General features: G+C 67.5%; 101 protein-coding genes, 2 tRNA genes, 2 pseudogenes and 3 riboswitches (1 of these 108 only partly in view). Of the genes and pseudogenes, 47 read left to right on the top strand and 58 right to left on the bottom strand.

Annotation, left to right across the window (positions count from 1 at the left end):
* Positions 1-141: 141 nt before the first annotated feature.
* Positions 142-300: a hypothetical protein gene (locus NF616_RS07515; protein ID WP_252272622.1), complete on the bottom strand. Its 159-nt coding sequence runs from the start codon at positions 298-300 to the stop codon at positions 142-144.
* A 112-nt stretch (positions 301-412) separates the two neighbouring features.
* Positions 413-1,780: a DNA repair protein RadA gene (gene radA, locus NF616_RS07510; protein ID WP_252272621.1), complete on the bottom strand. Its 1,368-nt coding sequence runs from the start codon at positions 1,778-1,780 to the stop codon at positions 413-415.
* 111 nt (positions 1,781-1,891) lie between these two features.
* On the opposite strand from radA, the gene NF616_RS07505 reads away from it, so the two are divergent.
* The gene (locus NF616_RS07505; RefSeq protein ID WP_252272620.1) at positions 1,892-2,386 is read left to right on the top strand and encodes a GNAT family N-acetyltransferase; all 495 of its coding nucleotides are present in this window, start codon (positions 1,892-1,894) and stop codon (positions 2,384-2,386) included.
* A gap of 78 nt (positions 2,387-2,464) precedes the next feature.
* Here the strand turns inward: NF616_RS07505 and NF616_RS07500 are convergent, their stop codons facing one another.
* Complete coding sequence (locus NF616_RS07500) at positions 2,465-2,743, bottom strand: HP1242/YdcH family protein (protein ID WP_252272619.1); 279 nt, start codon at positions 2,741-2,743, stop codon at positions 2,465-2,467.
* Positions 2,744-2,887: 144 nt separating this feature from the next.
* Between NF616_RS07500 and NF616_RS07495 the strand changes: the two genes are divergently transcribed.
* From NF616_RS07495 to mscL, 3 genes are read left to right on the top strand one after another with little or no spacing between them, the layout of a single operon-like run.
* Entirely contained in the window at positions 2,888-3,136 is a 249-nt protein-coding gene (locus NF616_RS07495) for an HP1242/YdcH family protein (RefSeq protein WP_252272618.1), read from the top strand.
* 22 nt (positions 3,137-3,158) lie between these two features.
* Complete coding sequence (locus NF616_RS07490; protein ID WP_252272617.1) at positions 3,159-3,905, top strand: EAL domain-containing protein; 747 nt, start codon at positions 3,159-3,161, stop codon at positions 3,903-3,905.
* A 42-nt stretch (positions 3,906-3,947) separates the two neighbouring features.
* A complete protein-coding gene (gene mscL, locus NF616_RS07485; RefSeq protein ID WP_252272616.1) occupies positions 3,948-4,358 on the top strand; it encodes a large-conductance mechanosensitive channel protein MscL in 411 nt (136 codons plus the stop codon).
* 34 nt (positions 4,359-4,392) lie between these two features.
* On the opposite strand, the gene NF616_RS07480 is transcribed toward mscL, so the two are convergent.
* From NF616_RS07480 to NF616_RS07470, 3 genes are all read right to left on the bottom strand, one after another.
* The gene (locus NF616_RS07480) at positions 4,393-5,955 is read right to left on the bottom strand and encodes a TerC family protein (RefSeq protein ID WP_252272615.1); all 1,563 of its coding nucleotides are present in this window, start codon (positions 5,953-5,955) and stop codon (positions 4,393-4,395) included.
* 247 nt (positions 5,956-6,202) lie between these two features.
* Complete coding sequence (locus NF616_RS07475; RefSeq protein ID WP_252272614.1) at positions 6,203-6,979, bottom strand: ferredoxin--NADP reductase; 777 nt, start codon at positions 6,977-6,979, stop codon at positions 6,203-6,205.
* A gap of 76 nt (positions 6,980-7,055) precedes the next feature.
* Entirely contained in the window at positions 7,056-8,045 is a 990-nt protein-coding gene (locus tag NF616_RS07470) for a DctP family TRAP transporter solute-binding subunit (protein ID WP_252272613.1), read from the bottom strand.
* Positions 8,046-8,331: 286 nt separating this feature from the next.
* On the opposite strand from NF616_RS07470, the gene NF616_RS07465 reads away from it, so the two are divergent.
* Complete coding sequence (locus NF616_RS07465; protein ID WP_252272915.1) at positions 8,332-9,456, top strand: methyltransferase; 1,125 nt, start codon at positions 8,332-8,334, stop codon at positions 9,454-9,456.
* Positions 9,457-9,513: 57 nt separating this feature from the next.
* Here NF616_RS07465 and NF616_RS07460 read toward each other — a convergent pair whose 3' ends face one another.
* The 3 genes from NF616_RS07460 to NF616_RS07450 form a co-directional block, all read right to left on the bottom strand.
* The gene (locus tag NF616_RS07460; RefSeq protein ID WP_252272612.1) at positions 9,514-11,901 is read right to left on the bottom strand and encodes a TonB-dependent receptor; all 2,388 of its coding nucleotides are present in this window, start codon (positions 11,899-11,901) and stop codon (positions 9,514-9,516) included.
* Between the two features lie 131 nt (positions 11,902-12,032).
* Positions 12,033-12,959, bottom strand: a complete 927-nt coding sequence (locus NF616_RS07455) for a FecR family protein (RefSeq protein ID WP_252272611.1) — start codon at positions 12,957-12,959, stop codon at positions 12,033-12,035.
* Positions 12,956-13,462, bottom strand: coding sequence for an RNA polymerase sigma factor (locus NF616_RS07450; protein ID WP_252272610.1), 507 nt, complete (start codon positions 13,460-13,462; stop codon positions 12,956-12,958). Before NF616_RS07450 ends, NF616_RS07455 begins: the two co-directional genes overlap by 4 nt.
* Positions 13,463-13,629: 167 nt before the next feature.
* On the opposite strand from NF616_RS07450, the gene NF616_RS07445 reads away from it, so the two are divergent.
* Genes NF616_RS07445 through NF616_RS07435 form a run of 3 tightly spaced genes read left to right on the top strand, consistent with a single transcriptional unit; the run spans position 13,630 to position 16,193 of the window.
* A complete protein-coding gene (locus tag NF616_RS07445; RefSeq protein ID WP_252272609.1) occupies positions 13,630-15,069 on the top strand; it encodes a cytochrome ubiquinol oxidase subunit I in 1,440 nt (479 codons plus the stop codon).
* Complete coding sequence (gene cydB / locus NF616_RS07440) at positions 15,066-16,070, top strand: cytochrome d ubiquinol oxidase subunit II (RefSeq protein ID WP_252272608.1); 1,005 nt, start codon at positions 15,066-15,068, stop codon at positions 16,068-16,070. Before NF616_RS07445 ends, cydB begins: the two co-directional genes overlap by 4 nt.
* Positions 16,071-16,193 (top strand): DUF2474 domain-containing protein, encoded by a 123-nt coding sequence (locus NF616_RS07435; protein ID WP_252272607.1) that lies wholly within the window; start codon positions 16,071-16,073, stop codon positions 16,191-16,193.
* Positions 16,194-16,351: 158 nt separating this feature from the next.
* On the opposite strand, the gene NF616_RS07430 is transcribed toward NF616_RS07435, so the two are convergent.
* Together NF616_RS07430 and NF616_RS07425 are read right to left on the bottom strand one after the other, a co-directional pair.
* Positions 16,352-16,690, bottom strand: coding sequence for a DUF3703 domain-containing protein (locus NF616_RS07430; RefSeq protein WP_252272606.1), 339 nt, complete (start codon positions 16,688-16,690; stop codon positions 16,352-16,354).
* Positions 16,680-17,312, bottom strand: coding sequence for a cation efflux transmembrane domain-containing protein (locus NF616_RS07425; RefSeq protein ID WP_252272605.1), 633 nt, complete (start codon positions 17,310-17,312; stop codon positions 16,680-16,682). Before NF616_RS07425 ends, NF616_RS07430 begins: the two co-directional genes overlap by 11 nt.
* Before the next feature lie 61 nt (positions 17,313-17,373).
* Here NF616_RS07425 and NF616_RS07420 point away from each other — a divergent pair, with 61 nt between their 5' ends.
* Positions 17,374-17,799 (top strand): MerR family DNA-binding protein, encoded by a 426-nt coding sequence (locus tag NF616_RS07420; RefSeq protein WP_252272604.1) that lies wholly within the window; start codon positions 17,374-17,376, stop codon positions 17,797-17,799.
* Between the two features lie 58 nt (positions 17,800-17,857).
* On the opposite strand, the gene NF616_RS07415 is transcribed toward NF616_RS07420, so the two are convergent.
* The 3 genes from NF616_RS07415 to NF616_RS07405 form a co-directional block, all read right to left on the bottom strand.
* Positions 17,858-19,162, bottom strand: coding sequence for a choice-of-anchor Q domain-containing protein (locus NF616_RS07415; RefSeq protein WP_252272603.1), 1,305 nt, complete (start codon positions 19,160-19,162; stop codon positions 17,858-17,860).
* 368 nt (positions 19,163-19,530) lie between these two features.
* On the bottom strand, positions 19,531-20,040 hold the full coding sequence (locus NF616_RS07410; RefSeq protein ID WP_252272602.1) for a SecDF P1 head subdomain-containing protein: 510 nt from the start codon (positions 20,038-20,040) through the stop codon (positions 19,531-19,533).
* Positions 20,037-20,594: a DJ-1 family glyoxalase III gene (locus NF616_RS07405; RefSeq protein ID WP_252272601.1), complete on the bottom strand. Its 558-nt coding sequence runs from the start codon at positions 20,592-20,594 to the stop codon at positions 20,037-20,039. The genes NF616_RS07410 and NF616_RS07405 overlap by 4 nt, the downstream gene beginning before the upstream one ends.
* Positions 20,595-20,788: 194 nt before the next feature.
* On the opposite strand from NF616_RS07405, the gene NF616_RS07400 reads away from it, so the two are divergent.
* Complete coding sequence (locus tag NF616_RS07400; protein WP_252272600.1) at positions 20,789-22,087, top strand: NCS2 family permease; 1,299 nt, start codon at positions 20,789-20,791, stop codon at positions 22,085-22,087.
* A complete protein-coding gene (gene trmA / locus NF616_RS07395; protein WP_252272599.1) occupies positions 22,084-23,169 on the top strand; it encodes a tRNA (uridine(54)-C5)-methyltransferase TrmA in 1,086 nt (361 codons plus the stop codon). Before NF616_RS07400 ends, trmA begins: the two co-directional genes overlap by 4 nt.
* 8 nt (positions 23,170-23,177) lie before the next feature.
* Here trmA and NF616_RS07390 read toward each other — a convergent pair whose 3' ends face one another.
* The 4 genes from NF616_RS07390 to NF616_RS07375 form a co-directional block, all read right to left on the bottom strand.
* Positions 23,178-23,624, bottom strand: coding sequence for a hypothetical protein (locus NF616_RS07390; RefSeq protein WP_252272598.1), 447 nt, complete (start codon positions 23,622-23,624; stop codon positions 23,178-23,180).
* A 139-nt stretch (positions 23,625-23,763) separates the two neighbouring features.
* Positions 23,764-25,209, bottom strand: a complete 1,446-nt coding sequence (locus NF616_RS07385) for an AdeC/AdeK/OprM family multidrug efflux complex outer membrane factor (protein WP_252272597.1) — start codon at positions 25,207-25,209, stop codon at positions 23,764-23,766.
* Positions 25,206-28,343: an efflux RND transporter permease subunit gene (locus tag NF616_RS07380; protein ID WP_252272596.1), complete on the bottom strand. Its 3,138-nt coding sequence runs from the start codon at positions 28,341-28,343 to the stop codon at positions 25,206-25,208. Before NF616_RS07380 ends, NF616_RS07385 begins: the two co-directional genes overlap by 4 nt.
* A gap of 9 nt (positions 28,344-28,352) precedes the next feature.
* The gene (locus NF616_RS07375) at positions 28,353-29,483 is read right to left on the bottom strand and encodes an efflux RND transporter periplasmic adaptor subunit (protein ID WP_252272595.1); all 1,131 of its coding nucleotides are present in this window, start codon (positions 29,481-29,483) and stop codon (positions 28,353-28,355) included.
* A 167-nt stretch (positions 29,484-29,650) separates the two neighbouring features.
* Between NF616_RS07375 and NF616_RS07370 the strand changes: the two genes are divergently transcribed.
* Entirely contained in the window at positions 29,651-30,286 is a 636-nt protein-coding gene (locus NF616_RS07370) for a TetR family transcriptional regulator (protein WP_252272594.1), read from the top strand.
* Here the strand turns inward: NF616_RS07370 and NF616_RS07365 are convergent.
* Positions 30,272-30,661 (bottom strand): DUF4345 family protein, encoded by a 390-nt coding sequence (locus NF616_RS07365; RefSeq protein ID WP_252272593.1) that lies wholly within the window; start codon positions 30,659-30,661, stop codon positions 30,272-30,274. The genes NF616_RS07370 and NF616_RS07365 overlap by 15 nt on opposite strands.
* Positions 30,662-30,787: 126 nt before the next feature.
* On the opposite strand from NF616_RS07365, the gene NF616_RS07360 reads away from it, so the two are divergent.
* Positions 30,788-31,219, top strand: coding sequence for a DUF411 domain-containing protein (locus tag NF616_RS07360; RefSeq protein WP_252272592.1), 432 nt, complete (start codon positions 30,788-30,790; stop codon positions 31,217-31,219).
* A gap of 68 nt (positions 31,220-31,287) precedes the next feature.
* Positions 31,288-32,157 (top strand): KPN_02809 family neutral zinc metallopeptidase, encoded by an 870-nt coding sequence (gene ypfJ / locus NF616_RS07355; RefSeq protein WP_252272591.1) that lies wholly within the window; start codon positions 31,288-31,290, stop codon positions 32,155-32,157.
* Between the two features lie 7 nt (positions 32,158-32,164).
* Here ypfJ and NF616_RS07350 read toward each other — a convergent pair whose 3' ends face one another.
* Genes NF616_RS07350 through NF616_RS07335 form a run of 4 tightly spaced genes read right to left on the bottom strand, consistent with a single transcriptional unit; the run spans position 32,165 to position 35,796 of the window.
* The gene (locus tag NF616_RS07350; RefSeq protein ID WP_252272590.1) at positions 32,165-32,779 is read right to left on the bottom strand and encodes an HAD family hydrolase; all 615 of its coding nucleotides are present in this window, start codon (positions 32,777-32,779) and stop codon (positions 32,165-32,167) included.
* On the bottom strand, positions 32,776-33,645 hold the full coding sequence (gene tesB, locus NF616_RS07345) for an acyl-CoA thioesterase II (RefSeq protein ID WP_252272589.1): 870 nt from the start codon (positions 33,643-33,645) through the stop codon (positions 32,776-32,778). Before tesB ends, NF616_RS07350 begins: the two co-directional genes overlap by 4 nt.
* Positions 33,642-35,252, bottom strand: a complete 1,611-nt coding sequence (locus NF616_RS07340; protein WP_252272588.1) for a SagB/ThcOx family dehydrogenase — start codon at positions 35,250-35,252, stop codon at positions 33,642-33,644. Before NF616_RS07340 ends, tesB begins: the two co-directional genes overlap by 4 nt.
* Positions 35,242-35,796 (bottom strand): GNAT family N-acetyltransferase, encoded by a 555-nt coding sequence (locus tag NF616_RS07335; protein WP_252272587.1) that lies wholly within the window; start codon positions 35,794-35,796, stop codon positions 35,242-35,244. Before NF616_RS07335 ends, NF616_RS07340 begins: the two co-directional genes overlap by 11 nt.
* A gap of 214 nt (positions 35,797-36,010) precedes the next feature.
* On the opposite strand from NF616_RS07335, the gene NF616_RS07330 reads away from it, so the two are divergent.
* Positions 36,011-36,928 carry a histone deacetylase family protein gene (locus tag NF616_RS07330; protein ID WP_286674967.1) on the top strand — a complete coding sequence of 306 codons (918 nt, stop codon included), beginning with the start codon at positions 36,011-36,013 and terminating at the stop codon, positions 36,926-36,928.
* 135 nt (positions 36,929-37,063) lie between these two features.
* Here the strand turns inward: NF616_RS07330 and NF616_RS07325 are convergent, their stop codons facing one another.
* Positions 37,064-38,194: an aminotransferase class V-fold PLP-dependent enzyme gene (locus tag NF616_RS07325; protein WP_252272586.1), complete on the bottom strand. Its 1,131-nt coding sequence runs from the start codon at positions 38,192-38,194 to the stop codon at positions 37,064-37,066.
* A gap of 117 nt (positions 38,195-38,311) precedes the next feature.
* Between NF616_RS07325 and NF616_RS07320 the strand changes: the two genes are divergently transcribed.
* The 6 genes from NF616_RS07320 to NF616_RS07295 all read left to right on the top strand — a co-directional run bounded on the left by NF616_RS07320 (position 38,312) and on the right by NF616_RS07295 (position 47,229).
* A complete protein-coding gene (locus NF616_RS07320) occupies positions 38,312-39,550 on the top strand; it encodes a TIGR03862 family flavoprotein (RefSeq protein WP_252272585.1) in 1,239 nt (412 codons plus the stop codon).
* A gap of 69 nt (positions 39,551-39,619) precedes the next feature.
* Entirely contained in the window at positions 39,620-41,983 is a 2,364-nt protein-coding gene (hsdR, locus tag NF616_RS07315) for an EcoAI/FtnUII family type I restriction enzme subunit R (protein ID WP_252272584.1), read from the top strand.
* 171 nt (positions 41,984-42,154) lie between these two features.
* Complete coding sequence (locus NF616_RS07310) at positions 42,155-42,715, top strand: MarR family transcriptional regulator (protein WP_350493483.1); 561 nt, start codon at positions 42,155-42,157, stop codon at positions 42,713-42,715.
* Positions 42,705-43,430: a hypothetical protein gene (locus NF616_RS07305; protein ID WP_252272583.1), complete on the top strand. Its 726-nt coding sequence runs from the start codon at positions 42,705-42,707 to the stop codon at positions 43,428-43,430. Before NF616_RS07310 ends, NF616_RS07305 begins: the two co-directional genes overlap by 11 nt.
* A gap of 11 nt (positions 43,431-43,441) precedes the next feature.
* Positions 43,442-44,911, top strand: coding sequence for a type I restriction-modification system subunit M (locus NF616_RS07300; protein WP_252272582.1), 1,470 nt, complete (start codon positions 43,442-43,444; stop codon positions 44,909-44,911).
* Positions 44,908-47,229 (top strand): restriction endonuclease subunit S, encoded by a 2,322-nt coding sequence (locus NF616_RS07295; RefSeq protein ID WP_252272581.1) that lies wholly within the window; start codon positions 44,908-44,910, stop codon positions 47,227-47,229. Before NF616_RS07300 ends, NF616_RS07295 begins: the two co-directional genes overlap by 4 nt.
* A 138-nt stretch (positions 47,230-47,367) precedes the next feature.
* Here the strand turns inward: NF616_RS07295 and NF616_RS07290 are convergent, their stop codons facing one another.
* The gene (locus tag NF616_RS07290; protein ID WP_252272580.1) at positions 47,368-49,677 is read right to left on the bottom strand and encodes a YgiQ family radical SAM protein; all 2,310 of its coding nucleotides are present in this window, start codon (positions 49,675-49,677) and stop codon (positions 47,368-47,370) included.
* A gap of 174 nt (positions 49,678-49,851) precedes the next feature.
* Between NF616_RS07290 and NF616_RS07285 the strand changes: the two genes are divergently transcribed.
* Positions 49,852-51,762, top strand: coding sequence for a diguanylate cyclase domain-containing protein (locus NF616_RS07285; protein WP_434091871.1), 1,911 nt, complete (start codon positions 49,852-49,854; stop codon positions 51,760-51,762).
* Between the two features lie 67 nt (positions 51,763-51,829).
* Here the strand turns inward: NF616_RS07285 and alr are convergent, their stop codons facing one another.
* The 8 genes from alr to rnr form a co-directional block, all read right to left on the bottom strand.
* Complete coding sequence (gene alr, locus NF616_RS07280) at positions 51,830-52,906, bottom strand: alanine racemase (protein WP_252272579.1); 1,077 nt, start codon at positions 52,904-52,906, stop codon at positions 51,830-51,832.
* Between the two features lie 257 nt (positions 52,907-53,163).
* A complete protein-coding gene (dnaB, locus tag NF616_RS07275; RefSeq protein ID WP_252272578.1) occupies positions 53,164-54,558 on the bottom strand; it encodes a replicative DNA helicase in 1,395 nt (464 codons plus the stop codon).
* A gap of 150 nt (positions 54,559-54,708) precedes the next feature.
* On the bottom strand, positions 54,709-55,155 hold the full coding sequence (gene rplI, locus NF616_RS07270; RefSeq protein ID WP_252272577.1) for a 50S ribosomal protein L9: 447 nt from the start codon (positions 55,153-55,155) through the stop codon (positions 54,709-54,711).
* 21 nt (positions 55,156-55,176) lie between these two features.
* A complete protein-coding gene (locus NF616_RS07265; protein WP_252272576.1) occupies positions 55,177-56,070 on the bottom strand; it encodes a hypothetical protein in 894 nt (297 codons plus the stop codon).
* A gap of 37 nt (positions 56,071-56,107) precedes the next feature.
* Positions 56,108-56,338 carry a 30S ribosomal protein S18 gene (gene rpsR / locus NF616_RS07260; RefSeq protein ID WP_021701047.1) on the bottom strand — a complete coding sequence of 77 codons (231 nt, stop codon included), beginning with the start codon at positions 56,336-56,338 and terminating at the stop codon, positions 56,108-56,110.
* A 28-nt stretch (positions 56,339-56,366) separates the two neighbouring features.
* Complete coding sequence (gene rpsF, locus NF616_RS07255) at positions 56,367-56,780, bottom strand: 30S ribosomal protein S6 (RefSeq protein ID WP_110683505.1); 414 nt, start codon at positions 56,778-56,780, stop codon at positions 56,367-56,369.
* Positions 56,781-56,946: 166 nt separating this feature from the next.
* The gene (rlmB, locus tag NF616_RS07250; protein ID WP_252272575.1) at positions 56,947-57,702 is read right to left on the bottom strand and encodes a 23S rRNA (guanosine(2251)-2'-O)-methyltransferase RlmB; all 756 of its coding nucleotides are present in this window, start codon (positions 57,700-57,702) and stop codon (positions 56,947-56,949) included.
* The gene (gene rnr / locus NF616_RS07245; RefSeq protein WP_252272574.1) at positions 57,699-60,206 is read right to left on the bottom strand and encodes a ribonuclease R; all 2,508 of its coding nucleotides are present in this window, start codon (positions 60,204-60,206) and stop codon (positions 57,699-57,701) included. Before rnr ends, rlmB begins: the two co-directional genes overlap by 4 nt.
* Positions 60,207-60,402: 196 nt before the next feature.
* Between rnr and NF616_RS07240 the strand changes: the two genes are divergently transcribed.
* A tRNA-Leu gene (locus NF616_RS07240) sits at positions 60,403-60,486 on the top strand.
* A 110-nt stretch (positions 60,487-60,596) separates the two neighbouring features.
* Positions 60,597-60,683, top strand: a tRNA-Leu gene (locus NF616_RS07235).
* Positions 60,684-60,851: 168 nt separating this feature from the next.
* Here NF616_RS07235 and NF616_RS21370 read toward each other — a convergent pair.
* The 3 genes and pseudogenes from NF616_RS21370 to NF616_RS07225 all read right to left on the bottom strand — a co-directional run.
* Positions 60,852-61,367: pseudogene (locus tag NF616_RS21370) on the bottom strand (methyl-accepting chemotaxis protein); the annotation flags it as partial.
* Between the two features lie 342 nt (positions 61,368-61,709).
* Positions 61,710-61,970: pseudogene (locus NF616_RS21365) on the bottom strand (HAMP domain-containing protein); the annotation flags it as partial.
* A 953-nt stretch (positions 61,971-62,923) separates the two neighbouring features.
* Positions 62,924-64,366 carry a TolC family outer membrane protein gene (locus tag NF616_RS07225; protein WP_252272572.1) on the bottom strand — a complete coding sequence of 481 codons (1,443 nt, stop codon included), beginning with the start codon at positions 64,364-64,366 and terminating at the stop codon, positions 62,924-62,926.
* A 219-nt stretch (positions 64,367-64,585) separates the two neighbouring features.
* A riboswitch (TPP riboswitch) is annotated at positions 64,586-64,692 on the top strand.
* Between the two features lie 82 nt (positions 64,693-64,774).
* On the opposite strand from NF616_RS07225, the gene thiC reads away from it, so the two are divergent.
* Positions 64,775-66,658 carry a phosphomethylpyrimidine synthase ThiC gene (gene thiC / locus NF616_RS07220; protein WP_252272571.1) on the top strand — a complete coding sequence of 628 codons (1,884 nt, stop codon included), beginning with the start codon at positions 64,775-64,777 and terminating at the stop codon, positions 66,656-66,658.
* A 93-nt stretch (positions 66,659-66,751) separates the two neighbouring features.
* On the opposite strand, the gene NF616_RS07215 is transcribed toward thiC, so the two are convergent.
* From NF616_RS07215 to NF616_RS07180, 8 genes are all read right to left on the bottom strand, one after another.
* Complete coding sequence (locus tag NF616_RS07215) at positions 66,752-67,501, bottom strand: RsiV family protein (protein ID WP_252272570.1); 750 nt, start codon at positions 67,499-67,501, stop codon at positions 66,752-66,754.
* Positions 67,502-67,602: 101 nt separating this feature from the next.
* Positions 67,603-68,808 (bottom strand): DUF1302 family protein, encoded by a 1,206-nt coding sequence (locus tag NF616_RS07210; RefSeq protein WP_252272569.1) that lies wholly within the window; start codon positions 68,806-68,808, stop codon positions 67,603-67,605.
* Complete coding sequence (locus NF616_RS07205) at positions 68,808-69,590, bottom strand: outer membrane lipoprotein-sorting protein (protein WP_252272568.1); 783 nt, start codon at positions 69,588-69,590, stop codon at positions 68,808-68,810. The genes NF616_RS07210 and NF616_RS07205 overlap by 1 nt, the downstream gene beginning before the upstream one ends.
* Positions 69,591-69,601: 11 nt before the next feature.
* Complete coding sequence (locus tag NF616_RS07200) at positions 69,602-70,489, bottom strand: hypothetical protein (protein WP_252272567.1); 888 nt, start codon at positions 70,487-70,489, stop codon at positions 69,602-69,604.
* Positions 70,482-73,007, bottom strand: coding sequence for an efflux RND transporter permease subunit (locus NF616_RS07195; protein WP_252272566.1), 2,526 nt, complete (start codon positions 73,005-73,007; stop codon positions 70,482-70,484). Before NF616_RS07195 ends, NF616_RS07200 begins: the two co-directional genes overlap by 8 nt.
* Positions 73,004-74,218 (bottom strand): acyl-CoA dehydrogenase family protein, encoded by a 1,215-nt coding sequence (locus NF616_RS07190; RefSeq protein WP_252272565.1) that lies wholly within the window; start codon positions 74,216-74,218, stop codon positions 73,004-73,006. The genes NF616_RS07195 and NF616_RS07190 overlap by 4 nt, the downstream gene beginning before the upstream one ends.
* 2 nt (positions 74,219-74,220) lie before the next feature.
* The gene (locus NF616_RS07185) at positions 74,221-75,969 is read right to left on the bottom strand and encodes a HesA/MoeB/ThiF family protein (RefSeq protein WP_252272564.1); all 1,749 of its coding nucleotides are present in this window, start codon (positions 75,967-75,969) and stop codon (positions 74,221-74,223) included.
* Between the two features lie 226 nt (positions 75,970-76,195).
* Positions 76,196-77,074 carry a PAS domain S-box protein gene (locus NF616_RS07180; RefSeq protein WP_252272563.1) on the bottom strand — a complete coding sequence of 293 codons (879 nt, stop codon included), beginning with the start codon at positions 77,072-77,074 and terminating at the stop codon, positions 76,196-76,198.
* Positions 77,075-77,298: 224 nt separating this feature from the next.
* Between NF616_RS07180 and NF616_RS07175 the strand changes: the two genes are divergently transcribed.
* The 16 genes from NF616_RS07175 to NF616_RS07100 all read left to right on the top strand — a co-directional run bounded on the left by NF616_RS07175 (position 77,299) and on the right by NF616_RS07100 (position 98,773).
* Positions 77,299-77,898 (top strand): NUDIX domain-containing protein, encoded by a 600-nt coding sequence (locus NF616_RS07175; RefSeq protein ID WP_252272562.1) that lies wholly within the window; start codon positions 77,299-77,301, stop codon positions 77,896-77,898.
* Positions 77,889-78,341, top strand: a complete 453-nt coding sequence (locus tag NF616_RS07170) for a DUF1249 domain-containing protein (protein WP_252272561.1) — start codon at positions 77,889-77,891, stop codon at positions 78,339-78,341. Before NF616_RS07175 ends, NF616_RS07170 begins: the two co-directional genes overlap by 10 nt.
* A 162-nt stretch (positions 78,342-78,503) precedes the next feature.
* On the top strand, positions 78,504-79,319 hold the full coding sequence (gene cpdA / locus NF616_RS07165; protein WP_252272560.1) for a 3',5'-cyclic-AMP phosphodiesterase: 816 nt from the start codon (positions 78,504-78,506) through the stop codon (positions 79,317-79,319).
* Positions 79,320-79,436: 117 nt separating this feature from the next.
* Complete coding sequence (locus NF616_RS07160; RefSeq protein ID WP_252272559.1) at positions 79,437-80,045, top strand: YqiA/YcfP family alpha/beta fold hydrolase; 609 nt, start codon at positions 79,437-79,439, stop codon at positions 80,043-80,045.
* A gap of 15 nt (positions 80,046-80,060) precedes the next feature.
* Positions 80,061-81,959 carry a DNA topoisomerase IV subunit B gene (gene parE, locus NF616_RS07155; RefSeq protein WP_252272558.1) on the top strand — a complete coding sequence of 633 codons (1,899 nt, stop codon included), beginning with the start codon at positions 80,061-80,063 and terminating at the stop codon, positions 81,957-81,959.
* A gap of 2 nt (positions 81,960-81,961) precedes the next feature.
* Positions 81,962-82,954: an esterase-like activity of phytase family protein gene (locus tag NF616_RS07150; protein WP_252272911.1), complete on the top strand. Its 993-nt coding sequence runs from the start codon at positions 81,962-81,964 to the stop codon at positions 82,952-82,954.
* Positions 82,951-83,478: a retropepsin-like aspartic protease family protein gene (locus NF616_RS07145; protein ID WP_252272557.1), complete on the top strand. Its 528-nt coding sequence runs from the start codon at positions 82,951-82,953 to the stop codon at positions 83,476-83,478. The genes NF616_RS07150 and NF616_RS07145 overlap by 4 nt, the downstream gene beginning before the upstream one ends.
* A 13-nt stretch (positions 83,479-83,491) precedes the next feature.
* A complete protein-coding gene (gene parC, locus NF616_RS07140; protein WP_252272556.1) occupies positions 83,492-85,750 on the top strand; it encodes a DNA topoisomerase IV subunit A in 2,259 nt (752 codons plus the stop codon).
* A 118-nt stretch (positions 85,751-85,868) separates the two neighbouring features.
* The gene (locus tag NF616_RS07135) at positions 85,869-86,576 is read left to right on the top strand and encodes a PqiC family protein (RefSeq protein ID WP_252272555.1); all 708 of its coding nucleotides are present in this window, start codon (positions 85,869-85,871) and stop codon (positions 86,574-86,576) included.
* A 116-nt stretch (positions 86,577-86,692) separates the two neighbouring features.
* The gene (locus NF616_RS07130) at positions 86,693-86,932 is read left to right on the top strand and encodes an exodeoxyribonuclease VII small subunit (RefSeq protein ID WP_252272554.1); all 240 of its coding nucleotides are present in this window, start codon (positions 86,693-86,695) and stop codon (positions 86,930-86,932) included.
* Positions 86,929-87,816: a (2E,6E)-farnesyl diphosphate synthase gene (ispA, locus tag NF616_RS07125; protein ID WP_252272553.1), complete on the top strand. Its 888-nt coding sequence runs from the start codon at positions 86,929-86,931 to the stop codon at positions 87,814-87,816. Before NF616_RS07130 ends, ispA begins: the two co-directional genes overlap by 4 nt.
* A gap of 117 nt (positions 87,817-87,933) precedes the next feature.
* Positions 87,934-91,206, top strand: a complete 3,273-nt coding sequence (locus NF616_RS07120) for an acetyl-CoA carboxylase family protein (protein WP_252272552.1) — start codon at positions 87,934-87,936, stop codon at positions 91,204-91,206.
* Positions 91,207-91,216: 10 nt separating this feature from the next.
* Positions 91,217-92,167 (top strand): alpha/beta fold hydrolase, encoded by a 951-nt coding sequence (locus tag NF616_RS07115; protein ID WP_252272551.1) that lies wholly within the window; start codon positions 91,217-91,219, stop codon positions 92,165-92,167.
* Between the two features lie 147 nt (positions 92,168-92,314).
* Entirely contained in the window at positions 92,315-94,216 is a 1,902-nt protein-coding gene (gene dxs, locus NF616_RS07110) for a 1-deoxy-D-xylulose-5-phosphate synthase (protein WP_252272550.1), read from the top strand.
* 87 nt (positions 94,217-94,303) lie between these two features.
* A complete protein-coding gene (locus NF616_RS07105) occupies positions 94,304-96,520 on the top strand; it encodes a methyl-accepting chemotaxis protein (protein WP_252272549.1) in 2,217 nt (738 codons plus the stop codon).
* An 84-nt stretch (positions 96,521-96,604) separates the two neighbouring features.
* A riboswitch (cobalamin riboswitch) is annotated at positions 96,605-96,807 on the top strand.
* A gap of 82 nt (positions 96,808-96,889) precedes the next feature.
* Positions 96,890-98,773 (top strand): TonB-dependent receptor domain-containing protein, encoded by a 1,884-nt coding sequence (locus tag NF616_RS07100; RefSeq protein WP_252272548.1) that lies wholly within the window; start codon positions 96,890-96,892, stop codon positions 98,771-98,773.
* Between the two features lie 53 nt (positions 98,774-98,826).
* Here NF616_RS07100 and NF616_RS07095 read toward each other — a convergent pair whose 3' ends face one another.
* The 13 genes from NF616_RS07095 to nrdR all read right to left on the bottom strand — a co-directional run bounded on the left by NF616_RS07095 (position 98,827) and on the right by nrdR (position 108,588).
* Positions 98,827-99,630: a cobalamin-binding protein gene (locus NF616_RS07095; RefSeq protein WP_252272547.1), complete on the bottom strand. Its 804-nt coding sequence runs from the start codon at positions 99,628-99,630 to the stop codon at positions 98,827-98,829.
* Complete coding sequence (locus tag NF616_RS07090; protein WP_252272546.1) at positions 99,630-100,049, bottom strand: MFS transporter; 420 nt, start codon at positions 100,047-100,049, stop codon at positions 99,630-99,632. Before NF616_RS07090 ends, NF616_RS07095 begins: the two co-directional genes overlap by 1 nt.
* A complete protein-coding gene (gene ribA / locus NF616_RS07085) occupies positions 100,046-100,657 on the bottom strand; it encodes a GTP cyclohydrolase II (protein ID WP_252272545.1) in 612 nt (203 codons plus the stop codon). Before ribA ends, NF616_RS07090 begins: the two co-directional genes overlap by 4 nt.
* A gap of 124 nt (positions 100,658-100,781) precedes the next feature.
* A complete protein-coding gene (locus tag NF616_RS07080; RefSeq protein WP_252272544.1) occupies positions 100,782-101,432 on the bottom strand; it encodes a retropepsin-like aspartic protease family protein in 651 nt (216 codons plus the stop codon).
* Positions 101,419-102,171, bottom strand: coding sequence for a substrate-binding periplasmic protein (locus NF616_RS07075; protein ID WP_252272543.1), 753 nt, complete (start codon positions 102,169-102,171; stop codon positions 101,419-101,421). Before NF616_RS07075 ends, NF616_RS07080 begins: the two co-directional genes overlap by 14 nt.
* Before the next feature lie 15 nt (positions 102,172-102,186).
* Positions 102,187-102,672, bottom strand: a complete 486-nt coding sequence (locus tag NF616_RS07070; protein ID WP_252272542.1) for a phosphatidylglycerophosphatase A family protein — start codon at positions 102,670-102,672, stop codon at positions 102,187-102,189.
* On the bottom strand, positions 102,665-103,642 hold the full coding sequence (gene thiL, locus NF616_RS07065; RefSeq protein ID WP_252272541.1) for a thiamine-phosphate kinase: 978 nt from the start codon (positions 103,640-103,642) through the stop codon (positions 102,665-102,667). Before thiL ends, NF616_RS07070 begins: the two co-directional genes overlap by 8 nt.
* A gap of 150 nt (positions 103,643-103,792) precedes the next feature.
* Positions 103,793-104,278 carry a transcription antitermination factor NusB gene (gene nusB / locus NF616_RS07060; protein ID WP_252272540.1) on the bottom strand — a complete coding sequence of 162 codons (486 nt, stop codon included), beginning with the start codon at positions 104,276-104,278 and terminating at the stop codon, positions 103,793-103,795.
* Positions 104,275-104,751 carry a 6,7-dimethyl-8-ribityllumazine synthase gene (ribH, locus tag NF616_RS07055; protein ID WP_043310363.1) on the bottom strand — a complete coding sequence of 159 codons (477 nt, stop codon included), beginning with the start codon at positions 104,749-104,751 and terminating at the stop codon, positions 104,275-104,277. The genes nusB and ribH overlap by 4 nt, the downstream gene beginning before the upstream one ends.
* Positions 104,752-104,887: 136 nt before the next feature.
* Entirely contained in the window at positions 104,888-105,967 is a 1,080-nt protein-coding gene (gene ribBA / locus NF616_RS07050) for a bifunctional 3,4-dihydroxy-2-butanone-4-phosphate synthase/GTP cyclohydrolase II (protein WP_252272539.1), read from the bottom strand.
* Positions 105,968-105,977: 10 nt separating this feature from the next.
* Entirely contained in the window at positions 105,978-106,640 is a 663-nt protein-coding gene (locus NF616_RS07045) for a riboflavin synthase (RefSeq protein WP_252272538.1), read from the bottom strand.
* 120 nt (positions 106,641-106,760) lie between these two features.
* Positions 106,761-106,905: riboswitch (FMN riboswitch) on the bottom strand.
* Positions 106,906-107,014: 109 nt separating this feature from the next.
* A complete protein-coding gene (ribD, locus tag NF616_RS07040; RefSeq protein WP_252272537.1) occupies positions 107,015-108,127 on the bottom strand; it encodes a bifunctional diaminohydroxyphosphoribosylaminopyrimidine deaminase/5-amino-6-(5-phosphoribosylamino)uracil reductase RibD in 1,113 nt (370 codons plus the stop codon).
* Positions 108,124-108,588, bottom strand: coding sequence for a transcriptional regulator NrdR (gene nrdR / locus NF616_RS07035; RefSeq protein WP_252272536.1), 465 nt, complete (start codon positions 108,586-108,588; stop codon positions 108,124-108,126). Before nrdR ends, ribD begins: the two co-directional genes overlap by 4 nt.
* Positions 108,589-108,704: 116 nt before the next feature.
* On the opposite strand from nrdR, the gene NF616_RS07030 reads away from it, so the two are divergent.
* The 4 genes from NF616_RS07030 (at position 108,705) to NF616_RS07015 (ending at position 111,266) form a co-directional block, all read left to right on the top strand.
* The gene (locus NF616_RS07030) at positions 108,705-109,160 is read left to right on the top strand and encodes a YbaY family lipoprotein (RefSeq protein WP_252272535.1); all 456 of its coding nucleotides are present in this window, start codon (positions 108,705-108,707) and stop codon (positions 109,158-109,160) included.
* Positions 109,157-109,813, top strand: a complete 657-nt coding sequence (locus tag NF616_RS07025; protein ID WP_252272534.1) for a class I SAM-dependent methyltransferase — start codon at positions 109,157-109,159, stop codon at positions 109,811-109,813. The genes NF616_RS07030 and NF616_RS07025 overlap by 4 nt, the downstream gene beginning before the upstream one ends.
* Before the next feature lie 146 nt (positions 109,814-109,959).
* Complete coding sequence (gene trxA, locus NF616_RS07020) at positions 109,960-110,832, top strand: thioredoxin (protein WP_252272533.1); 873 nt, start codon at positions 109,960-109,962, stop codon at positions 110,830-110,832.
* The gene (locus NF616_RS07015) at positions 110,832-111,266 is read left to right on the top strand and encodes an acyl-CoA thioesterase (protein ID WP_252272532.1); all 435 of its coding nucleotides are present in this window, start codon (positions 110,832-110,834) and stop codon (positions 111,264-111,266) included. The genes trxA and NF616_RS07015 overlap by 1 nt, the downstream gene beginning before the upstream one ends.
* Positions 111,267-111,305: 39 nt before the next feature.
* On the opposite strand, the gene NF616_RS07010 is transcribed toward NF616_RS07015, so the two are convergent.
* Positions 111,306-111,647 carry a hypothetical protein gene (locus NF616_RS07010; protein ID WP_252272531.1) on the bottom strand — a complete coding sequence of 114 codons (342 nt, stop codon included), beginning with the start codon at positions 111,645-111,647 and terminating at the stop codon, positions 111,306-111,308.
* Between the two features lie 111 nt (positions 111,648-111,758).
* On the opposite strand from NF616_RS07010, the gene NF616_RS07005 reads away from it, so the two are divergent.
* Together NF616_RS07005 and NF616_RS07000 are read left to right on the top strand one after the other, a co-directional pair.
* Positions 111,759-112,361: a DUF2796 domain-containing protein gene (locus tag NF616_RS07005; protein ID WP_252272530.1), complete on the top strand. Its 603-nt coding sequence runs from the start codon at positions 111,759-111,761 to the stop codon at positions 112,359-112,361.
* Between the two features lie 119 nt (positions 112,362-112,480).
* On the top strand, positions 112,481-112,965 hold the 5' portion of the coding sequence (locus NF616_RS07000) for an ABC transporter ATP-binding protein (protein ID WP_252272529.1). 223 nt of this gene lie beyond the right edge of the window; the window shows 485 of its 708 coding nt (coding positions 1-485); the start codon lies at positions 112,481-112,483; its stop codon lies off the right edge, out of view.

Raw genomic sequence — 112,965 nt, 5'->3', positions numbered from 1 at the left:
TGCAAACTCGGTAAGCACCAAGCCCAGCGGCCCGTAGGGTGCGCCGTGCGCACCATCGACTCCCGCGGAATTCCCCGGTGCGCGCGGCGCACCCTACCGTGGCCGTCCGATCCAAGCTGCGCGGCGGCCCTGGCGACTGCCTCAGCGAGGGCTCAACGAACCCCGGCTTTCCTGCCGCTGCCGCCGCGCCTCCACGCGGCGGGTGCCGATGCTCGCCTCGCGGCGTTCCTCAGCGCTGTCCCTGGGCCGACCCGGCTCGTAGTTGAGGGTTCTGGCGAAGAAATCGAAGAACAGGAACATGAAGCCATCTCCGTGATGAACGTGGCCCCATGCTCCTCCCCGTGCGTGACAGGAAGATTGATCTGCGACAAACGCCGCCGGCCGAAGGCAGCGACACAGCGCCGCAGGCGCGTCACTCGAACAGCGCGTCCAGTGCCTGTTCCAGACGGGTCACGGCGATCACCTGCAGGCCGGCCGGCGCCTCCTTCGGCGCGTTGCCCTTGGGCACGATGGCGCGCTTGAAGCCGTGCTTGGCCGCCTCCTTGAGACGCTCCTGGCCACTCGGCACCGGGCGGATCTCGCCGGACAGGCCGATCTCGCCGAACACCAGCAGGTCGTGGGGCAGCGGCTTGTTGCGCAGGCTGGAGATCACCGCGGCCATCAGCGCCAAGTCGGAGGCCGTCTCCAGCACCTTCACCCCGCCGACCACGTTGAGGAACACGTCCTGGTCGTAGGTGGGAATGCCGCCGTGGCGGTGCAGCACGGCCAGCAGCATGGCCAGGCGATTCTGGTCCAAGCCCAGGGTCACGCGCTTGGGGTTGGCCGTGTGGCTGGTGTCGACCAGCGCCTGCACCTCCACCAGCATCGGCCGGGTGCCTTCCCAGGTGGCCATTACCACGCTGCCGGGCACCGCCTCCTGGGCGCGGGTGAGGAAGATCGCCGAGGGGTTGGTGACTTCCTTGAGGCCCTTGTCGGTCATGCCGAACACGCCCAGCTCGTTGACCGCGCCGAAGCGGTTCTTCACCGCGCGCAACAGGCGCAGGCGGCCGTCGGACTCGCCCTCGAAATACAGCACCGTGTCGACCATGTGCTCGAGCACGCGCGGGCCGGCCAGGGCGCCCTCCTTGGTCACGTGGCCGACCAGGAAGATCGCCGTGCCGCTCTGCTTGGCGAAGCGCACCAGCAGCGCCGCGCTCTCGCGCACCTGGGCCACGCCGCCGGGGGCGGACTGCAGCTGCTCGGTGAAGATGGTCTGGATCGAGTCGATCACCATCACCTTGGGCTGCTCGCGGCGCGCCACGTCGATGATCGATTCGATGCAGGTCTCGGTCATCACCTTGAGCCTGTCCTGCGGCAACTCCAGCCGGCGTGCGCGCATCGCCACCTGCTGTTGGGATTCCTCGCCGGTGACGTACAGGGCCGGGAGGCGCTGGGCGATGTTGCACAGGGTCTGCAGCAGGATGGTCGACTTGCCGATGCCGGGGTCGCCGCCGATCAGCACCACCGAGCCGTCCACCAGGCCGCCGCCGAGCACCCGGTCCAACTCGCCGGAGACGGTGGAGAAGCGCGGCACCTCCTCGACGCTGACCTCGGCCAGGGTCTTGATCTGCGCCTGCTGCCCGGCCCAGCCGCCGCGCCCGGAGGGTGCCGCCGCGCCGCCGCTCTCGATCACGGTTTCGGTCAGGGTGTTCCAGGCCCCGCACTCGCCGCACTGCCCGGCCCACTTGGGGAAGGTCGCGCCGCACTCGGTGCAGCCGTACATGCGCTTGGCCTTGGCCATGGGAGTCTCCGCTGGAAAAACGGCGATAATAGCGCCCTTGTCGCAACGAGGCGCCACCGCGCGCCAGGAAATCACCGAGCCCCGCGCCGCCCAGAGAAACCGCCGAATACCATGCAGATCGAACTGATCCCCACCGCTGCCGAGCAGATGCCGCTGATCGCCAACCTCTACCAGTTCTACGCCTACGAGTCGTCGGACTGGGAGCAGGAAGACGTGGAGACGGACGGGCGCTTCTACCTCCACGAACCGCACCTGGTGCGCTACTGGCAGGAGCCCGGGTGGAGCGCCAACCTGATCCTGGCGGACGGCTTCATCGCCGGCTTCCTGCTGATCGAACGCAGCGAACTGGCGGGCATCGAGGCCCAGGAATTCGCCGACCTGTTCGTGCTCAAGCGCTACCGGCGCCTCGGCATCGGCCGGGCGCTGGCGGAGCAGGTGCTGTGTACCGGCGACGACGCCTGGCTGGTGCGTTACCACCCGGGTGACGAGCTTGCGGCGGCATTCTGGCGAGGCGTGCTACCGCAGCTGACGCGACCGTCACGGCAGGTCGCGCTGGACGACGAACCCGAGCTGATCAACTACCTGATCACCCCGGCGGCCCACTGAGCGCGAAATGGGTGTAGGGAACGCCGCCGCACCGAATGCACGGCTGGTGCACACGGCGCTCTCTACGAACGGGGCGAGTCAGCCGGCGCAGCCGTTGCCGCACCCGCAGCACTGGACGGCGGCGCGCTGCAGACGGCGCGCCAGATCGTCTTTGAGCACCACCCGCGCCTGTTTGAGGCGGCCGAGGGACGGGTCGTCGAGCAGCTCGGTGCCTTCCTCGATGCGGCAGATGCGCTTGTCCAGCACCTCGTACTCGTCGGCCAGGCGGGCGAATTCCTGGTCGTCCTGGCGCAGGCTGTGCAGCTGCACACGTAGCTCGGGGAAATCCTTGATCAGCGGATGGTGGTCGACATGCATGGGATAGCTTCCTGAAAACGGATGTCCCACCCTAACCGGCCCCCGACAAAGGCCCATTGATCCGGATCAAGCCGAGCGCGACTGCACGGCCGCCGCTCTCACTGGGCTAGGCTGAACCGACATGCACCGCAGAGAGTGAAGACCATGCCGCTCGAACACCATCCCCTGTCACGCGAGTTTCCCGAGTACCGTCAGCAGCTGCAGGACCTGCACGCCGGAGACGCGCAGTTCGCCCGCCTGGCCGACGAGTACGAGACGCTCGACCGGCGCATCTACGAGGTGGAGGACGGCCGCGCCTCGCTGGACGACCTCGCCCTGCAGGCGCTGAAGACCGAACGCGTGACGCTCAAGGACCAGATCGCCGAACGCCTGCGCAAGGCCGACGGTGCCTGAACCGGCTCATCAGGAGAGACGCATGACCTCGAAGTCCGCTTGCTCGGCTTGCCGTGAGGGCCAGGCGCTGGAGTTTCCCATCAGCATGGCGTTTCAACCCATCGTCGACCTGCGCCGCGGCCAGGTGTTCGCCCACGAGGCGCTGGTGCGCGGCGCCGCGGGCGAGCCGGCCGGCAGCGTGCTGGCGCGGGTCGACAGCGCCAACCGCTACGCCTTCGACCAGAGCTGCCGGATCAAGGCCGTGGAATGGGCCTCGCGCCTGCAGGCGCCGGCCAGGCTGTCGATCAACTTCATGCCCAATGCGGTGTATCGCGCGGAGACCTGCATTCGCGCCACGCTGGAGGCGGCGCGGCGCTGCCAGTTCCCGCTGGAGCGGATCATCTTCGAGGTGACCGAGCAGGAGCAGGTGCTCGACATCCCGCACCTGACCGCGATCCTGCGCGCCTACCACGAGCAGGGCTTCATGACCGCCATCGACGACTTCGGCGCGGGCTACGCCGGGCTCAACCTGCTCGCCGATTTCCAGCCCGACCTGATCAAGCTGGACATGGACCTGATCCGCGGCATCGAGGCCGACAGCGTGCGCCAGATCCTGGTCGAGAGCGTGCTCGACATGTGTCACCGGCTCAACGTACAGGTCATCGCCGAGGGCGTCGAAACCTCGGGTGAGCTCGACTGCCTGCGGCAGATGGGCGTCGAGCTGTTCCAGGGCTACTTGCTGGCCAAGCCGGGCTTCGAGTCGCTGCCCGACGTGCATTACCCCGCCTAGCGGTACACTTGCCGCATCACCAGAAACTCCAGGGAGTGAAACATGAGTCTGTTGCAAGAATTCAAAGCCTTCGCCGTCAAGGGCAACGTGGTGGACATGGCCGTCGGCATCATCATCGGCGCGGCGTTCGGCAAGATCGTCAGCTCCTTCGTCGGCGACGTGGTCATGCCGCCGATCGGCCTGCTGATTGGCGGGGTCGACTTCTCCGACCTGGCCATCACGCTCAAGGCCGCCCAGGGCGACGCGCCGGCGGTGATGCTGGCCTACGGCAAGTTCATCCAGACCGTGCTCGACTTCGTCATCGTCGCCTTCGCCATCTTCATGGGGGTCAAAGTGATCAACCGGCTCAAGCGCGAGGAAGCCGCCGCGCCTTCCGTTCCGCCGGCGCCGAGCACTCAGGAAGTGCTGCTGACCGAGATACGCGACCTGCTCAAGGAGCAGCGCAAGCCCTGACGAAAAACGGCGCCCAAAGGCGCCGTTTTCAGTTTCACCGCTCGCCAGGCGGGCCCAGCCACAGGCGGTTGACCCGCCGCTCGCGCACCTCTTCCACGCGCAGGCGCCAGCCGGCGAACTGCACCTCGTCGCCCACCGCCGGCAGGCGGTCCAGCAGGCTCATCACCAGGCCGGCGAGGGTCTGGTAGTCCTCGGTGGCGAACGCACGCAGGCCGATGCGCTCGCGCACCAGGCGCAGGTTCAGCGCGCCGCTGACGCGGAAGCCGCCGTCGGCCGGCTCGATGTCCGGCCCCTCCACCTCGCTGGCATCCGGCAGCTCGCCGGCGATGGCCTCGAGGATGTCGGTGAGCGTCAGCATGCCCTCGAAGCCGCCGAATTCGTTGACCACGAAGGCCACGTGCGTCGAGCCCTGGCGCATCTGCTCCAGCGCGCCGAGCACGGTGCAGCTGTCCGGCAGGTTGAGCGGGCGACGCAGCAGGCTCTCCAGGTTCGGCTCGCTGCCGTGCAGCATCTCGCGTAGCAATTCCTTCTTGTGCACGTAGCCCAGCGGCTCGTCGACCTGACCGTTGCGGATCACCAGCAGGCGCGAGTACGGCGACTCCAGCAGGTCCTGGCGGATCTTCTGCGGATCGTCGGCCAGGTCCAGGTGATGGACCTCGATACGCCCGGTCATCACGCTACGGATCGACAGCTCGGCCAGGCCCAGCACTCCGCTGATCATCACCCGCTCGCGGCGGTCGAACAGCGCGGCCTCGCCGTCACCACCCTCGAGCATGTCGGCGATCTCGTCGCCCACCTCGTCGGCCTCGATCTTGCCGCCGAGCAGGCGCAGCACCGCGTGCGCGGTGCGCTGGCGCATGCCGCGGCCGCCCTGCAGCTGGCGCTTGCGCTTGTGGCGCACCAGCTGGTTGGCCACCTCGATCAGGATCGAGAAGCCGATGGCGGCGTACAGGTAGCCCTTCGGGATATGGAAGCCCAGGCCCTCGGCGGTGAGGCTGAAGCCGATCATCATCAGGAAGCCCAGGCACAGCATGATCACCGTCGGGTGGGCGTTGACGAAGGCGGTCAGCGGCTTGCTGGCGACGATCATCAGGCCGATGGAGACGATCACGGCGATCATCATCACTTCCAGGTGCTCGACCATGCCCACGGCGGTGATCACCGCGTCCAGGGAGAACACCGCGTCGAGCACGACGATCTGCGCCACCACCGGCCAGAAGGCGGCGTAGGTGCGGCTGCCAGCGGCGTGATGACTGCGGCCCTCGAGGCGCTCGTGCAATTCCATGGTGGCCTTGAACAGCAGGAACACACCGCCGAACAGCATGATCAGGTCGCGGCCGGAGAAGCTCTTGCCGAACACCTCGAACAGCGGCTCGGTCAGGGTCACCAGCCAGGAAATACTGGCCAGCAGGCCCAGGCGCATGATCAGCGCCAGGCTCAGGCCGATCAGGCGGGCACGGTCGCGCAGGTGCGGCGGCAGCTTGTCGGCGAGGATCGCGATGAACACCAGGTTGTCGATGCCCAGGACGATCTCCAGGACGATCAGCGTCAGCAGACCCAGCCAGGCGGTGGGGTCGGCCATCCATTCGAAGATCATGCTTTCCTCCGGGCAGGCGTCATCGCGGCGCGGGCGCGAGAGTCGCGGCGCTGGGCGAGGCTATCGGATACGGCAAGGGAAAGACGCGCGCGGGCGTCGAGGGAAGGGAAGCCACTCGGGGGTGGCGGGCAACAGTCGCTGTCCATGGGTTCCGCTTGGGAAAAAAGGGACGACCATGCTACCGACACACGCTGGCTCCTCTAAGCGGCAAACAGTTACCAATTCTTAACGCGGCACACGGCGCGCTTTACCAGTACGTTTCCACCGCCACGGCGCCGGGGCGGCGACTGAGCGACAGCTGCAGGCCGCGGGCCTTCAGGGTCGCGCGGGTGTCGTCGATCATCTGCGGGTTGCCACACAACATCACCCGCGACTGTTCCGGGCTCAGCGCCAGCCCGGCGGCGCGCTCCAGCTCGCCGTTCTCGATCAGCCGGGTGACCCGCTCACCCAGCGCACCGGGCACCCGCTCGCGGGTCACCACCGGCACATAGGTCAGCTTGTGCCCGGCGCCCTCCAGCCATTCGCGCTGCGGCAGCTCGGCGATCAGCTCCTGGTACGCCAGCTCGCCGCGGTCGCGGGCGCTGTACACCAGGACGATGCGTTCGAAACGCTGCCAGGCCTCCAGGTCCTGAAGAATCGACAAGAAAGGCGCGAGGCCGGTTCCGGTGCCGATCAGCCACAGGTCGCGGCCATCGGGGAAACGGTCGAGGGTGAGATAGCCGAAGGCCTGCTTCTCCACCAGCAGTTCGTCGCCGGCGGCGAGGCGGCTCAGCTCGGAGGTGAACTCGCCACCGGGAACGACGATGGAGAAGAACTCGAGGTGGTCGTCGTGGGGCGCCGAGACCATCGAGTAGGCGCGCCAGACCACGCTGCCGTCGGCCTTGCGCACGCCGAGGCGGGCGAACTGCCCGGCGCGGAAGCGGAAGCCCGCGTCGCGGGTGCAGCGCAGGCTGAACAGGCTGGGCGACCACACACGCACGTCGGTGAGGGTCTGGCGGGTGAACTTCTCTTCGCTGGCACTCATGGTTTTTCCTCGCTGGGCCCCGGCAGTCTGGCGCAAAGGCGGCCGGACAAAAACCATCAGTTCGCAGGGAAAAGGCCTAGCGCCGATTCACCGTCTGCGCGGCGCGCAGCACGTCGGCGCCGATCTCCGCCTCGTATTGCTTCCACAGCGGCTGCATGGCGCTGCGCCAGGCCGCGCGCTCCGCTGGGCTGAGCGCGACCAGCTTCGCCTGGCCGGCCGCCGCCAGCTGTTCGCGACCCTGGCGGTTGAGCTGCTCGGCCTCGCGGTTCACCTGGGCGGTGACTTCCTCGACGATGGACTCCAGCTCGCTGCGGGTGGCGTAGGGAATGCTCTGCCAGAACGACGAGCTGCTGATCAGCATGTAGTTGAGCGAGCCGTGGTTGGTCTCGGTGATGAACGGTTGGGCGCGGTCGAAGCCGGCTGCGGTCATGTTCGACCAGGCGTTCTCGGTGCCCTGCACGGTGCCGGCCTGCAGCGCCTTGAGCGACTCGCCGAAGGGGATGCGCCTGGCCTCGGCGCCGAGCGCGGCGAACTGCGCCTCCAGCACGCTGGAAGCCTGGATGCGGAAGGCCAGCCCCTTGGCATCGGCCGGCGCGCGCAGCTCGCGGGTGGCGGAGAGCTGTTTCATGCCGTTGTTCCAGAAGGCCAGGCCATAGATATTGTGGCCGGCCATGGAGCGCAGCAGCTCGCGGCTCTTCTCGCGGCGCTGGAAGCGCTTCACCGCCTCCAGGTCGTCGAACAGGAACGGCAGGTCGAACACCTGCAGCTGCTTGGTGTAGGCCTCGAACTTGGATACTGAAGGCGCCAGCATCTGCACCTCGCCGCGCAGCAGCGCGCCGATCTCGTCGGCATCGCCGAACAGCGTCGAGTTGGGGTAGACCTCGACCTTCACCGCATCGCCCAGGCGTTCGCCCACCAGGCGCTGGAACAGCAGCGCGCCGCGACCCTTGGGGGTGTCCTCGGCGACCACGTGGGAAAACTTGATGACGATCGGCTCAGCCTGTGCCGGAGCGGAATGCAGCAGGGAAAGCGAGAGCAGAGCAGCGAACAGGTACTTCATGGACATCCTTGAGGCAATGCAATAGCGGCGCCCCGCAAGAAGGCGGGGCGAGTGGCGGGTTTCGGGGTGTTCGGCCGCGAGGGGCCTGGGGTTCGGACGCTGCCGGCGCGTCGGTCGCGTGGCCATCCGATTTGTTGTTGGACCATGCCGCCCGCTGCGGAACCGCGGCGGTGACAGGTGGCCGCGTATTTTCCGGATCGGACCCGGCAGTCACAAGCCGCCTGCTTCTCACTTCGAGACTTTTCCCGGCCCATCTAGGACAATGCCGGCGTCCCTCACCTACCCCGCCGCCATGCCGACTCTCGACACCGCCTTCGCCCAGCTCGACCTCATCCGCCAGCCCGAAATGGCCGACGAACCGCTGCAGGCATTCGATGCGGCCGACGAGTACCTGCTCGCTCACCTGCACGAGCAGGGGCTGAACGCGGACAGCCGCGTACTGCTGCTCAACGACGGCTTCGGCGCCCTCGCCTGCTCGCTGGCGCCGCACTGCCGGGTGACCAGCAGTGGCGACTCACACCTGGGCTTTCTCGCCCTGCAGAAGAACCTGGCGCGCAACGGCCTGGCGCCCGAAAGCGTGCGCTTCGTGCCGGCCAACGAGACGCCGGACGGGCCGTTCGACTGGGTACTGCTTCGCGTGCCCAAGACCCTGGCCCTGCTGGAGGAGCAGCTGATCCGCCTGCACGGCCAGCTGGCCCCCGGCGCGCGGGTGATCGCCGGCGCCATGATCAAGCACCTGCCGCGCAGCGCGGGCGAGCTGATGGAGCGCTACATCGGCCCGCTGCAGGCCTCGCTGGCGGTGAAGAAGGCGCGGCTGCTGACGGCGACGCCGGCCGACAAACCGGCGCCGACCTCGCCCTACCCGACCCGCTACCAGCTCGACAAACCGGCCCTGGAGCTGGTCAACCACGCCAACGTGTTCTGCCGCGAGGGCCTGGACATCGGCACCCGCGCCTTCCTGCCACACCTGCCGAAGACGCTGACCCACCAGCGGGTGGCCGATCTCGGCTGCGGCAACGGCGTGCTGGCCATCGCCTTCGCGCTGGCCAATCCGCAGGCCGAGCTGACCTTGGTCGACGAGTCCTACATGGCCGTGCAGTCGGCCGCGGAGAACTGGCACGCGGCGCTGGGCGAGCGCCCGGCGACCTTCCGCGCCGCCGACGGCCTGGCCGACCAGCCGAAGGACTCGCTGGACCTGGTGCTGTGCAACCCGCCCTTCCACCAGCAGCAGGTGGTCGGCGACTTCCTCGCCTGGCGCATGTTCCAGCAGGCCCGCGCGGCGCTGGTCACCGGCGGCGAGCTGTGGATCGTCGGCAACCGCCACCTGGGCTACCACGCCAAGCTCAAGCGCCTGTTCCGCGGCGTGGAGCAGGTCGCGGCCACGCCCAAGTTCGTGGTGCTCAGGGCCACCAAGTAAGCCGGCCGGGGAAATGCAAAGGGCGCCAGCGGCGTCCTTTTTCGTATCGGCCCGCGATCAGAAATCGACGGTGGCGGACACCTTGAGGGTGCGCGGCGCGCCCTGGGTCAGGTAGCCACCGTTGGCCGAGGCCCAGTAGTCCTCGTCGGCGACGTTTTCCAGCATGGCGTTGAAGGTCAGCGCGCGGCCTTCCAGCTGCGTCCGGTAGCGGGCGCCGAGGTCGACGCGGGTCCAGGCGGGGATGCTGTATTCGTTGGCGCTGTCGACGTACTGGCCGCCGGTGCGCAGCAGCAGGCCGTTGAGGCTCAGGCCGGGCACGCCGGGTACGTCCCAGTCGGCGCCCAGGTTGAACTGGAACTGCGGCACGCCCACCGCCTGGTTGCCGTCGTCGCGGCCGCCGGCAGTGCCACGCAGCTCGGCCTCGGTCCAGGTCGCGCCGCTCAGCAGGCGCAGGCCGTCCAGCGGCTCGCCGAACAGGCTCAGCTCCACGCCGCGGTTGCGCTGCTCGGCGTCCACCCGGTAGTAGCCGTCGCCGCCGAGCACGCCCTGCGGCTGCTCGATGCGGAACAGGCTGAGGCTGCCGCCGAAGGTGCCCCAGTCGAGCTTGGTGCCCACCTCGATCTGCTTGGAGCGGTAGGGCGCGAACATCTCGCCGTTGTTGAGCGCCGCGGATGGGGCGGTCGGGCCCTGCTGCAGGGACTCGACGCGGTTGGCGTAGAACGACAGGTACTCGGTGGGCTTGACCACCAGACCGTAGGCTGGCGTGGTGATGCTCTCCTGGTAGTTGGCGGTGCGCACGCCGCTGGCCGCGCTCCAGGCGTCGGCACCGATGGACTGGCGGCGCACGCCGAGGGTCAGCAGCACCCGGTCATCGAGAAAGCCCAGGGTGTCGGACAGCGCCAGGCTGCGGTTCTGCACCTTGGCGGTGGTGTCCGGGTCGTGGATGTCGCCAGCGATGCTGGTGGCCGGCGGTTCGGCGACGGGCTGGCCCTCGTACAGGTTGCCGAAGCCGCGGCTGCCCGCCGCGGTGGATTCGAAGGCGTTGCGCTTCTCCTGCCAGATGCCGTTGGCCGCCAGGTTGATGCGGTGGCTGACCGGCCCGGTCGCCAGTTCGCCGCGCAGGCCGGTGACGGCGCTCAGCGTCTCCTGGTCCAGCGGCGAATAGAGGCGGCCGATCCGCGCATCGCCATTGGCGCCGTACACGTAGTTGGAGGCGTAGATGCCGTTCTCCCGGGTGTACTTGCCGCCGGCGGTCAGGTAGGCGGTCCAGGACGGCGACAGGTCGTACTCGGCGCTGACCATGCCGTAGGTGTCCTCGAGCTGCGACCAGCTCCACGGCTGCGCGTAGTTGTGGTCCGAATCCGGCGCCGACGGCGTCTTGCCGTTGAGGGTGGCGGTGGTGAGGTAGACCACCGAGCGCCCCTGGTTGACCCGCTGCTTCTGGTAGCCGAGGTCGGCGGCCAGGCGCAGCCGGTCGCCGCGGTAGTCCAGGCCGAGGGTGGCCAGGCTGAAGCGCGAGTGCTCGTCGTCCACCGCGGTCTCGCCCTCGCGCTGGGCCAGGTTCACCCGCGCGCCGAAGCGGTTGTCCTCGCCGAAGCGCTGGCCCAGGTCGAGGTGCCCGCCCACCCGGCTGTCGCTGGCGTAATCCAGGGTGGCGCTGCGCGTGGGGGTGTCCTCGGCACGCTTGGAGACCACGTTGATCGCGCCGCCGACCCCGCTGCCGGACGGCGACACGCCGTTGACGAAGGCGTTGGCACCCTTGAACACCTCGACCCGCTCGACCGATTCGGTGGAGATGATCTGCCGCGGCAGCACGCCGTACAGGCCGTTGAAGGCGATGTCGTCGCTGAACAGCTGGAAGCCGCGCACCACGAACACCTGGGAGAAGTTGCCGAAGCCGAACGACTGGCGCACGCCCGGGTCGCTGGCCAGCACCTCGGCCAGAGTCTGCGCCTGGCGGGTCTCGATCAAATCGGAGGTGTAGCTGGAGAAGGCGAAGGGCACGTCCTGCATGTCCTGGTTGCCCAGCACGCCGATATTGGCGCCGCGGGCGGTCTGCCCGCCGGCGTACTCGGCCGGCAGGTCGGCGCGGCCGTCGGCGAGCCCGCTGATGGTGGTCGAACCCAGCTCCAGGGCGCCCTGCTCGGGCAGCGGCACCAGGGTGACGGTGCCGTCGGCGCCGGTCTGGAAGGTCAAACCGCTGCCCTCCAGCAGGCGCTGCAGGCCGTCGGCCACCGAATAATCACCTTGAAGCGCTGGCGCCACGCCGCTGCCGCGGGTCAGGCCGGCGTCGTAGAGCAGGCGCACGTCGGCCTGCTCGGCGAAATCGGTAAGCGCCGCATCGAGGCGCTGGGCCGGCACGTCGAGCTCGACGGCCTGGGCGTTGGCGGCGGCGATGGCCAGGGGGAGAACGGCTAGCGCCGCGAGGAAGGGGGTCGACCGCATGCTGATGTCCTTGGCTGTTTCATGCGAAGAAGTCGCATTTGCAGCACAGAAGACGAAAGCGCCGCGGCGTTCTGAACCGGCACCGCGAAAATATTTTCGCGGTGCCGATCAGGCCTCTGGTGACGCGTGTTTCAGCCGCGCGAGGCGACCAGGATCAGCCCCGGCAGGCGGACCAGGCGCACCGGCAGGGTGCTTTCGACGGCGCGCAGCACCGCCTGCGGATCGTCGAGGGCGAACACGCCGGTCACCTGCAGGGCGCGCGCCGCGTCGTCGACGAACAGCACACGCGCGCCCTGGCTGCGCTCCAGCTCGGCGAACACCTGGGCCAGCGGCCGGTCGCGGAACACCAGCTTGCCGCGTTGCCAGGCCAGTCGCTGGCGGGCGTCCAGCACCTGCGGTGCCTGCAGCTCGCCGCCGCGCCACTGCACCTGCTGGCCGGCCACCACCGGCAGCGGCTCGCGGCCCTCGCTGGAGGCCAGCACCCGCCCTCCACTCACCGCCAGGTCGGCGCCCTCGGGGTCCAGGCGTACATCGAAACGGGTGCCGGTGACGCGGATATGCGCCTCGCCGGCGCTGACCGTGAAGGGCCGCCGTGGGTCGTGAGCCACCTGGAAATCCGCCTCGCCGCGGTACAGCCGGATTTCGCGGCGACCGTCGACGAACTGCCAGTCCAGCGCCGAATCGCCGTTGAGGGTGAGCAGCGAGCCGTCCTCCAGGCGCAGCTCGCGCACCTCGCCCGGTCCGGTGCTGATGTCGGCATACAGGCCGACCCAGGTGCCGCGCGGCAGCCACAACGCGAGCAGCACCGCCGCCGCGCTGGCCAGCGGGACCGCCCAGCGCAGCGGTCGCCGCACCACCCGCACCGATGGCGGCTGCGCCGGGCGCTCGATCTGCCCGAGCAGCGCCCATAGCCCCTCCACCTCGCGCAACGCCCGGTCGTGCTCGGGCGCGGCACGGCGCCAGGCGTCCGCGGCGGCGCGGTCGGCCTCGGTGGCGCGCCCGGAATGCAGGAGCACCTGCCATTCGCGGGCCTGGGCGAGAAGCGCGGGGTGGGTCACGAAGAAGAATCCATCTGCTGCTGACAGTGTTCGAGGGCCTTGAGGATATAGCGTCCGGCCATGCTTTCCGAGACACCCAGGCGCTGGCCGATCTCGCGCTGGGTCATGCCATCCAAGCGATTCCACAGCAACGCCTGGCGCAAGTGCGGCGGCAGGGCCTGGACCACGCGCTGCAGCTGCTCGAGGCGTTCGGCGTCGCTGGCGGCGCGCTCGGGGCCGGGCTGGGTGCTGACCAGCTCGGGGGAAATCTCTTCCTCGACCGGCCGCGCCTCCTGCTGGCGATGGTGGTCGATGATCAGGTTGCGGGCGATGCGGTAGAGGAAGGCGCGCAGGTTGCCGATCTCCTCGCCCGACTCGCGCCGGCGAAAGCGCAGCCAGGTTTCCTGGCGCAGGTCGGCCGCCAGTTCCGCACACTTGACCCGCCGCGTGAGGAAACGCAGCAGTTCGGCGGAATGGCTCTCGAACTGACCGTCGGCAGAGCGGGGATCGGAAGGCGAGGACAAGGTGGCGGCGCGGGCTGGCGGGAAAGCCGCGAAAATATATCAACTGATAATGACTTTCAATTGCCACCAGACCTGCGACATTCTGCCCGATGCGACAATCCGCCAGCTACGAGCGCAGCGGCGGAGAGCGGAATATTGACCCAGATCAATTTCCGGAGTGGCCTCTCATGTTCGGCCTGGATGCATTGGAACTGGCGCGAATCCAGTTCGCCTTCACCGTCTCCTTCCACATCGTCTTCCCCGCTATCAGCATCGGCCTGGCCAGCTACCTGGCGGTGCTCGAGGGCCTGTGGCTGAAGACCGACAAGGAGGTCTATTACGACCTCTACCGTTTCTGGCTGCAGATCTTCGCCGTGACCTTCGGCATGGGCGTGGTCTCCGGCGTGGTGATGAGCTACCAGTTCGGCACCAACTGGAGCCAGCTGTCCACGGCGGCCGGCAGCATCATGGGTCCGCTGCTGACCTACGAGGTGCTCACGGCGTTCTTCCTCGAGGCGGGCTTCCTGGGGATCATGCTGTTCGGCCTGAACAAGGTCGGCCGCGGTCTGCACTTCTTCGCCACCCTGATGGTGGCCATCGGCACGCTGATCTCGACCTTCTGGATCCTCTCCTCGAACAGCTGGATGCACACGCCGCAGGGCTTCAGCCTGGTGGACGGGGTGTTCACCCCGGATTCCTGGTGGGACATCGTGTTCAACCCGTCCTTCCCCTATCGCCTGGCGCACATGGCGGTGGCGGCCTTCCTCAGCACCGCCTTCGTGGTCGGCGGCACCGCGGCCTGGCACCTGCTCAAGGGCAAGCGCGACCCGGCCACCCGCATGATGTTCTCCATGGCCCTGTGGATGGCGCTGATCGTCGCGCCGATCCAGGCGCTGATCGGCGACTTCCACGGCCTCAACACCCTCAAGTACCAGCCGGCCAAGGTGGCGGCGATGGAGGGCCACTGGGAGACCGAGAAGGGCGTGCCGCTGCTGCTGTTCGGCATCCCCGACATGCAGGAAGAGACTACCCACTACGCCATCGGCATCCCGCGCCTGGCCAGCCTGATCCTCACCCATGACCTCGATGGCGAGATCAAGGGCCTCAAGGAGTGGGCGCCGCAGGACCGGCCGAATGCGCTGATCGTGTTCTGGAGCTTCCGCGTGATGGTCGGCCTGGGCCTGCTGATGATCCTCTGCGGCGTGCTCGGCCTGTGGCTGCGGCGCGGCGGCAAGGTCTACGAGGCCAAGGGCTTCCAGCGCCTGATGCTGCTGATGGGGCCGAGCGGCATCATCGCCCTGCTGGCCGGCTGGGTGACCACCGAAGTGGGCCGCCAGCCCTGGGTGATCTACGGCCTGCTGCGTACCTCGGACGCGGTCTCCAACCACAGCGCCACGCAGATGGGCGTTTCGCTGACGATCTTCGTGGTGGTGTACTTTGCCGTGTTCGGCGTCGGCATCACCTACCTGCTGCGCATGATGCGCAAGGGCCCGGTGCTGGGCCTGCTCACCGCCCAGATCGCCGAACAGGGCGGCCCGGGCCACAGCCGCACGCCGGCGCGGCCGCTGTCGGCCGCCGCCGAGAGCGTGGACGGCGAAGTCGACGTCGAACAGGAGAAGCGCCCGTGACCCTCGACCTTCCGCTGATCTGGGCCGGGGTGATCGCCTTCGGCATCTTCATGTACGTGGTGATGGACGGCTTCGATCTGGGCATCGGCATCCTCTACCCGTTCTTCCGCGACAAGGACGAGCGCGACGCCATGATGAACACCGTGGCGCCGATCTGGGACGGCAACGAGACCTGGCTGGTGCTCGGCGGCGCCGGCCTGTTCGCCGCCTTCCCGCTGGCCTATTCGGTGGTGCTGACGGCGCTGTACCTGCCGCTGGTGATCATGCTGATCGCGCTGATCTTCCGCGGCGTCGCCTTCGAGTTCCGCTTCAAGGCCAAGCGCACCCGCTATGTGTGGGACGCCGCGTTCATCGGCGGCTCGATCGTCGCGACCTTCGCCCAGGGCGTGGTGCTGGGCGCCTTCATCGAGGGCCTGAAGGTGGAGAACCGCCAGTTCGTCGGCGGCGCCTTCGACTGGCTGGCGCCCTTCCCGCTGTTCTGCGGCGCCGGCCTGGTGGCCGGCTACGCCATGCTCGGCTGCGCCTGGTTGCTGATGAAGACCGAGGGCAAGCTGCGCCACAAGATGTACAAGCTGATGCTGCCGCTGACCTGCGTGCTGCTGCTGTTCATCGCCGCCGTGAGCATCTGGACGCCGCTGGCCCACCCGGCCATCGCCGAGCGCTGGTTCACCCTGCCCAACCTGTTCTACTTCATCCCGGTGCCGACCCTGGTGGCCGTGACCGTGCTCGGCATCGTCCGCGCCGTGCAGCTGAAGATCGACTGGCAGCCGTTCGTCCTCACCCTGGCGCTGATCGCCCTCTCCTACACGGGCCTGGCCATCAGCCTGTGGCCGAACATCATCCCGCCGTCGGTGAGCATCTGGGAGGCCTCGGCGCCGGCCAGCAGCCAGGCCTTCGCCCTGGTCGGCGTGGTGTTCATGGTGCCGATCATCCTGATCTACACCGCCTACAGCTACTGGGTGTTCCGCGGCAAGGTGGTCGTCGGCGAGGGGTACCACTAGATGAATCAGAGCAAACCACCACTGGCCCGGCGCCTGGCCTGGTTCGCCGCCCTCTGGCTGGGCGGCGTGCTGGCCGTGGGCATCCTCGCCTACGCCATCAAATGGGGCATGGGCTTGGCCTGAACGCTCACGCGGTCCCCATCCGCACTACCGGGCGGCCCCGCCAAATCGGCGGCCTAGCCTCGTAGGGTGGCCTCGCCCTACAGTAGGGTGGCCTCGCCCGCACAGCGGGCAGCCCACCAACGAGCCCTCAGCGGTGCACTGCCTCCGGCGAGGGCACCCTACTCATCCAGCAACCGCCTCAACTCGTCGCCGACCGGCATCGGCCTGAACGCGCTCACCCGCGCCCGCCCGCTGTTACCCAGCGGCACCCAGAGTCGCGAAAACAGCAGCGCGGCAAAGATGCGCGGCACTTGCCCCACCACCTCACGCCAATCGCGCAGCTGCCAACCGGCACGCAGCATCAGCCAGTGCGAACGGGCATGGCGCAGCGGCATACGCTGGCCGAGGATATGCGCCCGTTCCAGCCAGATCAGCGCGGCGGCGGGCTCGCCCTGTTCGAGCGCCCTTTCGGCCTCGACAAAGGCCTGGCGCAACGCGACCTCCAGCTCAGTGCGCATGGCCGTGGCCGTCCTTCAGCTCGCCATCGGCCTGGCGCAGCACCTGCACGGCGGCGGTGATCGCCAGTGCGGCCATGATGCTGGCGACGATCAGGTCCGGCCAGGCGCTGCCGGTACCGAACACGCCCAGCGCCGCGCCCAGCACGGCGAGGTTGCCGACGGCATCGTTGCGCGTACATAACCAGACGCTGCGCATGTTGCTGTCGCCCTCGCGGTAGGCGTAGAGCAGCACCGCCACGCCAACATTCGCGGCCAGCGCCAGGGCACCGATCACGCCCATGGTCGGCGCGCTCGGCACCTCGCCCTGCCACCAGTGCCAGAGCGCCGCGCCCAGCACGCCGATACCGAACAGCAGCATGCTGGCAGCCTTGAACTGCGCCGCGCGGGCGCGCCAGCTCAGGGCCATGCCCAGCACCCACAGGCTGATGGCGTAGTTGGCGGCATCACCCATGAAGTCCAGCGAGTCGGCCAGCAGCGAGACCGAGCCGGCCTTGAGGCCCGCGCCGATCTCCACCGCGAACATGGCCAGATTGACCGCCAGCGCGGTCCACAGGATGCGCCGGTAGCGCCGCGAGCGCAGCGCGGCTTCGGGCGAGTCGTGATTGCAGCAGTGAGCACCCATTTGGCATCTCCTCTGTCAGGGTGCAGACTACGCTAAACCCTGTAGTCACTACGGAGTCAACATGGGCAAGGCCATCACCATCGGCGTGCTCGCCCGCGACAGCGGCGTGAATCTGGAAACCATCCGTTTCTACGAGCGCAGCGGCCTGCTGCCGCCACCCCAGCGCAGCGCGTCCGGCTATCGCCACTATCAGGAGGTAGATGTCAGAAGGCTGCGCTTTATCCGTCGCGGGCGTGAACTCGGCTTCAGCCTGGACGAGATCCGCAGCCTGCTCGACCTTGCCGCGCACCCGGAAAGCCCCTGCGCCAGCGCCGACCAGATGGTCAGCGAGCACCTCGACACCATCGCCGCGCGCATCCGCGATCTGCAGAACATGCAGGCCGAGCTGAGCAAGCTGACCGGCTGCCAGAGCGACCACGCCGAACACTGCCGGCTGCTGGAAGCGCTGGACGACCGGGAGTGCTGCGGCGCCGCCACGAAGCGTTAACCGAGCGCGGCAGCCGGGCAGTCCCTACCTCGGCGGAGGTGCAATGAGCGGCCCGGGCTCAGTGCCTGGCCCGCTCGTAGGCCCCCACATCGCAGACGGCGGCACCATCGCCATCGCCGTCGCGCGGACGGGTAACCGCACGCTGATCGGCGGACGCACAGCTGCCGACCCCGACATCGATGGCCGGGCTGCCGCGCCGCAGCGCGTGAGTCCAGGTCGCGCCGCCATTGTTGGCCAGCGGGTAGAGCACCTTGCTCCAGGTCAGCGCATCGTCCGTGGGCATGTCGCTGATGCAGTTCCCCTGGTCGGTGCCCAGCAGCAGTCCTCGCGCGAGGTACCCGCCGCCGTTGGAGCAGTTGGCCGGCATGCCCTCGAGACGATTACCGGCAACCAGACTGTTGCGCAGCACCAGTTGGCCGACGTTGCTCAGGGCCAGGCCTTCGTTGCCGGCGAGGGTGACGTTGACCAGCCGCGCCTGGGCCTGGGCATCCTCGGGATAACCGCTGATGCCGTTGGCCAGCACTCCGTTGGTGTCGGTACCGACGTTGCCGCTAAGGGTGCTGTTGGTCAGGATCAGCACGCCGCTCAGGCGGTTGGCGATGGCTGCGCCGCCGCCGTTATCGAGCGAGAGGCCCGCGGCATTGCCCACGAAGGTGCTCCGTGCGACATCCGCATGGCCTTCGTTGTACAGCGCACCGCCCTGCGCGAGATCGGTGTCGTTGTAGTCGGTGGCGACATTGTCGCGAAAGGTGGTATCGCGGACCTGCACAATCCCCTGATTGAAGATCGCCCCGCCAAGGCCGAAGAAGCCCTCTTCGCCGATGGACTGATTGCGCTCAAACAGGGCCTGGCTGATGGTGAGGGTGCCGTAATTGGCAATCGCCCCGCCCTGGCCCTCGATGCCGGCGCTGGAGCGGTTGTCGACAAAACTGACCTGCTGCACCCGCGCCCGACCATGGTTGCGCAGGGCACCACCCTGGGTATCGGAAAGGCCGTCGCGCAGCGTGAGCCGGCGCAGGCTCAACGAGGCACCCTCGACCACCTCGATCAGCCTGTCTCCGGTGAGCGGCTCGCCGGTGCTGCGGATGATGGTTTCGGCCTGGCCGGCGCCGATGATCGTCAGCTCACCGCGGACATCCAGGTCACCGCGCCAGCACTCGTTCTCATCGGGATCGGGGTCGGTTTCCTGATTCCAGATCGGGTCGCTCAGGGTCAGGGTGTAAGTCCCGGCACGCAGCATGATGCGCGTGGGCCCGGGCGTATGGTTGGCGCGATAGATGGCCTCGCGCAGCGAGCAGTCGCTGACACAGGCGGGATCGAAGCGATCCGCCGTTCGGCTCACGGAGATGACGTTCTCTGCCATGACCCATGGCGAACACAGAGCAAGGAGAAGCGTGGCACCCGCGAATCTTGACGCGAACATACGAAACCGCCTCTGAGACATGCAGCCTTGTGGAAGACAACGCGGTGCCGGTAAGGCCGGACATCGATGCAACCCGGGCTTGCCCGCGAACGCAGGTTAGATCACCCGCCCGCCACCGCAGGCGGCAGGCTGACCACCGGTAAGCCTGATCGGAAGCGGCAGGAAGCTCCTGCTCGCTGCCATCCGGTTCTCCGAGGAGTCAGCCGTCCGTTGCCCGGCCCGCAGAAGCCAGACAGACCACAGACTCGTAGGAACGAAGGGCGTTCAGGTGAAATGTCGGCACCGCGCCGGTGCCAGGTGCACCGGCCTCACTGACGCCAGTCGCCCACCAGCTGTTCGGCTTCCTCCAGGGTGTCGAACCCGGCCAGTGCCACCCGCCCGTCCAGCACCGGTTCCTGGATGATCGGCGCCAGGCGCAGCTCGCCATCTATCAGAATGGCCAATGGTTGGCCCAGGTAGGCACGGGTCAGGGCGGCCAGCGTGGTTCGCCCCTGGTCGGTCAATGTCAGGATCACCGCCGGCTCGCCATCCGGTGTCATGGCCATCTCCGCCTGTCGCACGTCCGCCTCGGTCAGCACGGGCTGCGGCGTCACCCACAGGCGCACGCCGCTGTGCCGGTCGGTCATCACCTGCAGGCCGTCGAGGGCGGCGGTACGGGCCGGATGGATGCCCAGCCGGTGTTCGGCGGGCGGCAGACGCGTCTCGCTGGCGCAGCCGGCCAGCAGCATCAGGGCACAGAACACTGTGGCAGCGGCCTTGGCCGCGATGCGTGCCCGCGCCCGGCCAAGGCCGCTGCTGCTGCTGCTCAGCAGCTTCACACCGGCACCAGCATGGCCTCGGCCACCGCCTTGCGCTTGCCCTTGCCGGCCAGTTGCTCGACCAGGGTCAGGGCGAACTCCAGCGCCGTCGCCGGCCCCTGGCTGGTGATGCAGTTGCCGTCCACCACCACCGGCTGGTCGACGAAGGTGCAGCCCGACAGACGATCGCTGAACGCCGGGTAGCAGGTCATGCGCCGCTGCCTGAGCACGCCGTAGGCCTGCAGTGCGAGGGCCGGGGCCGCGCAGAGAGCGGCGAACAGCTTGCCGGCGCGGGCCTGCTGGCGAACCTTGTCGGCCAGCGGTTCGTGCTCGGCCAGGTGCTGTGCGCCAGGCATGCCGCCGGGCAGCACGATGAGGTCGAAGTCCTGGGCCAGCACGTCGACCAGCATGGCATCGGCCGTCACCCGGGTGCCGCGGGCACAGGTGAACATGCGGCGGTTCTCGACACTGGCGACCACCACCTCGACCTCGGCGCGGCGCAGCACGTCGATGAGGGTTACGGTTTCGATGTCTTCCACGCCGTCGGCGACGGCGATCAGGGCGCGATGGGTCATCCGGTTCCTCCTCGAACGGAAACCGATGCTGTCCGTCCGGTCATAAATTCACCGCTCGGGGGTGAGCTGGTATAGTGCGCGGCTTTTCCGGACCCGGCCGAATCTGCGCTCGTTTCCCTTCGAGTTCGCAGGCTTTGTGCTTTGCTTTCGCAGTCCGCAGACCCTTGCCGCACCAGCCCCACGGGAGCCCCACCATGCTGGAAAAGCTGTTCCAACTCAAGGCGCACAACACCAACGTGCGCACCGAGATTCTCGCCGGTGTCACCACCTTCCTGACCATGGCCTACATCCTCTTCGTCAACCCGGCGATTCTCGGTGAGACGGGCATGGACAAGGGTGCTGTCTTCGTCGCCACCTGCCTGGCTGCGGCCATCGGCTCGGCGGTGATGGGTCTGATCGCCAACTACCCGATCGCCCTGGCGCCCGGCATGGGCCTCAACGCCTTCTTCACCTACACCGTGGTGCTGCACATGGGTTACACCTGGCAGACCGCACTGGGCGCGGTGTTCATCTCCGCCACCCTATTCTTCCTGCTGTCGATCTTCCGTATCCGCGAGTGGATCGTGAACAGCATTCCGCTGCCGCTGCGCTCGGCCATCGCCGCCGGCATCGGCCTGTTCCTGGCGCTGATCGCGCTGAAGGAAGCCGGCCTGGTGGTGGATAACCCGGCCACCCTGGTCGGCCTCGGCGACCTCACCTCCCCCGGCCCGCTGCTGGCCGTGCTCGGCTTCTTCCTGATCGTCGCCCTCGAGGCCCGCCGCGTCACCGGCGCGGTGATGATCGGCATCCTCGTCGTCACCGCCATCGCCATCGCCCTGGGCGTCACCCCGTTCGGCGGCGTGGTGTCGATGCCGCCGTCGCTGGCGCCGACCTTCCTCCAGCTGGACATCGCCGGCGCCTTCGAAGTGGGCATGATCAGCGTGATCTTCGCCTTCCTGTTCGTCGACCTGTTCGACAACACCGGCACCCTGATCGGCGTGGCCAAGCGCGCCGGCCTGATGAGCAAGGACGGCCACCTGCCGAAGATGGGCCGCGCGCTGATCGCCGACAGCACCGCGGCCATGGGCGGCTCGCTGCTCGGCACCAGCACCACCACCAGCTACATCGAGTCCGCCTCGGGCGTGGCCGCCGGCGGCCGCACCGGCCTGACCGCCATCGTGGTCGCGGTGCTGTTCCTGCTGGCGCTGTTCTTCGCCCCGCTGGCCGGCACCGTGCCCGCCTTCGCCACCGCGCCGGCGCTGCTGTTCGTCGCCGTGCTGATGACCTCCGGCCTGGCCGAGATCGACTGGGAAGACATCACCGTCGCCGCGCCGGTGGTGATCACCGCACTGGCCATGCCGCTGACCTTCTCCATCGCCAACGGCATCGCCTTCGGCTTCATCGCCTGGGTGGTGATCAAGGCGCTGGCCGGCCGCTTCAAGGAGATCAACCCGGCGCTGGTGGTGCTGGCGGCGATCTTCGTGGTCAAGTTCGCCTTCGGCGCCAACGCATGATCCAGATCGGTGACCAGGCGGCCTATGCCGCCCAGCTGGACGCCAAGGTCGCCCGCCTGCGCGAGCTGCTGGCACCCTTTGCCGCGCCCGAGCCGGCGGTGTTCGACTCGCCGCGCGAGCACTACCGCCTGCGCGCCGAGTTCCGCCTGTGGCGCGAGCAGGAAGAGCGGCACTACGCGATGTTCGCCGCCGGCGACAAGCACACGCCGATCCTGATCGACGAGTTTCCCATTGCCAGCCAGCGCATCAACGCGCTGATGCCCCAGCTGAAGGCGGCCTGGCAGGCCAGCCGGGTGTTGTCGTTCAAGCTGTTCCAGGTCGAATTCCTCACCACCCTGAGCGGCGATGCGCTGATCACCCTGTGCTACCACCGCCCGCTGGACGCCGAATGGCAGGCCGAGGCCGAGCAGCTGGCGGCCAAGCTGGGCGTCAGCCTGGTGGGCCGCTCGCGCGGCCAGCGCCTGGTAATCGGCCGCGACTACGTGCAGGAAGAAATGCAGGTGGCCAGGCGCACCTTCCGCTACCGGCAGCCGGAGGGCGCCTTCACCCAGCCCAATGGCACCGTCTGCCAGAAGATGCTGGAGTGGGCGTACGACGCCCTCGGCGAGCGCCAGGACGACCTGCTCGAGCTGTACTGCGGCAACGGCAACTTCACCCTGCCGCTGTCCACCCGCGTGCGCAAGGTGCTGGCCACCGAGATCAGCAAGACCTCGGTGAATGCCGCACTGGCCAATCTGGCCGACAACGGCATCGGCAACATCGAGCTGGTGCGCCTGAGTGCCGAGGAGCTGACCCAGGCCCTCAACGAGGTGCGCCCGTTCCGCCGCCTGGCCGGCATCGACCTGAAGGCCTACGACTTCGGCGCGGTATTCGTCGACCCGCCGCGCGCCGGCATGGACCCGGACACCTGCGAGCTGACCCGGCGCTTCGACAACATCCTGTACATCTCCTGCAACCCGGAGACCCTGGCCGCCAACATCGCCCAGCTCAACGATACGCACCGTATCGAGCGCTGCGCGCTGTTTGACCAGTTCCCCTGGACGCACCATATGGAGAGTGGGGTGCTGCTGGTGCGGCGCTAAGCGCCGCGTCAGGTCAGGAGCGGCAAGCGGAAGCCATTCAGCGACAGCACCAATGCATGTCGGTCGGCTACCACCACTTCGGCCTTGTTGTTCTCATGCATCAGGTAGTCGCGCAGGGTGAATGGCAGCTCAACCGGTACCCCGGCAATGGAAAGCTGCTCGCTGTGGATGCCGGAAAACTCGAAGCCACGCATCTCGGCAACCCCTTGCAGCAGATACACATCGTCGCTCACTGGCCGATACGAAGGCGCGTGATTACCCAGGCAGGCCAGCGACGCCGCATATGACGCCAGACTGCGGCGCTCGTGTTCGGTAATGGCGCGATGCGGTTTGCCGTGACGGCGAAGGTCCTGCAGGTTCATGCGGTGCGATAGCGCGCCGGCATAGATGCGCGACGCCTGAACCAGAAAAATGGCGACCAGCCCTACGCCGATCAGACCCAGAACGATATCCATATCGTGAGCTCCTTGTTGATGCGCGCGCATCATGCGGAGCCCAGGGCGAGCCTGCAATCTGCGTGTCTCAGGCTGTGCCCCAAACCTCAGCCATGAAAAAGCCCCGGCATGCCGGGGCTTTTTCGTTTCAGGCCGACCGTCAGTCCGCCGCTGGCGCGGTGGCCACTTGGGTCTGCTCGTGCCAGCCGCCGCCGAGGGCCTTATACAGGTTGACCTCGCTGGCCAGCTGGTTGAGGCGGTCGGTGATCAGCTGCTGCTGGGCGCCGAACAGCTGGCGCTGGGCGTCGAGCAGGGTCAGGTAGCTGTCCACGCCGGTGCGGAAGCGCCGTTCGGCGAGGCGGTAGTAGTCCTCGCTGGTGGTCACCAGGGCGCGCTGGGCGGTGAGCTGCTGCTCGTAGGTGGTGCGTGCGGCGAGGCCGTCGGCGACCTCCTGGAAGGCGACCTGGACCGCCTTCTCGTAGCTCGCCACCTGGATGTCCTTCTGCACCTCGGCGTAGTCGAGGCTGGCCTTGAGGCGCCCGGCGGTGAAGATCGGCAGGTTGATCTGCGGCTGGAGCAGCCAGGTGCCGGAGCCACCGTCGAACAGGCCGGACAGCTCGCTGCTGGCGCTGCCGGCATTGGCGGTCAGGCTGATGTTCGGGAAGAACGCCGCGCGGGCCGCGCCGATGCTGGCGTTGGCCGCGCGCAGCTCGTGCTCGGCCTGCAGCACGTCGGGGCGGCGCTGCAGCAGCTCGGACGGCAGCCCGGCCGGCACCTCGGCCAGCAGGTCGTCACCGAGCACCTCGCCCTGCGGCAGGTCATTCGGCACGCCGCCGCCCAACAGCAAGGCCAGGGCGTTGCGGTCCTGGGCTACCAGGCGCGTGTACTGCGCCAGGCTGGCCTCGGCGCTCTGCACCGCGGTGCGCGCCTGGCTCAGCGACAGCGCGTCGGCCACGCCGACGTTGAAGCTGCGCTCGGTGAGGGCGTAGCTCTTGCGGTAGGTGCCGAGGGTGTCGCGGGTCAGCTGCAGCAACTGCTCGTCGGCCTGCAGGGTCAGGTAGGCGTTGGCCACGCTGGCCACCAGGGCGATCTGCGTGCTGCGCCGCGCCTGTTCAGTGGCGAAGTATTGCTCCAGGGCCTGCTCGTTGAGGCTGCGCAGGCGGCCGAAGAAGTCGATCTCCCAGGCGCTGGTGCCGACTGTGGCGCTGTACTGGCCACTGGTGGTGGCCTCACCGGTCTGCGACAGGTCGCCCGGCAGGCGCTGGCGGGTGCCGCTGCCGCCAGCGGAAATGCTCGGGAACAGCTCGGAGCGCTGGATGCGGTGCTGGGCGCGGTAGGCCTCGACGTTCAGCGCGGCCACGCGCAGGTCGCGGTTGTTGGCCAGCGCGGCCTCGACCAGGCGCTGCAACGCCGGGTCGCGGAAGAACTCGCGCCAACCCAGGTCCGCCGCGGCGGTGGCGGTCTGCGCGGCGCCGCTGGCGCTGTAGGCATCGCCCTGGGGCCAGGCGGCGTCCACCGGCGCGGCGGGGCGCTCATAGTCGGGGATCATGGTGCAGCCGCCGAGCAGGACGCTGGCGACGGCGAGGGACAACAGGGAATGCCTCACTGCAGGGCCTCCTTCTCATGGGCCGGCTCGGCGCGCTTCTTCTCGAACAGCGAGCAGACCACCACGTAGAACAGCGGAATCCAGAAGATCGCCAGCACCAGCGCGCTGAGCATGCCGCCGATCACCCCGGTGCCGATGGCATGCTTGCTGCCGGCGCCGGCGCCACTGGCGATGGCCAGCGGCAGCACGCCGAGGATGAACGCCAGCGAGGTCATCACGATCGGGCGCAGACGCATGCGGCAGGCCTCGATGGCCGCCTCGGACAGACTCATGCCCTGCTCGTACTGGGCCTTGGCGAACTCGACGATGAGGATCGCGTTACGCGCCGACAGGCCGATGGTGGTGAGCAGGCCGACCTGGAAGAACACGTCGTTGGACAGGCCGCGCAGGCTGGTGAACAGCAGCGCGCCGATGATCCCCAGCGGCACCACCAGCATCACCGAGAAGGGGATCGACCAGCTCTCGTACAGGGCCGCCAGGCAGAGGAACACCACCAGCAGCGACAGCGCGTACAGCGCAGGCGCCTGGGCCCCGGACAGGCGTTCCTCGTAGGACAGGCCGGTCCAGGCGTAGCCCACGCCTTCCGGCAGCTGGCTGGCGATTTCCTCGACCGCGGCCATGGCATCGCCCGAGCTGTAGCCCGGTGCCGGCGCGCCGAGGATCTCCACCGCCGACACGCCGTTGTAGCGCGACAGCTTGGGCGGGCCGTAGGTCCACTCGCCGCTGGCGAAGGCGCTGAACGGCACCATCTGGCCCTGGTCGTTGCGCACGTACCACTTGTTCAGGTCTTCCGGGCTCATGCGCGATTCCGGCCGGCCCTGCAGGTACACCTTCTTCACCCGGCCGTGGTCGATGAAGTCGTTGACGTAGCTGGCGCCCCAGGCGATCGACAGGGTGCTGTTGATCTCCGCCAGCGACAGGCCGAGGGCGCGGGCGCGCTCGTCGTCGATCAGCAGCTGGTACTGCGGCTCGTCGCGCAGGCCGTTGGCCCGCACGCTGTCGAGTACGGGGTGCTCGTTGGCCAGCTGCAGGAACTTGTCGCGGGCCTGGTTGAGCACCTCGTGGCCGACGCCGGCCTGGTCCTGCAGGAACAGGTTGAAGCCGGTGGCGTTGCCCAGCTCCATCACCGCCGGCGGGGCGAAGGCGAACACCATGGCGTCGCGGAAGCTGAAGAAGTGCTGCTGCGCGCGCTGCGCCAGGGCGGCCACGCCGTTTTCCTCGCCCGGACGGTCGCCCCAGGGCTTGAGCATGATGAAGGCCATGCCCGAGCTCTGGCCGCGGCCGGCGAAGTTGAAGCCGGTGACGGTGAACACCGATTTGACCGTGCTGGCCTCGTCCTCGAGCAGGTACTGGCGCATGTCGTCGACCACCGCCTGGGTGCGCTCGGCACTGGAGCCGGCCGGGGTCTGCACCTGGGCGAACAGCACGCCCTGGTCCTCTTCCGGGAGGAACGCGGTGGGGATGCGGGTGAACATCCACACCATGATGCCGACGATCACCAGGTACAGCAGCAGGTACGGCGCCTTGCGCCGGAGCATGGCCGACACGCCGCGCTGGTAGGCGTTGCTGCCGCGGTCGAAGGTGCGATTGAACCAGCCGAAGAAGCCGCGCTTGGCCTCGTGGTGGTCGCCGTCGATGGGCTTGAGCAGCGTGGCGCACAGGGCCGGGGTGAAGATCAGCGCCACCAGCACCGACAGGGTCATGGCCGAGACGATGGTGATGGAGAACTGCTTGTAGATGACCCCGGTGGAGCCGCCGAAGAAGGCCATCGGCAGGAACACCGCGGACAGCACCAGGGCGATGCCCACCAGCGCGCCCTGGATCTGGCCCATGGACTTGCGGGTCGCCTCCTTGGGCGACAGCCCGTCCTCGCGCATCACCCGCTCGACGTTCTCCACCACCACGATGGCGTCGTCCACCAGGAGGCCGATGGCCAGGACCATGGCGAACATGGTCAGGGTGTTGATGGAGAAGCCGAAGGCCGCCAGCACGCCGAAGGTGCCGAGCAGCACCACCGGCACCGCCAGGGTGGGGATGATGGTGGCCCGGAAGTTCTGCAGGAACAGGAACATCACCAGGAACACCAGGCCGATGGCCTCGAACAGGGTGTGCACCACGCCCTCGATGGAGGCGGAGATCACCGGCGTGGTGTCGTAGGGGAACACCACTTCCATGCCATCTGGGAAGAACGGCTCGAGGTTGGCGATGGTCGCGCGCACCGCCTTGGCGGTGTCCAGCGCGTTGGCGCCGGTGGCCAGCTTGATCGCCAGGCCGGAGGCCGGCATGCCGTTGAACTGGGCGTTGATCGCGTAGTTCTCGCCACCCAACTCGACCTTGGCCACGTCACCCAGGCGCACCTGGGAGCCGTCGCGGTCAACCTTGAGCAGGATGTCGCGGAACTCTTCCGGCGTCTGCAGGCGGGTCTTGCCGATGATGGTGGCGTTGAGCTGGTTGCCCGGCGCGGCCGGCAGGCCGCCGAACTGGCCGGAGGACACCTGCACGTTCTGCGCCTGGATCGCGCTCTTCACGTCGACCGGGGTCAGCTTGAAGTTGTTCAGCTTCGCCGGATCGAGCCAGATGCGCATGGCGTACTGTGCGCCGAACACCTGGAAGTCGCCCACGCCCTTGGTCCGCGAGATCGGGTCCTGCAGGTTGGAGACGATGTAGTTGGACAGGTCCTCGCGGGTCTGGTTGCCGTTGGTCGACACCACGCCGATGACCAGCAGGAAGTTCTTCACCGCCTTGGTCACGCGGATGCCCTGCTGCTGGACCTCCTGGGGCAGCAGCGGAGTAGCCAGCTGCAGCTTGTTCTGCACCTGCACCTGGGCGATGTCGGGGTTGGTGCCCTGTTCGAAGGTGGCGGTGATGCTCATGCTGCCGTCGGAGTTGCTCTCCGAGCTGATGTAGCGCAGGCCGTCGATGCCGTTGAGCTGCTGCTCGATCACCTGCACCACGGTGTCCTGCACCGTCTGCGCCGAGGCGCCCGGGTAGGACACCTGGATGCCGACCGCGGGCGGGGCGATGCTCGGGTACTGGTTAATCGGCAGTTTGAGGACGGACAGACCGCCGGCCAGCATGATCACCAGCGCGATCACCCAGGCGAAGATCGGCCTGTCGATGAAGAACTTCGACATACGCGCTCCTTAGCGGCTCTGGGCCAGGTCTTTCGAGGCGGCGACATTGCCCGCCTCGCCCGGAATCACTTCGTCGCCCGGCTTGATGAACTGCAGGCCCTCGGTGATCAGCCGGTCGCCCGGCTTCAGGCCCTCGCTCACCAGCCAGCGATTGCCGGCGGTGCGCTCGGCGCGCAGCTTGCGCAGCTCGACCTTGTTGCCCTCGCCCACCACCAGCGCGGTGGCCTGGCCCTTGGTGTCGCGGGTCACGCCCTGCTGCGGCGCGAGAATGGCCTTACGGTCCACCGCCGAGCTGAGTTGCGCATGCACGAACATGCCCGGCAGCAGCAGGTGATCGGGGTTGGGGAACATGGCGCGCAGCACCACCGAGCCGGTGCCCTCGTCCACCGACACCTCGGTGAATTCCAGGGTGCCCGGGTGCTCGTACTCGCTGCCGTCTTCCAGCTTCAGCTGGACCTTGGCGGCGTTGTCGCCGGCCTTCTCCAGCCGGCCGCTGGCCAGGTCGCGGCGCAGGCTCAGCAGGTCGGTGATCGGCTGGGTGACGTCGACGTAGATCGGGTCGAGCTGCTGGATGGTCGCCAGGGCGTTGGCCTGGCCGTTGTTGACCAGCGCGCCCTCGGTGACGGCCGAGCGACCGACACGGCCGGCGATGGGCGCCAGCACCTTGGTGTAACGCAGATCGATGCGCGCCTTGTCCAGCGCCGCCTCCGCCGCGAGCTGGGCGGCCTTGGCCTCGTCGTAGGCCTGCTTGCTCACGGCCTGGTCGGTGACCAGGTCGGCGTAGCGCTCGGCCAGCGAACGGGTCGAGGCCAGGTTGGCCTGGGCGCTCTTGTAGTTGGCCTGATAGACGGACGCATCGATCTGGTACAGCTGCTGCCCGGCCTTGACCTCCGAGCCCTCCTCGAACAGGCGCTTCTGCAGGATGCCGTCCACCTGCGGCCGCACCTCGGCGATGCGGAAGGCGCTGGTGCGGCCCGGCAGCTCGGTGGTGAGCGTGAAGGGCTGGGCCTCGAGCGTGACCACGCCCACCTTGGGCGTCTGCGCGGGAGGCGGCGCGGCGTCGTCCTGGCACCCGGCGAGCATCAACGTGGCCAGTGCGACGGCGGAAACCATGGCTGCGAAGGCTGGCTTCTTCTGCATCTGAAACGACCTCATGTCTTGGAACGGCGCAGCCAGAGCAGGCCGCACGCGGAGGGGAAGGAAAACTGTTTAGCTGGCTAAGGAATATACTTACATACTAGAATGTTTGTAAATGCGGATTCTGACCGTACATGTAACTTTTCCCAACCTTTACACACTGCCCACTCATGGTCCGACGCACGAAAGAGGAAGCCGAAGAAACCCGCCAGCGCATACTCGACGCCGCCGAACACCTGTTCCACGAGCGCGGCGTGGCGCGCACCTCGCTGGCCGACATCGCCAGCGGCGCGGGCGTGACCCGCGGCGCCATCTACTGGCACTTCCAGAACAAGGTCGATCTGTTCCAGGCCATGCTCGAGCGCCTGCACCTGCCGCTGGAGGAGCTGGCCCAGGCCAGCGAACGCGAGGACGAGCCCAACCCGCTGGGGCAGACCCGCGAGCTGCTGGTGCGCCTGCTGCGCAACGTGGAGCTGGACGAGCAGAGCCGGCGCATCCAGGAAATCCTCGCGCACAAGTGCGAGTACACCGATGACCTCGGCGACCTGCGCCACAAGATGCAGGCGCTGCATGTGGAGTGCGACGAGCGTATCGAGAAATCGTTACGTAATGCGGTCAGCAAGGGCCAGCTGCCGGCCGACCTCGATTGCCGCCGCGCCACGCTCTGCCTGCACGGCTATATCCACGGCCTGCAGGCCAACTGGCTGTTGGCGCCGGGCGGCGACTCGCTGGCGGCGCAGGCCGAGCAGTTCGTCGATGCCCTGCTCGACATGCTGCGCTGCAGCCACGCCCTACGCCGGCGCTGAAGCGCGCCGCAGCAGCCAGAACGCCAGCGCGGCGGAGACACCCTCGAACAGCAGCGCATAGAGGTTGAAGGTCTGCTGCGCGCCGCCGTCCAGCCACAGCCCGCTCAGGCGGGCGACGCACAGAGTGGCGTAAAGCAGCACCAGCAGCATCAGCGCCGGGCGCAGCAGGTCCAGGCGCAGCAACGCCAGCAACAGCCACACCGCCAGCGCCAGCTGCAGGCCGCCGTAATAGGCGCGCACGTCGGTGACGGCGGCGGGCGTCATCAGCAGCATGCCGCTGAGGTTGGCGGTCTCCTGCGGGCGAACGAAATAGGCCAGGCCGAAGCCGGCCAGCAGCAGGATCTGGACGATCAGGAACAGGCGCACGGGCAGCATCGCGGTTCTCCTTGGCGGCACCGGGCGAGCATAGGCCGCCTGGACGCAGACGGAAACAGTCACGGCGTGTGAGGCCCGCACGGCCGGAGTATCCTCCCGCCAACCCCGTCACCCGAGGAACTCGTCATGCGCCTCATGCCTCTCGCCGCCCTCCTCTTCGCCAGCGCCGCCCAGGCCGCCGAGCCGCTCACCATGGACGTCCACCGCGACGCCAACTGTGGCTGCTGCAAGGCCTGGATCAGCCACCTGGAAGAGAACGGCATCAAGGTCAACGATCACGTCGAGACCGACATGAGCGCGATCAAGCAGCGTCTCGGCGTACCGCCGCGCCTGGCCTCGTGCCACACCGGCGTGATCGACGGCAAGTTCGTCGAGGGCCACGTGCCGGCCCGCGACATCCTCGCCCTGCAGGGCCGCCCCGACCTGCTCGGTGCCGCCGTACCGGGCATGCCGCACGGCTCGCCGGGCATGGAGACCGGGATGCAGCACGCCTACCAGGTGATCGGCCTGGACAAGTATGGCCAGGAGAGCGTGCTGGCCGACTATCCGGCCGAGTGACGCTGCGCTGGCGCACCGCGCGCCCGGCGACGACACTGTCAGCTCCGGAAGACTGAAGGAGCGCGGCCATGCGCTGGGAACGCGGTAGACGCAGCGATAACGTGGTGGACGCCCGCGGCCGCGGTGGCATGCGCCTCGGCGGCGGCAGGGGCCTGGGCCTCGGCGGCATCGCCGTGGTGGTGGTGATCGGCCTGCTGATGGGCCAGGACCCGCTGACCATCCTCGGCAACGTGCTCAACCAGGGCGTGCAGCAGGGCGCGCCGGTGCAGGAACAACAGGCGCCGGCGGCCAACGACCCGCAGAGCGAATTCGTCCGCGCCGTGCTCGGCGACACCGAGGACACCTGGCGCGCCCTCTTCCAGGCCGCCGGCAAGCAATACCAGGACCCGAAACTCATCCTCTTCAGCGGCGGCGTGAATTCGGCCTGCGGCTTCGCCGACGCCGCCGTCGGCCCCTTCTACTGCCCCGGTGATCGCCAGGTCTATCTCGACCTCTCGTTCTTCCGCGAGATGGAGACACGCTTCTCCGCCGCCGGCGACTTCGCCCAGGCCTATGTGATCGCCCATGAGGTCGGCCACCACGTGCAGACCCTGCTCGGCGTCTCGGCCAAGGTCAACGCGGCGCGCCAGCGCGGCGAGCGGGTGGAGGGCGACAACGGTCTGCTGGTGCGTCAGGAACTGCAGGCCGACTGCCTGGCCGGGGTCTGGGCGCACCACGCCCAGCAACGCCTGAACTGGCTGGAGCCGGGCGATCTGGAGGAGGCGCTGAACGCCGCCAATGCCATCGGCGACGATCGCCTGCAAAAGCAGTCGCGCGGCACCGTGATGCCGGACTCCTTCACCCATGGCACCTCGGCGCAGCGCGTGCGCTGGTTCAAGGCCGGCTTCGACAGCGGTCAGCCGGGGCGCTGCGATACCTTCCAGGCGAAGGCGCTGTAGCCGCGCCTCAGCGCTCCTCTTCCACGCCCAGAGGCGTGAGGGCCTCGAGCAGCGCCGCACAGTCCGGCGCGTGCAGGTCGGCCAGCTGCGGCCAGGGATTGTCCGGCAGGTTGACCAGCACGCCGTGGGCGCCGGCGGCGCGGGCGCAGTCGAGGTCGAAGCGGTAGTCGCCGACCATCACCAGCTCGCTCGGTGGCACGCCCCAGCGCGATGCCAGTTGCAGCAGACCGTCCGGGTCGGGCTTGGGAATCGCCTCGCCGCGGCCGATCACATCCGACGAATCGAAGCAGTCGCCGAGGCCGATGGCCTCGAGGGTCAGCAGAGCCAGCTCATGGGCGTTGCGGGTGAGGATGCCGAGACGGCAACCCCTCGCATGCAGCGCGCGCACCAGATCCACGGCGCCGACAGCGGCCACCGAGCCGATGGCCAGCTCGCGCTCGTGCTCCAGCAGCCAGGCGTGCTTGGCCGCCGCCTCGTCCGCCGGCAGCGCGGCGAGGTGATGGAGAATGTCGTCTTCCTGGGGAATGTTCAGCGCGCGCTTGATCGCCGGGAAGTCGTGCACGGCCACCGTCAGGGTACCGTCCATGTCGAATACCCAGTGGCGGCGCTCGGCTAACTTCATTTCCAATCCTGGCGCAGGCGTGTCAGCCCCTCCTGCGCCGAGGAGGCCACCAAGCGCCCGCTGCGGTCGAAGATGCTGGCGCGGGAGAAGCCACGCGCATTGCCCGACCAGGGGCTGTCCATGGCGTACAGCAGCCAGTCGTCCATGCGCAGGTTGGCGTGGAACCACAGGGAATGGTCGAGGCTGGCCACCTGCATGAACTTCTGGAACACCGACACGCCATGGGGCTGCATCGAGGTGGTCAGCAGGTTGAAGTCGCTGGCGTAGGCCAGCAACAGCTTGTGCAGCTGCGGCTCGTCCGGCAGCTGGCCATTGGCGCGGAACCACACGTACTTGATCGGCTCGCACGGCTCGGGGGCGAAGGGGTTGATGCGGGTGACCGGGCGGATCTCGATCGGCTTCTCGCTGATCATGCGGTCGCGCATGCGCTCGGGGATCAGGTGCGCCACCTGGCGGGCGATGTCGGTCTCCGAGGGCAGATTCTCCGGCCCCGGCACCTCGGGCATCGGCAACTGATGGTGGAAGCCCTCCTCGTCGGCCTGGAACGAGGCCGAGCAGAAGAAGATCGGCTGGCCCTTCTGTACCGCGGTGACCCGGCGGGTACTGAAGCTGCCGCCATCGCGTACGCGGTCGACGTGGTAGACGATCGGCAGGCTGGCGTCGCCGGGGCGCAGGAAATAGCCGTGCAGTGAATGCACGTGGCGCGCCTGCTCCACCGTCTGGTTGGCCGCCGACACGCACTGGCCCAGCACCTGACCGCCGAACAGCTGGCGGAAGCCCAGATCCTGGCTGCGCCCACGGAACAGGTTCTCCTCGATCTGCTCCATGCTCAGCAGGGACACCAGATCATCCAGCACTTGGCTCATACATCGCTCCTCGGCACACGCAATTCGTCATAGGCCGGCGCGCTGGTGAGGCGCTCATCCCACACCGCGCGACCGAGGGTGAAATGGTAAAGGCTTTGCCAGCGGCTGTCGGCCAGTTCCAGCAATTCGTGCACCTGATCGTCGAAGAAACAGCCGATGCCAGTGCCGGACAGTCCCGCCGCCTCGGCCTCCAGGTACAGCAGCTGGCCGAGCTGCCCACACTCCCAGTACAGCCGCGGGTAGCCCCAGGCACCAGCGGCCAGCGCCGTATCGAAGCGCGCCAGCATGGCCAGGGCCACGCAGCCATCGCTGGCGATGTCCTGGCCGCAGGAGAGGAAGCCGGCCAGGCCTCGGGCGTCGCCTTCGAGCAGGCGGTACAGCGGCAGTTCCTCATGCACGCGCTGCCAGGCGAAGTCACCGCGCAGGCCCTCCGGCTGGGGCTGACCATCGCAACGGGCCAGCCAGTACAGGCCCGGTTCCAGGCCCTGCACGCGATGTACGAACAGCAGCAGGTCGACGTGCGCCGGCTCGCCGGTCAGCGCAAACGGCACCGGCGAATGTTCCGGCAGCAAACGACGCAGCCAGGCGAACAGCAGCTCGGCCTGAATGCCGCTGCGACCGTCGAACGCCTGAGCGCTGCGCCGCCGATGCAGGATCGGCCGCAGCGGCAGGCCGGGGTTGTCGTTGCCGTCGAGCCCTCTCGGCGCCTGCCAGTTCCTCCCCGTCAGGGCAGGCGCGCGGCACAGCGCATGCACCCGCGTCAGCTCCGGCCACCCACGGTACCGGCGCGACAGACGATTGGGTGCGCCGCTCAACTCCAGCGCCGCCAGGCCGCGCAGCAGCGTTTCGGGCAGGGCGAACTCCGTCGCCTGCTCCGGCCCGACCCACAGCAGGCAATTGCCATGCTCGGCCTCGTGGAAGCCGTCCCGATCCAGCCCCAGCAGGCCATCCAGCCGTACCTCGGCCACACCACGCAGCAGGCGCACCTGCCAGCCCTGGATCGCGGCGGCGATGCTCAGGCAGGCCAGCGCGTGACCCAGGTCGTGCTGGCAATAGCGATAGGCGCGCTCGCCGTACTTCCAGGCCTCGCGCCAGGTAATGCCGGCCAGCCCGAGCAGGAAGCCGCCGGCCGGCAGTGCGGCCTGCAACTGCTCGCCCAACGGCGCAGGCAGTTCGGCACGCACCTCCAGGCCGTGCGCATCCGGCGCGTAATGCACCAGCAGGCCTGTCTCCTCGATGCTGCCCGGCGGCAGCAGCAGATAGGCTTCGGTCGGATGCAGATTGCCGGACGAAGGATTGACTCGCAGCGCCCAGCGATTGCCACCGGCCTCCTTCCAGGCCGACAGGGCCAGGCTGTCGTACAGCAACTGCGAGAGGCTGGCGCGGCTCAGCGGCGCCGATGCGCCAACCGGCCCGGCGAACGGCGTGTCGTAACCCGGCGTCTCCTCCAGCGAGCGTTGCCACAGCTCGATCAGACGAGCGCCGGCGTAGCGGCGGAAGGGTGCGGGCTGGGTCGCCCAGTCGAGCTGACCGGGGCCCGGCGCATAGGCATTCGGCGCGTGCTTGCTCAGCGCGTGGTAGGCGCGCACCTGCTGCTCAGCGTCCATGCCAGTCCTCCCGCTGGATGCGATAGAGCCAATGCGGGCGCAGCGGATGGCCGACCGGCAGGCCGGGATGCTCGAAGTCGCCGGCTGGATCGCGGCGCATGCCCAGACGCTCCATCACGCTCCAGGAGCGCTGGTTGGCCGGCACGGTGAAGGCCACCACCTCGTCCAGCTGCAAATCCTCGAAGGCGAACCGCAGCGAACACCGCGCCGCTTCCAATGCATAACCCTGGCCCCAGTAGGATCGAGCTAAGCGCCAGCCAGTCTCCACCGCCGGCACGAAAGGCGCATCGAAGCCAACCCGCGCCAGCCCGGTGAAGCCAATGAAAGCACCATCCTCGCGCCGCTCCAGGCACCAGAAGGTAAAGCCATGCTCGGCCTGGTGCGCCATCAACCTGTCGAGCAGGCGGATGCTACCGGCGTGGTCCAGCACGGAGGGGAAATGCGCCATCACCTCGGGGTCGGCACACAGCTGCGCCAGGGCATCGAGATCGTCGTCGCGCCAGGGCCGCAGGATCAGGCGCTCGCTGGTCAGGGTCGTGGTCATATACTGGGCTCACCTTTGAGAGAACCTGTTTACGATCTTCTGAATTAGAGCCAGACAAGGCGCTACTTCAGTAACAGCCTCCGGCTGGTCAAAGCGCCGAAGAAGCGGAGTTTACGAGCTGTAAATGAGCAGTCCGAGACGCCGCGCCCCGGGCCGTTTTTAACGCGGTATGGCTGCGAGTCAGGAGATCGTAAATAGGTTCTGAGAGCCCATTATGCTGCCGCTGATTTACCACGACGACTACAGCCCGCCCTTCCCGGCCAACCACCGCTTCCCCATGGAGAAGTTCCGCCTGCTGCGCGACCACCTGGTGGACAGCGGCCTGGTGCGCGACGAACAGCTGCATCGTCCCGAGATCTGCCCGCCGGATATTCTCGCCCTGGCCCACTGCCCGGACTATATCGAGCGCTTCGCCAGCGGCGAGCTGACCTACCAGGAACAGCGCCGCCTGGGCCTGCCCTGGAGTCCAGCGCTGGCCCGGCGCACCGTGCGCGCGGTGGGCGGCTCGCTGCTGGCCGCCGAACTGGCGCTCGAACACGGCATCGCCTGCCACCTGGCCGGCGGCACCCACCATGCGCACTTCGACGAGGCCTCCGGCTTCTGCATCTTCAACGACCTGGCAGTGATGGCCCGCTACCTGCTGGAGAGCGGCCGCGTCGGCCGGGTGCTGATCTACGACTGCGACGTGCACCAGGGCGACGGCACCGCGCGCCTACTGGAGAACGTGCCCGACGCCATCACCGTGTCGCTGCACTGCGAGAAGAACTTCCCGACGCGCAAGGCTAGGAGCGACTGGGACATCGGCCTGCCGATCGGCATGGGCGACACCGACTATCTGAAGGTGGTGCACGACAGCCTGGGCTACCTGCTGGCCCTGTACCAGCCGGATATCGTGCTCTACGACGGCGGTGTGGATGTGCACAAGGACGACCGCCTCGGCTACCTGCAACTGACCGACGCCGGCATCGCCGCCCGCGACGAGGCGGTGTTCCACCACTGCCTGGAGCGCGACATCCCGGTGGTCGGGGTGATCGGCGGCGGCTACGACCAGGACCGCGCCCTGCTCGCCCGCCGCCACGGCATCCTGCATCACAGCGCCGCGCGGGTGTGGCGCGCGGCGGGACTTCGCTGATTGTCCGGGGGCTTCCGAGCTAGAGCCAGGCAAGGCGAAATGGGTGAAGGCACGGATTCACGAGCGGCCAATGAGCAGCCCGAAGCTACGCGCCCCGTACCTCTTTCAACGCAGCATGGCGACGATCAAGAGCCCCTAGGCCAGGACCTTATCCAGGGCCTGCTCGAGGGTGGCTACCGTGCGCTCGACATTGCCCAGCTTGTCCAGGCCGAACAGGCCGAGGCGGAAAGTCTGGAAGTCCGCCGGCTCGTCGCACTGCAGCGGCACGCCGGCGGCGATCTGCAGGCCCTGGGCGGCAAACTTGCTGCCGTTCTTGATCTGCGCATCGTCGGTGTAGCAGACCACCACGCCGGGCGCCTCGAAGCCCTCGGCTGCCACGCTCTTGAAGCCCCTGTCGGCGAGCAGCGCACGCACGCGTTGGCCCAGATCGCGCTGCTGCTCGCAGACCTTGGCGAAGCCCTTGGCCTCGGCCTCCTTCATCGCGTCGCGGAAGCGCGCCAGGGCGTCGCTGGGCATGGTCGCGTGGTAGGCGTGACCGCCCTGTTCGTAGGCCTGCATGATCTGCAGCCATTTCTTCAGGTCGCAGGCGAAGCTGCTGCTCTGGGTCGCCTCGACGCGGGCCTGGGCGGCTTCGCTGAGCATCACCAGGGCGCAGCACGGCGAGGCGCTCCAGCCTTTCTGCGGTGCGCTGATCAGCACGTCGACGCCGCACGCCTGCATGTCCACCCAGACGGTGCCGGAGGCGATGCAGTCGAGCACGAACAGGCCGCCCACCGCGTGCACGGCATCGGCCACGGCGCGCAGGTAATCGTCGGGCAGGATCATCCCCGAGGAGGTCTCCACATGCGGCGCGAACACCACCTGCGGCTTCTCCGCCGCGATGGTCGCCAGCACCTCGTCCAGCGGCGCCGGCGCATAGGCGGCCTGGCTACCTTCGGCAATCGGACGTGCCTTCAGCACGGTGGAAGCGGCGGGGATCTGGCCCATCTCGAAGATCTGCGTCCAGCGGTAGCTGAACCAACCGTTGCGGATTACCAGGGTCTTCTGCCCGGTCGCCAGCTGACGCGCCACCGCCTCCATGCCGAAGGTGCCGCTGCCGGGCACCACGGCCACCGCATGGGCGTTGTAGACCCGCTTCAGGGTGCTGGAGATATCCCGCATCACGCCCTGGAAGGACTGCGACATATGGTTGAGGGAACGGTCGGTGTAGACCACCGAATACTCGAGCAGACCTTCGGGATCGACGCTGGGATAGAGGCCGGACATGACACACGCTCTTTCTAGGATTGATGCCCAGACCCTGCCCGAAGCCCGCGCAGATGACAAGGCTGGCAGCCCATGCCTCGGGTAGAATGCCGCACCGCCGCCCATTCCCGACTCGCCATGACCGACTCAACGCCCCTCTCCAAGCCTCTGGTTGCCGTTATCGGCGGCGGCCCCGCCGGCCTGATGGCCGCCGAGGCGCTGGCCGCGGGCGGCGTGCGGGTCGAGCTGTTCGATGCCATGCCCTCGGTCGGCCGCAAGTTCCTCCTGGCCGGGGTCGGCGGCATGAACATCACCCACTCGGAAGCCAAGGCGCCGTTCCTTGCGCGCTACCGCGAGCGGGAACGGGAGATCGCGGCGCTGCTGACGGACTTCGATGCCGAGGCCCTATGCGCCTGGATTCACGGCCTGGGCATCGACACCTTCGTCGGCACCTCGGGCCGGGTGTTCCCCACCGACATGAAGGCCGCCCCGCTGCTGCGCGCCTGGCTCAAGCGCCTGCGCGAAGCTGGTGTGGCGATCCATACGCGCAGCCGTTGGCTGGGCTGGAATGACCAAGGCGCATTGCGTATCGCCACACCGGATGGTGAGCGCCTGGTCGCAGCCGATGCCTGCGTGCTCGCTCTCGGCGGCGGCAGCTGGGCACGGCTCGGCTCGGACGGCGCCTGGGTGCCGCTGCTGGAGCAGCGCGGGGTCGGGGTCTCGACGTTGCGCTCGGCCAACAGCGGCTTCGAGGTGGCCGGCTGGAGCGAGCACCTGCGCGGCAAGTTTGCCGGCGCGCCGCTGAAGAACGTGACCCTGGCGCTGGACGGCGAGGCGCCACGACGTGGCGAGTTCGTCCTGACCGAACACGGCATCGAGGGCAGCCTGGTCTACGCGCTATCCGCCGCCATTCGCCAACGCATCGAGCAGCACGGCAGCGCGCGGATCTTTCTGGATCTGCAGCCGGATCGCGATCTGGAGAAAGTCACTGCGCTGCTAAGCAAGCCGCGCGGCTCGGCCTCCATGGCCAAGCACCTGCACCGCCAGCTCGGCCTGGACGGGGCCAAGGCCGCGCTGCTGCGCGAACTGACCAGAGCAGACGACTTCGCCGACATGCGCCGCCTGGCGAAGGCGATCAAGGCACTACCCATCGAACTGGTGCGCACCCGCCCACTGGACGAGGCCATCTCCAGCGCCGGCGGTGTGACCTTCGCGGCACTCGACGAGCACCTGATGCTGCGCCAGCTGCCCGGCACCTTCTGCGCCGGCGAGATGCTCGATTGGGAGGCGCCCACCGGCGGCTACCTGCTCACCGCCTGCTTCGCCAGCGGCCGCGCCGCCGGGCTGGGTGCGCTGGAGTGGTTGCACCAGCGCTGATCTCACCGCCTGTCGCAGCGCTCCGCTCGTTTGATACAGTTCACAGCGAGCCTCAGGGAAGCAGAAAGCATGGATAAGAAGTCGCTCTCCGAACGAGACATTTGCAGCAAGTACATCGCCCCGGCGATCCAACGTGCCGGTTGGGACATGCACAAGCAGGTGCTGGAAGAATTCGGATTTACCGCCGGGCGCATCATGGTGCGGGGCAAACTGCACAGCCGCGGCGAGCGCAAACGCGCCGACTACATCCTCAGCTACCAGAAGAACCTGCCCATCGCCGTGATCGAGGCGAAGGACAACAAGCACTCCGTCGGCTCCGGAATGCAGCAGGCCCTGAGCTATGCCGAGGCACTGGATGTGCCCTTCGTGTTCTCCAGCAACGGTGACGGCTTCCTGTTCCACGACCGTACGCACACCGGCGGGCAGACCGAGACCGAACTCAGCCTCGACCAATTCCCAAGCCCTGACGAACTCTGGCAGCGCTATTGCCAGTGGAAAGGCCTGGACGATCAGGCGCAGAAACGCATCGAAGCCCCTTACTACGACGACGGCTCCGGGCGCATGCCGCGCTACTACCAGATGAACGCTATCAACCGCACCGTCGAGGCTGTCGCGCACGGGCAGGACCGAGTGCTGCTGGTCATGGCCACCGGCACCGGCAAAACCTACACCGCCTTCCAGATCATCTGGCGGCTGTGGAAGTCGAAACAGAAGAAACGCATCCTCTTCCTCGCCGACCGCAACATCCTGGTCGACCAGACCAAAAACAATGACTTCAAGCCTTTCGGCCAGGCGATGACCAAGATCGCCAAGCGCCAGATCGACACCTCCTACGAGATCTATCTGTCGCTCTACCAGGCGGTGACCGGCGCCGAAGAAGAAAAGAACGTCTACAAACAGTTCTCCCCGGACTTCTTCGACCTGATCGTGATCGACGAATGCCATCGTGGCAGCGCCGCCGAAGACTCCGCCTGGCGCGAAATCCTCGACTACTTCAGCAATGCCACCCATGTCGGCCTTACCGCCACACCGAAGGAAACCAAGGAGGTTTCCAGCATCACCTACTTCGGCGAACCGGTGTACAGCTACACCCTCAAGCAAGGTATCGAAGACGGCTTCCTCGCCCCCTACAAGGTGGTGCGCATCGACTTCGACAAGGACCTGCAAGGCTGGCGCCCGCCCAAGGGTATGCTCGACAAGAATGGCGAGCTGATCGAGGACCGCATCTACAATCTCAAGGACATGGATCGCACTCTGGTCATCGAGGCGCGTACCCAGCTGGTGGCGCAGAAGGTCAGCGAGTTCCTCAAGGCTACCGATCCGTTCCAGAAGACCATCGTCTTCTGCGACGACATCGACCACGCCGAGCGTATGCGCCAGGCCCTGGTCAATCTCAACCCCGAGCGCGTGGCCGAGAACCGCAAGTACGTCATGCGCATCACCGGCGATGACCAGGAAGGTAAGGCCGAGCTGGACAACTTCATCAACCCGGAGGCGCGCTACCCGGTCATCGCTACCACCAGCAAGCTGATGACCACCGGCGTCGATGCCCAGACCTGCAAGCTGATCGTGCTCGACCAGCACATCAAGTCGATGACCGAGTTCAAGCAGATCATCGGCCGCGGCACCCGCATCAACGAGGACTTCGGCAAGTACTGGTTCACCATCATGGACTTCAAGAAGGCCACCGAGCTGTTCGCCGACCCGGCTTTCGACGGCGACCCCGTGGTGATCTATGCCCCCGAGGGCGGCGAATCCCCAGTGCCGCCCGAAGGCCCGCAGGATGAGGACGGCATAGTCGACGGTGGCGACTGGCTGCCCGAGGGAGACGAATCCGAAGAGCAGTCCGGCGGCAAGAAGCGCATCAAGTACGTGATCGGCGATTTGCCGATTCATGTCATCGCCGAACGCGTGCAGTACTACGGCCCCGACGGCAAGCTAATCACCGAGTCGCTGCACGACTACACCCGCGCCTGCGTACACAAACAGTTCGCCTCGCTGAACGACTTCCTCCGTCGCTGGGGCGATGCTGAACAGAAGAAAGCCATTATCGATGAGATGGCCGCCCAGGGCGTGATGTGGGAAGCCTTGGCCGAGGAAGTCGCAGCCAAGCGCGGCCAGCCCCTCGACCCCTTCGACCTGATTTGCCACGTCGCCTTCGATCAGCCGCCGCTTACCCGCAAGGAGCGCGCCGAGCAGGTGAAGAAGCGCAACTACTTCGCCAGGTACTCCGGCGCTGCCCGCCAGGTGCTGGAAGCGCTGCTCGATAAGTACGCCGATACCGGCATCGAGAGCATCGAGGACATACAGATCCTCAAGATCGACCCCTTCAGCCAGATCGGTGCGCCTCTCGAACTGGTCAAGGCATTCGGCGGCAAGCCCGGTTACCAGCAAGCCATCCACGAGCTGGAAGATCAACTCTACGCCAGCTGACAGGCCGTCTGTAGGGTGGGCAACGGCGTAGCGTTGCCCACCAGGCGACCCTGTGGATAAGCCGCAAGCGGCGTTTCCACCCTACGCCCCTGACCGGTGAACGTTGACAGCAGACTGGCCGGCCCACCAGACTGTCCTTTGTCCATAGACAGTGGACGGAGAAGTCATTTCATGATGAAAGGTCAAGACATTCTGCTGCTACTCAAGCTCGCCAGCCTTGAAAATCAGCAGCATGCTGCCGAACAGGCGGCGGAACACTTCTCCATGCGCGCGCTGGAGCAGTCCACCGGCATCAGCAAGTCTGAAGTCAGCAATGCGCTCAACCGCTGCATTGCTGCAGGGCTGGCCAAGCTGGAACGGGGTAGCGGCATACCGCGCACCAATACCCGCGCCCTCAACGAGTTTCTCGGCCATGGCCTGAAGTACGTCTTCCCGGTGCGCCCCGGCCCCATTGTGCGTGGCCTGGCCACCGCACACGCCGCGCCGGTGCTGGCCGGCAAGCTGTTGTCTGGTGGCGAGCATATTCCGGTTTGGGAAGATGCCCATGGCAGCGACATGGGCCAGGCGGTCGAGCCGCTGTTCAAGAGCGTGCCCAGCGCGGCCCGCCAGGACGCAAGCCTCTACGCCATGCTCGCTCTGGTCGACGCCATTCGCCTGGGCAACGAGCGCGAGGCCAGCCTGGCCAGAGAACTGCTGGAACAACAGCTGCGAGGCGAAGCCGATGGCCGCTGAATGGCGCGTGCAGGAGCAGATGCTGCAGACCGTGGCCGATGCCCTGGGTCCGGAGCTGCTGCGCCAGGTCGCCTTCGTTGGCGGCTGTACCACCGCGTTGTTGCTCACCGATGCCTTCGCCCGCGAGGCGGTACGCTTCACCGAGGATGTCGACGTGATCGTCCATGTGCTCGGTTACGGCAAATGGCAACGCCTGCTCACCGAGCTGCGCGAACGTGGTTTCAGAGAGTCGCCCGAGGACGAGGTTATCTGCCGCATGCGCCTGCCCAATGCGCTGACCGGTCGCGAGCTGATCGTCGACTTCATGCCCGATGACGAAGACATCCTCAACTTCACCAACCGCTGGTACCGCGACGCCCTGCAAAGCGCAGCCGACCATGCTCTGCCCTCCGGCACGCTAATCCGCGTCGTCGCGCCCGGCTACTTCCTCGCCACCAAACTTGAGGCCTATCGCGGCCGTGGCCGTAACGACCCACTGGCCAGCCGCGATATCGAAGACATTCTCGCCGTGGTGGACGGCCGCGACAGCCTGCAGGCCGAACTGGCCCAGGCTCCACCCGCCCTGCGCCACTACATCGCCCAAGCCATCGGCGCACTGCTCGTCCATCGCGACTTCGCCTACGCCGTGCAATCCGCCGCCCGCCAGCAGCAGGCGCGGGAAGAACTTATTTTTCAGCGCCTGGAGGCCCTCGCCGTGCCTCCGGCCCAGCAGTAACGGGAACCACCATGTCGATCAGCTCAATCATCAAATCCATCCAGGACATCATGCGCAAAGACGTCGGAGTCGACGGCGACGCCCAGCGCATCGGCCAGCTCGTGTGGATGCTGTTCCTCAAGATCTTCGACGACCGCGAGCAGGAATGGGAGCTGATGGACGACAACTACAGGTCGCCAATTCCCGACAGCTGCCGCTGGCGCACCTGGGCCGCCGACCCGGAAGGCATGACCGGCGAGACGTTGAAGGACTTCATCGACAACAACCTGTTCCCGCAGCTGCAGAACCTCCACGAATACAGCACCACCCCGGCTGCCTTCGTGGTGCGAGCCGTGTTCGAGGACGCCTACAACTACATGAAGTCCGGCCAACTGCTGCGCCAGGTGGTCAACAAGATTCAGGAGGGCGTGGACTTCAACAAGGCCCAGGAGCGCCACGCCTTCGGCGACATGTATGAGCAGCTACTGCGCGACCTGCAGAGCGCCGGCAACGCTGGCGAGTTCTACACCCCGCGCCCGGTCACCGAATTCATGGTGCGCATGGTCGATCCCAAGCTGCAGGAAAAGGTCATGGACCCGGCCTGTGGCACCGGCGGCTTCCTCACCTGCTCCATCGAACACAAGCGCAACCGCTATGTGAAAACCGCCGAGGACGAACGCCTGCTGCAGGCCAGCATCTTCGGCGTGGAGAAAAAGCCGCTGCCGCACCTGCTGGCCACCACCAACATGATCCTGCATGGCATAGAAGTGCCCAGCCAGATCAGGCACGACAACACCCTAAGCCGCCCGCTGATCAGCTGGGGCCCGGGCGAGCGGGTCGACTGCATCGTCGCCAACCCGCCGTTCGGCGGCATGGAAGAAGACGGCATCGAAACCAACTTCCCCGCCGCCTTCCGTACCCGCGAGACCGCCGACCTGTTTCTGGTGCTGATCATGCACCTGCTCAAAGACGGTGGCCGCGCCGCTGTGGTGCTGCCCGACGGCTTCCTGTTCGGCGAAGGCATCAAGAGCCGCATCAAGGAAAAGCTGCTCACCGAGTGCAACCTGCACACCATCGTTCGCCTGCCCAACGGTGTATTCAACCCCTACACCGGCATCAAGACCAACCTGCTGTTCTTCACCAAAGGCACGCCGACCAAGGACGTGTGGTTCTACGAGCACCAGTACCCGGCCGGTTACAAGAGCTACTCCAAGACCAAGCCCATGCGTATCGAGGAGTTCACGGCGGAGGAGGCCTGGTGGGGCAGCGAGGTCGATGGCTTTGCCACACGGGTGGAAAACGAATTTGCCTGGAAGGTCAGCCTCGACGAGCTCAAGGCGCGCAACTGGAACCTGGACTGCAAGAACCCGCATATCGGCGAGCAGGTCAGCCATGACCCGGACGAGCTGCTGCGCAACTACGCGGCTCTGCAAGGCGAGATTGGCAAGCTGCGCGATCAGCTTAAGGCCGTGCTGGCCGAGGCTTTGGAGCGCGAGGTATGACGGCGTTGCTCACCGACAATCTGCCGCTGCTAGCTGGCGCGCCCAATGGCATCAAAAAGCTGCGCGAGCTGATTCTGGAACTGGCGGTGCGCGGCAAACTGGTGCCGCAGGATCCCAGTGATGAGCCGGCCAGTGAGTTGCTAAAGCGGATTGCTGAGGAAAAGGCGCGGTTGGTGGCGGAAGGGAAGATTAAGAAACAGAAGCCGCTGACCGAGATTGGCGAAGAAGAGAAACCGTTCGACGTACCTACCAACTGGGAGTGGGTTCGCGTAGCCGCTGTTGGCCACGATTGGGGGCAGAAAACCCCCGACAAAGCATTCACTTATATCGACGTTGGAGCTGTTGATAATGCTGCTGGGATGATCAGTGCCCCCCAGGTTCTGATGGCTGAGGACGCGCCCTCGCGAGCCCGAAAAGTTGTTAGGCCAGGAACGGTGATTTACTCGACTATTCGACCGTACCTTCTTAATGTTGCTGTCATTGAAGAGGCATATGAGCAGGAGCCAATTGCCAGTACTGCGTTCGCGATCATTCATCCTTACCTAGAGATGCCTGCGAGATATTTTCTCAGTTATTTGAGAAGCCCTGTTTTTGTCAGATACGTTGAGTCTGTTCAGATGGGTATCGCTTACCCAGCGATCAATGACGGTCAGTTTTTCAGCGGGCTACTTCCGCTACCACCGCTCGCCGAACAACACCGCATCGTCGCCAAGGTCGATGAGCTGATGGCCCTATGCGACCGGCTGGAAGCCCGACAGGCCGATGCCGACAGCGCTCACGCCCAACTGGTGCAGGCGCTGCTCGACAGCCTGACCCAGGCCACCGATGCCGCCGACTTCGCTGCCAGCTGGAAGCGTCTGGCCGAACACTTCCACACCCTATTCACCACCGAATCCAGCATCGACGCCCTCAAGCAAACCCTGCTGCAACTGGCCGTGATGGGCAAACTGGTGCCGCAAGATCCTAGCGATGAACCGGCGAATGAATTGCTGAAGCGGATTGCCGAGGAAAAGGCGCGCCTCATCTCCGAAGAAGGCCTTCGAACGACAGCAAGAGATGATGTCCCAGAGGCTGAGCATTACTTCAGGCTACATACCGGTTGGGCGTCCTGCCGGCTTGGCAACCTTGCTCGTTTCATTGACTACCGCGGCAGGACACCTACAAAAACATCATCTGGCGTACCGCTCATTACTGCCAAAAATGTGCGTCCAGGATTCATCAGTAGAGATCCTCAAGAGTTCATTGCTGATTCGGATTACTTGTCTTGGATGACAAGAGGCTTTCCACGGGTTGGAGACATGCTTTTCACAACCGAAGCTCCAATGGGGAACGTGGCGATAATTGATATTGCTGAGCGTTTTGCACTGGCTCAGCGCGTGATTTGCTTCCAACTGCATGAGCTGGAAACGGGCCCATTCCTGAAGCTGACCATGATGTCCTCTGGCTTTCAGGCGCAGCTTTCAGATGCCGCCACTGGTATGACCGCCACTGGTATCAAATCCTCTCGCCTTAAAGAAATACCAGTTCCGATACCTCCGCTCGCCGAACAACACCGCATCGTCGCCAAAATCGACCAGCTGATGGCCCTCTGCGACCAACTCAAAGCCCGCCTTAACCAGGCCTGCCAGGTGCATGAGCATCTGGCCAATGCCCTGGTCGAGAACGCGCTCAGTGATAATCGCCAGCCGGCCCCTGCGAGCACGGATCGCAAGACTGCCCGCACCCTACTCGCCGCCGAAATCACCCATCACCTGCATGGCCTGAAGACCTTCGGCCAGCGCAAGCTGCAGAAAGTGTTTTACCTGGCCGAACACGCGGCCAAGATCACCGATATTCAGGGCAACTACCTGCGCGATGCCGCCGGCCCCCATGATCGCCAACTGATGGATCAGGTAGAAGGCGAGCTGCATAACCGCCAATGGTATGAGCGCATCGAGCGCGACACAGTTGGCCACGCCTATCGCCCGCTGCCCAGCGCGGGCAAGCACCGGCCAGAGTACGAGCACATCTGGCCTGCCACCGAGCGCGCCACCATCCAGCAGGTCATCAACCTGATGCGCGGCTGGGACACGGATCGCTGCGAGCGTGTCGTGACCTTGTATGCCGCCTGGAACGACTTTTTGCTGGAAGGCAAAGTCGTGACCGACGAGATGTTGGTGCATGAGGTGATGTACAGCTGGAACGACACCAAGCTGCGCTTTACCGAGGGCGAATGGCGCGCCGAGCTTGCGGAAATGAAGAAGCATGAGCTGCTGATTCCATCGGGATTCGGCAAGCGTACCCAAGGCGGAATGGCGACTCTTCCAGGCCTGCACTGAGAGATCACCAAGGCCTGCAGGGCGGGCGAATAGCCTAAATCAGCCTCTTTCGGGAGGAGCTTGGGGAACGCACGGCCTGCAGCTCCCTCATCCTCGGCCCCTCTCCCAGAGGGCGAAGGGAGGTGCTCACCGATAAACTCAGCGCGGGGCCACCGGGCGCTTGCTCGGCTTCTTGCTGGCAGGTTTGCCGGCGCCGGACTTCTCCGCCTTGCGCCGGGCCTCGGCGGCGGCCTTGGCCTGTTCGCGCTTGTCCCAGCTCTTGCTGCCGTCGCTGCCGCGCGGCGGCAGGCCGGTGTGCTGGGTGAGGATGCGGCCGACCGTCTTGCCCTTGTCGCCGCCGTTGCCGGCGACCTTCTTGCTGCCGGCCGGGGTGGAGTTCTTGCGTCGGGCGCTCTGGTACTCGTCGGTCTGCGGCTGGTAGGTGGGGATCAGCTGATGCTTGCCGTTGCCGATCAGGTCGCTGCGGCCCATGCGTTCCAGCGCGGCGCGCAGCATCGGCCAGCCCTTGGGGTCGTGATAGCGCAGGAAGGCCTTGTGCAGGCGGCGCTGCTCCTCGCTCTTGACGATGGTCACGCCGTCGCTCTTGTAGGTGACCTTGCGCAGCGGGTTCTTGCCCGAGTGGTACATGGCCGTGGCCGACGCCATCGGCGACGGGTAGAAGGCCTGCACCTGGTCGGCGCGGAAGCCATTGCGCTTGAGCCACAGGGCGAGGTTCATCATGTCCTCGTCGGTGGTGCCCGGATGCGCAGCGATGAAGTACGGAATCAGGTACTGCTCTTTGCCGGCTTCCTTCGAGTACTTCTCGAACATGCGCTTGAACTTGTCGTAGCTGCCGATGCCCGGCTTCATCATCTGATTCAGCGGGCCTTCTTCGGTGTGCTCCGGGGCGATCTTCAGGTAGCCACCGACGTGGTGGGTGACCAGTTCCTTGACGTACTCCGGCGATTCCACGGCCAGGTCATAACGCAGGCCCGAGGCGATCAGGATCTTCTTCACCCCCGGCAGCGCGCGGGCCTTGCGGTACAGCTCGATCAAGGACGAGTGGTCGGTGTTGAGGTTCTCGCAGATGCCCGGGAACACGCACGACGGCTTGCGGCAGTGCTTCTCGATCTCCGGGCTCTTGCAGGCGATGCGGTACATGTTGGCGGTCGGCCCGCCGAGGTCAGAGACCACGCCGGTGAAGCCCGGCACCTTCTTCATCTCCTCGATCTCGGCGAGGATCGATTCGTGCGAGCGGTTCTGGATGATGCGGCCCTCGTGCTCGGTGATCGAGCAGAAGGTGCAGCCGCCGAAGCAGCCACGCATGATGTTCACCGAGAAGCGGATCATCTCGTAAGCCGGGATCTTCGCCTTGCCATACGCCGGGTGCGGCACGCGCGCATAGGGCATGCCGAACACGTAGTCCATTTCCTCGGTGCTCATCGGGATGGGCGGCGGGTTGAACCACACATCGACCTCGCCGTGCTTCTGCACCAGGGCGCGGGCGTTGCCGGGATTGGTCTCCAGGTGCAGCACGCGGTTGGCGTGGGCGTAGAGCACCGGGTCGTTGCGCACCTTCTCGAAGGACGGCAAGCGGATCACCGTCCGCTCGCGGGTCAGCTTCGGGTTGGGCAGCAGCTCGACGACCTTAGCTTCGTTGGGGTCCTCGGCCGCGCCCTTCTCCTGCTCGATGGCGCAGGCGGCGGTGTCCTGGGTGTTGACGTAGGGGTTGATGATCTTGTCGATCTTGCCCGGGCGGTCGATGCGCGTGGAGTCGATCTCGAACCAGTCCTGCGGGGTGTCGCGGCGCACGAAGGCGGTGCCGCGGATATCGGTCATCTGCTCGACGCTCTCGCCGCCGGCCAGGCGCTGGGCGATCTCGACCACGGCGCGCTCGGCGTTGCCGTACAGCAGGATGTCGGCGGTGGCGTCCATCAGGATCGAGCGACGCACCTTGTCCTGCCAGTAGTCGTAATGGGCGATGCGGCGCAGCGAGGCCTCGATCCCGCCGAGGATCACCGGGGTCTGGCTGTAGGCTTCCTTGCAGCGCTGGCTGTACACCAGGCTGGCGCGGTCCGGGCGGGCGCCGGCCAGGCCGCCGGGGGTGTAGGCGTCGTCCGAGCGGACCTTCTTGTCCGCGGTGTAGCGGTTGATCATCGAGTCCATGTTGCCCGCCGCCACGCCGAAGAACAGGTTCGGCTGGCCGAGCTTCATGAAGTCGTCCTTCGAGCGCCAGTCCGGCTGGGCGATGATGCCGACGCGGAAACCCTGGGCCTCGAGCAGGCGGCCGATGATGGCCATGCCGAACGAGGGGTGATCGACGTAGGCGTCACCGGTGACGATGATGATGTCGCAGCTGTCCCAGCCGAGCTGATCCATCTCTTCCCGGCTCATCGGCAGGAAGGGCGCAGGCCCGAAACACTCGGCCCAGTACTTGGAGTAGTCGAACAGCGGCTTGGCGGCTTGCATATTTTTTGATCAGGCGGGCTCTCACGGGGGCGCGGAATATAGCACAAAAAATATACAGAATCCGACCAACGTGCTCGGACGCAGGGCCGAGGATTTTGTGATCACGATCTCAACCCTGGCTATACTCCAGCCTCATTGCCAAATGCCATCCCGGGCGAAAAGGAGTCTCCCACGGTGCATTTCCCGACCTTGCGCGCGTTGCTCGCACTGCTGTGCCTGGGCCTGGCCGCCGGCCTGCATGCGCAGCCGGTGCAGCTGCAGCCCGGCAGTAGCGGCCAGCCGCTGAACGATCGCATCCAGCTGCTGGAAGATGTGGGCGGCGAGCTACGCATCAAGGACATGGCCGACCCGGCCGTGCAGCAGCGCTTCCAGCCGGCACGCGGCCGGGCCAGCGTCGGGCAGAACCCCAACCCCTGGTGGATCAAGCTGGAGCTGCAGCGCACCACGGACGCCCCGGCGCGCTGGTGGCTGGAGATCGGCGCGGTGACCCAGCTCGACCTGCAGCTGTACACGCCCGACGGCCGGGGCGGCTGGGCGCTGCGCCAGTCCGGCGAGCGCGTCGGTTTCGCCGAGGGCCGCGACCACGACTATCGGCGCATGCTGCTGCAACTGCCGGACCTGGGCGAGACGCCGCAGACCTTCTACCTGCGCAGTTACGATCCGGCCGGCAACTCCTTCCCGCTCAAGGTCTGGCAACTGGACCAGCTGGACCACCTGGCAAGCCACGAAAACCTCGGCCTGGGCCTGATCTACGGCATCATCGCCGCCCTGCTGCTGTACAACCTGTTCATCTTCTTCACCCTGCGCGACTCCGCGTACTTCTGGTACGTGCTGACCACCGCCGGCGCGCTGCTGCTGATCGTCAGCATGAGCGGCCACGGCTTCCAGTACCTGTGGCCGGAGGGACCGGTGCCGTTCTGGCTGGACCGCATCACCCTGCCCTCGCTGTGGGGTTTCTGCGCGTGCCGCTTCACCCAGACCCTGCTGCAGACGCGTCTGCATGTGCGCTGGGCCCATCACCTGCTGAGCTTCGCCTGCGTCTTCTACGTCGTCGCCGTGGTGCTCGAGGCGTTCGGCCAGCGCAACCTGGCGGCCTGGATCATCGCCCTGCTGTCGCTGACCAGCATCCCCGCCGCACTCGGCTCGGCGATGATCCGCTGGCGCCAGGGCTATTTCCCGGCCCTGCTCTACCTCTGCGGCTACGGCCTGATCCTCGGCAGCATCAGCCTGGCGCTGATGCGCTCCACCGGCCTGGTGCAGCCGGCCACCTGGAACGCCTATGTGTTCCCGCTGGCGGTGGCCGCCGAATCGATCCTGTTCTCCTTCGCCCTGGCCTACCGCATCCAGATGCTCAAGCTGGAAAGAGCCGAAGCCGTGCTGCAGGCCGACCGCGAGAAGACCGCGCGCCTCGCGCAGATGCAGGCCAGCGCCGACGAACTGCATGAGGCCGTGCGCCTGCGCACCGCCGAGCTGGCACTGGCCAACCAGCAGCTCAGCGAACGCGAGCAGCGCCTGCAGCATGCGGCGTTCCACGACCCGCTGACCGAGCTGCCCAACCGCCGTTACCTGATCGAGCGCGCCGAAGTGGCCCTGGCCGACGCCCAGCGCCGCGACGAGTCGGTGGCGCTGATGCTGGTGGACCTGGACCACTTCAAGCCGATCAATGATCGCTACGGCCACGATGCCGGCGACCTGCTGCTGCGCACCATCGGTCATCGTCTGCGCGAGCATGTACGGGCCAACGACATGGTCGCGCGCTTAGGCGGCGACGAGTTCGCCGTGCTGGTCTGCGGGTCGGACGCCCAGCAGCATGCCCAGGAGATCGCCGCACGCCTGCTCGCCGAGCTGTCGCGACCGGTGCTCTACGGCGCCAATCGCCTGGCCGTGACCATCAGCATCGGCGGCGCGCTCTACCCGCAGCACGCGCAACAGTTCGCCGGCCTCTACAAGTCCGCCGACGAGGCGATGTACAGGGCCAAGGAAAAGGGTCGCTCGGGCTTCGTGCTGCAGGGATGCGACGGCGAGCTGAGCCCGCAGGCCTGCCTGATGCTGGACGTGCTCAAAGTACCGAGCGGGCTGGGATAGCCGCTTTCGCGACGGCAGGGTGCGCCGTGCGCACCACCGGAAGCGCGGATCTTTCCCGCGTTCACCCTCAGGTGCGATAGCGCCGCGGCACTCGCGCGGTGACTTTGGTCAGCAACTCGTAGCCGACCGTGCCGGCGGCCCGGGCCACCTCGTCCACCGGCAGGTTGACGCCCCACAGCTCCACGGCGTCGCCGACCGCCGCCCCGGGCAGGTCGTTGAGATCGACCATCAGCATGTCCATGCACACCCGACCGGCCAGCGGCTGCCGGCGCCCGCCGATCCAGACCGGCGTGCCGGCCGGGGCGTGGCGTGGATAGCCGTCGGCGTAACCGCAGCTCACCGTACCGATGCGCGACGGCCGCTCGGCGACCCAGCCGGCGCCATAGCCTACACTCTCGCCCCGCGCCACCTCGCGCACGGCGATCAGCTGCGCGTCCAGGCTCATGGCCGGTTTCAGGCCCAGTTCGGCGGCGGAATGCTCGGCGAACGGCGTGGCGCCGTAGAGCATGATGCCGGGGCGAACCCAGTCCATGTGCGATGCCGGGATCATCAGCAGCGCCGCCGAATTGGCCAGACTGCGCTGGTCGAAGTCCAGGTCGAGCAGATCGAGGAAGCACTCCAGCTGCACTTCGTTGAGACTGTGCTCGCGCTCGTCGGCGCAGGCGAAGTGGCTGAGCAGGTTCAGCTCGGCGACCTGGGCCGCACCACGCAGGCGCGGGAACAGCGCGCGCACGGCCGCGGACTCGAGGCCCAGGCGATGCATGCCGGAATCCAGCTTGAGCCAGACGTTCAGCGGCCGCGCCAGCTCGGCGGCGAGCAACGCCTCGACCTGCTCCGGGCCTTGCAGCACCAGGTCCAGCCCCAGGTGGGCGGCCATCGGCAACTCATCGGCGGCGAAGCAGCCCTCCAGCAGCAGGATGCGCGCCTCGCCGTGCATGGCGCGCACTTCGGCGGCCTCCTCCAGGCTGGCCACGGCGAAGCCGTCCGCCTCGCCATGCAGCGCGCTCACCACCTCGCGCACGCCGTGCCCGTAGGCATTCGCCTTGACCACCGCGAACGCCTGGCGCCCCGGCGCGCAGTGCTTGGCCAACTGGTAGTTGTGGACGACGGCGGCCAGATCGATGGTGGCGACGAGGGGGCGCATGAAGAGCTTCCGGAAAGAAAACGGGCGCCCATCTTAACCGCTGGGCGCCCGTTTTCATTGAGCGGGATCAGCCCCTTCGCCGCTCAGACCATAGTGAACGGCGCAAGGGCAAGGAGCCCGGAGCGCAGCAAGCGGAGTGGACCAGAGGTTCAGGGGCATGACTCGCGACGCTCGCCCTGTGGACGTTCAGCCAGAGGCTGTACGAGCACCGCGCGACACAGTCCATGCGTCGCGCAGCCGGCGAGACCGGTGAAGGGTCAGTCTTCCTCGAAGTTGTAGAGCCCCGGCGCCAGGTTGTCGAAGCGCGTGTACTTGCCGATGAAGGCCAGGCGGCAGGTGCCGATGGGGCCGTTACGCTGCTTGCCGATGATGATCTCGGCCACGCCCTTGTACTCGGTCTCCGGGTGATACACCTCGTCGCGGTAGACAAACATGATGATGTCGGCGTCCTGTTCGATCGCCCCGGATTCACGCAGGTCGGAGTTGACCGGGCGCTTGTTGGGGCGCTGTTCCAGGGAGCGGTTGAGCTGCGACAGGGCGATCACCGGGCAGTTGAATTCCTTGGCCAGGGCCTTGAGCGAGCGCGAGATCTCGGAGATCTCGTTGGTGCGGTTGTCACCACTGGAGCCCGGGATGCGCATCAGCTGCAGGTAGTCGACCATGATCATGCCGATATCGCCGTGCTCGCGGGCCAGGCGGCGGGCGCGGGCGCGCATCTCGGTCGGGCTGATGCCGGCGGTATCGTCGATGAACAGCTTGCGCTCGTTGAGCAGGTTGACCGCGGAGGTCAGGCGCGGCCAGTCGTCGTCGTCCAGCTTGCCGGAACGCACCTTGGTCTGGTCGATGCGACCGAGGGAGGAGAGCATACGCATCACGATCGAGTCGCTGGGCATCTCCAGGGAGAACACCAGGATCACCTTGTCGGAACGCAGCACCGCGTTTTCCACCAGGTTCATGGCGAAGGTGGTCTTGCCCATGGACGGGCGGCCGGCGACGATCACCAGGTCGGCCGGCTGCAGGCCGCTGGTCATGCCATCGAGGTCGGTGAAGCCGGTGGAGATGCCGGTCAGGCCCTCGTTGGTGTTGAACAGCTCGTCGATGCGGTCGATGGTCTTGACCAGGATCTCGTTGATCCCCACCGGGCCGCCAGCCTTGGGACGCGCCTCGGCGATCTGGAAGATCTGCCGCTCGGCCTCGTCGAGCACCTCCACGGCGCTCTTGCCCTGGGGCGCGTAGGCCATGTCGGCGATGTCATTGCTGATGCCGATCAGCTGGCGCAGCGTGGCGCGCTCGCGAATGATCTGCGCGTAGGCCTTGATGTTGGCCACCGACGGGGTGTTCTTGGCCAGCTCGCCAAGATAGCCGAGGCCGCCGACCTGGCTGAGGTGGCCTTCCTTGTCCAGCTGCTCGGACAGAGTCACCACGTCGAACGGCGAGTTGCGCTCGGCCAGGGTGAAGATCGCGCGGAAGATCAGGCGGTGGTCATGCCGGTAGAAGTCGCCGTCGGACACCGCGTCGGAGACCCGCTCCCAGGCATTGTTGTCGAGCATCAGGCCGCCCAGCACGGCCTGTTCGGCCTCGATGGAATGCGGCGGCACCTTGAGTGCGGCGGTTTCCAGGTCGTACTGCTGAGGGACGCTGATATCGTTCATGGCACCTGTGATTCCGGGCATTCAGAGGCTTTTGCGCAGGCAGGCTCCGCAAAAGGCTCTCGCAAAAAACAACGGGCACGCACCGCGAAGCGATGAGTGCCCGATTGTCGGCAGGCCCGCACGTGTGCGCAAGCCCGCGGGTCGCTCGCCTTAGGCGGCTACCACGATCACCTTGACGGTGGTCTCGACGTCGGTGTGCAGGTGCACGGCAACGTCGAACTCGCCGACCTGGCGGATGGTGCCGTTCGGCAGACGCACTTCGGCCTTGGACACCTCCACGCCGGAGGCGGTCAGGGCTTCGGCGATGTCGTGGGTACCGATGGAACCGAACAGCTTGCCTTCGTCACCGGCCACGGCAGTGATGGTGACTTCCAGCTCGGCCAGCTGAGCAGCGCGAGATTCGGCGGAGGCCTTCTTCTCGGCAGCGGCTTTTTCCAGCTCGGCGCGACGGGCTTCGAACGCAGCGACGTTCTCGGCGGTAGCGGCGGTGGCCTTGCCCTGCGGCAGCAGGTAGTTACGACCGTAACCGGCCTTGACGTTCACCTTGTCGCCCAGGTTGCCCAGGTTGGCGATTTTTTCCAGCAGGATAACTTCCATTTGGGTCTTACCTCTTAACTTTTAACCTTCACCGTTCGCGGGGCCGGCGCCATCTTTGCGCGCCAGGCGACCGCGAAAATCCATCAGACTGTCGACGGTGGCCAGGACCACCAGCAACGGATAAACCAGCTGCATAAACAGCAGCATCGACACGTACAGCCCCACCAGCCAGAAGCGGGCCAGGCGCCCCGCCGCGGCCAAGCCGTGCAGCAGAGCGACACCGGCCAGCGCCAGCGGCACGCTGCACATCGGCGTCAGCATGGCCAGCTCCAGGCCCAGGTTGGGCGCCAGGAACATGACCGCCAACAGCCCGAAGGCCAGCGGTGCGGGCAGGCGCAGGGCACGAAACTCGAGCCCGAAGCCGCCGGGGTTGTACAGCGCCGCCTGCCAGTACCGCCCGAGCATCAGGCAGAGCAGGCTGACGGCCTGCAGCAACGCAGCCATCAATCCGGTGAGTACCGGGGCGATCAGCGCCTCGAGGCGGGTCCGTTCGTCTACCGACATCTGCTGGTAGACCCCATCGAGCATCTGCGGCATCAGCTTGTTCAGCTCACCCGCCATCGCCACGATGGGTTCCTGGAACACCGTCCCCAGAACCACGCCAAACACCAGGCCGACGGCGATGCTGACCAGCACCACCCGGACCCAGGCATGGCCGGCACGCAACAACAGCGCCAGCCCCAGCGAACCGAGCAGCACCAACAAGGTGCGCGGCTCGCCGAAATGCCACCAGGCCACGGCCGGCAGCAATGCCCAGGCGAGGATGCCAACGGCATCTCTCGGCCCCCGCCGCAGCAGCACCAGGCAGCTGGCGGCGGCACTCAACCAGAACAACAGCGGCACTGCCGCCGAACCGACCACCACGAGGGTGGCCTGCATGCGGCCGCGCATGATGAAATCAGCCAAGGCGCGCATGCGGTTTATCCCTTACTACGAAATCGACGGTCTGCTATCAACGGCCGTGGCTGTCGGTGTAGGGCAGCAGGGCCAGGTAGCGGGCGCGCTTGATAGCGACGGCCAGCTGACGCTGGTACTTGGCCTTGGTACCGGTGATGCGGCTCGGAACGATCTTGCCGGTTTCGGAGATGTACGCCTTCAGGGTGTTGAGATCCTTGAAGTCGATCTCTTTCACGCCTTCGGCGGTGAAACGGCAGAATTTACGACGACGGAAGAAACGTGCCATGGAATTGGCTCCTCAATAGATCCGTGGATTACTCGTCAGCGTTGTCGCTGTTGTCACCGTCTTCGCCTTCGGCGGATTCGGTTTCAACGCGCTCACGGCGCTCGCGGCGCTCGCTGCGGTTTTCTTCGGCCTTGAGCATCTCGGACTGACCGGTGACGGCTTCGTCGCGACGGATGATCAGGTTGCGGATCACGGCGTCGTTGTAGCGGAAGTTGTCTTCCAGCTCGGCCAGGGCCTTGCCGCTGCACTCGACGTTCAGCATCACGTAGTGAGCCTTGTGAACGTTGTTGATGGCGTAGGCCAGTTGACGACGGCCCCAATCTTCCAGACGGTGGATTTTGCCGCCGTCTTCTTCGATCAGCTTGGTGTAACGCTCGACCATGCCGCCGACTTGCTCGCTCTGGTCCGGGTGAACCAGGAAGATGATTTCGTAATGACGCATGAATGCTCCTTACGGGTTGCAGCCTGCCAACGAAGTGGTCAGGCAAGGAGTGAATGACTCGTTGATCTTGCCGAAGCGAAGGCGCGGGCGCGCCTGCCGTCACGGCAAGGGGCGACATTCTAGAGAAGCCCCCTGCCGCGCGCAAGGCGGACTGGCGATTATTTGATCAGGCCTTGGCGGCGACCGCGCGGCGCTGGCGCACCGCCTCGAACAGGCACACCCCGGTGGCGACCGAGACGTTGAGGCTGCTGACGCTGCCGCCCATGGGCAGCTTCACCAGGTAGTCGCAGTGCTCGCGGGTCAGGCGGCGCATGCCCTTGCCCTCGGCGCCCATGACCAGCACCGTCGGGCCGGTCATGTCGAGCTGGTACAGCTCCTGGTCGACCTCGCCGGCAGTGCCGACGACCCAAAGGCCTTTCTTCTGCAGCTTTTCCAGGGTCCGCGCCAGGTTGGTCACCGCTACCAGCGGGATCACCTCGGCGGCACCGCAGGCCACCTTGCGCACGGTGGCATTGAGGGTGGCGGATTTGTCCTTGGGCACGATCACCGCATGGGCACCGGCGGCATCGGCGGTGCGCAGGCAGGCGCCAAGGTTGTGCGGGTCGGTCACACCGTCCAGCACCAGCAGCAGGGCAGGGCCTTCGCTACGCTCGAGCAGCTCGTCGAGCATGTTCTCGCCCCACACCTGACTCGGACTGACCTCGGCGACCACGCCCTGGTGCACGCCCTCGGCCCACTCGTCGAGTTCCTGGCGATCCTTGTGGCCGACCGGCACGCGGTTCTGCGCACACAGCTCGAGCAGCACCTGCACGCGCGGATCCTGCCGGCTCTCGGCCAGCCACAGCTGCTTCACCCGCTTGGGGTGATGACGCAGCAGCGCCTCGACGGCGTGTACGCCGTAGACCCTTTCCAGCTGGCTCATGGCTTCGCCTTGCGCCGGCTCGGTTTGCCACCGGCCGGGGCGGCGCCCGACTTGGGCGCGCCCTTGCGGTGGGAAGACGGCTTGCCGCCCTTGCCCGCCGGGGCCTTGCCGCCACCTTTCTTGGCACCGTCGAGCAGCGCCTTCTTCACGTCCCGGCTCTTCTGCACATCGGTATTGCCGAGCGCCCCGCCCCTGCCCGACTTCTTCGCCGCCGGCTCACCGCCGCGACGACGCGGCTCGGCCTTGGCCGGCTTGCTCTGGCTGAGCTCGAAGTCGATCTTGCGTTCGTCCAGGTCGACCCGCATGACGGTGACCTCGACGCTGTCGCCGAGACGGAAACTGCGACCACTGCGCTCGCCGGCCAGGCGGTGGTGCACCGGGTCGAAGTGGTAGTAATCGGCCGGCAGAGCCGTCACGTGGACCAGACCCTCGACATAGATGTCCTTCAGTTCGACGAAGATGCCGAAGCCGGTCACCGCGGTGATCACGCCCTCGAAGGTCTCGCCGACGCGGTCCTGCATGAATTCGCACTTGAGCCAGTTGACCACGTCACGGGTCGCCTCGTCGGCGCGCCGCTCGGTCATCGAGCATTGCTCGCCGAGTTTCTCCAGCGCCGCCTCGTCGTACGGGTAGATGCGCGCCTTGGGCATGCTCGCCGCACCGGCGCGCTGCACGTGCTTGGTCTCGCGCTTGGATCGGATCACGCTGCGAATCGCGCGATGCACCAGCAGGTCCGGGTAGCGACGGATCGGCGAGGTGAAGTGCGTGTAGGCTTCGTAGTTCAGGCCGAAGTGGCCATTGTTGTCGGCGCTGTACACCGCCTGGCTCAGCGAGCGCAGCATCACGGTCTGGATCAGGTGGAAGTCCGGGCGCTCCTGGATGCTCGCCAGCAGCTTCTGGTAGTCCTTCGGCTTCGGCCCTTCCTTGCCCTTGTGCAGGGCCAGGCCCAGTTCGCCGAGGAAGGCCTTGAGCTTCTCCACCCGCTCGGCCGGCGGGCCGTCGTGCACGCGGTACAGCGACGGCATGTCGTGGTCGAGCATGAAACGCGCGGTGGCCACGTTGGCCGCCAGCATGCATTCCTCGATCAGCTTGTGCGCGTCGTTGCGCTGGGTCGGGCGGATCTCGGCGATCTTGCGCCCGCTGCCGAAGACGATGCGCGTCTCCTGGGTCTCGAAATCGATGGCGCCACGCTCGTGGCGGGCGGCCAGCAGCACCTGGTACAGCGCGTAGAGCTGTTTCAGGTGCGGCAGCACCTCTTGGTACTCCTCGCGCAGGGACTTGCCTTCGCTGCTCTTCGGCTGCTCGAGCATGTAGCTGACCTTGTTGTAGGTCAGGCGCGCGTGGGAGTGGATCACCGCCTCGTAGAACTGGTAGTCGAGCAGCTCGCCGGACTTGGACATGCTCATCTCGCAGACCATGGCCAGGCGGTCGACATGCGGGTTCAGCGAGCACAGGCCGTTGGACAGCTCCTCGGGCAGCATCGGTACAACGCGCTCGGGGAAGTAGACCGAGTTGCCGCGCTTCTCGGCCTCGGCATCCAGCGCCGAGCCGACCTTGACGTAGTGCGACACGTCGGCGATGGCCACGTAGAGCTTCCAGCCGCCGGAGAACAGCTTCCAGCGGCTGCTGTTCTTCTCGCAGTACACGGCATCGTCGAAGTCACGGGCGTCCTCGCCGTCGATGGTGACGAACGGCAGATGGCGCAGGTCGACGCGGTTCTGCTTGTCCTTCTCCTCGACCTCGGACTTGAGCCGGCGGGCTTCCTTGGTCACGTCCTCGGGCCAGACATGGGGGATGTCATAGCTGCGCAGGGCCACGTCGATCTCCATGCCCGGCGCCATGTAATTGCCGATCACCTCGACGATGTCGCCCTGGGGCTGGTAGCGCGAGGTGGGCCAGTGAGTGATCTTGATCTCGACGAACTGGCCGACCTTGGCACCGCCGGTGCGACCCGGGGTGACCAGCACTTCCTGCTGGATCTTCGGGTTGTCGGCCTCGACGAAACCGATGCCGGCCTCTTCGAAGTAGCGGCCGACGATGGTCTCGTGGGCGCGCTCGATCACCTCGACGATGCCGCCTTCGCGGCGCCCACGGCGGTCGAAGCCGGCGACGCGGGCGAGCACGCGGTCGCCATCGAACACCAGGCGCATCTGTGCCGGGCTGAGGAACAGGTCGTCGCTGCCGTCGTCCGGGATCATGAAGCCGAAGCCATCGCGGTGGCCGGCGATGCGGCCGCGGATCAGGTCGAGCTTGTCCACCGGCGCATAGGTGCCACGGCGGGTGAAGATGAGCTGGCCGTCGCGCTCCATGGCGCGCAGGCGGCGACGCAGCGCCTCGAGCTGCTCATCGGTGGTCAGGCCGAACTCGGCCACCAGCTCCTCTCGGGCGGCGGGAGAGCCGCGCTCGGACAGGTGCTGCAGGATCAGTTCCCGGCTGGGAATGGGGTTGTCGTATTTTTCCGCCTCGCGGGCGGCCTCAGGGTCGAGGGATTGCCAATCGGCCATTAAGTGAAATTACCTTTACGCATATATAAGTGGTGTGCCATGCCCCTATTGAAACGCGAAACGGCATCGGGGGTCAGCACAATAATTTTTTCGCCGTCAGGGGTTTACAAGCAAAAGGGTGCTCCGTATAGTTCGCGCCCACAACGTTGCTGAGACGTTGTAACACGGAAGCGACTGAGTAATCATAGTTTCCCGTGCCCAGGTGGCGGAATTGGTAGACGCACTAGGTTCAGGTCCTAGCGGTGGCAACACCGTTGAAGTTCGAGTCTTCTCCTGGGCACAACTCTTCAGAAACCGAGCCGATGGCTCGGTTTCGCTTTTACCGGAGCAGCTTCCGTACCGCCAAAATCGGTGAATGCTGCAAAAGTCGGCGAGCAATCGTCGCTATGTGCCCAGGTGGCGGAATTGGTAGACGCACTAGGTTCAGGTCCTAGCGGTGGCAACACCGTGGAAGTTCGAGTCTTCTCCTGGGCACCACTCTTCAAACAGAACCGAGCCAATGGCTCGGTTTTGTCTTTTCTGGCCTTGGGAAATCGCCTCGGCCCCTCGCACAACCGCGCGAGCCGGAAGGCGGGGCGGAAAGACGGCGCCGCAAGCACCCGTTGAGGTTTCTTCGGCGCAGCCTCTCCAACGCCCAGCCGGTCGTCAGACCTTGAACTGGGCGAAGCTGGCCTTGAGCTGGCCGACCAAACCATCGACCACCCGGCCACTGGCCGCCGTCTCACCGACGGCCTGAGCCGCGCGCTGGGCCTCGCTGTGGATCACTTCGACCCGGCCGCGCACGGCGACCGCGCCTTCGGCCTGGTCGCCCGCCGAACGGGTGGCGCTGTCGATGGCGCCATGCACCTCGTCCACCGATGCCTGCACAGACTGCTGCAGCCGCGCGCTGTCGCGCAGGGCCTGCAAGCCCTCGCTCGCCTGGTCGCCGGCCTGACCGATCACCGCCACCGCCTCGCGGGCGCCCTGCTGCAGCGCGGTGATATGGGCCTGGATGTCGCCGGTGGACTGCTGGGTCTTGCTCGCCAGGGCCCTTACTTCGTCGGCCACCACGGCGAAACCGCGGCCGCTCTCCCCTGCCCGCGCCGCCTCGATGGCAGCGTTCAGCGCCAACAGGTTGGTCTGCTCGGCGATGGACTGGATCACCGTCAGCACCACCTCGATCTGCTCGCTCTGCTTGGCCAGTTTCTCGATCACCGCCGAGCCGTTCTCCACTCGTGCCACCAGCGCCTCGATCAGTCGGCCGACCTTGTCGGCGATGGCTGCGTTCTCATGGGCCGCCTGGCGGATGGCCGCAACGCGCTGCTGCGCCTCCTGCATGGCCTCGCTCTCGCGCTGCGCGGCCGCCGCCATGTCCTCCAGCGCCTGCAGGCTGCCGGCCACCTCGTCGCGCTGGCGACCGGCGGCCGCCTCGGCCGCGGCACTGCGCTGGGCCAGGCTGCGGATCTCCTCGCCGGTGCGCTGGGCCACTTCGCCCGCCTCGCGGACGATGGGCTGCAGCTTGGCGATGAACTGGTTGACCGCGTCGGCCATTTCGCCGACCTCGTCGTTGCTGTCCAGCTGCACACGCCGAGTCAGGTCGCCCTCGCCGGCGGCCAAGTCCTTGAGCGCCACGATCAGCAGCTGCAGGCGGCTGAGCACGCGCCAGCCGAGCACCAGGGCGACCACCACCAGCGTCAGCAGCCCTACCACCAGCAGGCCCGAGGCGATGCGCCAGCGCAGGCTGTCGGCGGCCTGCCGCACGGTCTCGCTGCCGTTGCGCGCCATGTCGGCGGTGGCCTGCTCGGCCAGCTGCAGGCGCTGCTGCAGGGCCTGGGTACTTTCCTGGGCCGCGCCGGAAAGGCTCTGGTCGACCAGTTCACCGGCGCTGCCGACCAGAGTGGCGAAGCGGGCGTCCAGCGCCGTCAGCTCCTGCTCCACCCCGTCCAGCGACATGCCGAGCTGGACCTTGCCGATGGACGCCCCCATCGGATTGATGTCCGTCTCGATGATGTACACCTTCGGGTCGCGCGAGGCGGCGTCGACCAGCTTGGCCAGCGCGCCATCGCCCTGCCCGGCCGCCACCAGCTCGCGCACCCGCGGGCTGCTGCGGTTGAAGTTGCGGGTCAGGCGCTGGCCCTGGGCGTCGTAGAACACAGCGAAGAGCACCGCCGGATCACGCTGGACGATGCGGGTGAGTGCGGTCAGGGCGGGCGTGTCGTTGTCCCAGATGGCCTTGGGCGCGACGCCGGCGAGCAGCTGGGCCATGGAGTTCCCGGACTGCTTGAGGTTTTCCTCGAGCACCTTGCGCAGCTGCGCCTGCTCGCTCTTGAGCTGACCGGAGAGGCCGTTGGAGAGACGTTCGCGAGTATTGCTGGAGAGCGCGGCCAGCCCGGCGCGCATCTCCTCTTCGGCACTGCCCAGTTCGCCGGCCAGACGCTGGCTCTCGCCACCCAGGCGCTGAGTCAGATCGCTGACCAGGCCATCGACGGTGGCGCGGGTCAGCCAGACCGCGAGGCCGACCTGGGCCAGCATGGCCAGGCCGAGGGCGATGAAGACGGGACGCAGCAGGCGGCTGCGCAACAGCGAGAACAGAACGGACACAGCGGAACTCCTTCCGGTCAGGCGACCCGATGACAGCGCATCGGCCGCATTCGGCAAAGCTGAAGCCAAGCAAGGTATAGGCCAAATGCCAGCATAGAAAAAGCCCCGCATGGGCGGGGCTTTTTCGCGAGAACCGATCAGTAGTCGGGGTTGCTCTGCAGCCTGGCTTCGGCGGCCTTGGCCAGGTCCTGCGGGAGGAAGTCCTTGTCCGGGTCGTAGTCCGGCTTGAGGAAGCTGGACAGCGCTTCCAGGTCGGTCGGCGCCAGGGTGCCGGCGGCCTGCTTCAGGCGCAGGTTGTTAAGGATGTAGTCGTAGCGTGCGTCGTTGTAGTTGCGCACCGAGCTGTACAGCTGACGCTGGGCGTCGAGCACGTCGACGATGTTGCGGGTGCCGACCTGGTAGCCGATCTCGGTGGCCTCCAGCGCACTCTGGTTGGAGATGATCGACTGGCGGCGGGCCTGCACGGTTTCCACATCGGTGTTCACCGCGCGGTGCAGGTTGCGGGTGTTCTCCACCACCTGGCGGCGCAGGCTCTCGCGCTCCTGCTCGCTCTGGGTCAGACGATAGTAGGCCTCGCGCACCTGGGAGCTGGTCAGGCCGCCACTGTAGATCGGGATGTTCAGCTGCAGGCCGATGCTGGTCTGCTCGGCGTCGCCGTCATAGGGCGAGGCCAGGTCGTTGTTGGTGAAGCCGAGGGAATCGTTGTCGCCCTTTTCATACTGGGCCACGGCGTCCAGGGTCGGCGCGTGGCCGGACTTGCGCTGGCGCAGGGTTTCTTCGGCGGCATCGACCGCGTAGTTGCTGGCCTGCAGGTTGAGGTTCTGCTGGGCCGCGGTGTCTACCCAGGCCTTGGCGTCGTTCGGCGTGGGCACCAGCACCGGCAGGCTGTGCACGATGCCCTCGATGGAGGCGTACTCGTGGTTGGTCAGGGTGACCAGCGCCTGAAAGGCGTCATCCACCGCACGCTCGGCGAGGATGCGGTTGGCGCGGGCGGTGTCGTAGCCAGCCTGAGCCTCGAGCACGTCGGTCTTGTCCGACAGGCCCACGTCGAAGCGCTCGTTGGCCTGGTCCAGCTGGCGCTTGAACGCCGACTCTTCGGCCTTGGTCGAGGCCAGCGTGTCCTGGGCGCGGAGCACCGCGAAGTAGGTCTCGGCGCTCTGCAGGATCAGGTTCTGCTCGGTGGCGGAGAGCTGCAGGGCATACTGCTGGTCGGTGGCCTTGGCCGCCTGGAACTGGAACCAACGGTCGGCGCGGAACAGCGGCTGGTTCAGGCTGGCGCGGTAGGACAGGCCGCTGCGCGAGGCGCTGACCTCGCCGGCGCGGGTGTCCACGTCGCTGTCGGTGTTCATCGCATCGGCACCCGCCGAGAGATTCGGCAGCAGGCCGGCGCGGGCCTGGGGTACCACTTCGCTGATCGCCTCATAGTTGGCGCGGGCGGCCGCCAGATCGGCGTTGTTCTTCACCGCCTCGTTGTAGACGGTGACCAGATCGGTCTTGGTCGCCAGAGGGGCTTCTTCTGCCCAGGCCATTCCAGTGGTGGCAGCAGCTACTGCGAGCGCCAGAGAGAGTCTGCGTAGCATGATCAGTCCTAGATGCAGGGGAATCGGGCAAGGCTAAGGCTGCCGCAGGCGGCGGTCAAGGCGGCGGCAGTGCTGCGGCGGGGCCGTTTTCGACAAGCATTGTTGCGGGGCCGCAACAATGCCAGTGCCGCCTCGCTCGGCCCCGGACATTCCCGACGAAACGCCACCTGCCGCCGGCCTGTGGGTTGGTGTTCCCGCGTGCCCTTGATTAGACTGCGGCAGTTCTTGTCGGGGTGCCCAGAGTCGTGGGCTGAGATCGGATAGTTCCGGATCCCGTTGAACCTGATCAGGTTAAGGCCTGCGTAGGGAACAAGATGTCCTCGCCACTGCGGCGAGTCCCTCTCGCACCACCCGTGGTGCGCCTTTCGCCATCAGGTTCGCTCCGACATCCAGCCAGGAGCCGAGCCGATGAGCGTCAAACAACAAAAGAATCTTAGTGAGAGCGCCCAGGTCGACCAACAGTCGATCCAGCCCTTTCCCCGTTCGCAGAAGATCTACGTACAGGGTTCGCGCCCGGACATCCGCGTGCCGATGCGCGAGATCAGCCTGGACGTGACGCCCACCGCCTTCGGCGGCGAGATCAACGCCCCGGTCACCGTCTACGACACCTCCGGCCCCTACACCGACCCCGGCGTGCAGATCGACGTGCGCCAGGGCCTGGCCGACGTGCGCAGCGCCTGGATCGAGGACCGCGGCGACACCGAGAAGCTGCCGGGCCTGTCCTCCGAGTTCGGCCAGCGCCGCCTGAACGACGCGGAGCTTTCCGCCATGCGCTTCGCCCACGTGCGCAACCCGCGCCGGGCCAAGGCCGGCGCCAACGTCAGCCAGATGCACTACGCGAAGAAGGGCATCATCACGCCCGAGATGGAATACGTGGCCATCCGCGAGAACATGAAGCTGACCGAGGCCCGCGAGGCCGGCCTGCTCAAGGAGCAACACGCCGGCCACAGTTTCGGCGCCAGCATCCCCCAGGAAATCACTCCCGAGTTCGTGCGCAGCGAAATCGCCCGCGGCCGCGCCATCATCCCTGCCAACATCAACCACGTGGAGCTGGAGCCGATGATCATCGGCCGCAACTTCCTGGTGAAGATCAACGGCAACATCGGCAACTCGGCGCTGGGCTCTTCCATCGAGGAAGAAGTCGCCAAGCTGACCTGGGGCATCCGTTGGGGCTCCGACACGGTCATGGACCTGTCCACCGGCAAGCACATCCACGAGACCCGCGAGTGGATCATCCGCAACTCGCCGGTACCGATCGGCACCGTGCCGGTCTACCAGGCACTGGAGAAGGTCGGCGGCATCGCCGAGGACCTGACCTGGGAGCTGTTCCGCGACACCCTGATCGAGCAGGCCGAACAGGGCGTGGACTACTTCACCATCCACGCCGGCGTGCTGCTGCGCTACGTGCCGCTGACCGCCAAGCGGGTCACCGGCATCGTCAGCCGCGGCGGTTCGATCATGGCCAAGTGGTGCCTGGCGCATCACCAGGAAAATTTCCTCTATACCCACTTCGAGGAAATCTGCGAAATCATGAAGGCCTACGACGTCAGCTTCTCGCTGGGCGACGGCCTGCGTCCAGGCTCCATCGCAGACGCCAACGATGCGGCGCAGTTCGGCGAGCTGGAGACCCTCGGCGAGCTGACCAAGATCGCCTGGAAGCACGACGTGCAGACCATGATCGAGGGCCCCGGCCACGTGCCGATGCAGCTGATCAAGGAGAACATGGACAAGCAGCTGGAATGCTGCGACGAGGCGCCGTTCTACACTCTCGGCCCGCTGACCACCGACATCGCCCCCGGCTACGACCACATCACCAGCGGCATCGGCGCCGCGATGATCGGCTGGTTCGGCTGCGCCATGCTCTGCTACGTCACGCCCAAGGAGCACCTGGGCCTGCCGAACAAGGATGACGTGAAGACCGGCATCATCACCTACAAGATCGCCGCGCACGCCGCCGACCTGGCCAAGGGTCATCCGGGCGCGCAGATCCGTGACAACGCCCTGTCCAAGGCGCGCTTCGAGTTCCGCTGGGAGGACCAGTTCAACCTCGGCCTCGACCCGGACACCGCGCGCAGCTTCCACGACGAGACCCTGCCGAAGGACTCGGCCAAGGTGGCGCACTTCTGCTCCATGTGCGGGCCGAAGTTCTGCTCGATGAAGATCACTCAGGAAGTGCGCGACTATGCCAAGGACAACGGTCTGACCGACGAACAGAAGGCCATTGAGGCCGGCTTCGCCGAACAGGCCGAGCGCTTCAAGGGTGAGGGTTCGGTGATCTACAAGCAGGTCTGATCGAGCGGCCGTCACACAGAAAAGCCGGGGCATGCCCCGGCTTTTTCATGTCCATGCGTGCGCTGCGCGCCGCTACCACACCATTAGAGCCGCTCAGCCACGCCCCGGAAAGTAGGCGGGCTTGAGTACGCCGTTCAGCCGCGAATAGGGAATGCGCAGCTCAGGATGGCCGCTGGCGTAGGGCGCGATGCGGCCGACCTCGTACTTGAGCATCACTACGCCGCGCAGCAGGGCCACATTGGCGGTGCGCTCGAACGGCCACTGGGCCTGGTAGTCCAGGTCCTGGTCCAGGCCGTTGGCCTTGAGCCAGGCCTGGTGCGCCAGCTCGGCCTGCCGCCAGAAGTCGGCCCGCCCGTCCGGCAGCAGCATCTCGTCCAGGCTCAGCAGGCGACCCTTCTCGCGGTCGTAGTTAAGGTAGGCGCGCCCGGGAATGCCGTGTGCGCCGCCGGTGAAGCGATAGCTGGACAGTTCGATCACCACCAGGCGGTCATGCTGCTCCAGGACCTTGGCTTGCAGGTAGCTCATCCAGCCCGGTTTGGCGCTGGCGAGAAACTCGCGCTCGTAGACGTCCAGTGAAGGCGGCGGCGGATCGCCCGGCAGCTCGACGGTCAGTTTGAGCAGCTCCTGCTCGATGCGCGCGTTCAGCTCCGGCAGATCGTCCAGGTTCTGCAGGTCGATGTTGACCAGCGGGCATTCCTTGCCTTCGCACCCCGGCGCGCGGTGCTCCCAGGCCTGACGGCTGACGGACAGGCCCGACTGGGGCTTGGCGGCGGACAGCAGCGCCTGGCAGCCGCTGAGCAGGAACGACAGGGACAGCAGGCCGGCTACGGCGATGACACGCATGGGCTTTCCTCGGGACGGCGACGGGCGTTTCGACTGCATGCCGCCGCGGGCGTTCCCGGGGCGGTGGCGTCATTGTCGCCGGCCGGAGCGCAGCGGGACAATCACAGGCTGAAGTCCCTGCGCACCTGCAGGTAGAGGCGGTCGCGGTCGTCGAACTGGCCGTACTGGGTGAGCTGGCCGCCGCTGAAACCGATGTAGCCAGCCTCCAGGTACCACTGGTTCCAGGGCCGGTAGCCGAGGTTGGCCTTGACCATGTGGCTGCTCTGCACGTCGCGGTTGTACAGCCAGAGGATGCCGGCATTGAGACGCTGCCTGGACCAGTCCTTGAGCACCGCCGCCGAGGCCTCCCAGCCGGTCGCCCGTTGCAGGCTGTCCGGTGCGCCGTGGCGATGGCTGACCGTGGCCTGTAGGTTCACCGTCCATTCGTTGCGCGTCAGGTCGAGGCCCAGCAGCGCCGCGGACCTGGGCACGTCGTCCGCGCCTTCCGGTGTCTGCAGCGGCTCGTTGAACAGGTGCACTAGGTCGCCGCGCACCACCCAGTCGCCGGCCGGCCGCGCGAACGAGGCACCGACCAGGCTGCGCCGGCGCTGCTGTTCGACCAGCTGGCCTTCCTCCACCACGTACAGCGGATCGGGACTGAGCCCATCGAACAGGTAGAAGTCCAGATCGGTACCGTCGACGAAGGTCTTGCCGCGCCAGCCGATGTCCGGCCGTTCGTGCTCGTCGTCCTCGTCCAGGCCTTCCGGCCGCCCGGTGATGGCGAAGTCGGCACCAGCCGGGGCGTAGCGGGTGGTCCTGGTCTTGGGCGCGACGACGAACTGCTGCTCCAGGCTGTCGCCGTAGATCTCCACCACGGCCATCGGACGGGTCTGGCGGCCGAGGGAGTAGTCGTCGATGTAGGGCAGCAGGAACTCGCGCAGGTCCAGCGGGTTGAGCACGTCGACTAGGCGGAAGTAGTCGCCCCGGCCCCAGGCGATCTGCTGCTGGCCGAGGCGCCACTGCCAGTTGTCGCCGGCCCAGGTCAGGTACAGCTCGCGCAGGTCCTGGTCGAACTCCATGCGGTCCTCCAGCTTGCCGCCGGCATCGTCGTACTGGCTGCGGTAGCGGCCGAGCAGCACGCTGTCGAGCGTCCAGTTGCCCTCGCTGACGCGGCTCTCCAGCAGCGCCTCGACGCGGTGGCCGGAGCTGCTGTCGCCGGTGGTGTCGTGGTGGTAGCCGTCTTCCAGATGACCGCGACCGCTAAGGGTCGCGGCCTGCGCGGCCAGGCCGGCCAGACTGCCAAGCAGGCCAATCAGCACTGTGCGCATCAGCGAATCCCGTTGCGCAGGGCGCGCTCGCTGAAGTTCTGGTCACCGAGGTCCAGGTTGTAGTCGGCGGCGCTGCGCACCAGGCGGGTCTCGCCGCCCTCCACCAGGTTGCTCATGCGCGACTCGTTGACCGTCCAGAAACCTTCGACCTGGGCTACATCCAGAACCTCGAAGGTCTTGATCTGGCGCCCACCGCGAAAAAACTCGTCGCGCAGGATCAGCTTGCGCTCGCGGTCGACGTAAATCAGGCGCTGACTGTAGCCGGTGCGCGGGTTCTCCAGGCCGTCGGCGGTGCGCGCCTCGATCACGTAAACCGGGCGGTCCTGGTAAACCTCCTCGCGCAGCAGCTTGTACTGGTAGTCGTCGACGCGCATGCGCTCGATATCGGCAAAGGAGAAGTCGGTGCCGAGGAACGGGCCTTCCTTGGAATTGGTGGCGATGCGCCGGGTCTTGCGCAGGGCCGGCAGGTACAGCCACTGGTCGTCCTCGCGGGCCTGCGCTTCGGCGTAGCTGTGCATGAGGATGCCGGTGCCGGCGGTGTCGCTGGGGGCGGTGAAGTACAGGGTGGACTTGCGCTCCTCGCCGTACTCCTTCTCTAGCATCAGCAGCTTGCGCTCACGCACGAAGCCGTCGGCCATGGTCTGCACCAGGCTCAGTTCGGAGCGGCGGTCCTGGCCTTCGTCGCGGTCGCGCACGCCGCGCATGATGGTAGTGGGATCGAGGGCCTCGGCGAACACCGGGAAGCTCAGTAGCAGGCCGAGGCCCAGCAGGGAAATACGCATGGGGAAACTCCTTAGCGACAGTCGACTGTCAGGTAACTGTTCGGGGTGGATGTCCATCGGGATCGGTCGTCCAGGCGATAGCCCGGCACGCTCGGCGCGGTGGCGCGCTCGCGGCCCAGGGCGACCAGCTTGAGGCGCTGGAAATCGGGCCGGGCGAGGTCCTGCAGGTCGCGGCTGCGCAGGCTCTCGGCGACCAGGTAGAACTGCGCCACCTCCTCGTCGCTGGTCGGCAGGCCCGACTCGCCGTTGAGCACCTGGCGCAGGTAGACCAGGATGTCGGCGGCCGAATAGGCCTGCTGGCTGCGTTCGCGCAGGGCGGCGGTCGCCTGCTGCAGGGCCTGCAGGGTGGCGGTGCGAGGTGGCACCGCGCCATCGGCCTGCAGCGTCCATTGCTGCAGACTGTAGCCCTGCAGCGCGCCCTGGGCACCGCTGGTCACCCGGCATTCGGGGGCAAAATCGGCGGCCAGGCGCCTGGCGTACTGCAGCAGCAGCTCGGCTTTTTCCGCCTTGGCATAGGGCCGCGCCAGGCGCAGCCAGAAGTGCGTGCCGTCGCCTTGCGCGGTGACCAGGCGCCGGCCGAGCAGCGGGTGCCGCTCGACCAGCTCGGCCAGGGTGCGCAGGCCCGCGGGCGTCAGCTCGCGGACTTCGATCAGGCGGCGGAAGCGCACGTCGTCACCCTGAACGGCGATGGCATTGGTGCTGGCCAGGCTGTCCAGGCTCTGGATCGGCGTACGGCCTTCGGCGTCCTCGATCTGCCACAGGTTCTGCGTGGCGCCGACCAGCTGCTGCAGATGCCCGGCCTGGTACAGCTCGCCGCCCGGATAGAGGGTCAGCGCCAGCCAGTCATCGGCGCTGGCCGGCAGGGCCAGGCATAGCAGCCAGAGCAGGTGCCTACGCATTGGCCGGCTCCAGCTGCGCCGTGGCCTGCGGCGCCTGGCGGGTGCTGACGAAGACCGGCAGCACCAGCAGGGCGAAGACCGCGGCGAACAGCATGGTCAGCGAGATGAAGATGCCCAGGTTGACCAGCGACTGGTAGCCCGACAGGCACAGCACCAGGAAGCCCAGCCCCAGCGCCAGGGTGTTGATCAGGATCGGCTTGCCGGTGTGGCGCAGGGCGTACTGGGTGGCCTGCTGCGGCGTGCCGGGGCTGTGGCGCATGGCCGCGATCACGTGGATGGCGTAGTCGATGCCGATGCCGAAGGAAATCGCCGCGATGATCGAGGTGCCGATGTCCAGATCGGTCCCGGTCAGCGCCATCAGCGCGCTGATGCCCACCAGGGTGAACAGCAGCGGCAGCAGCGCGACGAAGCCCAGGCGGATCGAGTGGAACATGGCCATGACCATCAGCACGATCAGCGCCGGCGACGACAGGATGCTGCTGACCTGGCCCCACACCACCGCGTCGGTGGTGGCCACCAGCACTTCGCCGTAACCGGACACGCGCACGGTCATGCCGGCCGGCAGCACCTCGCGGGCGTAGTCCAGGGCGTCGCGCATCAGCGCGCCGACCTCGGAAGAACGGTCGGTGTGCAGGATCGCCAGCACCCGGCCGCTCTGGAAGCGGCGGTCGACCACGTCGAACAGGTCGCGGCCATTGGCGTTCTCGTAGAGCAGGTAGTACTGCGCCAACAGGCTGCCGCTGATGTCGTCCGGCAGGCGGTACTGCCCGGCGGCGAACTCGTCCTGGGTGACCTGGTGCAGGCGTTTGACGAAGTCGGCGGCCGAATAGGTGAAGCCGACCAGTTGCTGCTGGCGCAGATGCTCCTGCAGCTTGGCCACGCCTTCGATCACCGCCGGGTCCTTGAAGGCATCGACCCGCGCGCTCTCGATCATCACGCTGATCGGCGTGGTGCCGCCGAACTTGGCGTTGATCGCCGCGTCGTCCTGGCGGATGCGGCTGTCCTCCTCGAAGTAGCCGATCACCTGGTTGTCCACGGTGAGGTTCTCCACCACGTACCAGCTGCACAGCACAATGGCCACCAGCATGCCGAAGGCCAGGCGCCTGCCGTAGCGGGCGAAGTGGCCGAGTGCGGCGATCATGCGGTCCAGCCGGTCGCTGACCAGCAGGCCGTGGCGCGGCGGCTCGGCCTTCCACAGGATGACGATGGCCGGCAGGAAGACTACGGTGATCAGCCAGGCGAAGAAGATGCCGAAGCCGGTGAATACGCCGAACTCGAAGATGAAGGTGACGTCGGTCCAGATCAGCGAGAAGAAGCCGACCAGGGTGGTCATGCAGGTCACGAACATCGGCCAGAACAGCTGCTGCATCACCTTGAAGGCGGTGTCGATGCGCGCCTGGCGGTCCGGGTTGGGCGGCAGGTTGCGGTAGTAGTCGGCGAGGAAGTGGATGGCGTCGCACACCGCGATGGAGATGATGAACACCGGCATGATCGAGGTGATGATGTTCTGCTTCACCCCGCAGGCGGCCATCAGGCCGAGGGTCCAGATCAGGCTGAAGATGGCGATCAGCAGCGGCGCCACCACGCCCTGCAGGCGACCGAAGCTGATGAACAGGACCAGCAGGATCACCAGCAGCACCGCCGGCAGCAGGGTCTGGTTGTCCTTCTCCATGTTCGACGCGGTCTGCGCGGCGATCATCGGCGGGCCGCTGAGGTAGATGCGGTCGTCGCCCTGCATCTGGTCGGTGATGTCGACGATGGCCTGGTACACCTGCAGCATGGCCGGCGAGTCGTCCTGAGCGATATTGAACTCGACCTGGATGGTGGTGGCGCTGCCGTCGCGCGACACCAGGCTGTCGAGGAACAGCGGGTTGCCCATGGCCTCGGCACGCAGGGCGTCGAGCCCGGCCTGGTCGGTCGGCACGCGCGGCATCAGCGCATGCACATCGAGCGCCTCGTCGACGGTCAGCATGTTCTCGACCGTGACCAGGCTGCGCACCTTGCGCACCGGTACCAGTCGCGTCTGCAGGCTGTCCAGCCAGGCTTCGCGGGTGTGGCTGAGCTGATCCAGCTCGATCAACTGCTGCTTCAGCGCCGCCAGCCGCGGCTGGTCGGCCGGCGTCAGGCCGCCCTCAAGGACGGCGTCGACGGGCTTCTTCAGGCGCGGATCGGCGCCCAGGGCGAGCAGCTTCTCGCTGTCGCTCGGCAGCACCAGCTCGATCGCCTGGAACGCACGGGTCAGCTCGGCCACGCGCGTGAGGCTCTCGGGGTTGAAGATATTGCCCTGGGGGTTCTCCAGGGCGACGAAGGCCTGCTCGCCGGTGTTGGAGAACAGTCGCTTGTTGTCGGCATCGGCGACCCGGCTGGGGTGGCTTTTGTCGATCATGTAGGGGGTGCTGTTGATCTCCAGGCGACCCGCCGCGGCCACCGCCAGGGCGGTAACCAGCAGCAGGACGCCGAGCATCAGCCAGGGCCGATGCAGCATCCAGGAGAGCAGCGCGACGGCGCGGGGCTTCATGCGGCGGCTCCTTCGCCGGTGTAGGCGTCCAGACGCAGGTCGTCCTTGTGCTTGCCGCCGCTCTGCGCCTCGGCCACCAGGTTGGTCCAGATCACGTGCTTGTGGATCTCGCTGGTGCCGCCGGCGAAGAACAGGCCGATGGAATCGCGCAGCAGGCGCTCGTAGTAGTGGTCACGGCGGTAGCCATAGTTGCCGTGGATGCGCATGGCGTTGAGGCAGGCGTCGTGCAGCGCCTCGCTGGCCAGCATCTTGATGATCGAGGCCAGGGTCGAGCAGTCGCGGCCCTGCTCCAGCTCGTTCAGGCCGCGGATCACCACGCCGCGCAGCAGCTCCAGCTGGGTGTAGGCCTGGACGATATGGCCCTGCACGTACTGGTTGTCGCTGATCGGCCGGCCGAAGGCCTGGCGCTTGAGGCTGTACTGCAGGCACTCGTCGATCAGCGGCTGCATGCAGCCGGAGATGACCACGCCGGTGAAGATGCGCTCGACCAGGAAGCCGAAGTAGAGCACCCGCAGGCCCTGCCCCTCGCCGTTGATCAGGCTGTCGGCATCCAGCGCCACCTCGTCGAAGCTCAGGCTGCCGATCGGCGTGCCGCGGTTGCCCATCAGCTCGAACGGGGCGGATTGCGTCAGGCCGGGCTTGGCGGTTTCGGTGATGAAGCAGGAGATGGCATTGGCACCGGCCTCCTCCAGGCGGGCGAAGGTCATGCAGATGTCCGCCACCGGCGCGTTGGTGATGTTCCACTTCAGACCGTTCAGGCGGTAGCCGCTGCCGTCGCGGCGCGCCGCCAGCTTCAGCGAGCGCACGTCGGAGCCGCAGCCCTGCTCGGTGATGGCGAAGCAGCCGATCTTCTCGCCGCTGATCAGCGGCGGCAGCCAGCGCTGCAGCTGCTCTTCGCTTCCATAGCTGAGCAGCGCCGACTGCACCAGCGCCACCTGGGCGACGAAGGACACCAGTACGCCCATGTCCTGGCAGCCCTCGGAGAAGCCTTCCAGGGCCGCGGAGAATTCCCAGATACCGAGGCCCTGGCCGCCGAAGCGCGCCGGCATGTGCACGCCGAACAGCCCGGTGGCGCCCAGTGCGCGCCACAGCTCGCGGTCGAAGCCCAGCTCGCGGTCGCGCAGGGCGGACGTCGGGCGCACCAGGTCGCGGCCGACGGCCAGGTAGTGGGCGCGGATGGCCTGCTGTTGCTCGTTCCAGATACCGTTCATGTTCATGCTCCTATGTGCAGGGTGTTCTGCTGCTTGGCGTCACGCAGCCGGGTGAGGAATTCGTCGCCTTCGAGCTCGATCAGCGCCTCGATCTGCGCGATACGCTCGCGGTCAACGGCGTCCAGGCGCAGCCAGAAGGGGTGCACTTCACGGCCCTGGTAGCGGTTGGCGTAAAGGTGCTGGGGTGCGATGCAGGCGGCGCGCGCCGGCAGGACCTGCGGGCGGAAGCCGAAGAAGTCGAGGTTGCGCAGGGTCACCTGGCGCTCGCCGTCGCCGACCATGGCCAGCACGCCGCTGTCGGTGCGGCACAAGAGGCGCCCATAGGCACTGAGCAGGAGCAGACCGGCCTTGGCCTCGAGCACCGGATCGCCGATCTGCGCCTTGGTCACCCGGCCGATCTCGCGCACCTGCTCCACCGGCAGCGACTGCAGCTCGGCGACCTGCGCGTAGAGGTCGCGGCCGAAGGCGTTTTCCACGCCGAAGGCGGGACGCTGCGCGGCATCGAAACGCATGTCGCGGGCGATCGGCGCCTTGAGGGTGGAATAGGCCAGCAGCTGATGGTCGCTCTCGCGCACCAGGACGATGTGCACGTCCTCCTGCGCCAGATACTTCAGCGGCTCGGCATGCAGCTGGCGGCACGCGGCTTCCTGCGGATTGATGAAGCCGACCCTGGCGTAATGCACGAAGGCGAAGCGCAGCAGCTGGCGGGTGAGGTTGTTGTCCAGTTGGTAATTGGGAATGGCATAGCTGGCGATGCCGGCGCGGCGGTCGATACGGAACTGCTCGTAGTCGCGCAGAGCGGCGAGCTGCGGCGGCTGATAGTGCTTGACCGAACGCTCGAGGAAGAATCCATCGGGCCGCTCGGGCGGCAGCTCGCGCCACTGCGCCAGTGCCTGGCGGCCCTGATCCAGCAGCGCCTGGTGCTCGCGCTCGGCCTGGGCGTCGCGGCGACGGGTCAGCTCCCAGACGTCGACGTAGATGGCGTCGCGCACCGGGCGGCCGTTGATCAGGTCGAGGATCAGCGCGGTCGCCAGCGTGCCGAACAGGTGGGCGGCGATGCCCAGCTGCGAGGTGTAGTCCTTGCCGGCCAGGTGGCGGTCCAGCTCGGCGTACATCTCCAGCGGCACGCATTCCACCGGCACCAGAAAGGTACAGGCCTGCAGCGGATCGAGGGTTGCCACCTGCTCGGCGCCGAGCAGGCCACCCAGCACCTGCAGGTCCGGGTTGCGGTAATCGAACACCGGGATGTACTGGGCGGCGGCCATGTCGTAGCCGCACACCACCGGTTTGTACTGGCGCCGGCAGACGCGGTGCAGCAGGTACTTCATCTCCAGCCCGGCGCGCCCGGTGACGTCGATGGCGTCGACCACCACGTCGGCCTGGGCGACCAGCGCCTCGACATTGTCCGGGGTGACCCCGTGACCATGCAGCTCCAGCCTGACGTAGGGGTTGATCTGCCGCACCCGCTCGGCGAACACCTCGACCTTGGCGCGACCGATGTCGCCGACGACCATGTTCTGCCGGTTGGCGTTGTTCAGCTCGTAGCTGCCGTTGTCGACGAGGATCAGGTGCTCGGCACCGCTGCGCACCAGCAGCTCGATAACGCTGCCGCCGGTGGAGCCGCAACCGGCGATGAGGATCACCGCCTCGCGCAGGCCGCACTGGTCGTCGGCGCTGATGAAGCCGGCGTTGCGCAGGGTGAGTTCGCGGTAGAACTGATCGTGATCCAGGGGAGGCGATGGGAGAGTCATGGTTGCGTCCTGCATGGGTAGGGAGGCGGGCATCCTATGCAGCGCTTTAATGGCACAACAAGAACCAATCACCCCCCGCTGACATTAATCCAATATCAACTTAAACCATTGTTTTATAAGTATATTTTATCTGTGATCACAGATATTCAGAGCGCAGAAACGACAACCGCCCCGGAATGGGGCGGCCGTTGACGGAACCGTGGTCGAAAAAGCCGGTCGCGAGGCTCTAGCTCACCAGCTTGTGCAAGTTCTGCGGCACCCTGGCCAGCTCCCAGAGGAAGCTGTCCAGCTTGAAGGTGGAAGTGCGGATCTTCTCCTCCATCTCCTGCAGCTCGCGGCACACGTCCTGGTAGCGCTGCTCGCGGCGCACGGCGGCCAGGGCTTCGCTGATCCGCTCCGGCTGCGCGCCGACGTACTCGCGCACGCGCTTGCCATCCTTCTGCGGGCGTACCAGATAGAGGTAACGCTGCTGGTGCCAGTACGGCGTGGCGGCGATGCGCGGCGAATCCTGCAGCGCCTCGAGCTCGGCCAACAGGTTCAGGCGCAGCGACTTGAGGCTGTCCAGCTGCTCAGAGATGCGCCAGACCTTCTGCCCGAGGTTTTCCTGGTCGCCCAGTTTGTCGGCGTGGCTCTCGCGATGAGAGATGTCGGTGATGGTCAGCAGGCTGCCACGGTCGCTGCCGTCGGCGCTGGGAATCGGCGTGGCACTCATCTGCACCCAGCGCACCCGTCCGTCGCGAGCCTCGATGCGCATCGGGTAGCGCTCGGCCGATGGCCCCTGGCGACGTTGCATCAGCACCACCTCGACCAGGTCGGCGGAAATCACCTGGGCCAGCGGGCGGCCCAACGCCTCGGCCGGGGAATAGCCGAGGAACTGCTGCATGAAGGGGTTCATGTAGGTGACGCGACCGAAGGGGTCGAGCACCACCAGGCCTTCCTGGGCCTGCTCCACCAGGTTCTGGTAGCAGCGCGTGTCGCCGCTGCTGTAACAGCTGGCCACGCGTAGCTGCGGCTCCGCACCGAACTCGGCGTCGGTATAGGCCACCGGGATATCCGTGTCCGGATCGTACTGACGGAGCAGATCGATCAGCTCTGCGGCGCGCATACCCACCTCCCTGTTGAGTCGGTACAGACGTCGCCGAGTATACTCGCCGGTAGCCAATGCAAAAGACTGCCATTTGCAGGAAATGCCGAGCGGTTCTTTATTTGGCGCCGGCGCGCGGCCCGGGAACGTTCGGAGAGCGGCCTTGCCAAAGCATGTCCGCGGCGCGCACATTCAACGCTGATGCGATACGAACGCGGGGGCGACCCCGCACAAGGGGGAGTTGCATGTCACATGCCGATGTCGAGGTGCTCCAGCGTGAGACCTGTTTCAAGGGCTTCTACCGCCTGGACCGCCTGCATCTGCGCCACCGCCAGTTCGCCGGCGGCATGGGCCCGCAGCTGAGCCGCGAGCTGTTCGTGCGCCACGACGCCGTCTGCGTGCTGCCCTATGACCCGCAACGCGACACCGTGGTGCTGCTCGAGCAGTTCCGCGTCGGCGCCCTGGAAAAGAGCGCCAACCCCTGGCTGCTGGAACTGGTGGCGGGGCTGATCGACAAGGACGAACAGCCCGAGGAAGTCGCCCATCGCGAGGCCGAGGAAGAGGCCGACCTGACCCTCGCCGCGCTCTGGCCCATCACCCAGTACTACCCCTCCCCCGGCGGCTCCGACGAGCGCGTCCATCTTTATCTCGGCCGTTGCGACAGCGAAGGCGTCGGCGGCGTGCACGGCCTGGCCGAGGAAGGCGAGGACATCCGCGTGCATGTCTGGCCCCTGGAAGGCGCCCTGCAGGCCATCAAGGATGGCCGCATCGATAACGCCGCCAGCATCATCGCCCTGCAGTGGCTGGCGCTGAACCGCGCCGAAGTGCGAGGGCTGTGGGCGTGAACCTGCTGCGCGAGCGCTACCGCGTCGACCTGGTCGAGCTGCAGGCCGCCTGCGAGGCCAACTATGCGCGCCTGCTGCGCCTGCTGCCGGACATGCGCGAGGCCGAAGGCGAGCGCCGCGTGGCGGTCAGCCAGGGCGATCTGCTGCTCGGCGTGCTGGTGGTTCGCGTCCTCGAGAATTGCCCCTACACCACCACGCTGGAGGTGCGCCAGGAGCACAGCCTGCCCTGGCTGCCGGTGCCGCGCCTGGAGGTGCGGGCCTACCACGACGCACGCATGGCCGAGGTGATCGGCGCGGAAAACGCCCGGCGCTTCCGCAGCATCTACCCCTATCCCAACGCCGCCATGCACCAGCCGGACGAGAAGACCCAGCTCAACCTGTTCCTCGGCGAATGGCTGAGCCACTGCATCGCCTGCGGCCACGAGCTCGTCCCGGTGCTCTGACCGTTGCCTCGGCGACCTCGCGAGCCGCATGGCCGCGGGAATCGCGCAGTCGATGAAACGGCCAGGTTGCAACCGCGCAAATGTGACAGGTTCACGTTTGTCGGGTTTACCGAATCGCCGTTCACCCACCATAATCCTGGGAACCCGCTCAGGAGTTGGCCCTTGTCGCGCCCGTCGTCTCTTGTCCCCGATCGTCCGGTTCTGCTGGTGCAGCTGTCGGACAGCCACCTTTTTGCCGAGCCGGACGGCAAGCTGCTGGGCATGAACACGCACGACAGCCTGGAAAAGGTGGTCGAGCAGGTACGGGCTGAACAGCAGGACATCGACCTGATCCTGGCCACCGGCGACCTCTCCCAGGACGGCAGCGTGGCCTCCTACCGGCATTTCCACGAACTCACTTCGGGCCTCGAGGCCACGACCCGCTGGTTCCCCGGCAACCACGACGAGCTGCCCGCCATGCGCGAAGCCTGCGCCGGCAGCGACCTGCTGCAACCGGTGGTGGACCTGGGCCAGTGGCGCATTATCCTCCTCGATTCTTCGATTCCCGGCGCAGTACCCGGCTACCTGGCCGACGACCAGCTGGCGCTGCTGGAGAAGGCGCTGAGCGAAGCGCCCGAACGCCATCACCTGGTGTGCTTCCATCACCATCCGGTGCCCATCGGCTGCAAGTGGATGGAGCCGATCGGCATTCGCAACCCGGACGCCCTGTTCGCCGTGCTGGAACGCCACGCGCAGGTCAGGGCGGTGCTCTGGGGCCACGTGCATCAGGAGTTCGACCGCCAGCGAGGCGATATCCGCCTGCTCGCCTCGCCGTCCACCTGCGTGCAGTTCGCCCCGGGCAGCGAAGAATTCCAGGTCGGCAGCGAGGCCCCCGGCTATCGCTGGCTGCGCCTGCACGCCGACGGGCGGCTGGAGACCGGCGTATCGCGGGTCACCGGCATCGATTTCGAGGTGGACTACAGCATCAAGGGCTATTGAGCCTGCGCGTCGCCCACCGTCCTTCCCACTTCCCCGCAGCCGGAAACGGGCGCCAGGCCCGGGCCCCGGATGTCAATGCTTGCGGCTGGCGCCGCCTAGCTTGTAGCCTCCCGCTCCATGAATCCCAGCATCCTCTATATCCACGGCCTCAACAGCTCGCCGGCCTCGACCAAGGCCAGCCAGTTGCTGAAGGTGGCCGAACACTGTGGCATCGCCCGGCAACTGCGCGTGCCGGCCCTGCACCACCATCCGCGTCAGGCCATGCAGCAGCTGCAGGCGGCGATCACCGAGCTGGGCCGGCCGCTGCTGGTCGGCAGTTCCCTGGGCGGCTACTACTCCACGTTCCTCGCCGAGCAGCATGGCCTCGATGCCGTGCTGATCAACCCGGCCGTGCGTCCGCACCGGCTGTTCGGCGGCAAGGAAATCGAGCAGACCAACCACTACACCGGCGAGACCTGGCTGTTGACCCACGACCACGTCACCGCCCTGCGCGAGCTGGAAACGCCCGAGCCGCGCGACCCCGCACGCTATCGGGTGTGGCTGCAGACGCTGGATGAAACCCTGGACTACCGCCAGGCCGAGGCCTTCTACCGGGGCGGCGGCCTGGACATCCGGGAAGGCGGTGACCACAGCTACCAGGGCTTCGCCCTGCGCATCCCGGAGATTCTCGCACTGGCCGGCTTCGCCCCCGCCCTCTGGGCCGACTTCGACTTTTCCACCCTTTAAAGACCCCGAGAGACCATGGCTCAACAGAACGCCTACAACGCCGATGCCATCGAAGTACTGTCCGGTCTGGACCCGGTGCGCAAGCGCCCGGGCATGTACACCGACACCGCGCGGCCCAACCACCTGGCCCAGGAAGTCATCGACAACAGCGTCGACGAGGCGCTGGCCGGCCATGCCGAATCGATCCAGGTCATCCTCCACGAGGACAACTCGCTGGAAGTGATCGACAACGGCCGCGGCATGCCGGTGGACATCCACCCGGAAGAAGGCATCCCCGGGGTCGAGCTGATCCTCACCAAGCTGCACGCCGGCGGCAAGTTCTCCAACAAGAACTACCAGTTCTCCGGCGGCCTGCACGGCGTCGGCATCTCGGTGGTCAACGCCCTGTCCAATCAGGTGGAAGTGAAGGTAAAGCGCGACGGCAGCGAGTACCGCATGACCTTCGCCGACGGCTTCAAGGCCACCGACCTGGAAGTGATCGGCAGCGTCGGCAAGCGCAACACCGGCACCAGCGTGCGCTTCTGGCCCGACCCGCAGTATTTCGATTCGCCCAAGTTCTCCATCAGCCGCCTCAAGCACGTGCTCAAGGCCAAGGCCGTGCTGTGCCCGGGCCTGGAGGTCACCTTCGCCGACAAGAACAACGGCGAGACCACCCGCTGGTACTACGAGGACGGCCTGCGCTCCTACCTCGTCGACGCGGTGACCGAGCACGTGCGCCTGCCCGAGGAGCCGTTCTGCGGCAGCCTGGCCGGCAACAAGGAGGCGGTGGACTGGGCCCTGCTGTGGCTGCCCGAGGGCGGCGAGTCGCTGCAGGAGAGCTACGTCAACCTGATCCCCACCGCCCAGGGCGGCACCCATGTCAACGGCCTGCGCCAGGGTCTGCTGGACGCCATGCGCGAGTTCTGCGAGTTCCGCAACCTGCTGCCGCGCGGCGTGAAGCTGGCGCCGGAAGACGTCTGGGAACGCATCGCCTTCGTCCTCTCGATGAAGATGCAGGACGCCCAGTTCTCCGGCCAGACCAAGGAGCGGCTGTCCTCCCGCGAGGCCGCCGCCTTCGTGTCTGGAGTCGTGAAAGACGCCTTCAGCCTGTGGCTCAACGCGCATCCGGAAACCGGCCTGCTGCTGGCCGAGCAGGCCATCGGCAACGCCGGCCGCCGCCTCAAGGCCGGCAAGAAGGTCGAGCGCAAGAAGATCACCCAGGGCCCGGCCCTGCCCGGCAAGCTGGCCGACTGCGCGGGCCAGGACCCGATGCGCGCCGAGCTGTTCCTGGTCGAGGGTGACTCCGCCGGCGGCTCTGCCAAGCAGGCCCGCGACAAGGAGTTCCAGGCCATCATGCCGCTGCGCGGCAAGATCCTGAACACCTGGGAAGTGGACGGCGGCGAAGTCCTGGCCTCCCAGGAAGTGCACGACATCGCCGTGGCCATCGGCATCGACCCGGGATCAAACGACCTGTCGCAGCTGCGCTACGGCAAGATCTGCATCCTCGCCGACGCCGACTCCGACGGCCTGCACATCGCCACCCTGCTGTGCGCCCTGTTCGTGCGCCACTTCCGCCCGCTGGTGGAGGCCGGTCACGTCTACGTGGCCATGCCGCCGCTGTACCGCATCGACCTGGGCAAGGAGATCTTCTACGCCCTGGACGACGCCGAGCGCGACGGCATCCTCGACCGCCTGGTGGCCGAGAAACGCCGTGGCAAGCCGCAGGTCACCCGCTTCAAGGGCCTCGGCGAGATGAACCCGCCGCAGCTGCGCGAGACCACCATGGACCCCAACACCCGCCGCCTGGTGCAGCTGGGCCTGGACGACTTCGAGGCGACCCGCGAAGTGATGGACATGCTGCTGGCGAAGAAGCGCGCCGGCGATCGTAAGAGCTGGCTGGAAACCAAGGGCAACCTGGCCGAGGTCCTGGCGTGAGGTTGAGCCTGGCCCTGGCCCTGGCCGGCCTGCTGCTGGCTGGCACGACGTTCGCCGCCGAAAAACCGGCCGATCCCGTCCAGCTGGAGCTGCTCGCCGAACACCCGGTGGAGGGCATGGCCGGCGGCAACCTGTCCGGGCTGACCCGCTGCGGCGAGGAATGGCTGGCGATTTCCGACCGCGAAGACGACCGCCTGTACAGCCTCAAGCCGGGCGACGGCGCCTGGCAGGCCGACGCCGAGACCTTCGACGCACCGCCGGTGCCGCCCAGCGCCCTGCCCTGGGGCCTGCGCATGCGCACCTGGGCGGTCAATCTGGTGCGCCCAGGCAAGCTGGACTTCGAGAGCATCGGCTGCGACGACAAGGGCAATCGCTATCTGCTCAGCGAGGCGCATGTCGCGCTGCTGCAGGTCGGCCCCAGCGGCATGGCCGAATGGCTGCCGCTGCCCGACACGCTGATCCGCCAGGCCCGCGCCAGCGGCATGCTGCTGCGTCACAACGCGCTGCTCGAAGGCCTGGCCATCGACCCCGCCGGCACGCGCCTGTGGCTGGCCGCCGAGCGCGAGCGCCGCGGCCTGCTGGTGCTGCATCTGGAGAAGGGCCGCTGGCGCTGCACCGGCGGCTGCATCCTGATGTCCGAGGCGGGCCAGCTGCGTTCGCCGCTCACGCCCCAGAGCGACACGCGCTACCCGCGCAGCTTCGGCGACCTGGTCTTCCACGACGACAAACTGTTCAGCCTGGAGCGCCTGGAACACCGCATCTGCCGGCGCAACCCGAGTACCGGCGCGCAAGAGAAGTGCTGGTCGTTCAGCGCCGCCGCGCAGGAGAGCGGGCGCGTCTATCCCGAGCCCTACGGCGCCGCCGAGGCACTCTGGCTGGACGAGGAAGGCGCCTGGCTGGGCCTGGACAACAACGACCTGGCCCGGGCCGACGGCGAGCGCCGCCCGCTGCTGTGGCAGTTCAAGCCACCGGCCGGCGGCTGGAGCGCAAAGTGAGCGAACGCCCTGCCGGTCAGCGTGCCGCCCGCGTGATGCTGGTGCTGGCCTGGATCGCCGCGCTGGCCCTGGCCACCCACTGGTTCGCCGACTGGGAGGACGGCCGCGACAATCCCAACCGCCAGCCGCAGTCGGTGCATGGCAACGGCTACATCGAAGTCAGCCTGGCCAGCAGCCGCGGCGGCCACTACGTGCTGGACGGGCAGATCGACGGCCGCACCGTGACCTTCCTGCTCGACACCGGCGCCACCGCCGTGGCCGTGCCGCAGAAGCTGGCCGGCGAACTGGGCCTGAAGCCCGGCGCGGCGGTGCAGATCCGCACCGCCAACGGCATCGCCACCGGCTGGCGCACCCGCCTCGGCCTGCTGCAGCTCGGCGACATCCAGCTGCGCGACGTGGCGGCGCTGATCACCCCCGGCATGGACGGGGACGAGGTGCTGCTCGGCATGAGCGCCCTCAAGCAACTCGAATTCACCCAGAAGGGCGGCACCCTGGTGCTGCGCCAATCCACATCGATGCAATGACCATGAGGCACGCATGAGCGACACCCTCGACCTGAGCCTGGAAGGCGTGGAGCGCCGGTCGCTGGCCGACTTCACCGAGCAGGCTTATCTCAACTACTCCATGTACGTGATCATGGACCGCGCACTGCCGCACATCGGCGACGGCCTCAAGCCGGTGCAGCGCCGCATCGTCTATGCCATGAGCGAGCTGGGCCTGGACGCCGACTCCAAGCACAAGAAGTCGGCGCGCACCGTCGGCGACGTGCTCGGCAAGTACCACCCGCACGGCGACAGCGCCTGCTACGAGGCCATGGTGCTGATGGCCCAGCCGTTCAGCTACCGCTACACGCTGGTCGATGGCCAGGGCAACTGGGGTGCGCCGGACGATCCCAAGTCCTTCGCCGCCATGCGTTACACCGAGGCGCGCCTGTCGCGCTACTCCGAGGTGCTGCTGTCCGAGCTGGGCCAGGGCACCGTGGACTGGGTGCCGAACTTCGACGGCACCATGGACGAGCCGGCGACCCTGCCGGCGCGCCTGCCCAACCTCTTGCTAAACGGCACCACCGGCATCGCCGTGGGCATGGCCACCGACGTGCCGCCGCACAACCTGCGTGAAGTCGCCAGCGCCTGCGTGCGCCTGCTCGACGAGCCGGGCGCCGGCGTCGAACAGCTGATGGAACACGTGCAGGGCCCGGACTTCCCCACCGAGGCGGAGATCATCACCCCGCGCAGTGATCTGCTGAAGATCTACCAGACCGGCCGCGGCTCGGTGCGCATGCGCGCCGTGTACCGCGTCGAGGACGGCGACATCGTGGTCGCCGCCCTGCCGCACCAGGTTTCCGGGGCCAAGGTGCTGGAGCAGATCGCCGCGCAGATGCAGGCCAAGAAGCTGCCGATGGTCGCCGACCTGCGCGACGAGTCGGACCACGAGAACCCCTGCCGCATCGTCATCATCCCGCGCTCCAATCGCGTGGATGCCGAAGAGCTGATGACCCACCTGTTCGCCACCACCGATCTGGAGTCCAGCTACCGGGTCAACACCAACGTCATCGGTCTCGACGGCAAGCCGCAGGTGAAAGACCTGCGCACCCTGCTGACCGAGTGGCTGCAGTACCGCGTGGGCACCGTGCGCCGCCGCCTGCAGTTCCGCCTGGACAAGGTGGAGAAGCGCCTGCACCTGTTGGAAGGCTTGCTCATCGCCTTCCTCAACCTCGACGAGGTGATCCGCATCATCCGCACCGAGGACTCGCCCAAGCCGGTGCTGATGGAAACCTTTGGCCTGACCGACGTGCAGGCCGACTACATCCTCGACACCCGCCTGCGCCAGCTGGCGCGCCTGGAAGAGATGAAGATCCGCGGCGAGCAGGACGAGCTGGCCAAGGAACGCGACAAGCTGCTGGCCCTGCTCGGCAGCGAGGCCAAGCTGAAGAAGTTGGTGCGCCAGGAGATCCTCGCCGACGCCGAGAAGTACGGTGATGAGCGCCGCTCGCCGATCGTCGCCCGTGCCGAGGCCCGCGCCCTGTCGGAAACCGAGCTGATGCCGACCGAGCCGGTCACCGTGGTCCTCTCGGAAAAGGGCTGGGTGCGTTGCGCCAAGGGCCACGACATCGATGCCACCGGCCTGTCCTACAAGGCCGGCGACGGCTTCAAGGCCGCCGCGCCGGGGCGCTCGAACCAGTACGCCGTATTTATCGATTCGACGGGCCGCAGCTACTCGCTGGCCGCCCATAGCCTGCCTTCCGCACGCGGCCAGGGCGAGCCGCTGACCGGCCGCCTGACCCCGCCACCGGGCGCGAGCTTCGACTGCGTGCTGCTGCCGGACGACAGCGCCTTGTACGTGATCGCCTCCGACGCCGGCTACGGCTTCGTGGTCAAGGGCGAGGATCTGCAGGCCAAGAACAAGGCCGGCAAGGCGCTGCTCAGCCTGCCCAATGGCGCCCAAGTGGTGCCGCCCAAGCCGGTGGCCAGCGTCGAGAACGACTGGCTGGCGGCGGTGACCACCGAGGGTCGCCTGCTGTTGTTCAAGGTCGCCGACCTGCCGCAACTGGGCAAAGGCAAGGGCAACAAGATCATCGGCATCCCCGGTGAACGCGTGGCCAGTCGCGAGGAATACCTCACCGACCTGGCCGTGCTGCCCAGCGGCGCCACCCTGGTGCTGCAGGCCGGCAAGCGCACCCTGTCGCTCAAGCCCGACGACCTGGAGCACTACAAGGGCGAGCGCGGGCGGCGTGGCAACAAGCTGCCACGCGGCTTCCAGCGGGTCGATGCGCTGCAGGTAGAGGCGCCTGCCTGAGCCCAAGCGCAGCGGCAAGCCGTGCCGTAGAGCGCCGCGGGCTGGAGTCTGCGGCGACTTTGACGGATCATGTGCGGCCTTGACGTAGATTCCGGCCGCCCGCGGCCCAGGTGAAAAGATGAGACTGCTGCGCCTCCCCACCATACTGCTGCTGACCGGCCTGCTCGGCCTGGTCGGCTGCACGGCGCACCAACCGGTACCGCTGTATCAGCTGGACAACGGCAATGCCGAGATCCCCAGCCAGACCCAGGGCGTATCCGTATTGCTCGGCCCCGTCTCGGTGGCCGATTACCTGCAGCGCGAATCCCTGCTGCAACGCCAGAACGACGGCAGCCTGCTGGCCGCCGACGATGCCCGCTGGGCCGGCAACCTCGCTGGCGACATCGACCAGCTGCTGCTGCGCCAGCTGGCCTGGCGCCTGGACAGCCAGCGCACCGTGCTGGCCCCCACCAGCGCTGAATTCAAACCGGACGTACAGGTGCTGCTGAACATCATCCGCCTGGACTCCGGCCCGTCCCACCCGGCCGTGCTCGAGGCCCAGTGGCGCCTGCTGGACCGTTCCGGCCAGCTGCGCGACAGCCACCTGCTGCGCCTGGAAGAAGCCCACAGCGGCACCACCGCCGACCAGGTGCAGGCGCAGAGCCGCCTGCTGCGCCAGCTGGCCCAGCGCCTGGCCGCGGCCATCGAGCCACTGCGCAACCAGCCGATCGCCGAGGCACCGAAGCCGACGCCGGCACCACAGCGGGCGGCCAAGCCGCAGGCCGCGGAACCGAAGATCCCGCTGGTCGCACCGACCCGCAGCAGCGGCGAAGTGCTGCGCTTCTGACCGCGCCGGCGAGCGGCGGGCGCCATCGCCAACCTGCTCGCCCCTGGCCGGTTTGCCCCGCCACGCGGCGCTCTGCTAGTGTCGCGCCCGACCCCATTTTCCGCCGAGACCCGCCCATGGCACGCAAGAAAGCCGTCGACTTCGAAACCTCCCTCGCCGAGCTGCAGAGCCTGGTCGAGCGCCTGGAGAGCGGCGAACTGTCGCTGGAAGACTCGCTGGGCGCCTTCGAGCAGGGCATCCGCCTGACCCGCGAGTGCCAGGCCTCCCTGGCCCAGGCCGAGCAGAAGGTGCAGCAGTTGCTCGAGCGCGACGGCGAACTGGAGGAAGTGCCCTTCGACGCGGACCCGCAGGCATGATCGGCGCCTACCAGCAGCGCTGCCAGGCGCGGGTCGACGCAGCCCTGGAAGAACTCTTCGACGTCCCCCGCAGCGAGCTGGCTCGCCTGTACCAGGCCATGCGCTACAGCGTGGTCAACGGCGGCAAGCGGGTGCGCCCGCTGCTGGTCTATGCCGCCTGTGAGGCGCTGGACGGCGACCTCGAGCGTGCCGATGGCGCCGCCTGCGCGGTGGAGCTGATCCACGCCTACTCCCTGGTCCACGATGACCTGCCGGCCATGGACGACGACGACCTGCGCCGCGGCCAGCCGACCACCCACATCGCCTATGACGAGGCCTGCGCCATCCTCGCCGGCGACGGTCTGCAGAGCCTGGCCTTCGCCGCCCTGGCCGATGCCCGGCGCAACCCGGTCGATCCGGAGTTGCGCCTGTCCATGGTCCTCGGCCTGGCCCGCGCCGCCGGCCCGGCCGGCATGGTCGGCGGCCAGGCCATCGACCTCGAGTCCGTAGGCCGCGAGCTCGACCAGCAGGCCCTGGAAACCATGCACCGGCACAAGACCGGCGCACTGATCGAGGCCAGCGTGCAGCTCGGCGCCCTGGCCAGCGGCAAGGCCGATGTGGCCAGCCTGCGCTCGCTGCAACAGTACGCCCGCGCCGTCGGCCTGGCGTTCCAGGTGCAGGACGACATCCTCGACGTGGAGAGCGACACCGCCACCCTGGGCAAGACCCAGGGCAAGGACGAAGCCAACCACAAGCCCACCTACCCCGCGCTGCTCGGCCTGGAGCAGGCCAAGGCCTATGCGCTGGAGCTGCGCGACCAGGCCCTGCACGCCCTACGCCCATTCGGCGACAGCGCCGAGCCGCTGCGCGAGCTGGCCCGCTACGTGGTCGAGCGGCGCAGCTGAGCGCCGCCCCATCACTCGCATCAATACCCCGCCTTTCGCCTGATCAGGCTTGCTTTACCCCCGGCGCCCAGCGCCTAAGATGGCCGCATCACAAGAACCAGACCGGAGCGGTCGGCCATGCCCTTTTCCTCCCTATTGATCGCCAACCGCGGCGAGATCGCCATTCGCATCGCTCAGGCCTGTGCCGACCTCGGCATCCGCTCGGTCGCCATCTACGCCGAGGACGACGCGGCCTGCCTGCACACGCGCAAGGCCGACCTCGCCGTGCCGCTCAGGGGCCGCGGGGTGCCTGCCTACCTGGACATGGACCAGCTGATCGCCATCGCCCTGGAGCAGGGCTGCACGGCGGTACACCCCGGCTACGGTTTTCTCGCCGAGAACGCCGAGTTCGCCCGCCGTTGCCAGGCTGCCGGCCTGACCTTCGTCGGGCCGGCGCCGGAGACCCTCGAACTGTTCGGCGACAAGGCCGCCGCCAGGGCGCTGGCCGAACGCTGCGCGGTACCGCTAGTGCCGGGGCTCAACCGTGCGGTCAGCCTCGCCGAGGCGCAGACATTCCAGGCCGAACACGGCGCAGTGATGGTCAAGGCACTGGCCGGCGGCGGCGGGCGCGGCATGCGCGCGGTGAGCGCGGCCGAGGAACTGGCCGAGGCCTACGCGCGCTGCCAGTCCGAGGCGCAGGCGGCCTTCGGCAATGGTGCGCTGTACGTCGAGAAGCTGGTGCAGCGCGCCCGCCATATCGAGGTGCAGGTGCTCGGCGACGGCCAGACGGTCAGCCACCTGTGGGAGCGCGACTGCAGCCTGCAGCGGCGCAACCAGAAGCTGGTGGAGATCGCCCCCAGCCCGGACCTCGACGCATCCGCACGCGAGGCGATCATCGCCTGCGCCCTTCGCCTGGCCGGCGAGGTCGGCTATCGCGGCATCGGCACCTTCGAGTTCCTCCTCGACCTGGACAGTCCCGGCCGCTTCTATTTCATGGAGGCCAACCCGCGGGTGCAGGTCGAGCACACCGTCACCGAGCAGGTGACCGGCATCGACCTGCTGCACACCCAGCTGCGCCTGAGCGCCGGTACCAGTCTGGCCGAGCTCGGCCTGAGCAACCCGCCGACGCCGAAGGGCAGCGCCGTGCAGCTGCGCCTGAACCTGGAAACCCTGCTGGCCGATGGCAGCGCGCGCCCGGCCGCCGGCGTGCTGAGCGCCTACCAGCCGCCCGCCGGCCCCGGCCTGCGCGTCGACGGCCATGGCTACGCCGGCTACCCGGTGAGCCCGGCCTACGACTCGCTGCTGGCCAAGCTGATCGCCGCCGCGGCCGACTACCCGAGCGCCCTGCGCCGCGCCTACCGCGCCCTGTGCGAGGTGCGCCTGGAGGGCGTGGCGAGCAACCTGCACCTGCTGCAGAACCTGCTGCAGCGCGAGGAAGTGACCGGCAACCGGGTCGACACCCGCTTCGTCGAACGCCACCTGGGCGAACTGCTCGCGGCCCACGGCGCGGCGCATCCACATCACTACTTCGCCGGCAGCGGCGCGGCCGAGCGGGCGGCGCAGCGCGGCGTCGATGCCCCGCCCGGCACCGTCGCCCTGAGCGCGCCTAGCAGCGGCGTGCTGGTCGCCCTGCAGGCGACCGAGGGCGATGCCGTGGCCACCGGGCAGACGGTAGCCGTGCTGGAGGCGATGAAGATGGAATTCGAGGTGCGCGCCGAGCGCGGCGGCATCGTTCGCGCCCTGACCGTCGCACCCGGCGACGCCCTGGCCGAGGGCCAGGCCCTGCTGTTTCTCGAGCCGGCCGAAGTAGCCGGTGCCGGTGGCGACAGCGAGGAGAGCCGCGACCTCGAACATATCCGCGCCGACCTCGCCGAAGTGCTGGAGCGCCACGCGCTGCTGACCGACGAACGCCGCCCCGCGGCAGTGGCCAAGCGACGCAAGACCGGCCAGCGCACCGTGCGTGAGAATCTGGCGGACTTGCTGGATGAAGGCAGCTTCATCGAGTACGGCGCCATGGCCCTGGCCGCCCAGCGCCGCCGACGCTCCGCCGAGGAGCTGCTGGAGCTGAGCCCCGCCGACGGCCTGGTGGCCGGCATCGGCACGGTCGGCGCCGCACAGTTCGGCGAGCAGGCCGCGCGTTGCATGGCCATCGCCTACGACTACACGGTGTTCGCCGGCACCCAGGGCGTGATGAACCACAAGAAGACCGACCGCATGCTGGCCCTGGCCGAGCAGTGGCGCCTGCCCGTGGTGCTGTTCGCCGAGGGCGGTGGCGGGCGGCCCGGCGATACCGACTTCGTCGGCGTGGCCGGGCTGGATTGCCACACCTTCGTCGGCATGGCCAAGCTCTCCGGCCTGGTGCCGACCGTGGGCGTGGTCTCCGGCCGCTGCTTCGCCGGCAACGCCGCGCTGCTCGGCTGCTGCGACGTGATCATCGCCACCCGCAACGCCAGCATCGGCATGGCCGGCCCGGCGATGATCGAGGGTGGCGGCCTGGGTAGCTTCAAGCCCGAGGACGTCGGCCCCACCAGCGTGCAGGGGCCCAACGGGGTGATCGATGTGCTGGTCGAGGACGAGGCCGAGGCGGTACGGGTGGCCAGGCAGTACCTGTCCTATTTCCAGGGCCACCAGGCCGACTGGCGTTGCGCCGACCAGCGCGAGCTGCGCCACCTGATCCCGGAGAATCGCCTGCGCGTCTACGACATCCGCCAGGTCATCGCCACCCTGGCCGACGAGGACAGCGTGCTGGAGCTGCGCCGCCAGTTCGCCCATAGCCTGATCACCGCCTTCATTCGCATCGAAGGCAAGCCGTACGGCCTGATCGCCAACAACCCGGCCCACCTGGGCGGCGCCATCGACGCGGTGGCGGGTGACAAGGCCGCGCGCTTCATGCAGCTGTGCGAGGCCCACGACCTGCCCATCGTCTCGCTGTGCGACACCCCCGGCTTCATGGTCGGACCGCAGGCCGAGCAGCAGGGCACGGTGCGCCATGTGTCGCGCATGTTCGTCACCGCGGCCAGCCTGTCCGTGCCCTTCTTCACCCTGGTGCTGCGCAAGGGCTACGGCCTGGGCGCCCAGGCCATGGCCGCCGGCAGCTTCCACTCGCCCATGTTCACCGCCGCCTGGCCCAGTGGCGAGTTCGGCGCCATGGGCCTGGAAGGCGCGGTGCGCCTGGGCTTCGCCAAGGAGCTGGCGGCGCAGGAAAGCGACGCGGCGCGCCAGGCGCTGTTCGACAAGCTGGTGGGCAAGGCCTACGCCAACGGTAAGGCGTTGAACATGGCCAGTTACCTGGAGATCGATGCCGTCATCGACCCGGCCGAGAGCCGCGCCTGGCTGCTGCGCGGCCTCAATGCGGCGCCCGCCCCGGCACCGCGTACGGGCAAGAAGCGGCCCTTCGTCGACACCTGGTAGGAGCATGACCATGCACATCGAGCACCAATTACTGGCGGTCAACGGCATCGACCTCAGCCTCTACAGCACCGGCCCGGCCGACGGCCGCCCGGTGTGGCTGCTGCACGGCTTCCCCGAGTGCTGGTATGCCTGGCACCCGCAGATCGAGGCGCTGGCCGCCGCCGGCTACCGGGTGTTCGCCCCGGAGATGCGCGGCTACGGGCAGAGCAGCGCGCCGAGCGACCCGGCCGCCTATGACCTGATCACCCTGTGCGGCGATATCCAGGGCGCCATGGACGCCCTCGGCCAGACCCACGTCGCGGTGGTCGGCCACGACTGGGGCGCGCCGGTGGCCTGGCACCTGGCCCTGCTGGAGCCCGAGCGGGTGCAGGCACTCGGCGCGCTGTCCGTGCCGTTCGGTGGGCGCCCCAGGCGCCCGGCCATCGAGATGATGCGCGAGGCCTACGCCGGGCGCTTCCACTACATCCTCTACTTCCAGGAGCCGGGCCTGGCCGAGGCCGAGCTGGACGCCGACATCGGCCGCAGCCTGCGCCTGCTGCTCGGCGGCCTGGAGGGCGCGTTGCTGGCCGACAAGCCGGCCGACGCACGGCTGTTCGATGGCCTCACCGACCTGCCGCTGCCGGCCTGGTGCCCGCCGGAGCTATTCGCCGTGTACGAGCGCACCTTCGCCGGTCGCGGCTTCCACGGCGCGCTGAACTGGTACCGCAATTTCGAGCGCAACTGGCAGCGCACCGAGCACCTGGCGGATGAACAGGTCGAGCAACCGACCCTGTTCCTGCTCGGCGAACGCGACCCGGTTGGCCGCTTCGAGGCGCCGACGCTCAAACGCATGACCGCCAAGGTGCCGCGCCTGGAACAGCACCTGCTGCCCGGCTGCGGCCACTGGCTGCAGAGCGAGCGTGGAGAAGAGGTCAGCGCCCTGCTGCTGGAGTTCCTCGGCCGCCACTACCCAAGCGCCTAAGCCGGAGCGACCGCAGGGTGCGCCGCGCGCACCGCCGACACCAGCACAGCCCGCCCCGCGGGGCCGCAGCAGACCGATGGCAGTTTGGGCAGCGAGCGGCGCTTCAGGTAAACTGCCGCATCTTTTACACCTATAACGATTCGCCTGATGTCGACCACCTTTCACGAGATTCCCCGTGAGCGCCCCGCCACGCCCCTGCTGGACAGCGCGGAGACACCGGACGGCCTGCGCCGCCTGGCGGAAAGCGAGCTGGAAACGCTTGCCGACGAGCTGCGCCAGTACCTGCTGTACAGCGTCGGCCAGACCGGCGGGCATTTCGGCGCCGGCCTCGGCGTGGTCGAGCTGACCATCGCCCTGCACTACGTCCTCGACACCCCGGAAGACCGCCTGGTGTGGGACGTCGGCCATCAGGCCTATCCGCACAAGATCCTCACCGGCCGTCGCGAGCGCATGAACACCCTGCGCCAGAAGGACGGGCTGGCCGCCTTCCCGCGGCGCGGCGAGAGCGAATACGACACCTTCGGCGTCGGCCACTCCAGCACCAGCATCAGCGCGGCCCTGGGCATGGCCATCGCCGCGCGCATGCAGGGCAGCCCGCGCAAGGCCGTGGCGGTGATCGGCGACGGCGCGCTCACCGCCGGCATGGCCTTCGAGGCGCTCAACCACGCCTCGGACGTCAAGGCCAACATGCTCGTCGTGCTCAACGACAACGACATGTCGATCTCCAAGAACGTCGGCGGCCTGTCCAACTACCTGGCCAAGATCATCTCCAGCCGCACCTATTCGAGCATGCGCGAGGGCAGCAAGAAGATCCTCTCGCGCCTGCCCGGCGCCTGGGAGATCGCGCGCAAGGTCGAGGAACACGCCAAGGGCATGCTGGTGCCCGGCACCCTGTTCGAGGAGCTGGGCTGGAACTACGTCGGCCCCATCGACGGCCACGACCTGCCGACCCTGATCACCACCCTGCGCAACATGCGCGACCTGGACGGCCCGCAATTCCTCCACGTGGTGACCAAGAAGGGCAAGGGCTTCGCCCCGGCCGAGGTCGACCCCATCGGCTATCACGCCATCACCAAGCTGGAGCCGATCAAGGCCACCGCGCCGGTCGCCCCGAAGCTGGCGTCCGGGCCCAAGTATTCCGCGGTATTCGGCCAGTGGCTGTGCGACATGGCCGAGGAAGACCCGAGACTGGTCGGCATCACCCCGGCGATGAAGGAAGGCTCCGACCTGGTGGCCTTCGCCGACAGGTTCCCCGAGCGCTACTTCGACGTCGCCATCGCCGAGCAGCACGCGGTGACCCTGGCCGCCGGCATGGCCTGCGACGGCGCTAAGCCGGTGGTGGCGATCTACTCCACCTTCCTGCAGCGCGCCTACGACCAGCTGATCCACGACGTGGCCGTGCAGCATCTCGACGTGCTGTTCGCCATCGACCGCGCCGGCCTGGTCGGCGAGGACGGCCCGACCCACGCGGGCAGCTTCGACATTTCCTATCTGCGCTGCATCCCCGGCATGCTGATCGCCACGCCCAGCGACGAAAACGAGCTGCGCCTGCTGCTCACCACCGGCTATCACTTCCCGGGCCCGGCGGCCGTGCGCTACCCACGCGGCGGCGGCCCCAACGCAGTCATCGAACCGGCGCTGGAAGGCGTGGAGATCGGCAAGGCGGTGGTGCGCCGCCAGGGCAAGGGCGTTGCGTTGCTGGCCTTCGGCGTACAGCTGAGCGAGGCCCTCAGGGTCGGCGAGACGCTGGATGCCACGGTGGTGGACATGCGCTTCGTCAAACCCCTCGACGAAGCCCTGCTGCGCGAGCTGGCCGGCAGCCACGACCTGCTGGTAACCCTCGAGGAAAACGCGGTGATGGGCGGTGCGGGCGGCGCGGTCAGCGAATTCCTCGCCGCGGAGAACCTGCTCAAGCCGCTGCTGCACCTGGGCCTGCCCGACTACTACGTGGAACACGCCAAGCCGGCGCAGATGCTCGCCGAATGCGGCCTGGACCAGGCCGGCATCGAATCAGCCATCCGCCAGCGCCTCGCCCTGCTCACCGCCTGACCCCTCGCCTCGCACCGGCCTGCTTCTTGCACTGTTGTCCCGGATAACAACAAGGAACGGGGCCGTCCGCGACGGCAGGAGTCATGTATGCCGCTGCTCAGTCATCGAATGACCTTCAGGGATCACGAGCGCCGCTGGCTGCCCTGGCTGGGGCGCAACGGCAAGGTGGCGCTGGGCTGGTCCTGGCTGCTCAACCGCGGCCAGGCGGCTCAGATCGAGAAAACCTTCGCCGGCCTGGCGCAGAGCCGTGTCGAGCTGCTGGTGGGTTGGGCTCGCCAGCACTGGCAGGCTCTGGAGCTGATCGGCGACGGTCTCGGCCAGGCCTGGCCGAGACCGTCGAACGATGCCCTGGAGCAGGCGCGAGCGCACATGCCGGAGATATCCGAGCTGTTCGTGGTGGCCGGCGACGGCCGCGTGCTCGCCTCCAGCCATAGGCCACGGGCAGGCCAGCGCCACGATCCGGACGCCGTCGCCGCCGGCATGCGGGCGCCCTTCCTGCGTGGCCCTTACGTCGATGAGCTGACCCTGCAACTCGGCGCCACTACTTCCCAGTTCCACGATGCCGTGACGCTTATGTTCCACCAGCCGCTGCGCCACGCTGGCCGGGTGGTCGGCTGCCTGTGCGCGCGCATTCCCAACGACGTGCTCAGCGACCTGATCCAGCGCGAGGCCGGCCACGTCTACCGTGATTCCGGTGACAACTACCTGTTCATGGTGCAGAGCGCCTACGACCCGAGCATCGCCCCCGGCACCGCGCTGTCACGCTCGCGCTTCGAGGACGCCACCTTCAGCGGCGGCGACAACCTGAAACAGGGCATTCGCACTCCGTTCGGCACTATTCGTGTGCAGAAACACACCGAGTTCGAACTGCGCTTCACCGCCCCGGCCACCGGCGAACTGCACCCCGGCGTGCGCGAGACCATCCGCCACGGCAGCAACCTGTTCGTGCTTTATCCGGGATACCCCGACTACCGCCATGTACCGGTGATCGGTGCCGGTCTGACCCTGCGTCTACCCGGCTCGCCGGATACCTGGGGCATGATGTGCGAGGGCGACCTGGAGGAAGTCTATCGCCGGCGCGGCTTCAGCTACTCGCTGAGCCGCCAATTGCTGCTCGGCCTGTGCGCCCTCGGCGGCTTGCAGATGGCCCTCGACGCTCAGTTGCCACAGCAGGCGGCCGCCCTCACCTTTGCCGCCGCCGGCCTGCTGCTGGGCGCCTTCTGGGCCTTCAGTCTGCACCCGCGGGCGCGCAAGCTGCAGGCGCTGTCGGACTTCTTCCTGGAGACGGCCGAATGCGGCGCGCCGCTGAGCAACCGCCTCGGCGTGGCAGACTTCGGCCGCGACGAGGCCGGCGCGCTGGCAGGCTGGATCAACAGTTTCGTCGACAAGATGGACCACACCATGCAGGGCATCGTCGCCGCCGGCGATGCCCTGCGGCGCACCTCCGACGCCCTCGGCCAAACCTCGGCCAACGCATCCCAGTGCGCGGTCCAGGGCCAGGCTGCGGCGGTGTCCACCGCGCGGGCCATGCTGGAGGTGAACCACAGCATCGGCCACGCCACCGAACACATCCTCGATAGCGAAAGCGCCTCGCGCCAGGCCCTGCAGATGAGCCGCGAGGGGAGCGAGGCGGTGCGCCAGAACGCCGAGGACGTGGGCCAACTGGCCGCGCGCATCGAACAGTCGAGCCAGGCCCTGCAGGCGCTTAACAGGCAGACGGAGGAAATCCAGCACGTCACCGAGTCGATTCACGCCATCGCCGACCAGACCAACCTGCTGGCGCTCAACGCCGCCATCGAGGCCGCGCGCGCCGGTGACAGCGGCCGCGGCTTCGCCGTGGTCGCCGACGAGGTACGCGGCCTGGCGCAACGTACGGCCCAGTCGACCCAGCAAATCGCCGGCACCCTCGAAAGCGTGCGCCAGCAGACGCTGCAGGCCATGGCGGCAATGCGGTCCTGCCAGGAGGCGGCGCAGCGCGGCGTGGCACGCTCCCACGAGGCGAACGCTGCGCTGCAACGCATTCAAGGCGAGGTCGAGGCCATGCAGGACCGGCTCGGCCAGATCAGTCAGTCCATGCGCCAACAGCTCGGGCAGGTCAAGGCGGTAACCGACCAGGCCCAGGCCATCACCGGTGCGGCCGAGCGCAGCAGCCAAAGCGCCGATGAAACCCGCCAGGCCGCGCAGACTCTGGCCCAGCTGGTGCTCGACCTGCACAAAACCGCCAGCCGCCTGGGCCATCAGAACGGTGCACAGCGTACGGCCGATGCCAGCGGTGACATCCGCCGAGAGCCGGCGCGGGCCTGATCCGCCCATCGCACATGAGCGATGCTCAAGCGCACCGCAGCTAAACTTGCTTGAGATTCAACACGCTGTGCACTAAGGTGCGCGGCGTTTTTCTTTCCATCAGGTGCGCCGGTATTCGCCGGCGATAATCGGGAAGCCGGTGCGCTCACGAGCAATCCCGGCACTGCCCCCGCAACGGTAATCGACCGCAGCCAGGTTGCAGCCCCGCAATGGCCACTGGGTTTTCCCGGGAAGGCGAGCGGATCGGCGTCGAGAGTCCGGAGACCGGCCTGACGGAATCGACTGGTGTTGCGGAGGGCATCACCGTCAGGCGCACCCGCGCGCCTGTCCTGCCCTCCTCGAAGTCTCCAAGACCTTTGAGGAAACCCGATGAAGCTGTCCCGTTATTTCCCGCTCTCGGCTCTGGCCGTGTCCCTGCTACCTTCCGTCGCCCTGGCGGATGATCAGGAATCCGCGCTCAAGCTCTCCGAAACCCTGATCAGCGCCAACCGCGACGTGCAGCAGCGCAGCGAGAGCAGCGCCGCCAGCACGGTGTTCACCCGCGCCGACATCGAGCGCCTGCAACCGCAGTCGGTGGTCGACATCCTCAAGCGCGTGCCCGGCGTCCAGGTGATCGACAGCGGCCTCGGCAGCCAGGCCAGCATGTTCATCCGCGGCACCAAGTCGGCCCAGAGCCTGGTGCTGGTGGACGGCATGCGCATCGGTTCGGCCAGCTCCGGCGACAGCAACCTGCAGCACCTCAATATCGACCAGATCGAGCGCATCGAAGTGCTGCGCGGGCCGCGCTCGGCGGTCTACGGCGCAGACGCCATCGGCGGCGTGGTGCAGATTTTCACCCGTCGAAGCGCCGGCGGAGGTCTCGCCCCGTTCGTGCGCATGGGTTACGGCAGCCGCGGCACCTGGCAGCGCAGTGCCGGCATCTCCGGCGGCGACGAGCAGACCCGCTTCAGCCTGGCCGGCAGCCTCAACGAGACCAACGGCATCGACCGCAGCGGCCTGTCCTACGACTCCGACCGGGACCACGACGCCTATCGCAACAAGGCCTTCAGCCTGAGCCTCAGCCACAAGTTCAACGAGCGCCTGGAAGCCGGTGTCAACGTCCTCGACCAGCGCGGCCGCACCGAGTACGACAACCCCTTCGGTCGCTTCGACATGACCACCTTCGAGTCGGTCGGCCAGGACCCGTACAGCGACTTCACCGTCAGCAGCGTGTCCAGCTACTTCGACGCGCAGATCAACGACCTGTGGAGCAGCCGTCTGGAAGTCGGCCACAGCGAAAACCGCGAGGAAAGCCTGGACAAGCTCAGCGACGAGCGCAGCGTGTTCAACACCTACCGCGACTCGGCGAACTGGCTTAATACCCTGAGCCTCGGCGGCGGCCACAGCCTGCTGCTGGGCGCCGACTGGTACGAGGACCAGCTCAACAGCAGCACCGCCTTCGACGAGGAGCAGCGCTGGAACCAGGGCGCCTACGTGCAACACCGCTACGAGGGCGAGGGCTTCTCCACCGAGTTGGGCCTGCGCCACGACAAGAACGAGCAGTTCGGCAGCGAGAACACCTGGAGCGGCGCCCTGACCCTGCCGCTGAACGCCGCCAATGACCTGATCCTGTCCTACAGCGAAGGCTTCCGCGCGCCGACCTTCAACGACCTCTACTACCCGGGCTACAGCAACCCGAGCCTCAAGCCGGAGCACTCCAAGAGCTACGAGCTGCAGTGGCGCAGCCAGCTGGCCGAGACCACCCGCCTCGAGGCCTCGCTGTACCGCACCGACATCGAGGACGCCATCGCCAGCGACCAGAACTTCATCCCGCAGAACATCGCCGAGGCGCGCATCCACGGCTTCGAGGCGAGCCTGCAGCAGGAGCTGTTCGGCTGGCAGGGCCAGCTGGGCGTCGCCTTCGTCGACCCGCGCGACCGCGACAACGGCCACACCCTCAACCGACGCGCCCGCCGTACGCTGAGTTTGGATCTGGATCGCCGCTTCGGCGACTTCGCCGTCGGCGCCTCCTGGCAGGCGGCGAGCAGCAGCTACGACGATCCGGACAACCAGCAGGAGATGGGCGGCTACGGGCTGCTGGGCCTGCGCGGCAGCTGGCAGGCCACCTCCGAGCTGAAGCTGGAGGCCAAGGTCGACAACCTGCTGGACAAGGAATACCAGCGCGCGCTGTACGAGCACGAAGGCGTGAGCTACGGCTACCGCCAGGAAGGCCGCAGCGCGATGCTCGGCTTCGTCTGGACGCCGAAGCTGTAAGCGTCTTGCGCCACATGCAAAAGGCCCCGAACGGGGCCTTTTGTCTTTCCGGACTAGTTGAAGCGTGCGCCGGCCAGTCGCTCGCAGAGCTTCTCCGTGGCCACCAGCATCTGGAAGCTGGGCCGCTCCAGGCCCTTGTCGGGCACCGGCCACAGCTGATTCAGGCGCACCGCCGGCAGCTGCGGCCAGGCGCGCCAAGGCTGCAGCTCGGCGTCGCTGCCGCCGATGATCGCCGCCGGCGCACGGGCCAGCACCGCCTCGACATTGACCTGCGGCGCCGGCAGGCGCAGGTCGGCGAACACGTTGCGCGCGCCGCATACGCGCAGGGCGTCGCTGACGATCTGTTGGCCGCCGAGGGTGTACAACGGCGCATGCCAGACCTGGTAGAACACCGGCAGCAGCGGCTCGCGCCGGTAGCGCTGGCGCAGCTCGGCCAGGCGCGTCTCGAACCGCTCGCGCAGCGCCTGGCCGCGGGCGGCGAAACCGACCCGCCGGCCGATCTCGGCGAACTGTTCGGCGAGCTGCGCGAAATCATGGGGTTCGCCGACATAGAGCGGGATGCCGAAGGATTCGAGTTGCCTGCGCTGCGCCTCGGGCACGCTGGCCGGCCACAGCAGCAGCAGATCGGGCTGCAGCGCCAGCAGGGTTTCCAGCTCCACCTGGCCGTAGCGCCCCACCGAAGGCAGGTGCTCCAGCCCGGCCGGCCGCGGGCCGCCGTCGAGCACGCCGACCAGGCGCTCGGTGGCGCCCAGCTCCAGCATGATTTCCGACATCGAGGGCGCCAGGCTGACCACCCGCTCGGCGGCCGCCAGCGGCATCGCGCAGGCGAGCAGGCAGGCAGCCAGGAAGGTGCGCATCAACCCAGCTGGCGCGGGATTCGGTACAGGGAGAGCAGCACCACGCTGCTCAGCGCCATGAGCATCAGGGCGACGGCATTGAGCCCGCTGAACAGGGCGATGGCGGCGACCCAGGCCGGCAGGCAGGCGCCGAGGAAGGCCTTGCGCCGCTGGCGCGCCAGCTCCAGCCAGGCCACGCGCTCATGCTCGCCGTCCAGGGCGGCCTGGGTGGCGATCAGCGCGCGCTTGTAGGCGGAGAACAGCGGCAGGCTGACGAACATCGAGGCCACGCCGGCGATGAACAGCGGCATCTCCAGCACCGTACCCAGGGCCTGGCTGCCGCCGAACAGCAGGTTGAGGAAGAACAGCGGCGCCAAGGCGAAGCCGAGCCAGCGCCACCATTCCAGGGCGAGCCGGCGACGCACCTCGGCGCGGGTCATTCTTCTTCGGCCTGGTGCTTGAGACCCAGCAGATGGCCGAGCTTGCCGGCCTTGGTCGCCAGGTACTTGCTGTTGTGCGCATTGAGCGCCACCTCGAGCGGACGGCGCTCGGCGACGCGCACGCCGAAGCCTTCCAGCGCCTTGACCTTGCGCGGGTTGTTGGTCATCAGGGAGATGGCGCGGATGCCCAGGTGGTCGAGCATCGGCTGGCAGATCGAGTAGTCGCGCTGGTCGGCGGCGAAGCCCAGGCGCTCGTTGGCCTCGACGGTGTCGGCGCCGCCGTCCTGCAGCTCGTAGGCGCGGATCTTGTTCAGCAGGCCGATGCCGCGGCCTTCCTGGCGCAGGTACAGCAGCACGCCACGGCCCTCGGCGGCGATGGCGCGCAGGGCCGCCTCGAGCTGGGCGCCGCAGTCGCAGCGCTGGCTGAACAGGGCGTCGCCGGTCAGGCATTCGGAATGCAGGCGGCCCAGCACCGGCTGGCCGTCGGCAACATCGCCCAGGGTCAGGGCCACGTGCTCCTTGCCGCTCTCCTCGTCGAGGAAACCGTGCATGGTGAACACCGCGAAAGGCGTGGGCAGCTTGGAGGCGGCGACGAAGACGACGGACACCGGTTGCTCCTGTTGAGGTTCGGCGGAAAAGGCCGGCATTGTACCAGCCGACGCAGCGGCCGGCGCAGCCTGAATTATCGGGGATAAGGATCGAAACGGCCGATGGATGGCCGGGCCGGCGCGCCTAGAGCTTCGACTCCAGCATCAGCACGCCGTTGTCCTCGCGCCAGCGCACCCGGCTGAGGTAACTCATGCCCAGCAGCACCTCGGAGGGCGAGCCGCCTTCCAGCACCACACCTTCCACGCCAAGCACTTCCAGGCCGCCGACCTTGACGCTGTCGAGCTTGACGCGCCAGGCCTTGACGTTGCCGCCGGCGGTGCTGGCCACCATCGGGCGGCCGACCACCCGGTAGTCGATGCCCAGGCGCCGGGCCTGGCCTTCGTTCATCGCCACCGAGGTGGCGCCGGTGTCGACCAGGAACTGCACCGGATGGCCCTCGATGGAACCGGCCACCCAGTAATGATTGCCCACGCCGCGGCTGATGCTGAGCTGGGTCTTCTGTGGCCCGCTGCTGCCGGCCTGGTTGTATTCGCGGGTCATGCCGTAGCTGCGCTGCACACCGTCGACTTCCAGCACCGCGCCCTTGCTGTCGGCGCTGATCACGCGCACGCCGCCCGGCCCGGTCTGGCCGGTGCGCACCAGCTTGCGCTGACCGTCGACCAGCAGCACCGCGGCGCCGGGGAACAGGCCGACCACCTGCACCTGGGTCTCGGCGTGCAGCAGCGGGCTCAGGGCCAGCAGCAGGCTGGCGGCGAACAGTTCAAGGCGACGCATCGGGGATCTCCATGTCCTCATCGAAGGGATAGGGCTGCCGCCAGCGGCGGAAGATCGGTCGCAACTCGCCATCCTCCACCAGCTCGCCCATGCGCCGATCGAACAGTGCGGCCAGGGCGCGGCCCCGGGCAGTATCGGCAAAGCCGGCGTACAGCGGCAAGCGGGTCAGCTCGGTTGTGCGAAAGCGCGCAGGGTCCGGCGCCTCGCTGAGGACCTCGTCGACCTCGGTGGCGGCGTCCAGGTAGAAATCGGTGTGTCCCAGCTCGAGCATGCGCAGGATGCCGACGCGGCGGCGGACCTCCTGAAAGCGGCTCACGCCCGGCAGATAGCGCTGGTACGCGTAGCCGCGCATCCAGGTCAGGCGGTACTGGCCGATGCTCGCCAGCGTCGGCGCGGGCAGGCTGCGCAGGGACAGGGCGGTGATCCGGTCGGCGTCGTAGGGCCAGCGCGGGTAGACGATGTCGTCCTTCACTTCGCCGCGGTAGGAGCCGAGCCAGGCATCCGCCTCGCCGCGCTGGACCAGGCCGATGGAGCGGGTATAGGGGGCGATGCGCAGCTGCACCTCGACGTCGGCCGGCTCGAACACCTTGCGCATCAGGTCCCAGGCCAGGCCGCTACCGTCGGGGTTGGTGTGGTCGAGCCAGTGCTCGCTGACCAGCCGGACCTCGCTCGGCAGTGGCTCGGCCCGGACCGTCGGCCAGCACAGGCACAGCAGCAATGCCAGCCAGCGGACACCCATCTACACTCTCCCGGGTCAGGCCAGGCCCCACACCAGCAGTTGCATCGCCACCCAGGCGAACACGCCGGCCAGTACGTCGTCCAGCATGATGCCGATGCCGCCGTGCACGTGGCGGTCGATCCAGCGAATCGGCCACGGCTTGATGACATCGAAGATGCGGAATACCAGGAAGCCTAGCAGCAACCAGTACCAGCCCTCGGGCACCAGCCAGAGGGTGATCCACATGCCGACCATCTCGTCCCAGACGATGCCCTCGTGGTCGTGCACGCCCATGTCTTCGGCCACCCGCCCGCACAGCCAGAAGCCGAACAGCATGGTGACGCCGAGCATCAGCCAGTAGCCCCAGTCCGGCAGCATCTGCCACAGCGGGATGAAGGGGATGGCCACCATCGAACCCCAGGTGCCCGGCGCCTTGGGCAACAGTCCCGAGCCGAAGCCGAAGGCGAGGAAGTGCCAGGGGTTGCGCCAGACCTGCGGCGCCACTTTCACCAGTTCAGTCACCGTGCATCTCTATGTGTTGTCCGAAATGTTGGTAGCCCGCCCGCGGCGGCTCGAGACGGCGCCCCTGGCCGTCCAGCAGCTGCACGCCCTGCCCTGCCCGCACCCGGCCGATCGCCGAGGCCTCCGGCCATTGGGCCCGCAGCGACGGCAGGAGTTCAGGCGGCAGGGTAAAGGCCAGACGATAGTCGTCGCCGCCGGCCAGTGCACAGTCCAGCGCCCGCTCGCCGGCCAGCGCCTGCAGCGCGGGCGACAGCGGCACTTCGGCCTGGTCGATGTGCAGCGCCACGCCGGACGCCGCGGCGATATGCCCGCAGTCGGCCAGTAGACCGTCGGAAATATCCAGCGCCGCCGTGGCCCTACCACGCAGCCATTGCCCCAGCGCGAGCTGCGGCTGCGGCGCCCAGTAGCGTTGCAACAGGTAGCTGGCGGATTCGCCCTCGACCGGCCGCTGACCCAGCACCAGCGGCAGCGCGCCGGCGCCGTCTCCCAGGCTGCCGCCGACACAGAGCAGATCGCCCGGGCGCGCGCCGCCACGGGTCAGCGCCGCGCCGGTCGGTACCTGGCCGAACACGGTGAGGGTCAGGCTCAGCGGGCCGCGGGTGGTGTCGCCGCCGACCAGGGCGATGGCGCACTGCGCAGCCATCCGCGACAGGCCGCGGGCAAAGCCTTCCAGCCAGGCCGGTTCGGCCGCGGGCAGGGTCAGCGCCAGGGTGAAGCCGAGCGGCGCAGCGCCCATTGCCGCCAGATCGCTGACGCTGACCGCCAGGGCACGCTGACCGAGCAGGAAGGGATCGCAGGGATGGGGGAAATGCACGCCGGCCACCAGGGTGTCGGTGGACAGCGCCAGCTGCATGCCGGGGGCCGGCTGCAGCAGCGCACAGTCGTCGCCGATGCCGAGGGCGATGCCTTCGGCCGCCTGCGCACAGGGCGCGGCGGCGAAGTAGCGGCGGATCAGCTCGAACTCACCCATGGGGTACTCAAAGACCCCGATCGGCAGCGGCGCGGGCGAAGAGCATCGCGCGGCGCTCGCAAACTCGCCGGCCGACACGGCAGGCCGCGCTTGCCGCGCGCCCGGCGCCTGGCCCCTCACTCCGCTCGCTCACCGCTCCGGGCCTTTCGCTCAGCGCTTGTTGGCGTTGACTTCGGGCCCGCGCAGCACCGGGGCCAGCTTGTCCAGCACGCCATTGACGAACTTGTGCCCGTCGGTGGCGCCGAACACCTTGGCCAGCTCGATGCCCTCGTTGATCACCACCTTGTAGGGCACGTCGACGCGGCTGGTCAGCTCCCAGGCGGACAGGCGCAGGATGGCCAGCTCGACCGGGTCCAGCTCGTCCAGCGGAATGCTCAGGAAGGGCGCGAAGGACGCATCCAGCTCCGGCTTGCTGCGCGCCACGCCGGTGAGGATCTCGTGGAAGTAGGCACCGTCGACGCCGCTGAAGTCGTTATCGACGCGGAACTGCGCTTCGATCTCGTTCAGCGACTGACCGGCCATGTGCCACTGATACAGCGCCTGCATGGCCAGGCTGCGGGCCACGCGGCGTTGCGCGATCTTGCCCTTGGCCTTGGGCTGCGGTGCGTCCTGGCTGTCGTCGTGATTCAGGCTCACTTGGCCTCCAGGGCCGCCAGCAGGCTGACCATTTCCAGGGCGGAAAGCGCGGCCTCGGCGCCCTTGTTGCCGGCCTTGGTGCCGGAGCGCTCGATGGCCTGCTCGATGGAGTCGACGGTCAGTACGCCGAAGGCGACCGGCACGCCGTATTCCATGGACACCTGGGCCAGGCCCTTGGTGCATTCGCCGGCGACGTATTCGAAGTGCGGGGTACCGCCACGGATCACCGCGCCGAGGGCGATGATGGCGGCGAACTCGCCGCGCTGGGCGACTTTCTGGGTGACCAGCGGGATCTCGAAGGCACCCGGCGCGCGGATGACGGTGATGTCGCTTTCCTTCACGCCGTGGCGGACCAGGGCGTCGACCGCGCCGCTGACCAGGCTCTCGACGACGAAGCTGTTGAAGCGGCCAACCACCAGGGCGTATTTGCCTTGCGGGGCGATGAAGGTACCTTCGATGGTCTTCAGGGTCATGGGCGAGTCTCGGTTCGGATAAAGAGCCGGAGTGCCCGTGGCACTCCGTAATGAAATGTTAAGCCCACTCGGGGCCATGGGTCGTCGCGGCGGCGTGTCGATATCGGCTCGACACGCGGCACCTCTGGCCCTGGGCTTATTCGGCGGGCAGGTATTCTACAACTTCCAGATCGAAGCCGGATATGGCGTTGAACTTCATCGGCGAGCTCATCAGGCGCATCTTGCGCACGCCCAGATCACGGAGAATCTGCGAGCCGGCGCCGACGGTGCTGTAGGTCGCCGGGCTCGGCGCCGGCTGCTTGCCCAGGTGGGCCAGCAGTTCCGGACCTGTGAGCGGATTGCCCAGCAGCAGCACCACGCCGCTGCCGGCCCTGGCCACCTCGGCCATGGCCGCGCGCAGGCTCCAGCGGCCCGGCTGCTTGACCAGGAACAGGTCGCGCAACGGCTCCATGTTGTGTACGCGCACCAGGGTCGGCTCTTCGGCGCACACCTTGCCCAGGGTCAGGGCCATGTGCGCGGTGTTCTCCACGCCGTCGCGGTAGGTGACCAGGGTGAACTGGCCCAGTTCGGTGTCCAGCGGCTGTTCGCTGACGCGCTCCACCGTGCGTTCGTGGATCAGCCGGTAGTGGATCAGATCGGCGATGGTGCCGATCTTCAAATCGTGCTCGGCGGCGAACTTCTCCAGCTCCGGGCGACGGGCCATGGTGCCGTCGTCGTTCATGATCTCGCAGATCACGCCGCTCGGCTCGAAGCCGGCCATGCGCGCCAGGTCGCAGGCCGCCTCGGTGTGGCCGGCGCGGGCCAGCACGCCGCCGGGCTGGGCCATCAGCGGGAAGATGTGGCCGGGGCTGACGATATCGTCGGCCACCGCGCTGCGTGCCACCGCGGCCTGCACGGTGCGCGCGCGGTCGGCGGCGGAGATGCCGGTGGTGACGCCCTCGGCCGCCTCGATGGAGACGGTGAACTTGGTGCCGAAGCCGGAACCGTTGCGCGGCGCCATCAGCGGTAGCTTGAGCAGCTCGCAGCGCTCGCGGGTCATCGGCATGCAGATCAGGCCGCGGGCGAAGCGGGCCATGAAGTTGATGTGCTCGGCGCTCACGCATTCGGAGGCGATGATGATGTCGCCTTCGTTCTCGCGGTCCTCGTCATCCATGAGGATGACCATCTTGCCGGCGCGGATGTCTTCGATCAGTTCTTCTGCGGTATTCAGGGCCATGCGGGCAATCTCACTTGTTCAGGTAGCCGTGTTCGGCGAGGAAGGCTTCGCTGATGCCCGAAGCGCTGGGTTCGGCGGCCTTGTCGCCGAGCAGCAGGCGCTCTAGGTAGCGTGCCAGCAGGTCCACTTCGAGGTTGACCCGGCGCCCCGGACGGTAGTCGGCCATGATCGTTTCGAGCAGGGTATGCGGCACGATGGTCAGTTCGAACTCTGCGCCGTTGACGGCGTTGACCGTCAGGCTGGTGCCGTCGACGGTGATCGAGCCCTTGAGCGCGATGTACTTGGCCAGCTCGCGCGGCGCGCGCACGGTGAACTGGATGGCGCGGGCGTTATCCTCACGCTTGACGATCTCGCCGACGCCGTCGACGTGGCCGCTGACCAGATGCCCGCCGAGGCGGGTGGTCGGCGTCAGGGCCTTCTCCAGGTTGACGCGGCTGCCGGCCTTGAGGTCGACGAAGGCGGTGCGGGTCAGGGTCTCGCGGCTGACGTCGGCCCAGAAGCCGTCGCCGGGCAGCTCGACCGCGGTCAGGCACACGCCGTTGACCGCGATGCTGTCGCCCAGCTTGACGTCACCGAGGTCCAGCTTGCCGGTCTCGACGTAGACGCGCACGTCGCCGCCCTTGGGCGTGATGGCCCGGATGGTGCCGATGGATTCGATTATGCCGGTGAACATGCGTCCTCCCGGAAGGTGTTGCAATGCAGCATGGACGAACTCCTGTTTTGGTCAAAAACAGGGCAATGCCGATCGATAGGGATTTTCGCGGGCGCAGACGGACGGCGCCCCGGAAGGGAATCCCGCTCTCTCTTTATCCGGACTATACCGTCGGCCCCGGAATCGCACCGGGTCTGCTGTCCCTTTCGCTGGAAAGGCGCTCGCGGGCTAGACAGTGACTGTCATTACCGCCGGTGGGGAATCGCACCCCGCCCTGAGAACGTTGCGGCCGGCGAGGGCCGCGGCTGGCTTTTTACCACAAAAGTGCCGCGGATCGTAGGGTGCGCCGCGCGCACCGCTGCCGTACGGCCGGCGCAGGATGCGCGCTGCCCGGCCTAGGGCTTGGATACGGCGGTGATCCGCCAGTCGCTGCCGACCGCGCGGATGTCGCGGATCTCCAGCTCCTGCGCCTCGGCCATGCGCGCCAGCGGCCAGTCCAGCAGCGGGCGGGCGCTGGAACCGAGAAACTTGGGCGCGACGAACAGCTGGTACTCGTCGACCAGCCCGGCACGGGCGAAGGCGCCGGCCAGCTTCGGCCCGGCCTCCACCAGCACCTCGTTGGCGCCACGGCCGGCCAGCTCCATCAGCAGCCGGCGCAGGTCGACATGGCCATTACTGCCGGGCACCGCCAACAGTTCGTGGCCGTCCTCGAGAAAGCGATCGCGGGCGGAAGCGGCCGCGCAGGTGGCGACCAGCGCCGGCCCTGCCTGGAAGAACGGCGCGGTGAGCGGCACGCGCAGGCGGCCGTCGATCAGCACGCGCAGCGGCGGACGATCGATGGCCAGGGCCGTCAGCTCGGCATTCAGGCCCAGCTCCTCGGCACGCACGGTCAGGCGCGCCTGGTCGGTGAGCACGGTATCGGCGCCGGTGATGATCGCGCTGGTTCGCGCGCGCAGGCGCTGCACCGCGGCGCGCGCCTCGGGGCCGGTGATCCACTGGCTCTCGCCGCTGGCCATGGCGGTACGGCCGTCCAGGCTCATGGCCAGCTTGACCCGCACGAAGGGCAGGCCGTGTTCCATGCGCTTGATGAAGCCGGCGTTCAGCTCGCGCGCCTCGGCCTCCAGCACGCCGCTGTGCACGGCGATGCCGGCATTGGCCAGGCGCAACAGGCCGCTGCCGGCGACCTGCGGGTTGGGGTCCTGCATGGCCGCCACCACCCGGGCCACGCCGGCAGCCACCAGGGCATCGGCGCAGGGCGGCGTGCGGCCATGGTGGCTGCAGGGTTCCAGGGTCACATAGGCAGTAGCGCCGCGGGCCTTGTCGCCGGCCTGGCGCAGGGCGTGGACTTCGGCATGCGGCTCGCCGGCCTTGGCGTGCCAGCCCTCGCCGACGATCTTGCCGTCGCGCACGATGACGCAGCCGACCCGCGGGTTGGGGTGGGTGGAGTACAGCCCCTTGCGCGCCAGCTCCAGCGCGCGGGCCATGAACTGCTGGTCGGCCGCACTCATTCCTTGGACGGCTCGCGGGCCAGGCGCTCGATCTCCTCGCGGAACTCGTTGAGATCCTGGAAGCGCCGGTAGACCGAGGCGAAGCGGATGTAGGCGACCTCGTCGAGCTTCTGCAGCTCGGTCATCACCAGCTCGCCAAGCACCCGCGACTTGATCTCGCGCTCGCCGGTGGCGCGCAGGCGGTGCTTGATGTGGGCGATGGCCTCCTCCAGGCGCTCGACGCTCACCGGGCGCTTCTCCAGCGCACGCTGCATGCCGGCGCGCAGCTTCTCCTCGTCGAAGGGCTGGCGGCTGCCGTCGGACTTGATCAGCCGCGGCATCACCAGTTCGGCAGTCTCGAAGGTGGTGAAGCGCTCGCCGCAGGCCACGCATTCGCGGCGCCGGCGCACCTGTTCGCCCTCGGCGACCAGGCGGGAATCGATGACCTTGGTGTCGTTGGCGGAGCAGAACGGACAATGCATGGAGGAAGAGGCCCTACGAAACGGTGGCCCATGGTAGCGCATGGTCCCGGCAAGACAAGCCGGCGCCCGTTGCGGTATACAGGCGCCCGTTCCCTGCACGATCCCTGGATGCCGTCATGCCCTTTCGCCCCGCCCTCGCCTGCCTGTGCCTGCTGCTGGCCGCCTGTGCCGGCGAACCCTCCAAACCGGCGGCGCCGCCCGCGGCCGTCAAACCCGCGGTGGCGATCGAGCCCGCCGCGCCCGCGGAGCAACCGCTGCCCGCCCATCTGCGCGAACTGCGCGGCAGCCTGCTGACCCCGCCGGCCGGCAGCCTGGTGGAGATCGCGCTGCTGGTGGTGGACGAGCGCGACCGTCCGCGGCAACTGCTGGGCAGCCTCAGGCTGGCCGGCGATGGCGGCGCCCTGCCCTTCCGCCTGCCGTTCAACCCCGAGTATTTCCCTGCCGGCGAACGGGTGGAGCTGCGCGCGCGCATCAGCCAGTCCGGCCGGCTGATCCTGCGCCTGCCGCCGCAGCGTGTGACCCTGGCCGACGACCGCGACTTCGGCGCCCTGCCCCTGGTCAGCGCGCCATGAAGGCTCCGACCGCGCTGCAGGACGCCCTGCAACAGCTGCTCGGCGACGCCCGCCTGAGCGCCGAGACCCTGCCCGGCACCGACATCCGCCTGTGGCTGGTCGACCCGAGCAACATGGACCGCAGCTTCAGCCCGGAGGAGACCCGGCGCATCCTCGAGGAACCGCCCTACTGGAGCTTCTGCTGGGCCAGTGGCCTGGCCCTGGCGCGCTGGCTGGCGGAAAAACCGGAGTGGGTGCGCGGCAAGCGTGTGCTCGACTTCGGTGCCGGCTCCGGCGTGGCGGCCATCGCCACGGCCAAGGCCGGGGCAGCGGAAGTGGTGGCCTGCGACCTCGACCCGCTGGCCATCGAATCCTGCCGCGCCAACGCCGAGCTGAACGGCGTGCAGCTGAGCTATTCGCTGGACTTCTTTGCCGAAGAGGATCGCTTCGACCTGATCATCGTCGCCGACGTGCTCTACGACCGCGCCAACCTGCCGCTGCTCGACGCCTTTCTCAGCCGCGGCAAAGAAGCCCTGGTGGCCGACTCGCGGGTCAAGGACTTCCAGCATCCGCTGTACCAGCGCCTGGGCCTGCTCGATGCGTGCACCTGGCCGGACCTGGCCGAGCCGGCGGAATTCCGCAGCGTCAGCCTGTATCACGCCAGGCGCGGCTGAGCCGTAGCCCGGATGCAATCCGGGGACCAGGCCACTGCGCGCCCCGGATTGCATCCGGGCTACTTGTTTCCGCCGGGCGCCGCCCGCATTTATAGTCGCATCACCGTTCCCGGCCCCGCAGCGCGGGCCGCCAATCGAGAATTGCCATGAGCGATACCCCCTACATCTTCGACGTATCCGGCGCCGCCAGCTTCGAGCAGCTGGTGATCGAGAACTCCTTCCACAAGCCGGTGCTGGTGGACTTCTGGGCCGAGTGGTGCGCGCCGTGCAAGGCGCTGATGCCGATGCTGGCGAAGATCGCCGAGGAATACCGCGGCGAGCTGCTGCTGGCCAAGGTCGACTGCGATGCCGAGCAGGACATCGTCATGCGCTTCGGCATCCGCAGCCTGCCGACCGTGGTGCTGTTCAAGGACGGTCAGCCGGTCGACGGTTTCGCCGGCGCACAGCCGGAGTCGGCCATCCGCGAGATGCTCAAGCCGCATGTGGCCGAGCCGGCGCCGCTGGCCGCCGACCCGCTGGAGACCGCCCAGGCGCTGTTCGCCGAGGAGCGCTTCGGCGAGGCCGAGACCCTGCTCAAGCAGGTGCTGACCGAGAACAACGAGAACGCCGCGGCGCTGATTCTCTATGCCCGCTGCCTGGCCGAGCGCGGCGAGCTGGGCGAGGCCGAGGCGGTGCTCGGCGCGGTCAAGGGCGACGAGCACAAGCAGGCCCTTTCGGCTGCCCGCGCGCAGCTGACCTTCCTGCGCCAGGCCACCGACCTGCCGGATGGCGCCGAGCTGAAGAGCCGCCTGGCGCAAGATCCGAACGACGACGAAGCGACCTACCAGCTGGCCATCCAGCAGCTGGCGCGCCAGCAATACGAGGCGGCGCTGGATGGCCTGCTCAGGCTGTTCGTGCGTAATCGCGGCTATGCCGAGGGCATCGCCCACAAGACCCTGCTGCAGGTGTTCGACCTGCTGGGCAACGAGCATCCGCTGGTGACTCTGTACCGCCGCAAGCTCTATCAGGCGATCTACTGATGTCGCCCTTCCGCCTGCTGCTGCGGGTGCGCTACGGCGAATGCGACGCCCAGCAGGTGGTGTTCAACGCCCGCTATGGCGATTACGTGGACGTGGCGGCCACCGAGTTTTATCGCGCCGTGTTCGGCAGCTATCAGAACCTGCTGGAGCAGAACCTGGACAGCCAGGTGGTGCGCATGGCCATCGACTGGAGCGCGCCGGCGCGCTTCGACGATGTGCTGCAACTGGAAGTCAGCACCCTGCGCCTGGGCAACAGTTCCTTCGCCCTGGAGGTGGACATCCGCCGCCAGGCCGACCAGGCGGCCATCGCCCGGGCCGAAGTCACTTATGTAATGGTCGATGCCAAGGCCTTCAGCAAGACGGCCATTCCCGAGGCCATTCGCGTCCAGCTGGAACGTGGCGCGCCGGGCGTGACGGTGAACCAGGCCGGCTAGGGCTGTTGCCGTTGCGACGCCAGTCGCGATGAAACGCAGCTAGCCGACCCAGCGATACAGCGGCGCGTCGGCGCTGCTTTCCACCTGCACCTGCGGGCTGTGACGCAGCCGCACCAGCAGGCGCTTGCCCGCCGCCTCGCCGCCGGCCAGCGCGGCCAGTTCGCCGAGCAGCTGCGGGCCTTCCATGCTGCCGGCACGCTGCAGCAGCTCCAGCGCCATCGGCCACAGGCCGTCCGCGGGATTGGCGGCGGGCGCCACGCGCGCCGGAGCCGGCGACGACTCGACCGGCAGGTGAGCGGCCAGCTGGGCCCAGTCCTCGGCATCCATCTCCACCGTCAGGTCCACCGGCCAGTCGCCGACCCGCCCCTTGATTCGCAGCATTTTTGATCCTCCAAGCATCAGACGAACATGCTGCCACGCACACCGAGGCTGGCCAATCGCAGCGGTTAGGTGTTACAACATAACCTAACGAATATCATCGGAGCCCTCTCAATGCGCCGCACCCTGCTCGCCCTGCCCCTCGCCCTGCTGCCCTTGGCCATCGCCCACGCCGATAGCCACGAACACGTGCATGACCACGCTCACGACCACGGCCACGAGGAGCACGGCAGCCTCGGCAAGCACGAGCACGGCGTCGCCAGCCTCAACGTGGCGCTGGACGGCCAGACCCTGGAGATCCAGCTGCAGAGCCCGGCGATGAACCTGGTCGGCTTCGAGCATGCCGCCAAGAGCGACGCCGACAAGGCCAAGGTGGCCGCCGCCCGCCAGCAGCTGGAAAAGCCCCAGGCGCTGTTCGCCCTGCCGATCGAGGCCAAGTGCTCGCTCGAGGACAGCGACCTCGAGAGCCCACTGTTCGGCGACGAAGAGCACGAGCACGAGCACGAGGATCATGACCACGGCGACGAGCACGCGCACAGCGATATTGACGCCAGCTACCGCTTCGCCTGCGCCAAGGCCGAGGCGCTGAAGACCCTCGAGCTGGGGACCTTCTTCGGCACCTTCCCCGGCACCGAGAAGCTGGAAGTGCAGCTGATCGGCCCGAGCGGCCAGCAGGGCGCGGAGCTGACGCCGAAGCAGTCGCGTCTCAGCTTCTAACGCCCACGGGCGCGCGCACCGCCGGGCACGGCCCGGTGCGCGCGTCGCCTCCTTCGCATACGGGCGCGGCGCCGCATCTGCGGTAAGCTGCGCCTGATCTTTTTCCGCCCGGCCTCTCCATGTCCCAAGCACTGATCGAACTCACCGACCTCGGCTTCGCCTGGCCCGGCCAGGCCGAGCTGCTGGACATCCCCACCTTCACCCTGCAGCGCGGCGAGAGCCTGTTCCTCAAGGGCCCCAGTGGCAGCGGCAAGACCACCCTGCTCGGCCTGCTCGGCGGCGTGCAGAAACCCGGCCGCGGTCGCCTCAGTCTGCTCGGCCAGGAGCTGGCGCAGATGTCATCCGGCGCCCGCGACCGCTTCCGCGTCGACCACACCGGCTACATCTTTCAGCAGTTCAACCTGCTGCCGTTCCTCTCGGTGCGCGAGAACGTCGAGCTGCCCTGCCGCTTTTCCAGGAGCCGCGCACAACGGGCCAGCGAGCGGCATGGCAGCATCGACGGTGCCGCCGCGCAGTTGCTGGAGCATCTCGGGCTGAAAGCCGAGTTGCTGGAGCGCCGCGCCGATTCGCTGTCCATCGGCCAGCAGCAGCGCGTCGCCGCCGC

Source organism: Pseudomonas subflava (genome assembly GCF_023823685.1).
Taxonomy (GTDB): domain Bacteria; phylum Pseudomonadota; class Gammaproteobacteria; order Pseudomonadales; family Pseudomonadaceae; genus Aquipseudomonas; species Aquipseudomonas subflava.
Note: the sequence above shows the minus strand (reverse complement) of the source record. Positions and strands in the feature narration are given on the sequence as shown.

Bases quoted from the DNA above. Each gene is read 5' to 3' on its own strand.
- NF616_RS07100 (WP_252272548.1), top strand. From the start codon at position 96,890: ATGAAGCTGTCCCGTTATTTCCCGCTCTCGGCTCTGGCCGTGTCCCTG.
- NF616_RS07320 (WP_252272585.1), top strand. From the start codon at position 38,312: ATGACCGACTCAACGCCCCTCTCCAAGCCTCTGGTTGCCGTTATCGGC.
- tesB (WP_252272589.1), bottom strand. From the start codon at position 33,645: ATGAGCCAAGTGCTGGATGATCTGGTGTCCCTGCTGAGCATGGAGCAG.
- NF616_RS07105 (WP_252272549.1), top strand. From the start codon at position 94,304: ATGCCGCTGCTCAGTCATCGAATGACCTTCAGGGATCACGAGCGCCGC.
- thiL (WP_252272541.1), bottom strand. From the start codon at position 103,642: ATGGGTGAGTTCGAGCTGATCCGCCGCTACTTCGCCGCCGCGCCCTGT.
- rpsR (WP_021701047.1), bottom strand. From the start codon at position 56,338: ATGGCACGTTTCTTCCGTCGTCGTAAATTCTGCCGTTTCACCGCCGAA.
- NF616_RS07445 (WP_252272609.1), top strand. From the start codon at position 13,630: ATGTTCGGCCTGGATGCATTGGAACTGGCGCGAATCCAGTTCGCCTTC.
- rpsF (WP_110683505.1), bottom strand. From the start codon at position 56,780: ATGCGTCATTACGAAATCATCTTCCTGGTTCACCCGGACCAGAGCGAG.
- NF616_RS07500 (WP_252272619.1), bottom strand. From the start codon at position 2,743: ATGCATGTCGACCACCATCCGCTGATCAAGGATTTCCCCGAGCTACGT.
- NF616_RS07180 (WP_252272563.1), bottom strand. From the start codon at position 77,074: ATGCGCGCCGCAGAGCTGATCGATCTGCTCCGTCAGTACGATCCGGAC.
- NF616_RS07195 (WP_252272566.1), bottom strand. From the start codon at position 73,007: ATGAAGCCCCGCGCCGTCGCGCTGCTCTCCTGGATGCTGCATCGGCCC.
- NF616_RS07025 (WP_252272534.1), top strand. From the start codon at position 109,157: ATGAAGGCTCCGACCGCGCTGCAGGACGCCCTGCAACAGCTGCTCGGC.
- NF616_RS07045 (WP_252272538.1), bottom strand. From the start codon at position 106,640: ATGTTCACCGGCATAATCGAATCCATCGGCACCATCCGGGCCATCACG.
- NF616_RS07130 (WP_252272554.1), top strand. From the start codon at position 86,693: ATGGCACGCAAGAAAGCCGTCGACTTCGAAACCTCCCTCGCCGAGCTG.
- NF616_RS07210 (WP_252272569.1), bottom strand. From the start codon at position 68,808: ATGCGCACAGTGCTGATTGGCCTGCTTGGCAGTCTGGCCGGCCTGGCC.
- rplI (WP_252272577.1), bottom strand. From the start codon at position 55,155: ATGGAAGTTATCCTGCTGGAAAAAATCGCCAACCTGGGCAACCTGGGC.
- hsdR (WP_252272584.1), top strand. From the start codon at position 39,620: ATGGATAAGAAGTCGCTCTCCGAACGAGACATTTGCAGCAAGTACATC.
- NF616_RS07380 (WP_252272596.1), bottom strand. From the start codon at position 28,343: ATGTCGAAGTTCTTCATCGACAGGCCGATCTTCGCCTGGGTGATCGCG.
- NF616_RS07205 (WP_252272568.1), bottom strand. From the start codon at position 69,590: ATGCGTATTTCCCTGCTGGGCCTCGGCCTGCTACTGAGCTTCCCGGTG.
- NF616_RS07425 (WP_252272605.1), bottom strand. From the start codon at position 17,312: ATGGGTGCTCACTGCTGCAATCACGACTCGCCCGAAGCCGCGCTGCGC.
- parE (WP_252272558.1), top strand. From the start codon at position 80,061: ATGGCTCAACAGAACGCCTACAACGCCGATGCCATCGAAGTACTGTCC.
- NF616_RS07505 (WP_252272620.1), top strand. From the start codon at position 1,892: ATGCAGATCGAACTGATCCCCACCGCTGCCGAGCAGATGCCGCTGATC.
- NF616_RS07405 (WP_252272601.1), bottom strand. From the start codon at position 20,594: ATGACCCATCGCGCCCTGATCGCCGTCGCCGACGGCGTGGAAGACATC.
- NF616_RS07325 (WP_252272586.1), bottom strand. From the start codon at position 38,194: ATGTCCGGCCTCTATCCCAGCGTCGATCCCGAAGGTCTGCTCGAGTAT.
- trmA (WP_252272599.1), top strand. From the start codon at position 22,084: ATGATCCAGATCGGTGACCAGGCGGCCTATGCCGCCCAGCTGGACGCC.
- NF616_RS07160 (WP_252272559.1), top strand. From the start codon at position 79,437: ATGAATCCCAGCATCCTCTATATCCACGGCCTCAACAGCTCGCCGGCC.
- rlmB (WP_252272575.1), bottom strand. From the start codon at position 57,702: ATGAGCCAGCTGGAAAGGGTCTACGGCGTACACGCCGTCGAGGCGCTG.
- NF616_RS07365 (WP_252272593.1), bottom strand. From the start codon at position 30,661: ATGCTGCCCGTGCGCCTGTTCCTGATCGTCCAGATCCTGCTGCTGGCC.
- NF616_RS07370 (WP_252272594.1), top strand. From the start codon at position 29,651: ATGGTCCGACGCACGAAAGAGGAAGCCGAAGAAACCCGCCAGCGCATA.
- NF616_RS07030 (WP_252272535.1), top strand. From the start codon at position 108,705: ATGCCCTTTCGCCCCGCCCTCGCCTGCCTGTGCCTGCTGCTGGCCGCC.
- NF616_RS07290 (WP_252272580.1), bottom strand. From the start codon at position 49,677: ATGCAAGCCGCCAAGCCGCTGTTCGACTACTCCAAGTACTGGGCCGAG.
- NF616_RS07480 (WP_252272615.1), bottom strand. From the start codon at position 5,955: ATGATCTTCGAATGGATGGCCGACCCCACCGCCTGGCTGGGTCTGCTG.
- NF616_RS07400 (WP_252272600.1), top strand. From the start codon at position 20,789: ATGCTGGAAAAGCTGTTCCAACTCAAGGCGCACAACACCAACGTGCGC.
- ispA (WP_252272553.1), top strand. From the start codon at position 86,929: ATGATCGGCGCCTACCAGCAGCGCTGCCAGGCGCGGGTCGACGCAGCC.
- NF616_RS07215 (WP_252272570.1), bottom strand. From the start codon at position 67,501: ATGCGTGTCATCGCCGTAGCCGGCCTGCTGTCCCTGTCGTTCCTGCTC.
- NF616_RS07415 (WP_252272603.1), bottom strand. From the start codon at position 19,162: ATGGCAGAGAACGTCATCTCCGTGAGCCGAACGGCGGATCGCTTCGAT.
- mscL (WP_252272616.1), top strand. From the start codon at position 3,948: ATGAGTCTGTTGCAAGAATTCAAAGCCTTCGCCGTCAAGGGCAACGTG.
- ribBA (WP_252272539.1), bottom strand. From the start codon at position 105,967: ATGGCCCTGAATACCGCAGAAGAACTGATCGAAGACATCCGCGCCGGC.
- parC (WP_252272556.1), top strand. From the start codon at position 83,492: ATGAGCGACACCCTCGACCTGAGCCTGGAAGGCGTGGAGCGCCGGTCG.
- NF616_RS07305 (WP_252272583.1), top strand. From the start codon at position 42,705: ATGGCCGCTGAATGGCGCGTGCAGGAGCAGATGCTGCAGACCGTGGCC.
- NF616_RS07430 (WP_252272606.1), bottom strand. From the start codon at position 16,690: ATGCGCACTGAGCTGGAGGTCGCGTTGCGCCAGGCCTTTGTCGAGGCC.
- NF616_RS07475 (WP_252272614.1), bottom strand. From the start codon at position 6,979: ATGAGTGCCAGCGAAGAGAAGTTCACCCGCCAGACCCTCACCGACGTG.
- trxA (WP_252272533.1), top strand. From the start codon at position 109,960: ATGAGCGATACCCCCTACATCTTCGACGTATCCGGCGCCGCCAGCTTC.
- NF616_RS07120 (WP_252272552.1), top strand. From the start codon at position 87,934: ATGCCCTTTTCCTCCCTATTGATCGCCAACCGCGGCGAGATCGCCATT.
- rnr (WP_252272574.1), bottom strand. From the start codon at position 60,206: ATGGCCGATTGGCAATCCCTCGACCCTGAGGCCGCCCGCGAGGCGGAA.
- NF616_RS07265 (WP_252272576.1), bottom strand. From the start codon at position 56,070: ATGCGCGCCTTGGCTGATTTCATCATGCGCGGCCGCATGCAGGCCACC.
- NF616_RS07090 (WP_252272546.1), bottom strand. From the start codon at position 100,049: ATGACCCGCGCCGAGGTGCGTCGCCGGCTCGCCCTGGAATGGTGGCGC.
- NF616_RS07495 (WP_252272618.1), top strand. From the start codon at position 2,888: ATGCCGCTCGAACACCATCCCCTGTCACGCGAGTTTCCCGAGTACCGT.
- NF616_RS07200 (WP_252272567.1), bottom strand. From the start codon at position 70,489: ATGCGTAGGCACCTGCTCTGGCTGCTATGCCTGGCCCTGCCGGCCAGC.
- NF616_RS07465 (WP_252272915.1), top strand. From the start codon at position 8,332: ATGCCGACTCTCGACACCGCCTTCGCCCAGCTCGACCTCATCCGCCAG.
- NF616_RS07115 (WP_252272551.1), top strand. From the start codon at position 91,217: ATGCACATCGAGCACCAATTACTGGCGGTCAACGGCATCGACCTCAGC.
- NF616_RS07135 (WP_252272555.1), top strand. From the start codon at position 85,869: ATGAGACTGCTGCGCCTCCCCACCATACTGCTGCTGACCGGCCTGCTC.
- NF616_RS07300 (WP_252272582.1), top strand. From the start codon at position 43,442: ATGTCGATCAGCTCAATCATCAAATCCATCCAGGACATCATGCGCAAA.
- NF616_RS07330 (WP_286674967.1), top strand. From the start codon at position 36,011: ATGCTGCCGCTGATTTACCACGACGACTACAGCCCGCCCTTCCCGGCC.
- NF616_RS07080 (WP_252272544.1), bottom strand. From the start codon at position 101,432: ATGCGTCGCCTTGAACTGTTCGCCGCCAGCCTGCTGCTGGCCCTGAGC.
- NF616_RS07075 (WP_252272543.1), bottom strand. From the start codon at position 102,171: ATGGGTGTCCGCTGGCTGGCATTGCTGCTGTGCCTGTGCTGGCCGACG.
- dxs (WP_252272550.1), top strand. From the start codon at position 92,315: ATGTCGACCACCTTTCACGAGATTCCCCGTGAGCGCCCCGCCACGCCC.
- NF616_RS07095 (WP_252272547.1), bottom strand. From the start codon at position 99,630: ATGCGCACCTTCCTGGCTGCCTGCCTGCTCGCCTGCGCGATGCCGCTG.
- NF616_RS07225 (WP_252272572.1), bottom strand. From the start codon at position 64,366: ATGCTACGCAGACTCTCTCTGGCGCTCGCAGTAGCTGCTGCCACCACT.
- NF616_RS07310 (WP_350493483.1), top strand. From the start codon at position 42,155: ATGATGAAAGGTCAAGACATTCTGCTGCTACTCAAGCTCGCCAGCCTT.
- NF616_RS07340 (WP_252272588.1), bottom strand. From the start codon at position 35,252: ATGGACGCTGAGCAGCAGGTGCGCGCCTACCACGCGCTGAGCAAGCAC.
- ribD (WP_252272537.1), bottom strand. From the start codon at position 108,127: ATGAGTGCGGCCGACCAGCAGTTCATGGCCCGCGCGCTGGAGCTGGCG.
- dnaB (WP_252272578.1), bottom strand. From the start codon at position 54,558: ATGAACGATATCAGCGTCCCTCAGCAGTACGACCTGGAAACCGCCGCA.
- NF616_RS07185 (WP_252272564.1), bottom strand. From the start codon at position 75,969: ATGACTCTCCCATCGCCTCCCCTGGATCACGATCAGTTCTACCGCGAA.
- nrdR (WP_252272536.1), bottom strand. From the start codon at position 108,588: ATGCATTGTCCGTTCTGCTCCGCCAACGACACCAAGGTCATCGATTCC.
- thiC (WP_252272571.1), top strand. From the start codon at position 64,775: ATGAGCGTCAAACAACAAAAGAATCTTAGTGAGAGCGCCCAGGTCGAC.
- NF616_RS07175 (WP_252272562.1), top strand. From the start codon at position 77,299: ATGTCACATGCCGATGTCGAGGTGCTCCAGCGTGAGACCTGTTTCAAG.
- NF616_RS07010 (WP_252272531.1), bottom strand. From the start codon at position 111,647: ATGCTGCGAATCAAGGGGCGGGTCGGCGACTGGCCGGTGGACCTGACG.
- radA (WP_252272621.1), bottom strand. From the start codon at position 1,780: ATGGCCAAGGCCAAGCGCATGTACGGCTGCACCGAGTGCGGCGCGACC.
- alr (WP_252272579.1), bottom strand. From the start codon at position 52,906: ATGCGCCCCCTCGTCGCCACCATCGATCTGGCCGCCGTCGTCCACAAC.
- NF616_RS07390 (WP_252272598.1), bottom strand. From the start codon at position 23,624: ATGGATATCGTTCTGGGTCTGATCGGCGTAGGGCTGGTCGCCATTTTT.
- ypfJ (WP_252272591.1), top strand. From the start codon at position 31,288: ATGCGCTGGGAACGCGGTAGACGCAGCGATAACGTGGTGGACGCCCGC.
- NF616_RS07490 (WP_252272617.1), top strand. From the start codon at position 3,159: ATGACCTCGAAGTCCGCTTGCTCGGCTTGCCGTGAGGGCCAGGCGCTG.
- NF616_RS07015 (WP_252272532.1), top strand. From the start codon at position 110,832: ATGTCGCCCTTCCGCCTGCTGCTGCGGGTGCGCTACGGCGAATGCGAC.
- NF616_RS07295 (WP_252272581.1), top strand. From the start codon at position 44,908: ATGACGGCGTTGCTCACCGACAATCTGCCGCTGCTAGCTGGCGCGCCC.
- NF616_RS07435 (WP_252272607.1), top strand. From the start codon at position 16,071: ATGAATCAGAGCAAACCACCACTGGCCCGGCGCCTGGCCTGGTTCGCC.
- NF616_RS07350 (WP_252272590.1), bottom strand. From the start codon at position 32,779: ATGAAGTTAGCCGAGCGCCGCCACTGGGTATTCGACATGGACGGTACC.
- NF616_RS07005 (WP_252272530.1), top strand. From the start codon at position 111,759: ATGCGCCGCACCCTGCTCGCCCTGCCCCTCGCCCTGCTGCCCTTGGCC.
- NF616_RS07470 (WP_252272613.1), bottom strand. From the start codon at position 8,045: ATGTCCATGAAGTACCTGTTCGCTGCTCTGCTCTCGCTTTCCCTGCTG.
- NF616_RS07460 (WP_252272612.1), bottom strand. From the start codon at position 11,901: ATGCGGTCGACCCCCTTCCTCGCGGCGCTAGCCGTTCTCCCCCTGGCC.
- NF616_RS07190 (WP_252272565.1), bottom strand. From the start codon at position 74,218: ATGAACGGTATCTGGAACGAGCAACAGCAGGCCATCCGCGCCCACTAC.
- NF616_RS07335 (WP_252272587.1), bottom strand. From the start codon at position 35,796: ATGACCACGACCCTGACCAGCGAGCGCCTGATCCTGCGGCCCTGGCGC.
- NF616_RS07375 (WP_252272595.1), bottom strand. From the start codon at position 29,483: ATGCAGAAGAAGCCAGCCTTCGCAGCCATGGTTTCCGCCGTCGCACTG.
- NF616_RS07360 (WP_252272592.1), top strand. From the start codon at position 30,788: ATGCGCCTCATGCCTCTCGCCGCCCTCCTCTTCGCCAGCGCCGCCCAG.
- NF616_RS07420 (WP_252272604.1), top strand. From the start codon at position 17,374: ATGGGCAAGGCCATCACCATCGGCGTGCTCGCCCGCGACAGCGGCGTG.
- NF616_RS07515 (WP_252272622.1), bottom strand. From the start codon at position 300: ATGTTCCTGTTCTTCGATTTCTTCGCCAGAACCCTCAACTACGAGCCG.
- ribH (WP_043310363.1), bottom strand. From the start codon at position 104,751: ATGACCCTGAAGACCATCGAAGGTACCTTCATCGCCCCGCAAGGCAAA.